We start from the raw sequence: 112645 nt of genomic DNA on the forward strand, positions 1-112645 counted from the left end.
AAATCTGAGCCTGCTCTTCAGCTGATAGTCTCTTACGCAACATCTCACACCTCCGGTCTAGTGGATGATGTTGCATCGACCCGTTGAGACCACCTCAGCCGGACGTAAGGCCGAAGGCCCTCTCGCTAGCGCGATGACGTCCGGCTAAAGCCGGACCCACAAGCGGAAGTCGCACGTCGACTCCATCGCCTACAATTCCGCGATGCTCCCTCTCGATTCATTCTCCGCGCTTTCCATCGCGGCCTGCGCACTGCTGCTCGCAACCGTCGTCGGTCTCTGGCTCGCGCCACGTCGAGGCTGGATTGCATTGCTCGTCGCGACTCTCGTGGCCGGCTATGTCGCAGGTGTTCTGCATGGGCCTGCTGCGATCTGGATCGTCCTGCTTGCTGCGGCACTGCTGATTTACCGTCGATTCTCGCTTCTGTGGGTCCGGGGTCTGTCCGCCGTCGTCATCGTCGCGCTGGTGTTGCTGCTCGGAACGCATGTGCTCCCAGGATTCAGCAATCCCCTCGTCGTGCGCGATGTCGTCCTGACACCAGGCGCTGTGCCTTACACGCTCTACTTCAATTTCGACAAAACGATCGCGGGAATTCTGTTGCTGGGGATCGGCGGAATGTCGTCTGTCGTGCCGTCGCTGTCAGAGGGCCTGAAGCGGGCACTGCCGATCATGACGTTGACTGTGCTGGTCGCGATGCTGCTGTCGCTGGCAATGGGCTACGTGAGATTCGAACCGCGCTGGCATTCGCTCTTCTGGATCTGGGCGATCGCCAACCTGTTCCTGACCTGCTTGAGCGAGGAGGCCTTCTTTCGCGCTTTCATTCAGCGCGAAACACAGAATGCGCTGGGCAGTCGCCCATACGCTGTGCCGATCGCTGTGAGCATCAGCGCCGTGCTCTTCGGCGTCGCGCATTTTGCCGGCGGCTGGCCGTACGTTGTGCTCGCGACAGTTGCGGGCCTTGGCTACGCGCTGGTGTACGAGCGAACGCGCCGCATCGAGCTCGCGATGCTCACCCACTTCGCGCTCAACGCGACGCACTTTCTGCTGTTCACGTATCCGTCGCTCAGGTAGCTCAAGGGCCTACGCCCAGGTGCTGCGCTTGGGTCGCGACTTGATCCATGCGCCGAGGGCGAGGCCGATCAGGACCAGGCCGCCACCGCCCATGAGCCACTTGAACTGCGTGTTGCGCCGGAGCTGGCCCACCTGGCTGTCCAGTTCGGTCACCTTCGCCAGCAGTTGCTGGTTCTCGACTTTGAGCTGCTTGTTTTCTTCGTACTGGGCGATCGATGTGGCTGAAACCCGGCGCAATTCGGCGAGCTCCGTCTGAAGCTGTCGCGTCTGCTTGTCGAGATCGGCATTGCGCGTCTCCGCCTGCGATTGGGCGCTGCGGGTTTCCTGGAAATTGTCCTTCGTCGATTTCAGCTGCGTCTCGAGTGCCTGGATGCGCTTGTTCGCGGCGACGAGCAGATCCTTCGCGACGGGGTTGGCCTGCAGATACTGAGTGGGAACCCAGCCGTCAGTGCCATTGGGTGTGCGTACCTGCGTGAAGCCGGCCGCCTTGTCTTCGCCGAGCACTTCGAGCGCCATACCGCTCGGCAGGGCGGCATTGATTATCTTGTGGCCGTTCGTGGGGCCGCGGCGCAGCGGCACAGTCAACTCATCGGAGATGTACATCGTCGCTGCGATGCTGTGGAAGCTCAGAGCGATCAGCAGAAGACCGGTCAGGCAGCGAACGGCTCGGTGCATGCGTATTTCCTTCGTCGAAATGAAACCGCATGCCGAGCCCGATTCGCCGACAGCGGAGCGCGGAATATAGCGAAAGTTTTACCGAGTGCAGCCTTCGCAGAATTGCGACAGAGGATTTGCCGCAGGGCACGATGAGGGGTTGCGGCAAAGAGAGAAGCCCCGTCACGACGGCGGGGCTTCCATTGGAAGTGCCCAGACTCTTCAGCCACCGGCATTCGTTGGGTCCGAATTTTCCCGAGGTCGACGAGTTTTTGAGTCCTTCCGCTCAGGAAACGTTTCGACACACTGCGGGGTTCCGCGGCCCCGGCGTGCGATGCAGGTATTCTGCCGACGCGCTGCTAACATCCGCAGACCTCCCGCAGCGATCGAAAGCAACGACAAGAAGGAGCGCCCGTTGAGCCACCGAAGATATGTGCTGATCCTGACCGCTGCGCTGACCGCGTTGTGGATTCCGCTGGCATTCGAGCCGTTCGATCGCAAGGACTGGATCCTCGAGAACGTCCTGGTCGTCCTGGCCATCGCCCTGCTCGTATTCACGTACCGCTCCTTTCCGCTATCGCGTACCTCCTACACGCTGATCTTCGTCTTCCTGTGTCTGCACACGATCGGCGCCCACTACACGTACGCAGAGGTGCCCTACGACGACTGGTGGCGATCGCTCACGGGATCGACGTTCAACGAGCTCGTCGGCTGGCAGCGCAACAATTTCGATCGTGTCGTGCACTTCAGCTACGGTCTGCTGCTCTCGTATCCGATCCGCGAACTGTTCCTGCGCGTCGCGGGCGTGCGCGGCTTCTGGGGCTACTTCCTGCCGCTCGATCTCACCATGTCGACATCAGCGCTGTATGAGCTGATCGAGTGGGGCGCGGCCGAATTCTTCGGCGGCGAGCTCGGCGCCGCCTATCTCGGCACGCAGGGGGACGTGTGGGATGCGCACAAGGACATGGCGCTTGCCAGCCTGGGCGCGTTGATCGCGATGAGCGTAGTGGCTTGGATCAATTCTCGCGCGAAGCGCGATTTCGCCCGCGAGTGGAACGAGAGCCTGCGCATCAAGCACGCTCGGCTATAGGCAGGCCAAGAGGAAGAGAAGATTCTCCACGGGGTACACGGGGATCACGGGGCAAAGAGGGTCAACGCTGTCGCGCCGCGAGTTTTTCAGCGACTCGATTGTTTCGATTCTATTGTCTTCCCCGTGCACCCCGTGTACCCCGTGGAAAGTCTTCTTCCTTCTCAGGTCTTGGCTTTCTTCCCGCGGTCCGGGAAATTCACGATGCAGCCGACGCCGTCGGCCTGAGCGACTTTCACCGGTTTGCCGGCGACGACCGCATCGAGTGCGTCCTTCAGATAGTGATTCGCCGGCGGGCGCTGGCGTTCGTATGACAGGCGATCGTCGATCGGGCCGCGGTACACGAGGCGCCAGGTCTTCGGGTCGATCACGAACACTTCCGACGTGCGCTGCACGCCCAGCGCTTCGCCGACCTGCTGTTTGCTGTCGACCAGCACAGGGAGGCCGAAGCCGAATTCCTGGGATTCCTTCGCAATGCTGTCGCTCGAATCCTGCAGGTTCGAATTCAGCAGGAGGAACTCCACGCCTTGTGACTGGTACTGATCGCGCACTTCGCGCAGCGCCGGGATCGCCTGGCGAACGATGGGGCAGCCGTTCCCCTGCACCATCAGCACGATCGCCTTGCGATCGGCCGACCCGTACAGCTCGTGTGCCTTGCCGCTCTGGTCGGGCAGCTGAAAATTCCCGACCACATGGCCGGGCGTCAACGCGACCGCCGCGGTGGAAGCGAGAGCGAATGCAAAACCGGTCAGCTTCAGCCTGAGTTTCATTCAACACCTATGGATCGATTCCGAGTGCCGAGGATAGCGTCTGGCGGAACGCCGCCGAAACGAGGCGGGCCGCGTTCAACGAGAGATAGACACGCTCCGGCGCAAAAGATTTGTAAGGAAACTGCCGCACCGCAAAAAAAGCGGCGCTTCCCTTCCTCAGACGTATTCGATGACCGAAACGGCCACCTGGCCGCGCCACTCGAAACGGGGAATCAGTTTCAGATCGATGAGGGCGATGAGGCCAGCGACCTCGTAGCCCGCATCGGTGCAAAGATCCGCGGCCGCCCGCAGAGTTCCGCCGGTCGCGAGCACATCGTCGACGAGCACGAGCGTTCCGTTTCCGCGTTGCATCTCGAGTACGCCCGAGCCGTACTCGAGCGCGTAGGGTCGATCCACGACGGGCGGCGGCAGCTTGCCCTTTTTGCGGATCGGTACGAAGCCCTTGCCATGCTGCATGGCGAGTGCCGCGGCGAGGATGAAACCGCGCGACTCGATCCCCGCAACGGCATCGATCGACTGCCAGCGCTCCGCCGGCAGCAATGCGCCCAGCGCATCGATCGTCGGTGCGAAGTGCTCGCGCAGCAACGGAGCGATATCGCGAAATACGATTCCTTTCTGCGGAAAGTCCGGTACGTCGCGGATGTAGCGTTTGAGGTCCGTCATGTCTTGTATCCTAAGACGCATGGCACGGGATTGCTGCAGTCAGCGAGCAGCGCTCCGGCCGCGGCATCTCCAACGATCCCACTACTACAACCATGCCAACGCAATTTCCTTCTGCCTTCCGCGCTCATCCGTGGCACGGAGTCGATCCGGGTCCTGAAGTCCCTTCAGCCGTCACCGCGTTCATTGAAATAGTGCCGGCGGACACGGTGAAGTACGAGGTCGACAAGGCGAGCGGACTGCTCAAGATCGATCGGCCGCAGCGGTTCTCCAATGTCTGTCCCGCGTTGTACGGCTTCGTGCCGCGAACCCTGTGCGCGGAGCGCGTCGGTGCCTATTGCAGCGAAAAGACGGGGCGCCCCGCGATCATCGGTGATGGCGATCCGCTCGACATCTGTGTGTTGACGGAGAAGGTTCTGCCGCGCGGCGACGTGCTGGTTCAGGCGATCCCGATCGGCGGCCTGCGGATGATCGACACCAATCGCGCCGACGACAAGATCATCGCGGTCATGCGCGAGGATGCGCTCTACGGTCACTACACCGATATTCGTCAATGCCCGACCGGCGTGATCGAACGCCTGCGACACTATTTCCTGACGTACAAGCAGGCTCCGGGCGCCGTGGACCCGGTCGAGATCACGCACATCTACAACCGGACCGAAGCGCATGAAGTCATCCGCCGCAGCCAGGCGGATTACACGGCGGCGTTCATGGGGGCCGGGTTGAAGTGACTGCGGCGAAGCCTCACCAAGTCGGCCAGTAGTACAGCTCGATCAGGTGCCCATCCGGATCGCGACAGAACAGCGATTCGTGCTCTTCATGCGCCACATGTTCGTAGCGCACGCCATGTTCCTCGAGCCGATCGGCGGCCGCGGTCAGGGTTGCAGGCGTGTTGCCGACAATGAAAGCCATGTGATGGATGCCTAGCGTGCGCGAGTCAGGCGAGGGCGCGTCCGAGCCCACGGCGTGGACCATGAACACGCTCGACTTGCCGATGCCGAAGCCGAGCTCCTGTTCCTCGGGAAAGCGCATGACGACCGGCATGCCCAGGATCCCGGAGTAGAACTTCTCGCTGGAAGCGAGATCGCGGACGCGAATGGCTGCGTGGCCCAGTGCAGTGATGTTCATGGCGGTCCCTCCGGCTGGCGATTCTTCGTATGCGGGTATTATCCTGACGATCCCTGCCAATCCCTGTCATCTTTGCGCGCTTCAATAGCCCCATGCGTGCCGAACGACTGATTTCATTGCTGATGGCCCTGCAGCGCAGCGGACGCCAGACCGCCGGCGAGCTGGCGAACCGCCTCGACGTCTCGATGCGCACGATCTTTCGCGACATCGATGCGCTGTCGGCCATGGGTGTGCCCGTCTACAGCGAGCCGGGACGCGGCGGCGGTATCCGGCTCATCGAGGGTTACACGTCCGATCTGACGGGTCTGTCGTCAGGCGAAGCCGAGGCACTGGCGCTGATCGCGAGTCCGGCTTCGATCGGCACGAGCGAGCTCGCAACTCCCACGCGAACCGCGCTCGACAAGCTGGCGGCCGCCGTGCCGTCGATGCATCAATTGCGAGCCCAGCATGCACGCGGTCGGATGCTGTTCGATACGAAGGCCTGGTTTCGCGCTTCCGTGGCGTCGCCGTTCCTCGACGAGATCCGCGCCTGCGTGTGGAACGACGAATGCCTCGACATCGTCTACCAGCGTGGCGACGGCACACTCGCGGAGTACGAAGTGCAGCCTTACGCGCTCGTGGTCAAGGTCGACACGTGGTATCTCGTCGGGCAGCGGCGCAAACCAGGGCAATCCAAGCCCGAGTTGCGTGTCTATCGACTGTCACGGATGCAGTCGCTCAAACGCACGGCGCGAACGTTCCAGCGCGATCCCGATTTCGATCTGCACAAGTTCTGGCATGGCTGGTGCGAGCGTTTCGAGAAGAATCCGCCGCACAACTTTTCCGTCGACATCGTTCTGTCGACGCGGGGCCGCAAGCACCTGCTGGAAACTTACGGCAACTGGTTTCGCGCACGGCTCGAACCGCTGGGTGACAAGCCGGGGAAGAAAGCCGTCACGCTCGACTTCGATCACGAGGACGCCGCGATGCGAGTGCTGTTTCAGCTCGGCGACGACGTCGATATCGTGAAGCCTCGTGCCTTGCGACGCAGGCTCGGCGCACTCGCCGCGCGCGTTCTCGTGGCGACGAAGTGAGACGAAGAGAGACTGTAGCGGATGCTCTGGTCTGACTGTGGGTCCGGCTTCAGCCGGATCCACAGGCCCGCGCGGCTGGGCTGGCGTAGCGGTTCGACGCCTTGAGTGGGATTGCATCCTGTAAGCGCCTGAGGGTCTCGCGCCGTGCGCTCGATCGGCGGTTGCGTTCTGCGTGAGTTGATCGGGGCGATACTGTCGGCCGCGACTTGGCGCGGACTGTATCTGCCGCGGTCCCGCCCGGAAGGCTACTATCGCCGTCATTTTCCGAAGGTCGGGCTCATGACGCATTCCCTATCGCAGCGACAGATCGTGGTGCTGACGGTGACGGCAGCGGCGATCCTCATGATCACGATGGGGACGCGGCAGACTTCCGGGCTGTTTCTGCTGCCGATCACGCAATCGACCGGCGTTACGATCGTCGCCTTCAGTTTCGCGCTCGCCATCGGGCAATTCATGTTCGGGCTGGCGCAGCCGATCTTTGCAGCCATTGCGGACAAGTACGGCGCGATCAAGGTGATCGTCGCGGGCGGTCTGATGATGGCACTCGGATCATTCCTGACTCCCTACGTGTCGAGCGGCAGCGGCCTGCTGTTCACGATGGGCATTCTGGGCGCCGCGGGTGCGGCGGCCGGCAGCTTCTCGATCCTGATCGGCATCGCAGCCCAGCGACTGCCGGCGGAGAAGCGTTCGTTCGCCTCCGGCTTCATCAATGCCGGCGGTTCGTTCGGGCAATTGATCTTCGCGCCGGTCGTCCAGGCGTTCATCGGATTCACGGGTTGGGTGAGCGCGATGTTCTTCACCGCGGCTGCTGCCCTGCTCACGATCCCTCTGGCGCTCCTGCTGCGCCAAACCGGTAAGACCGAGGTCGCGGTGCCGTCACCGGTTGCCGTTCCACACATCGGATTGGGCGAGCAGGTCCGCGAGGCGATGCGCAATCCGAGTTATCTGTACCTGCACATAGGCTTCTTTACTTGCGGCTTCCACGTTGCGTTTCTCGTCACGCACTTGCCGAGCGAGCTGGAACTCTGCGGCCTGGCGCCGACAGTCGCTGCTTACTCGCTTTCACTGATCGGCGGTTTCAATGTCGCCGGGAGTCTCATCGCCGGCTGGCTCGGGCAGCGCTATCGGATGAAGTATCTGCTGGCCTGGATCTACGGCAGCCGTGCTTTGATCGTGATGATTTACATGGTGATGCCGAAGACTGCGCTGAACGTCTACCTGTTTGCCGGTGCGCTCGGGTTCACGTGGCTCGCCACCGTGCCTCCGACGGCGGGCCTGGTGGGCAAGCTCTTCGGGACGCGCTACATCGCGACGTTGTTCGGTCTCACCCTGGTTTCGCACCAGGTCGGCGGATTCCTCGGCGCATGGCTGGGCGGCGTGGCAGTCGCACAGACCGGCAGCTACGAATGGATCTGGTACGCCGACATCGCCCTTGCGCTCATGGCGGCAGCGATCAACTTCCCGATCCGCGAGGCGAGACTGCAGGCGCAACCGCAGCCCGCATGAATTGACGGACCTCCCACCGGCACGTTCCCGCCATTCGCCGGCTCACCCTTACCTTGTGTGAGCGCTCCCCCCTACACTTCGGGCTCATAACACCGAACCGGGGACTCAAATGGCTGCACTCGTCACGCTGCGCAACGTCAAGAAAAGCTACGTTCGCGGCAAACAGAAGGTTGAAGTTCTGCATGGCGTGGACCTCGAGGTGGAGGCGGGTGAGTTCACGGCGCTGATGGGCCCCTCGGGTTCGGGCAAGACCACGATGCTCAATCTCATGGCGGGCCTGGATCAGCCCACTTCGGGCGAAGTGATCGTCGGCACGGACCGCATCGACAAACTGTCCCGCAGCGCTCTGACCGACTGGCGGGCGCGAAACATCGGTTTCATCTTCCAGTTCTACAACCTGCTGCCAGTGCTCACGGCCGAGGCCAATGTCGAGGTGCCGCTGCTCCTGACGACTCTGTCCCGCAGTCAGCGCAGGCAGCGCGTGCAGACTGCGCTGCAACTCGTCGGGCTCGCCGATCGCGCCAAGCACAAGCCCAACGAGCTGTCGGGCGGTCAGCAACAGCGCGTCGCCATCGCGCGAGCCATCGTCTCCGATCCCACGCTGCTGGTGTGCGACGAGCCGACGGGCGACCTGGATCGTGAGAACGCCGAAGAGATCATGAACCTGCTCAAGGCGTTGAATCGTTCGCAGGGCAAGACCATCGTGATGGTCACGCACGATCCGCGCGCTGCCGAGTACGCGACACGTGAACTGCATCTCGACAAGGGCCGGTTGTCGCGCGAAGAAGTGAGGCACGTCGCATGAAATACTTCGGCCTCATCTGGGCCGGCCTGTGGCGCAAGAAAGCGCGCACGATCTTCACGATGCTGTCGATCGTCGTAGCCTTCCTGCTGTTCGGGCTGCTCCAGGGAATCAATCAAGGGTTCAACCAGGCGGTGCAGAATTTGAATCTCGATCGCCTGTACGTATCGGCCAAGTCCGATATGACGGACGGTCTGCCGATCGCCTATCTGGAGCGGATCAAAGCGGTGCCCGGCGTGCGTGCCGTGTCGTACTGGTCGTACTTCGGGGGGTACTACCAGAATTCGAACAACGCGCTGCCGGCATTCGCCACCGACGCGGAGCAACTGTTCAAGGTCTATCGCGAGATCAAGGTCAATCCCGAGTACATCGAGGCGATGCAGCGCACGCGCACCGGCGCGCTCGTCAGTGACCAGCTTGCGAAACAGTACGGCTGGAAGGTCGGTGACCGCATTCCGGTCGGCACTTCTATCTGGACGAACAAGGAAGGCAGTAATACCTGGTACTTCGACATCGTCGGCACGTTCGACCTGTCGGCGTTCGGCGCGGGCTTCCCCTCGTTCTACTTGAATCACGCGTACTTCAAGGAAGCGGCGGCGTTCGGCGACGGCGTCGTTCACTACTACCTCGTCGGCCTCGACAAGCCGACGCTTGCAACGCAGGTGTCCAAGCAGATCGACACGATGTTCGAGAACTCGAGCTACGAGACGCGGACGCAGACCGAGTCGGCGCTGTTCCAGATGCAGATGAAGCAGATCGGCGACATCAACTTCATCGCGAACGCCATCGTCGGCGCCGTGCTGTTCACGCTGCTGTTCCTGACGGCCAACACGATGATGCAGTCGGTGCGCGAACGGACGTCCGAGCTTGCCGTGCTGAAGACGCTGGGATTCTCGGACACGAAGGTACTGGCGCTCGTGCTCGTCGAAGCACTTCTGCTCTGCGTTTTCGCGGCGGCGATGGGGCTGTTCCTCGCGAGCCTGGTGTTCCCGGCACTGAAACCGATCTTCGGCGACTTCAAGATGCCGCTGGTCGTGGTCGGGTTCGGTGCCGGGATGGCGCTCGTCCTCGCGCTCGTGAGCGGTCTGCCGCCGGCGTGGCGCGCACGACAGCTGAACATCGTAGACGCGCTGGCTGGGCGCTGACCGGAGAACTCGAATGAAAATGTTGCGACAGATCGGTTCGGTCACCGCGATGAACCTCCGGAGCCTCCGCCAGCGGGCGAGCACGTCGCTCGTGATCGTGATTGGTATCGCCGGCGTCGTGGCGGTGCTCATTTCGGTGCTGGCGATGTCGACCGGCATGATCAAGACGATGAACAATGCGGGACGGGACGACCGTGCCATCGTGCTGCGCAACGGATCTGCATCCGACGCTTCCAGTGTGCTCGCCCGCGATGCCGTGCGGTTGATCACGGAGGGTGCCGCAGTGAAGCGTGACGGCGAAGGCAAGCCGATCGCCTCCCCGGAGAGCATGCGCCGAGTCACGCTGTTCAAGAAGGACGACGGGGCCGAGGTGAACGTTCTCCTGCGCGGTGTCGGCACGCAGTTCGAGAGAGTCCGTCCCGAACTGAAGATCATCGAAGGGCGGATGTTCGCGCCCGCGGTGAACGAGGTCATCGTCGGCAAGTCGGCCAACGCCCAGTTCAAGGGGCTGAACGTCGGCGATCAGATCACGACGCGTGGTGCGGTGTGGAAGGTCGTCGGCATATTCTCGAGCGGTGGAGATGTACACGAGTCCGAGATGATGGCGGATGTCGAGACTGTCAATTCGGCGGAGCGTCGCGGCGGATTCCAGAGCGTGGTTGTGCTGCTCGAATCGCCGGGCGCCTTCGCGCAGTTCAAGGACTCTCTCACCTCCAATCCGGCGCTTGCCGTCGACGTCCACCGTGAGCGTGACTACTACAAGCAGCAGTCGAAGACGATCAGCCGGATCATCTTCTACATAGCCTACGTCGTGGGCGGGATCATGGCGGTCGGTGCGGTCTTCGGCGCGCTGAACACCATGTACTCCGCGGTCAGTGCGCGCGTTCGTGAGATTGCGACGCTGCGCGCGCTCGGATTCGGTTCGACTGCGATGGTGCTCTCTGTGCTGGTCGAGGCGCTGCTCCTGGCGCTCATCGGCGGTGCGGTCGGCGCGCTGATCGCGTGGCTGTTCTTCAACGGCCATGTCGTGAGCACTTCGGGCGGCGGCGGGGCCGCGACTCAGCTCGTCTTCGAGTTGACGGTCAGCCCGCAGCTCGTCGCCACCGGCATCATCTGGGCCTGCCTGATCGGCCTGATTGGTGGACTGTTCCCGGCCATTCGGGCGGCGAGACTTCCTGTTGCGGAAGCATTGCGGGCGGTTTAGAGCTTGCGAGCGATGAGCTACGAGCGATGAGCCAGAAGCTTCTCCCAACCCTCTGGCTCACCGCTCGCAGCCGCTTTCTTTCCCAAGGCTTGAGAGGCGAGCCATGAAGGACCAAACTTCACCGCAACACTTCGCCTTCAAGGCTGATCATGCCCGAACCGATTTCTATCGCTCCCAACGCTGCGCAGGTCGATTCGCCTTCGTACCGTCTCGCAGCGCTCGACAAGGATTTTCTCCTTGGCGATTCCATGCGCGGTGTTCGCTTCCTCCTCGAATACGCCAAGGCGGAAGAAGCGCTGCGGCGCTGGCAGATCCGTTCGACGATCGTTGTCTTCGGCAGTGCCCGGATCCGCGAAGACGGGCCGGGTCGTCATGCCTTCTGGTACGAGCAGGCACGCCGGTTCGGACGCATCGCTTCGGAACGCGGCGGCGCATTGCGAGTGGGCGGTGACGCGCGCGACAACGTGATCGCGACCGGGGGCGGTCCCGGCATCATGGAGGCGGCGAATCGAGGCGCGATCGAGGCAGGTGCACCCTCGATCGGCTTCAACATCACGCTGCCGACGGAGCAGCAACCGAACGCTTACTCCACGCCTGATCTCACGTTCCGGTTTCACTACTTCGCGATGCGCAAGATGCATCTTGCGATGCGGGCCAACGCACTCGTCGTGTTGCCGGGCGGCTTCGGCACGCTCGATGAGCTTTTCGAGATCCTGACGTTGCAGCAGACCGGCAAGGCGCCCCTGATCCCGACCGTGCTCATCGACGAGGACTACTGGCGCTCGGTCATCAAGTTCGAGTCGCTGATCGAACACGGCATGGTGAACCCGACCGATGCCGATCTCTTCTGTTTCGCCGACGATGCGGAAGAGGCCTGGACCAAGCTTGCCGCCCGCGGTGTCGGGCGGTGCAAGGAAGAGGGACTTTCACCGTAGGGGCCTGCATGACGAGCGGAGCGACGATGACAGGGCGCGGGCTGATCGCAACGCTGCTTGCGATGACAGCTCCGTGCGTCGCGGGAATCGAGACGCCGTCGTCCTCGGATCCGGCCGTATGGCGGCACGAAGCCATCGATCGGGCGTTGGCCAGCAGCGAACAGATCGTGGATCCGTATCGGCGCGCGGAAGTCGAAACGGGCGTGGCGAGAGCGCAAGCCCTGATCGATGAACGAAACGCGGCTGAGAAGACGTTGCGCGCCGCGCTGAAATCCGCCGAAGGCATCGTCGAGCCCACGTTCCAGGGCTGGGTTCTGAACGAGATCGTTCTTGCACAGATTGCAATGGGCGATCTCGTGGGCGCGCGAGCGACGGCCGGAGAGATCCGGTCGGAGCGGCCGCAGGGCGCAGCGTTGCTTGCGATCGCGATGACGCAGTTGCGCAGCGACAATCTCGAGGGCGCCATGAAGACGGCGATGCGGATCGCCGATGACGATGCGGCGGATCAGGTCTGGCGGCAGATCGTCGCCATGCAGGTGTCCCGCGGCGACCTGAAGGCGTCGCGCGAGACGCTGCGTAGAATCGATGACGATTTCTACGGCGCGCAGGCTGCGGGCGATATTGCAGTGGCCGATGTTCGGGCAGGCGAACTCGTTCGCGCCAAATCGATGGCTTCTGGCATCCGCAAAGCGCACCGGTCGCAGATCTCGGAGCGGATCGCGATCGCTCAGTTCGATCTGGGCGACAAGGCCGGAGCGCTCGTCACTGCTTCGGCAATTGATTCACCGATCGATCGGGCGTTGGTGCAGGCGCGTATCGCGACGCGCATGGCGGCTGGCGGGGATGTGGAAGGCGCGAATCGGCTCTTCGCTTCCGCAACTTCAGTCATGTCGACCGCGAAGGATCGCGACATGCGCCGGGCAATGTCCTGGTCGCATCTTGCGCGCCTGAAGTTCGCTGCGAACGACGTCACGGGTGCAAAGGAAGCGCTCGCCTCAGCGCTCTCGGCTGCGGCCGACATGCCTGCTGGTCCGCGTCGGGACGATGCGCACGATGCAGTCGCCCGAAGCTACGTCCGGATCGGCCTGAGTGGCGATGCCCTCGAGGTCGCATCGAGAATCGATGATCGTGTCACCCAGGCCTTGCTGATCCGCGACGTCGTCGCGTCGCAAGCAGGATCGGGCGGCGCCAATGCGCTGCTGCAGCACCCTTCGGCGAAAGGGAACTCACTGACGCAGACCGCGGCATTGTTCGGTGTGATCGGTGTGCAGTTGCTGCGCAAGGATGAGGTCCGGACACAGCCGCAGATCGTGGGCGCGAACATCGGAACCGCGAAGGTATCGGTTCGAGCCATCCCGGACAATCAGATCCGCCCCGCGGCGTTCGCTGCACTGGCTGCTGCGCAGGCGACCATCGGCGACACCACGGGGGGCCACGAGACCTTTCAGGAAGCGCTGCACGCAGCTCAGTCGCTCGGTTCGGCGGAACAGCGCGCGACTGCTTACGTGCGAATCGTCAACGCACTCGATGAGCGGCTTCTGTTCCTTGGGCAGCCGGCGCCGGCCGATGTTGCCGGCGCCAGTAACGACTCGTAGTGGACCTAGGGCGCAGGATTTTCCACGGGGGCGACCCCATCGCTCGTGGACTTCCGTTTGCCGAACGCGCGGCGCAGCCGTTGCTGCAGATCGTCGACGATCGTGAAGATCACCGGCACGACGAACAAGCTCAGCGCTGTCGAGGTCACGAGTCCGCCGATCACCGCGACGCCCATCGGCGCACGGAAACTCGGATCGCCTGACCAGCCCGTTGCGATCGGCAGCATGCCGGCGCCCATCGCGATCGTCGTCATGATGATGGGTCGTGCCCGCTTCGAGCAGGCATCGATCAGAGCATCGAATCGCGACAACCCATGTTCGTGCATCGCCATCACCGCGTATTCGACCAGCAGGATCGAGTTCTTCGTGACGATGCCCATCAGCATGAGCATGCCGATCAGCGAGGGAATCGACATCTGATAGCCGGTCAGCCACAAGCACAGCAGTGCGCCACCTGCTGAGGGCGGCAGTGCCGACAGAATCGTGATCGGCTGCAGGAATTCGCGGAAGAGCAGCACGAGCAGCAGGTAGATGCACAGGATGCCCACGACCATGGCCTGGCCGAATCCCATGAAGAGCTCGATCATGAATTCGGCTTCGCCTGCCGTCGCCTGGCGCACACCGGCCGGGAGATTCTTGAGCGCCGGCAGTTGTCGCGACTTCGCGAGCATGTCGCCGAGCGGCTGGCCGTTGAGATCCGCTTCGATAGTGACGTTGCGGCTGCGGTCGTAGCGTGTGATGCGTGCAGGGCCAGCACCGAGGGAAACGTCAGCGACGCTCATCAGTGGAACGGGACCATTGCGTCCCGGCACCGACAGCAAACGAATGCGTTCGAGGTCACTGCGCGCATCTTCGCGGAGCTGTACGCGGATCGGGACCTGGCGGCTCGCAAGATTGAGCTTCGCCAGACTGTTCTCGACGTCGCCGGATGTGGCGATGCGCGTCACTGCGCTCAGTGTCTCGGTCGTGACGCCAAGCTCGGCGGCGCGATCGGGCAGAGGACGGATGACGATCTCCGGTTTCATCAGGCTCGCGCTGGAGGTGACGTTACCGATGTGGGGCAGCGTTCGCAGGTCGCGCTCGACAGCCGAGGCTGCGCGCTCGAGCTGCAGAGGATCGTCGCCGGCGAGCGTGATCTGCAGCTTGCTGCCGGTCTGTGCGCCGAAGGAGATGCGTACGCCGGGGATGTCGCGCAGCTGGGCGGCTGCCTTTCTCTGGAATTCCTGTTGCGTGATGTCGCGTTCGTCAGCAGGGACGAGCTGAACAGTGAGACTCGCTCTGCGCACGTCGCCAACCGAATCGCCGCCGCCGGGTCCCCCGCCGCCGGCCGCAGCGCCGATGATGCTGTAGACGCTCGTTGCTTCCTTCATCTTCATGACCCGCTCGCGAATCGTTTCGGCGACGCGAGTCGTTTCTTCCAGGGTCGCCCCGGGCGCCAGTTCGACGGCGAGGACTGCGAATCCCACGTCGCCCGCCGGCGCGAATCCCTTGGGAATGAATGGAATCAGCGCGAAGCAGGCAATCAGGAAGATCGTCGAATACGCGAGCGTCCGACGCCGATGTCCGAGGCACCATGCGACGCCGCGCAGGTACAACTGTTTCATCCGGCCGTCTTCGTTGCTCTCGTCGTGCGGCTTCAGCATGTAGGCCGCCATCATCGGCGTCAGCATTCGCGCAACGACGAGCGAGAAGAGGACTGCGACAGCCGCGGTGAATGCGAACGGACGGAAGAACTCGCCGGGGATGCCGCCCATGAAGGCGACGGGGACGAACACCGCGCACAGCGTCAGGGTCGTGGCAACGACTGCCAGGCCGATCTCGATCGCCGCATCCTTCGCTGCCTGCAGCGGCTGCTTGCCCATCCTCAGATGCCGGACGATGTTTTCGACTTCCACGATCGCATCGTCGACCAGCATGCCGACGACGAGCGAGAGCGCCAGGAGCGTGAGGATGTTGAGCGAGTAGCCGAGGAGATGCATCGCCCAGAAAGTAGGAATGATTGCCAGCGGCAGGGCAGCCGCCGAGATGACGGTTGCGCGCCAGTCACGCAAGAAGATCCACACGACGATGACAGCGAGCAGAGCGCCTTCGAACAGCATCTCCATCGAAGACGTATAGGACTTGCGGATGAAATCCACCGTCGAGCTGACTTCACGGAACTGAACGTTCGGGTGCGTCTTGCTGAGGTGTGCGACTGCTTCGCGAGTACCGTCCGCTACATCGATCGCACTGGCGCCCCACGCGCGCACGACTTCGAAGCCGATGACGGTCTTCCCATCGAGCATGGCAAGCTGACGGCGTTCGGCCGCTTGATCGCGCACATCGGCTATCGTGTCGAGCCGAACGGTTCGACCATCGGCGAGCGCAATCGGCAGCGCGGCGAGTTCTTGCGCGGACGCGAGCGTGCCGGTGGTGCGAACGCTTTGTTCGAGACCGCCCACGCGGCCTTCGCCGCCGGGATATTCGGCCTGGATGACGCGCAGCTGACGCGACACGTCGCGCGCCGTGGCGCCAAGTGCCGCCATTCGATCGGGGTCGAGCGAAACACGAATCTCGCGCGAAACGCCACCGACGCGCCGCACGCTGCCGACGCCCTTCACGGAAGTCAGTTCACGCATCACGGTGAGATCGACGAACCACGACAGCTCCGTGTCGGTCATGTTCGAGGCCTCGACGCTGAACGTCACTACTGGACGGCCCGCCGTGGTGACACGGGAAACGATCGGCTCCCGGGCATCGGGCGGCAGGTCAGAGCGGATGCGCGTCACGGCATCGCGGATATCGTCGACGGCTTCGCTCAGGCTGCGTTCGAACTGGAAGGACACGATCGTCGTCGACGTGCCTTCGTTCACTGTCGATGAGATGTGCTCGATGCCGGTGACGGCGGAGACGGCATCCTCGATCTTTCGCGTGACTTCGGATTCGAGCTGCGAAGGCGGTACGCCCGGATAGGGCACCGTCACGATGACGGCGGGCAGTTCGATGTCCGGCTGATCCTGGATACCAAGCTTGGGAAAGCTGAGCAGGCCCGCGGCCGTCAGCGCGACGAACAGGACGATGACGGCGATCGGATTGCGGATCGACCAGGTGACGAAGTTCATGACGGACGTTCCGCGTCGGCCAGCGCGACGTCGACCCGATCGCCGTCCTTGAGGAATCCCGCGCCCTTGTCGACGACGCGCTCACCGGGATTCACGCCGCTCACGATCTCGATGAGATTGCCGTCGACGATTCCGGTTTCAATACGCCGGCGCTGCACCGTGTGGCCATCGGCGCCAAGAACGAAGACGTAGCTGTAGCCGTCCTCGATCACCACGCTGGCGACAGGAACCATGTTGCTGTCGCTGTGAGCGAGGACGATTTCCCCTCGCGCGAACATGCCGGGCCGTGCGCTGCCGACTGGAATGTCGACATATACCAGGCCGGCGCGGGTGGCGCTTTCGATCGTGGGAGCGACAGTGCGCACCTTGCCCTTGATGATGGCGCCATCGGCAGTGGTGAGATCGACTGCCTGGCCGACTTTGACTTCGCGCATGCGTGACTCTGGAATCTCCGCGCGCCATTCGATCCGGCCATTACGGACCATGCGCAGCATCTCCGTTCCAGTCTGTGCCACCTGACCGACGGTGACGGTGCGCGACGAGATGACACCGTCATCCGGCGCCGTCACACGCGTGTAGCGCAAGCGGAGCTCGGCGGCTTCGAGTTCCGCTTTCGCCACTTCAACGCGGGCACGCGCTGCAATTTCTTCGCTGCGCAGCTTGTCGAGATCCGAAGCCGAGAGAACCCCCGAACTCGCGAGCGGTTCTGAACGACGCAATGCCGCGGCGGCATTCTCGAGCGTGGCCTGAGCCTGCTGCACGTTCGCCCGCTTCGAAGTCACATCGGCGGCGAGGAGATCATCGGCGAGCCGCACGAGTTCCTGACCTTTGCGCACGCGATCACCCACATCGATATTCACAGCCGCGACGCGATAGCCGCCGACCTCGGCGCCGATGATCACGTCCTGCCACGGAAATACCGTGCCGTTCGCCACGATGCTTCGGGCGAGCTTCGCTGTCTCCAGCGTGGTCGTCGTGACGGTCAGTGCGACCGGAGCGGTTGGCGATGCAGCTTCGCGTGATCCGCAGCCGGCGAGAACGAGGAGGCCGGCGACGGCAAGCGCGCTGCGCCCGCGACGGACCTGCGGTGAACGTTGCGAGATGTCGGGGAAACTCATCCTGGGCCTGCGGGGAGTGTGAACGGGTAGCGGCGGGGAATATCAGCTTGCTGATATCGTATCAGCAAGCTGATAATGCGCCACGCGTGATGTCACAACGAAATGCAAAGATCCGTGGATTGAGCCTGGGCGACCTGCCTCCTGAGCGGGCGGTGCCGTATTTGCTGAGAAGTCTGGGGCATGTCCTGCGACAGGCCCTGGAGGAATCCCTGCGGCGCGAACGGATCGACATGTCGTTCACGCACCTTTCGGTGCTCTATACGCTCGAATCGGAACCGGGGATCGCGGGCGCGGAAATCGCGCGGCGCTGCTTCGTCACGGCGCAGACGATGAACACGATCCTGCGCCGGCTCGAGAGCGACGGGGACGTGAAGCGCGAGCCCCACCCGGGAAATTCGCGAGCCGATAGCTGGCACCTGAGTGACGAAGGGCAGCGCAGACTGCAGCGGGCGAAGGGAGTGGGCGACGCCGTGTGGGCTCGGCTGCTGTCAGCGCTCAAGGCGAGCGAGACCGATCAGCTGCAGTCGCTGCTGCGGAAATGCATTCAGGGATTCGATGTCGCCGTGACGGAAGGGGCGGCGGCAACTGCTTCGGGACGACGCGGAGCGGCGCGCAAAGCGGCGACCGCAAAACGCAGTCGCCGTTAGAGAGAGATGGATCCCCGCTTTCGCGGGGATGACGGATCAGACGCGGCCGAGATAATCCGCTTTGCCGATTTCCACGCCGGCGTGACGAAGCAGGTTGTAAGCCGTCGTCACGTGGAAGAAGAAATTCGGAATCGCCCAATGGCGCAGGAAGACGGCACCGGTGAATTTGAATTCCTGGCGTGGCGTCTTGATGGTGATTTCCCGTTCCTCCGATCCGTCGATCTGCGCCGGCTGCACCGACTTCAGGAAGTCGAGCGTTTTGTCGATCCGCGCGATCAGTTCCGGCAGCGTCGTTTCAGTGTCTTCGAACTTCGGCGGATCGATGCCCGCGAGGCGTGCGGCCGCACCTTTCGCCGCATCGGAGGCGATCTGGATCTGGCGCGAGAACGGCAGCATGTCGGGGAACAGGCGGCTGCCCGCGAGGATGTTCGGATCGAATTTGCGCGCTTCGGCGTACGCCAGGCCCTTCTCCAGGATCGCCCGGAGGTTCTTCAATGTATGAATGAACATCGGGACGGAAGCTTGGTACATCGACATGTTCATGGGAGTCCGCTGTGTGGTTGTGGGGGGGCGGATTATAGAGCGCGACGCTTCGCGGGCAGGCTGGCCCGCGATGCGGCTTCAGACGCTCAGCGTGTCAGAACGGATGTTTCGGCTTCGCGCCCGAGCGCGACGAGGCGGATTTCGTTGCCGTGCGTTTCGACGAGCGTGACGGACGCGTGGTCGGGACGGAAGCAGATGACTTTGTCCGAACCGCGTGCCGCGGCTGCGACGACGTTGATAGCGATGAAATGGGTGTAGATGACGCAATCCGAGTCGATCGCGGAAAGCGAATCGAGCAGCGATTGCCGCCATTCGAGGTAGTCGGGCGAACCAGGCGGCGAAGATGCCTGCAGTTGCGACCACGTCCCCTGCATGCCCGTGGTCAGCCATTCGCGCTTTGCATTCGCATCCAGCGGCGGCGATGGAATTTCCGCGACGGGCGTGAACACACGCGCGGAGCGTTGCCACATCTGTTCGAGTGGCTGTGCCGTTTCGCGGCAGCGCCGCAACGGGCTCGACAGGATCGTCAGCGGCGCGAGCGATGCGGCCAGTTCGCTCGCCGTGGTACGCGATTGTTCGAGCCCCGCGGGATCGATCCCAGGATCAGGGTCCTGGCCCCAGGCCGCGGAGGGTCGGGCGTGCCGGACCAGATAAAGTTGTGGCATGTGTTCCCGGCGCCGAAGCGCATTTCATCCCTGAACGATTTTCTTCTTCGTTCCGTTTGACTACTTCGTGCTGCGAGGCGCAAAGACATCGACGGACAACGTAACAGTGCGACTTTCGTTCGTTCCCAGTGCGCCCACGCCGATGACCTTGCGGGCGACTTCTTCGCCCCGGTCGTTACGGATCGAGACTACGACCGAATACTCCCACGCCTCGGCGCTCTCCGGATTGCGGAAAGAGCCCTCGACCCGCAGCGCCGAGAACGTCGGTTGCGCCCGACGTTCGACGATCGCCTTCGGATCGAATCGCAGGTGATGCTGGCATCCCGGGCAGATGGCGGCGCTCTCGAGGATCGTCGCCTTGCAGTGCGGACAGATCCTCGTCTTCCCGGGTGCCGCGACGCGGCTATTCATGTTCGACTAGAGCGACTCGGCCTCAGGGCTTCTTGTCGTCCCAACCGAACTCGGCGCGGCCGCGCATCCGCGAACCCGCGGCCACGGTCAGCGAGCCGGCTTTCAGATCACCGTTCAGGACGCCGGTCTGCAACAGCTCGACGCGCGAGGCCGCATCGATGTTGCCTTCCAGTTCGCCGCCGACGATGACCGTGTTCGCGCGCACGCCGCCAGTCAGGTGAGCGCCCTGTTCGATGGTGAGATTGCCCTGGACATGAACATCGCCCTTGAAGTTGCCGGCGATGCGAACGTGACCGTTGCCTTCGATCTTGCCTTCGATCGTCAGGCCGGCGGCGATGACGGATTCCTTCCCGCCTGCGTCGCTGCGCGACTGCGGGGCGGGAGCGGGCTGAGAGACCGCAGCCAGCGTCGACACGGCTTTTTCAGGCTCTTTCGCTGCACTGGTCGGGTCCGGGCCGCTCTGCTCCCGGCCGTACTGATCTTTCCACAACGCCATGACGAGACCCTCCTGTGCATGAACTCGATTGCGACCAGCGTTGGTCGCCAAATCGTAAATACACAGCGAGGTCTGGAGTGTCAAACTTCTCGACACTCACTGTCGGGAGAGAGCGACGAGCGCGCCAGGCGATGGAAGGGAAGCGAAGAGAGAAATCGGAGAGAGAAAAGCGGCTCGAAGAACTCGGTCGCCGCGTCCCGCAAGAACCAGCCGGTACGGCGGGTCCTCGCGGGCGAGTAGGTCGATCAGCTATGGCTGTCGAGCGCAATCATCAGCGTCATGGCCGCGGTGCCAATCAAGAACGCCAAGTAGATGATTTCCATATTTCCTCCTTTGTTGCTACGCGTCATTTTGCGATGCAACATAGCATTTATATCTGTTCTGTCAATTACTTCTGTTGCGTATTGTTGCAGGGCGTCACAACTGGGTGACCGATCGGGGAAAGGCCCTGATCCCCCTCTCGGGGTCCGTTTCATCCGTATTTGCCACCGACCGGCGGATGTCCGGCGGACGCGGCGTATATTCGGCAGCAAAACGCGGAACGCCTGTTCCAGCACGCAAAGACGGCATACGCAAAGAAGGGGGACGCCTCGATGATCAAGCTGACGATCAATGGCACCGCGCACGACGTGGATGTCGCCGACGACACGCCGCTGCTCTGGGTGCTGCGAGACACGCTAGGCATGACGGGCACCAAGTACGGCTGCGGTATGGCGCTGTGCGGCGCGTGCACCGTGCATATCGATGGTGCTGCAACGCGCGCCTGCATCACCCCGGTGAGTGCAGTCGCCGGAAAGACTGTCACGACGATCGAAGGCCTGTCAGCGGATCGCAGTCATCCCGTGCAGAAGGCATGGATGGAGCTCGATGTGCCGCAGTGCGGCTACTGTCAGTCGGGCCAGATCATGTCCGCGGCGGCGCTGCTCGCGAAAACGCCGAAGCCCAGCGACGCCGACATCGACACAGCGATGGCGGGCAATATCTGCCGATGCGGCACGTATGTGCGCATCCGCAAGGCGATCCACCGCGCGGCTGAATTCGGCGGGGAGGGCTGATCATGCTCAATCCGCAAATCGATCCGCTCGGAGAGAGCCGCGATCAGAAGGGCACCGATGCCTCGCGTCGGAACTTCCTGAAGTCGATTGCCGCTGCATCCGGCGGCCTCGTCATCGCGATGTATTTGCCGGGCTGCAGCAAGACCGAGAACGCTGCGAAGAATGCAGGCCCCGCCAAGATCATCGAAGCCAATGCGTGGCTGCGTATCGGCACGGACGGCGCCATCACCGTGCTGTGCGATCGGTCGGAAATGGGACAGGGCGTCTACACGGCATTGCCGACCCTGATCGCTGAAGAGCTCGGCGTGAGTCCGGAAAGCATTCGCATCGAGTTCGCGCCGCCCGGCGCCGCGTACGTCAACAGTCTGCTCGGTGCGCAAGTCACCGGCGGCAGCACGAGCGTGCGTGACGCCTGGGAAAAGCTGCGAATGGCTGGTGCCGAAGCGCGCACGCGCTTGGCTACCGTTGCTGCAAGCAACTGGGGAGTCCCGGCGTCGCGATGCAGTGTCGCCGACGGATACGTCGTCTTCACCTCGCGCCGCGCTTCCTTCGGAGAACTCGCCGAGGCGGCAGCGGCACTGCCGAAGCCCGAGACGATCACGCCGATCGCGAAGGACCAGTATCGGTTCATCGGCAAGCCGCAGAAGCGGCTCGATACACCTTCCAAGGTCGATGGCTCAGCGCAGTTCGGTATCGACGTGCGACTGCCCGAGATGCTGTACGCGGCACTTGCCCAGGCTCCGGAGTTGGGCGCCACGGTCGAGAGCTTCGATGCCGAGAAAGCGAAGACCCTGCCCGGCGTGAAGCACGTCGTGCAGACGTCCGCGGGTGTCGCTGTCATCGCCGACTCCTGGTGGCAGGCGAAGACCGCCCGCGACGCCGTTGCGATCAAGTGGAAATCCGGACCCAACGCGAAGCTCAGCAACGCGGCTATCTATGCGGGTCTCAAGACCGCCGCGGCGGGCCAGGGAAAGGAAGTTCGTAACGAAGGCGATGCGCAGATGGGGTTGCGCGGCGCCGTGAAGCGCGTCGACGCGGTGTACGAATTGCCGATGCTGGCTCACGCGACCCTCGAGCCGCAGAACTGCACAGTCGAGTTCAAGGACGGCAATTGCCATGTCTACGCGCCGACGCAGGTTCAGCAGTTGGCGCAAGCCGTCGCGGCTCAGACCGCGGGTTTGCCGCCAGAGAAAGTACTCGTGCATACGACTTTCCTTGGCGGCGGCTTCGGACGTCGTCTCGATGTGGACTTCATTCCGCCGGCTGTCGAATGCGCGAAGGCAGCGGGCAAGCCCGTCAAGCTGTTGTGGACGCGTGAAGACGACACGACGCACGACAAATATCGGCCGCCCGCCCGCAACTCATGTTCGGCAGCCCTCGATTCGCAGGGTAATCTCACGACGTTCAAGCTGCAGCTCGTCGCACCGTCGATCACTTCGCGCTGGGCTCCCGCGGTGGTGAAGGACATCGTCGATCCTTTCGCCATCGAAGCGGCTCACAACTATCCGTACGCCGCGGCGAATGTGCGCGTCGATTACGTCCAGCACGAGATCGGTATCGACGTCGGCTACTGGCGCTCGGTCAGCCACGCGCTGAACTGCTTCACAGTGGAAAGCTTCATGGATGAAGTCGCTGTTGCAGCAGGGAAGGATCCCTATCAGTTCCGGCATGACCTGCTGGAGAAGCAGCCGCGCTGGCAGGCAGTGCTCGACGCCACCGCGAAGAAGGCGCAGTGGGGTCGTGTCGCTGAAGGCCGCCATCAGGGCATCGCGCTGATGTCAGGCTACGACACTTACCTGGCGATGGTTGCCGAGGTCTCCATGGCCGGCAACAAGCTGCAGGTTCACAAGATCGTGTGCGCGATCGATTGCGGTCAGATGGTGAACCCGGACATCGTGCGCGCCCAGGCCGAAGGCAGCATCATCTTCGGACTGACCGCGGCGCTCTACGACGACATCAACATTGCCGGCGGCAAGGTCGCCGAACAGAACTTCAACGACTACCGGTTGATGCGGATCAACGAGGTGCCTGCCGTCGAAGTCTATCTGCTCGAGAGTAACGAGAAGCCCGGCGGTATGGGTGAGCCGGTGGTTGCGCTCGTCGCGCCGGCGATCTGCAACGCAATCTACGCAGCGAACAAGAAGCGTCTGCGTACCCTGCCGGTGGTGAAGCAGGGCATAGTCGTGTGATGGGTCAGCAGCAGCGCTGGACTCCGCTCCACTTCCGCTGCTGTTCCTTCAGATAGAACGCGCGCCGCGTCAGCGGCGCGACGTTCGCATGCGCTTCGCGATGATGGGTGAGATAGCGCTCATACGCATTGTCTGTCGCGAGCTCGCGGACGAAATCCCAGAACGATCTGACGAGCGCGCTCATGCGCGTGCCTCCGCGGGTGTAGCGGGCGCTTCCGAGGTCGGCAGCACGGGCAAGCCCAGCTTCACGCGCCGTGCTACTCGCAACGTGTCGGCGATCACGATCCACAGGATCAGCGTCAGTACGATCGCGAGCACCGCATCCAGCCGCTGATTGAAGATGAGCTGCGGTGCGACGGCGGCTTGTTCAGGAGAGAGCGCGCCCGACGCAAGTTTGCCGGCGAGCGAATCCGCCGAGGCGAGGAAGCCGATGCGCGGATCGCTGGAGACGATCTTTTCCCACGTCGCCGTCGTCGTGATGATGGCGAGCCAGAGCAACGGCACGCCCGTCACCCACGCATATCGCATCTGGCCCTGCTTGATGAGGATGCCGGTCGCGACACACAGCGCGATGCCGGCGAGCAGCTGATTCGCGATGCCGAACAGCGGCCAGAGAATGTTGATGCCGCCGTTCGGATCGACGACGCCGATGTAGAGGAAGTAGCCCCATCCGGCGACGACGAGGCCGCTGGACAGCAGGATCGACGGATAGGACGATGTCTCGCCGAGCCGCTTCGAGAAGTGACCGAGGACGTCCTGGACCATGAAGCGGCCGACGCGCGTGCCTGCATCGAGCGTCGTGAGGATGAACACGGCCTCGAACATGATCGCGAAGTGATACCAGAGCGCGAGCATGCTCTGCCCGAACGCGGACGAGAAGATGCTGGCCATGCCGACTGCGAGCGACGGCGCGCCGCCAGTGCGAGCGAACAGCGTCGACTCGCCCATCTCGGCGGCGAGTGCATGCATCTGCTCGACGGTTACGGGGAATCCCCAGCTGCTGATCGTAGTGACAGCGGCTTCCGCCGTCGCGCCGACAACGCCGGGCGCGCTGTTGATCGCGAAGTAGACGCCGGGATCGAGCAGCGTGGCAGCGATCATCGCCATGATCGCCACGCAGGACTCGAGCATCATGCTGCCGTAGCCGATCAGCCGGACATCGGTCTCGTTGCCGATCAGCTTCGGCGTCGTGCCGCTCGAGACGAGCGCATGGAAACCGGAGATCGCGCCGCACGCGACGGTGATGAACACGAACGGGAAGAGCGAACCGCCGAAGATCGGACCCGTGCCGTCGATGAATTGAGTGACAGCCGGCATCTTCAGGTCGGGCCGCATCAGGATGACCGCGAATGCGAGCAGCAGGACGGTGCCCAGCTTGAGGAACGTCGAGAGATAGTCTCGGGGCGCAAGCAGCAGCCACACAGGCAGGACAGCGGCGATGAAGCCGTACCCGATGACGAATGCCGCGAGAGCCTTGCCGTCCAGATCGAAGTAGGCCCGCAGCGTCTCGTGTTCATTCAGCAGGCCGCCGCCCACCACTGCGGCGAGCAGCAGAGCGACGCCGATGACAGAGCCTTCGAGCACACGGCCTGGGCGGATGTTGCGCAGGTAGAGACCGACGAGGACCGCGATCGGAATCGTCGCGAACACGGTGGAGGTGGCCCAGGGGCTGTGCTTCATCGCGTTGACGACGACGAGTCCGAGCACCGCGATCAGGATGACCATGATCACGAGCGTCCCGATGATCGCGGCGTAACCGCCGATCGGGCCGAGCTCGTCGCGCGCCATCTGGCCCAGACTGCGACCGTTGCGACGCGTGGACAGGAACAGGATCGTCATGTCCTGGACGCAGCCGCCGAGCACGGCGCCGACGAGGATCCACAACGTGCCTGGGAGATAACCAAATTGCGCGGCCAGAGTCGGACCGATCAGAGGCCCGGGCCCCGCAATGGCCGCGAAGTGATGGCCGAACACGATCCAGCGATGCGTCGGGACGAAGTCGCGTCCGTTGTTGAGCCGGATCGCGGGAGTGGCGCGGTTCGCGTCCACGCAGAGGACTTTCGCCGCGACCCATGCGCTGTAGAAGCGGTAGCCGATGGCGTAGACGCAGACCGCCGCGACCACGATCCACATCGCATTGATGGTCTCACCCCGATGCAGGGCAATGCCGCCGACGGCGAATGCGCCGATGAGCGCAACAGCGATCCAGAACAACTTGGCCATTCATCCCCCGTGTCCGGTGGAGCGTCAGTGGTCCTGCGCTCGCTTGAGAGGGATTGTACGGTGGAGTCGGCGGGCGGTCAGCCCGCGGCGTTATTCGCCGAACTCGCCGCTCGCGAGGCCGGCCCACTCGATGCAGAAGAGTTTGCCGTCGCGCAGCTCGGTCTTGATGATGCTGGTATTCGAGAGCGGGCGGCGCAGGGAAAGGTCCCCCGGCACGTTGGGGGCCAGGACGGGCACGAGCAATCCGAGCGTGGCGCCGTGCGAAACGACGACGACGACGCCGGTGTCATCGGCATGCCGGTTCATCAGTTCGCGCACGAAAGGCAGGAAGCGCCGCTGCACGTCGGCGAAGCTCTCGCCTTCGCCGATCCGGGCCGCGAGATCCTTGTCGATCACCCAGCGAGTCGCCAGGCCGCGATAGAGCTGGCGCCAGTCCGGTGAATCGAGCGGAATGCCGAGGTCGATCTCGGCGGCTTCAGGAGCGAGCTTGACGTTCAGTCCATGTTTGAACGCGAGTGCGTCCGCCGTCTGGATCGCGCGAATCCGGGTGCTGGTGTAGATCGTCGTGACCGGCACATTCGCCGTGGCTTCCGCGAGCGCGGTTGCCTGCAGTACGCCGGTTCGCGTGAGGGGGTAGGTCACGCCTTCGTCGCGCGCATCATGAGCGATCGTGTCGACGTTGAGCTCGCTCTCGGCGTGGCGAATGAACCAGATCTGGACCGGACCATCCCCCGGTTCGGCGGCGATCGCAGGAGGCGCTGCGACCGACAGCAGGACTGTCGCTAGGTATCCGACGACGGTGCGGCGGGAAACGGACGGGCAGTCTGGGTTCATTATTGGTCGATCACGCTCTTGCGCGGCCCCTTGTGAGGCTGCTGTTGTACCTCATCGCAAACTTTTGCGGAATATCGCGCGAAGCGTCAGTCCGCGGCGTACTCGCTGCAGACGGCGGGCTGAGCCTTCAAAACCGGGCCGAGCGCGACCGGCGTCCATGTCCCGCCCTTGCTGGTCTGCAACTGCGTGACGACGATCAGCGCGAGCATCGTGTAGTTGTCGCGGGTGGGCTTGTCGAGCTTCACCATCCAGCACTTCTGGTCGTCGAGATGCATGCGGCCGCTGTGCCAGCCGCCTTCGATGGACGAGGCCTGCAGACGGACAGGCGTCCCCTGGCTCAGGGGTGCCACCGACACGGAGACCTGCGAAGCCATCAGGCCGGCGGCGCCGACCAGGATCAGATTCTTGATGAACATCTTTGGATCGCCCATCAGCCGGGAAACTTGACCACGGGCGTCGCGGAGACTTCGCCGGGCGGCAGGTAGGACGGAGCAGCTTCGCCGGCGGGGCCGAGCGAGCGGACGTAGTGATAGATCGCCAGGAGGTCCTGGTCGGTCATGTCACGGAGCGCGAACCAGGGCATCGGCGGACGGGCCGGCTTGCGCGCCACGATCAGCCATTGTTCCGGCGTGAGCTGCTGCATGAACAGGCGCAGATTGATCGGATAGGTCGTGCCCCAGGCGCCCTGCCAGCCGATCGAGTCACCCACGAGCCAGTTGGTCTCGGGAACCGCGCCGCCCGACCCGGCATAGCCGGGCGTGTGGCAATCGTTGCAGCCGGCGGTGCGGGCGAGGTAACGCCCGCGCTCGACCACGACGGTTTCAATGACCTGGCGCGGCGTCTCGATGGCAGGCGCGGCCTGCTCATGGGAGCGGGACGCAGCCGCCGAGAACATCGCGGCACTCAGGCCGGTCAGGAGGATGGCGGCAGAGCCGCAGATGATTCGCTTCTTCATGAAAACTCCGGGATGAAAGAAATAAGTGAACAGCAGCCGATGACGCCATTCTCGGGATCGGTCGGGGCTGCCACATCAGCCGGAGGAGCCAGGAGGCGGGGAGGCGGGGAGCCATGACGAAAGGGGGGAGGTCAGCCGGCTAGCCGGCTAGCAAGCTAGCTGGCTCCTCTCACTCCACCGTTTCCAGCACCGTCCAGTTCTCAATGCACGTCTCGTGGACCACGCGCCCGCTCTGGACTTCCAGGATCCGCAGTCGCTTCAGTTCGACGAGGTCGCCGTTGCGAACCGGGGCGGAGTCGATCGTGTTTCCGGTGCAGACGAAGCGCACGGCGAACTCATCGATGATCTGCCGCTCGTTGTTGCTGCGGCGGAGGAACGTGAACTCGGGATTCCACATGCTCGCGGCTTCCCGTTGCTGATGAGCGATGACCGCTTCACGGCCGACGACACGGATTCCCCTCGCCGGTGCAACCCAGACGATGTCCTGTGCGTAGAAGCTCTGAGCTGCGAGCAGAAAGTCCTGGTGGCCTTCGAGTCCGCTCACGACGGCGGTCACCTCGGCGGCGCTGCACGACTGGGTCATCGGACACCTCGGTCATTGTTGGAATGGTGTGCGAGGCCAGTGTCAGTGCCGGCGACGCCCACGGTCGATAGGCCAAAGGAGCCATCGCTGTCTGGTGCAGATTTTCCGCTAGCGGCGTGACTTAACTTTGCGAGCGGGCCGGGAGTATGCTCGGCCGCTCAAGCAAGGCGACCTCCACTGCCATTTTTTCGAAGGGGAAACGGTATGGCCGATCAATCGCTGCGCGGACGCTTCGTCTGGCATGAGCTGAAGACACCCAATGCAGGCGAATCGCATGCGTTCTATCAACGCGTGGTGGGCTGGAAAGCGCAGCCTTGGGAACGGGATACTTCCTACACGCTGCTCTCCGGCGGCGGTGAACCGATCGCGGCAACTGTCGCGAGCGAGGGCGATGAGCCGCAGTGGATTCACTACATCGGGACTGCGGATGTCGATGCGACCGTAGCCCAGGCAACGGAGTTGGGCGCGACGGTCACCAAAGAGCCGACCGACATTCCCAACGGCGCGCGTTACGCGATCCTGAGCGATCCTCAGGGTGCGACGTTCGCGGTCTATGCATCGCCGCCGCCGCATCAGCGCGAGAAGGATCCAAGGCGCGGTCAGTTCTCGTGGATGGAGCTCGCGAGCACCGATGCGAAGGCTGCGCTCGATTTCTACTGCACGTTGTTTGGCTGGGAACGCAGCGCTGCCCATGACATGGGACCGCTCGGGTTCTACTACGTCTTCAGCCGCAACGGCCGCGACCTGGGCGGCGCCTTCGACAAGCCTGCCGCCATGCCGGGGCCTTCCGCGTGGCTCGGTTACATCCGCGGGAAAGACCTGGACAAGGTCGCGCAGGTCGCGAAGAAGGCCGGCGGCACGCTGATCAACGGTCCGATGGAAGTTCCGGGCGGCGACTGGATCGCGCAGTTCGTCGACGCGCACGGAGCAGCCTTCGCTGTGCACGTCCTGAAGAACGATCTCGCGCAAGCCGCTGCGCATCCGCAGATGGAGCTGGCAGTCGAAGCTGAAGCGCCGCCACCGCGAAAGAAAGCGGCGGCGAAGAAGCCGGCAGCGAAAAAACCGGCTGCAAAAGCGAAGCCGGCCGAGAAGAAGTCAACGGCTGCCCCAAAACGGGTCGCCAAAAAAAGCGGTAAAAAAACCACTAAGCGTTCCACCAGCAAAGCGAGTACAGTCCGTGGCCGGTCGGTGAAAGCGAAGGCCAAGGCAAAGACGGCAGGACGAAAACGATCCGCTGTCGTTGCCAAAAAGAGTGCCAAGAACAAAACGCGCGCTCGACCGAAGAAGGGCAAGTGAGCTCAGGGGTGATTGAGTCAGAGGTAACCGGAGAAATCCTCAAGGCTGCCGATGAGCCTTGGATCGCAACAAGAAGCGAAGCCGGCCGCATGCGGCCAGGCCCGCCCAGAAAAGTCCGGAGCTATCTCTTGCAACTGGGGTAGGAAGAGCGTGGTCTTCCTACCTTTTGTTTTTCTGAAGACTGCACCAGGCGGCTGCTACTTCGGCACCACCTGCAGCAGCTTCCCCGCCGTCGGATTGTCCGTGATCAGGTAGAAGTAGCCGTCGGCGCCGACCTGGACGTCGCGAATGCGTTCGTTGCGTTCGCCCAGGTAGCGCGTTTCGCTCGCGACCTTGCCGTCGACGAGCTCGAGTCGCACGAGTCCGCCCGGATTCATCGAGCCCACGAACAGCTGACCTTCCCACTGCGGGAACGCTTTGCCGCTGTAGAACGCGGCACCTGACGGGGCGATCACGGGATCCCAGTAGTAGACCGGTTGCTCCATCCCGGCTTTCTCGGTGCCCTCGCCGATCTTCACGCCGGAGTAGTCGACACCGTAGGTGATGACGGGCCAGCCGTAGTTCTTGCCGGCTTCGGGATGATTCAGTTCGTCGCCGCCTTTCGCGCCATGCTCCACCGTCCACAGCGTGCCGTCGGATCGCAGGGCTGCGGCCTGGGAATTGCGATGGCCGTACGACCAGATCTCCGGGCGCGCGCCGCCGCGGTTCACGAAGGGATTGTCAGCCGGAATGCTGCCGTCCGCATTGATCCGGACGACCTTGCCGATGGTGGTCGACAAGTCCTGGACCTTGGGACGTTCCGTGAAGCGATCGCCGGTCGTGATGAAGAGCGTGCCGTCGTTGCGGAAGACGATACGCGATCCGAAGTGGTTCGGACCGGAGGTCTTCGGCGTCTGGCGCCAGATCACCTGCAGCGAATCGATCGCCGTGTCGCCGAGGCGAGCGCGAGCGACCGACGTCCCCGCGGTGCCGTCCTCGCCGGGCTCGGAGTAAGACAGGTAGATGAGATTGTCCGTCGCGAACGAGGGGCTCAGCGTCACATCCAGCAGGCCCCCCTGGCCCTTTGCCGCGACCGCCGGGACGCCGCCCAGCGGGGCCGAGACCTTGCCGTCCTTCGCGACGATCCTGAGTTGACCGCCGCGCTCCGTGACGAGCATCCGCCCGTCCGGCAGTAGGGCCAAACCCCAGGGGGATTTGAGGCCCGTAGCGATCTCATTGACCTTGAGCGGCCCATCCACGGACTTGGGCGTGGGCGACCGCGGCGCATCGGCCAGGCAGACACCGGTGCTTGCCAGCAGGGCAAGAAGGATCGTCGGAGCTCTCGACATAAGCGACCTCGGGTGATTGACGGCGCGCCGGCAAGTTAACCCATTGAAGCTGACCCCGTCAGCGCTTCCCTTGTCAGGCGACTCGGGGAGCGTTACTCGCCGCGCCTTTGCTAAGATCGCGCCCAGGCAAAAAGATCCCCTTCGGGCGAGAATTACGAAATGAAGGCAGTACGCGGCAAGGCATTCAACGGTCAGCGGGTCGTGCTCGACAACAAGTCGTTCACGGAGTGTCACTTCAAGGATTCGACGCTGATCATCGAAGGCTCGGGCCTCTTTGAAATGCAGAACTGCAAGATCGAGGAAGACTGCCGCCTCGCGGTCGAGGGCCCCGGCCAGGTGTTGCTGCATCAACTGAAGATGATGCTGTACTCCGGCGGCTGGATGTCCCGCGTCGCTGACAACGTGCTGCACGCGGTCAAGCAGCCGCCGAAGGCAAAGAAGAAAGCAGCACCCGCTGCGTGATCGCCGCGCAGCGCTGACAGGCGGCGCTGTAGGTTGAATCCGACTCGATCCGCATACGGTCGAGTTCCCCTCGAAGTTCCCACGCTCGCCGCAATATTCGTGCGGTGAATGAACTCGCGCGCGTTTCCGGAACCTCGCTGTGCAGGGCGGCATTACATCGCCGTCAATTCAGTACACAGCAAGGTGACATGTATGCGCAAATTTCCAGCGTTGATGCTTGGCGTCAGTCTCGCACTCGGCTCGGCGAGCGTGCTCGCGGACAATGCCGGCAAGAGCGATTCGACCATCACGGGCAGCGTGAAGTCCGCACTGATCAGCAACGATCAGACCAAGGCCCGTCAGATCAACGTCGAGACGAAGGACGGCGTCGTGCAATTGAACGGCTTCGTCGATTCCGCGACAGCCAAGGCTGCAGCCGAAACCACCGCGAAGAACGTCGAAGGCGTGAAGTCGGTGAAGAACAACCTGTCGATCCGCGATCCGAACCGTTCCACCGGCGAAGCAGTCGATGACACGGTCATCGCGGCGAAGGTGAAGGGCGAGATCGCCGGCAAGGCGGGTCTCGGTACCGCTTCTGACGTGAACGTGGAAGTGAACAGCGGCGTCGTGGAGTTGAGCGGCTTCGTTGCCACGGCCGATGAAAAGGCCAAGGCTGCGGAAGTGGCGCGCAGCATCAACGGCGTCAAGAGCGTGAAGAACAACATCTCCCTCAAGCCGCAAGGCTGATCAGGGCTGATGTGATTTCAGGATCGCGACGATCCTGATTCGTCGAGGTAGTGGCGAGTGATGGGCCGGCGTCTGCGAGCGTCGGTCCGTCACTCGTCACGCGCGTTTGCCTTCCACCATCTTCGCCACGGCGTACACCGACTCGAGTGCCGGAATCGGCACATTGAGTCTCTGTCCCGCGCGCACTACGTTACCGAGGATCGCTTCGATCTCCATCGGCCGCCCGTTCTCGTAGTCGAGCGCCATGCTCGTCTTGTAGCCGGGCAACGCGCGCGTGTCCGCGATCATGCGGTCAACCAGCTTCGGATTCATCGGGTGACCGTCAGCGGCGGCCACTGCACAGACTTCGTTCATCGCCTTGCGGATGAATGCCTGATCGGCTTCCGTCCGCAGCATCGCTTCAGTGTCGAGTACGCCGCCCAGAATCGAAATCGGATTGAACACAGCGTTCCAGACCGCTTTCTGCCAGCGCGCGGCAACGACGTTGTCGGTCAGCCGGCACTCGATCTGGCCCGCCTTGAGCAGCGATACCAGTCGCTCACCCGCAGGCGTTGCGCCAGCCGGGTAGCGGCCCATCGCGAGCGACCCCAGCGACTGGTGATGAATCTCGCCGCTCGCGGTGCGGCTCACCATGACGAACGCGAGCGCGCTCAGCAGCTCATTGTCGGGAAACGCTGCTGTGATCTCAGGTTCGATGTCGATGCCGTTCTCGATCAGCACGATCACCGTGCCGGGTCCGACCGCCGGGCGGATCAGCGCGGCCCGGTCGACGCCCGGCAGCACCTTCACCGTCAGGATCAGATAGTCGGGCGGCGTCGCGCACGCGGCGACGTCCCGCAGAACGGCATGCGGACGAAACACGTGATCGCCGAGCAACTTACTCGCGATCCGATAGCCGTCACGTTGCACCTGTTCGAAATCGGAACGGCAGACGACGCCGACACGAGCACCGCTACGCGAAAGCGCGGAACCGTAGAGAGCACCGATGGCGCCGGCACCGACGATGAGGATCGAGGGCGAGTTACTCATGAGGGGATCGTAACGAGCCGGCTAGCCACTAGCCAGCTAGCCATTCGCCAGAAGAGGAATGGGTCTTCTCTGAACTCTGGCTACCTGCTAGTGGCTAGCCGGCTAGCTGGCCTCTCTTCTTCCAGTACGCCCACGCGTAAAGCCCGACATTCAGCACCACGACTGCGGTGCCGATCATCATCTGCGCCGTCCGCGTCAGTCCTTCTGGATAAATCAGCGCCGTGATGTAGTGATCGATGAATCCGCCGCTGTAGCCGGCCTCGCCACCGCGTTCGCGAAAAGAATTCTCAAGTGGGGTGAGCGGGCAGATGCGGCCGCTGAACTCGATGTAAGCGCCCCAGCAGGCAGCGGGCACGTGCAGCCATGCGACGGATGGCCAGCGCAGAACGAGGAAGCCACCGAGCGCGACGAAGAGGACGAAGGCCAGATGGACGACGAGAACACCGTCCGCCAGGAGTCTGAAGAGCATTGTCAGGATCGGTCGGTGCGGGCCGACTGAATCACTCGTTCGAGCTCGGGCGACACCGGCAGGCGTTTGAAGGGACTGATGTTCGCGCCGCCGGTGTTCCCATGGGGGACGAGGCCGATGGCCGTCTTGGTCGCGGCACCCGCGATCCGCAGCAACTGCCCCGCACATTCGCCAAGGTCACGCTGGCGCCATCCCCAACGGAACATCTCCCAGTGCACGCGGACGTGTTGCGCCGTCGATGCCTGGCCGAGAACGTGGGCGCGCTCGAGATGCCTGAACGCATCGTGCGGTCGACCCGCTGCCTCGTCCTTTGTCGCGGCGGCGAGTTCGGCGTCGACATGCGGACGGATGCGTTGGCTGAATCCGGTCATTTCATGGGCTCCGGCGGAGAAGCGGCTCGTCCCTTCGATCCATTGCAGCGGACTTCGGGCCCGCTCATCGTGGAGCAGCAATTGTGGCGCATCAGGAGCCCGCATGCCTTCCTTCAACGAAATGCTGCAGCGCATGCTGAGTGCACAGGGACAGGGACGTGCCGCGAAGACGGTCGAAGTCTTCGGGTGGCTGATTCTCGTCGAGAGCCTGGTTCTTTTTCTGGCGCCGGAGACCGCGGCGGCGCTGCTCAGGTTGCCGGCACTGTCGGAGCAGGCGGCGAACTATCTGCGGCTGGTCGGCCTGCTCGTGGGCGGACTTGGGATGCTCTACATCGTCAGCGGCCGGCTGAACGCACAGGGCTTCGTCTTCGCGTCCCTGCTGGACCGCCCGCTGGTTCCGCCCGTCATGGCGGCGTTGTGGCTGATGAACATGATCCCCTGGCAGTTGGCCGTTCTGTTCGCGATCCAGGACTTCGGCAGCTTTCTGTGGACGTTGAGCGCCTGGAAGCGGGAGGCCGCGGCGTCGATCTGACGGTGGCGCGGTGGGGGCCGAGCCCGGATAATGCGGGCCGTTTTTTGCCCCGCCCCAGTGTCCGAGGATGACATGCCGCAGCTTCCTTCCCTGAGTGCCGACGACCTACGCAGCTACCACGCCCAGATCCGCCAGCGTTATGACGCATTCGCCAAGCGCGGCGTGAAACTGAACCTCACGCGCGGCAAACCTTCGTCGGCCCAGCTCGATCTGTGCAACCAGCTGCTCTCGCTGCCGGGCAACGGCGATTTCATGGCCGGCAACATCGATTGCCGCAACTACGGTGAGCTGGCTGGCCTGCCGGAACTACGGTCGTTGCTCGCAACGGTGTTCGGCGTGACTGCCGATCGCGTGATCGTCGGCGAGAACGCGAGCCTCTCGCTGATGCACGACTCCGTGGCCTTCTCGATGCTGAAGGGCAACTGCGACAGCGAGCGGCCCTGGTCGAAGGAATCGCGCATCGCGTTCCTCTGCCCGGTGCCGGGCTACGACCGGCATTTTTCGATCTGCCAGGAGTTCGGCATCGAGATGATCGCGGTGCCGCTGAACGAAGGCGGCCCGGACATGGATGTCGTCGAGAAGCTCGTCGCGGGCGATGCGCAGATCAAGGGCATCTGGTGCGTGCCGAAGTACAGCAACCCCACCGGCACGGTCTACTCGAACGAAACGATCGAGCGCCTCGCGAAAATGAAGACGGCCGCGCGTGACTTCCGCCTGTTCTGGGACAACGCATACGCAGTGCATCACCTGACGGCGGAGCGCATCGAGATCGCGAACATCGATGAAGCCTGTGCGCGCAACGGCAACCCCAATCGTGCGTTCATCTTCGGCTCGACGTCGAAGGTCACGTTCGCAGGTGCCGGCGTCGGCGTATTTGCGAGCTCGAAGGGCAACGTGAGCTGGTACCTGAAGCGGATCGAGAAGCGCACGATCGGCGGCGACAAGGTCAATCAGCTGCGTCATCTGCGGCTGCTGAAGAACGCCGACGGCGTCGCGACGCTGATGGACAAGCACCGCGCAATCATGGCTCCCAAGTTCGACAAGGTGCTCGAAACGTTCGGCGAACACCTCGGCAGCACGGGTGTTGCGTCTTGGACGAAGCCGAAGGGCGGCTACTTCATCACGCTCGATGTGATGGATGGCTGCGCGAAGCAGGTCGTGAAACTCGCGAAGGAAGCAGGCGTCGAGCTGACGCCGGCGGGCGCGACACATCCGCTCGGTAATGATCCGCACGATCGGACGATCCGGATTGCACCGAGCTTTCCGGATCTCGCAGAGGTTGCGCAGGCCGCTGAAGGCGTGGTGCTGTCTGTGCTGCTCGCGGCGACCGAGAAGTTGCTGGCGAAGGGATGATCGAGCTGTGAGCTACGAGCTGTGAGCTGTGAGCCAGAAGCGTCCTCCGACTCTGGCTCATCGCTCACAGCTCATCGCTCATCGCTTCTTTTCCCCCGCCGCCTTCCACAAGTGCATCACTGCGTAGCCGCGCCACGGCCTCCAGTGTTCAGCGCGTGCTTCGAGCGCGCGAATCGACAGCGGCGTTTCGTCGTCCGACGCCAGCCGGCGTAGCACGAGATCACCTGTCGGGAAGCCGTCGGGTTCGCCGAGCGCACGCAGCGCGATGTATTGCGCAGTCCAGGCGCCGAAGCCGGGCAGCGCTGTGAGCGCGCGAATCACTTCTTCCGCGGGATGCTGGAAATCGACCTGTCCGTCCGCGACTGCGCGCGACAACGCATGCAAAGCCTTGATGCGTGCACCCGTGATGCCGAGGCCATCGAGATTCGCGGCGGCGAGTTCCGCGGGGGACGGGAACAGGTGCGACAGCTCCGCTTCGTCGGAAACTCTTCTTCCAACCCGATTCACAAGTCGCGCGGCCAGCGTACGAGCGGCCGCAACACTGACTTGCTGGCCGAGCACAGCGCGCACTGCGCATTCGAACGGGTCCCAGGCGCCGGGAATGCGCAAGCCGGGCCGGACTTTCGCGAGAGGCGCGAGCAATGAATCGCCACGGAACGTTGCCGCGATCCGTGATGGATCGGCAGCGAGGTCGAACATCCGCCTCGCCGTCGAGGAGATCTGGAACAGCGCCGCTGGTGCGGCTCCGCTCACCCGCAGTTCGAGTGCGTCGGTGCCATCGAGAGCGCGGACCGCCACAGTAGCGTGTCCGTTTTCTGTAGCGACAGTGCGCGCGTAGCCGTCGTCGTTGATTCGCTCGACGCCCGGGATCGCACGCGTCGCGAGAAAGTCACGGACGTGCTGCCAGTCGTATGGCGGGCGATAGGCGAGCCTCAGTATCACTTCATTGCCGTCCGCTGCGGACGCTGGGCGCCGCGACCGGCGAAGATCGCGCGGCGATCGCTGATAGGTTTTCTGGAACGCATCGTTGAAGCGTCGCAGGCTGCCGAAGCCGGCCGCGAGCGCAATCTGGGTGATCGGGAGCTGCGTCTCATCGAGAAGACGCTTCGCGAAATGCAGGCGCCGGGTTTGAGCGACTGCGATCGGCGAAGCGCCGACGTGCTGCGTGAACAGGCGATGCAGGTGGCGCGACCCGATGCCGATCTTGTCCGCCAGTGCATCGACGGAAATCCGATCCAGCTCACCATCCTGGATCATGCGCAACGCGCGGCGAACCACTGCGGACGTACCGAGCCATGCGGGCGTTCCTGGCGCGGCTTCGGGCCTGCAGCGCAAGCACGGGCGGAAGCCAGCTTCCGCGGCGGCTGCCGCCGACGCGTAGTAGACGATGTTCGTGCCTTTCGGGCTCGGTGCAGGGCAGATCGGCCGGCAGTAGATGCCGGTCGTTTTCACCGCGATGAAGAATTTGCCGTCGAAGCGCGGGTCACGACTGACGCGCGCCCGGTCGAGCGCCGTGCGATCCAGACCTTGAATATCGTCCATGGGATGGACGATACGCGCTGCGCCTGGGTTGAACTAGCCGTTTTCGGACCCGAACGGACAAGACAGAGATTTCACACGGAGTTCACGGAGATCACGGAGTTCGGAAAAATCCGAAGTCCGGACGGCGTTCTTTTCCGGCCCTCTGTGAACTCTGTGGTTTCTGTGTGAACCCTTGTGCTCAGGCAGCGTCAGGCTGTGCTTCCGGCTTTGCCTTGTCGAAAGCTTCGATCGATTCCAGATGCGTGCTGATCGCGACGAGCGTCGGGAACGCAGTCAGATCCGTTTCGAAGCGGCGCGCGTTGTACATCTGCGGCACGAGGCAGATATCAGCGAGCGAAACAGCGTCGCCGAAGCAATAGCGCTTCGAGGCTGAGAACTCTTGCGCCTGGACCTCGAGGCCCCGGAAACCTTCCGTAACCCAGTGGCGGTACCACTTGTTCACGCCATCGTCGTTCTGTGCGAGTTCTTTACGCAGGTAGTTCAGGACGCGCAGATTGTTCAGTGGATGGATGTCGCAGGCGATCGCGAGCGCCATCGAGCGCACTCGCGCCCGGCTTGCAGGGTCGGCCGGGAGAAACGCGGGCTTCGGATATTTCTCGTCGAGGTATTCCATGATCGCCACTGACTGCGAGAGCACGGCGCCGTCGTCGTCGAGCGCCGGGATCAGTCCCTGCGGATTCACCGCGAGATAGTCGGGCGCCCGGTGCTCCTTCTTCGCGAACGCCTTCGAAACCGGCTCGTAGCTCACGCCCTTGAGATTGAGAGCGATCCGCACGCGGAATGCGGCGGAGCTGCGAAAGTACGTGTAGAGCTTCATGGCGTCACGCAATCGTCGTGATGAGAGTGTCGAGGCCGTCGATTCCGCCTTCGATGCGATCGCCGGACTTGAGGGCGCTGACGCCGGCGGGGGTGCCGGTGTAGATCAGATCACCCGGCGCAAGCTCGAACAGCGTCGACAGCTCCGCGATGATCTCGGACACGTTCCAGATCAGCTGCGAAACATCGGCTTCCTGGCGTGTCTCGCCATTCACCTTGAGCCAGATGCGGCCCTTGTCGAAGCCCTTGCCTTCGGCAGGGTGGATCGCGGTGATCGGTGCGGATCGCTCGAACGCTTTGCCTGTGTCCCACGGCCGCCCCTTGTCGCGGGCCTCGAACTGCAGGTCGCGTCGAGTGAGATCGTTGCCGACGGCGTAGCCGAAGACGTGCTGCAAAGCTGATCCGGCGGAAATCCTGCTGCCGCCTTTGCCCACCGCGATGACGAGCTCGATCTCATGCTGAAGATTCGACGTGCGGGGCGGATAGGGAATCGTGGCGTTGTTCGCAACGATCGCGCCGGCTGGCTTCATGAAAAAGAACGGCGGCTCGCGATCGGGATCGGATCCCATCTCGCGCGCATGCGCGGCGTAGTTGCGTCCCACGCAGAAGATCCGGTTGACGGGAAAGCGCTCGGGGCGCCCTTTGATTTCGACCGCGGGCTGCGCGGGCGGCGAAAAGACGTACGACATGCTGGGTCCGGAAGCGTTGCGGAGTTCGTTGCGGATTTCAGGGGCGCGATTCGCGCCACAGTCCCAGCTGCTCCTGCACCACGCGATCCGAGTAGCTGAACAGGACCGACGTCTCGTCGGTTTCGTGCGTGCAGGGCATCCAGCTCGGCACGACAAAAATATCACGAGGACCCCATTCGAAGGTCTGGTCGCCTACACGGCTGCGCCCCTTGCCTTCGACGCCTACGAAGACCGTGGCGTCCGTGCTGCGGTACGCGTTGCCGCGAAAGCCTTTCGGCAGCAACTGCATGAAGGTTGCGATCGTCGGCATGGCATGCCCGCCCGTCGCGGGATTGATGAAGCGCATCTTGAACCCGTGGCACGCATCGACCGGCGATCCCTTCGACAGCTTCTCGAGCGCTTCGCGTGAACGCGCATACGGATAAGCGAACACGGGCGACGTCAGTGACTTCGGCTTGTAGTCCACCGGCAGCATGTTGGCGCCATATCGCGCCAGCGCATCGCCGGCGGGGCGCGCGAGCTGTTGCTGGTCTTCCGCCAGGTTTTCGCAGAAGCCGGCGTCGAAGAGTTGCAGGATCGGAATGTCGAGTCCGTCCAGCCACATCACGGGCTCGGCGATTTCGCTGCCGTGATCGTGATAGGTCCACGAAGGCGTGAGGATCAGATCGCCGGGTTGCATGTAGGCCCGTTCACCATCGACCGCCGTGAAGGCGCCTGCGCCTTCGAGCACGAATCGCAGCGCCGACTGGGTGTGACGATGGGCGGGCGCGACTTCCCCCGGATTCAGCAACTGCACACCGGCGTAAAGCGAGTTCGTGATCTTCGATTCGCCCGCGAATGCGGGGTTTTCCAGGATGAGGACGCGGCGAGTGGCTTCCTTCGCCGAAATCAGCTCGCCCGCCTCGAGCAGCGGACCGCGCAGGTCGGCGTACTTCCACAGGACGGGGACGCATTTGGGCTGCGGACACTCCGGCACGAGGGAGTGCAGCACTTCCCACAAGGGCTTCAGATGCCGGCTCGAAATGCGCTTGTAGAAGCTCTCGCGCAGCCGGGCGATGTTTTCGGCGGGCATGTTCATCGGCAACCTCGTTGCGGCCTCAAGGAAAACTCTACGCCGAAATCGGCGTGGAGGCCGGTCGCACGCGGCGAAGTAGTAAGGGGTACTTACAGTAAGCCTCGGTCCCGGGGGGTGTCAACGCGGCGTTCCCGGCCGGATAGGCGCGTAGCGCTGGACGCTCAAACGCGGCGTTCCGTACGATTCGCCGCATGACGAAAACCAAACGCGCCACGGCGCCCAAGAAAGCCGCAAAGGTCATCGAAGCGCCGAAGCGCGGTGTGCTGGACCAGCTCCTCGGCTACCAGATCCGTCGTGCGCAGACGCGGCTGTTCGCGCATTTCGAGGAACAGCTCGCCCATCTGAAGATCACGCCCGGCCAGCTCGGATTGCTGGTCCTGATCTCCGCGAATCCCGGCATCAACCAGGTGGCACTGGCGCGCGCCGTCGGCATCGAGCGCGCAACGCTGGGCGAGTTCATCAATCGATTCGAACGCGACAAACTCGTCGAGCGGCGTGGCCTCATCGACGATCGGCGCAGTTATGCGTTGCACCTCACGCGTCGCGGCCAGGAGTTCATGGATGAAGCCATTCCCGCAGTACTGGCTCACGAGTCCGCATTCACGGACCATCTCACATCGGCGGAACGCGCGACGCTTCACAAGCTGCTGGCGAAGCTTGCCGATAAACCCGCGGAGTAGGGATCAGTCGGCTGCGCGAATCAGCAGCTGCTCGCGGATCCAGCCTTTCAGCGCAATGGCGGCCCGTGCGGGGACATCTTCGGCTTCATGCCATTCGCACAGCAGTTCGCACAGCGCTTCGAACGTGGCGCCGGCGACGAGTCGTTGCAGCAGGGCGCTTTCTTCTTCGGCGACAGGCCGATAGTGCGGCGCGAGATCCTGGCGCCAGATCAGCCATGAGTGCGGCCGATCGCTGCTTTCGGGCGCCGGCGGTATCTCATCGACAGAGAGTGTCTTGAACAACGCCGGTGCGTTGGTCGACAGCGAAAGCAAGCGGGCAGAGGAGTGCAGGCGGAACCGCAACGTCGGCCACTGATCCGGTTCGATCCGGCTCAGGTCGTCCTCGGTGAGCGGCGGTGTGTCGGCCGCGTCGAAAGCATTCGCGATGGCCCATTCCCACGCGGCGAGCTCGGCGAGTGCAGGTTGATCGCCATGGCGATCGACGAGATGGCCCGCGAGCTGATCGCCGAACCAGCGCACCGATGTATTCTTCGATGGGTGCTCGCGCAAATACGTTTGCGCGAGTTCACCGAACGCTTCCGTGCCGAGCAACTGTTGCAAACGAGGATAGTTCGCCGCGAGTGCATCGATGAGCCGCAGGCGATACGCGTCGGCGTAGATGCCGAGTCGCGTGCCCGCGGGCACGCGCTCGGATGAGGCGATTGCGGATGCGATCGTTGCGTCTGCATCGAGCAGATGACGCTGGAACGCGCGTTGCAGCTGCGCAAGATCCATGGCTGTTCGCAACGATCCGCTGTATCAGGCCTTCTTGTTATCAGCCTGGGCCTTCTCGCATGCGGCCTTCGGCAGCATCACGTAGCCCTTGCCCTTGCAGCCGTTCTGGCCTGCGCAGCCATTGGTGGCGGTCGCGCATTCCGACTTGCCCTTGCATGCGTTGCCGCCTTCACATTTGACCGGTGCCTCGTCCGCGGCCTGCACGGCTGTCAGCGGCGCGGTAGCGAAAAGCATTGCGGCCGCTGTGGCGAGCGCGGCAGCGGACGTCTTCGGACTGGACTTCATAGGCGGACTCCGGTGATGAGCGTGGGCGATTGAACCTGTCTGGGCAGGCGTCGCAGCGGAGTATACGCGGGGGCGCAATCCGTAAAGAAAAGGCGCCGCAAAGAAAAGGGGCGGATGCATGAGCAGCCGCCCCGTCCGCCCCTCAAGACCGGCACTGAGCCGGTCGCGCGTCAGGAGGTCGCTTTGCGAACCTGCATGCCGTCCTTCACGCTCTTGACGCCATCGACGTCGCGGGCGAGTTGCAGTGCACGGGCGCGTGCCTGCTCGGACTCGACGAAGCCGCTCAGGGACACATTGCCCTTGAACGTATCGACGTTGATCTGATGAGCCTTCGTCACCGGATCTTCGATCAGCTTCGCCTTCACCGTCGCCGTCACGACGCCGTCGTCGATCGCTTCGCCGGTGGACTGCTGGCTCGGGGTCGAGCTGCAGGCCGCCATCAGCGACGTACCCAGCAGGGCAGCGATCAGCAAGGCCGCCTTGGATTTACCCGACGCAAGTTTGCTACGCATAAACAAGTGCTCCTCGTGGTGTCTTGACCGCTATTTTCAGCCCGTTCCGTCGCGGCGCAACTCGGCCTGCCGCTTTGCATAATCAAGTTCGCTGTCCGCGCGGTCCTTGCAGTCCTTCTGGGCGGAGCCGCTCAGCGATTCGCACTTCTCGACGGCTACCTTGTGGGTCGCCTCGGCCTGCGCAACCGCTACTTTATAGTCGCCCTTGGCAGCTGTCTCGCTCGCATCCTGCGCTGCATCGGCGAGCTCGCCGGGGTCGCGATCCGCCTGCGCATCGGCAACATCCTTCTGCGCATCGGCCATGTTTTCGCGCGTGTCCGCCTGCGCGTCGGCCACGTCGCGCTGTGCGTCCGCACGCGCATCGGCAACATCGTGCTGAACCTCGGCGGGTGACTCAGCCTTGTTGCAAGCCGCGACCGACAGACCGGCGGCGGCAATCATCAGGAGTGAATACAGTTTCATCGGTTTGTTCCTCGTCATAGTTGGTGACTGCGAGTCGACGCACCGCATCAGCACGTCCACTTGCAGGCTTCGCGACGATTAACGTTCCTTCGATTTGAAGGTTCCGCGTGCGCATTTCTGTGGCAGCGGCAGTGCGCGATGCGTGTAGGAATTCACACACACGCAGCAAAGAGAGGGAACACCGGCACAGAGTCGGCGTTACTACGGGACCCACTGCGATCGTCCCTTCGCTTGATGTCTACGTCGAACGCCATTTCCGACGCGCACACCGATCCGGGCGCGCGAGCTACTGACATTGCCGCAGCGGCGGCAGCGCCCGTGCCGCGCCGCCCGGCCGCGCTCGTGCCGATGTCGGTGATTGCCATCACTTTCGTATCTATCGCTCTGCTGCTGGTCAATGCGAGTCTTCTGATCATCAACACGGCAGGGACGATGGACTCGAGCGAGCAGTACGCGCGCTCATACGAGATCAAGCGCTCGCTCACGGCGTTCCAGTCCACGGTCGCCACTGCCGAATCGGGACAGCGCGGCTACCTGCTGACGGGGCAGAGTGCGTATCTCGAGCCGTTTCTGCGTGCAACGCGCGGCTGGCGTGCGGAGATCGAGCGGCTTCGCGAGCTTGCTTCGACCAACGGCGGCACCGAGCAAACGCCTCGGCTGAAGGATCTCGATGCACTCGAGGCGATGACCGCCAGCGCGGTGTCGCGACTGGAACAGACGATCGCGCAGACAGGCCAGCCGGGCCCGTCGGGCGATGCGGATGTGGCTGGCACCGATTGGGCAACGGCCGGGATGGACCAGGTTCGCGGCCTGATCGATCGGATGATGCAGGACGAAGACACCCGCATCGAGGCTCTGCGCGGCGAAGTGCTGCACGACATGTGGCTGACGGTCGGAATTGCCGTGTTCACGACGGTCCTGACCGTCGGGGTGCTCATCGGTCTGCAGGCGCTGCTGCGTCGCTATGGCGCGGCGCGGGCTCGCGCTGAAGGTGCCTTGCTGGAAGCGAATCAGCGCCTGAATCGCGAGGTCGAGGAACGAACCGCGGAGCTGACCGAGCTGTCGCAGCACCTGATCCGCGTCGCCGAGGAGGAGAAGGCGCGTCTCGCGCGCGAGCTCCACGACACGCTTGGCAGTAATCTCACGGCAATCAACATGGACCTGAACTGGATCAGCAAGCGACTCGCGTCGGAGAACGTCGAACTTCGCGAGCGCCTGCAGCGTTCGCTGCAGATGCTCTCGGATACCGTCGAACTGAAACACGAAGTGATCGAAGGCCTGCGGCCGAGTCACCTCGACAATCTCGGACTTGCCTACGCGATGCGATCGCATTGTCGCGAGTTCACGCGCCGTACCGGCGTGCCTTGCGACGTGGACGTCCTCGAGGACTTCGACGATCTGGATCCGTCGTGGTCCATCGCGCTTTATCGCATTGCGCAGGAAGCCCTCACGAACGTGACCCGTCACGCAAAAGCGCAGTCCGTTCGCGTGCAATTGGTGCGGGAAGAAGAAGGCATTCGCCTGCGCGTCATCGATGACGGCATGGGGATTCCGGAAGGCGCGGCGACTCGGCCCAAATCGCACGGCCTGGTCGGCATGCGCGAGCGCATGCGCCAGATCGGCGGCGCGGTCCGGTTCAGTCCCAGCACCGGACAGCGCGGCACGGTGGTCGACGCGTTCATTCCCCACGCTGCTCCTGTAGGACAACGCTGACGTGCAGTGCGGCAAGGACGCTTCAACAGGACGAGGTGTTTTCGTTACTTTGTGGCGCATCGACACGCGGTCGCGCCGTTCGACTTTGCTGACCGGAGATGCTGATGGCTCGTTCGTTGGATCAGCAGGCGGCTGAGGATTCCCTTTCCCTGTCGGATGCCGACGCTTTCGCTGTCGCGAAGGTGTGCAGCGTAGGGGGGCTGCTCGGCGAATCGGGAGCGATGCTGCGGCTCTTCGAGCAACTCGCGCGGGCCGCGAGCCTGCGGGTGGATGTGCTGATGATCGGGGAGGGCGGCAGCGGCAAAGAGCTCGCCGCACGCTGTCTCCACGAATTGAGCGAACGGTCGATGCAGCCGTTCCTCGTTCTGAACTGCGGCGCGCAGGCGCCGGGCCTCATCGAGTCGGAACTGTTCGGCAACGAGGCCGGCGCGGATCCGGGTGTTACGCATTTCGCGGCGCAGCGAGGATGCTTCGAGCGCACAGGCGCAGGCACCTTGCTGCTCGAGGAAGTGAGCGACTTGTCGCCCGAGATGCAGCTCAAGCTGCTGCGCGTTCTCGAATCGCGACGCGTGATGCCAGTCGGCGGGACTCGTGAGGTCGATATCCAGTGCCGGGTCATCGCCACCGTCCAGTCGGATCCGCGCCAGGCGAAGACTTCGCTGCTGCGGCCTGAATTGCTCGACCGGCTCTCGATCTGTCCGGTCGCAGTGCCGCCGCTGCGTGATCGCGGCAACGATTCCGAACTCCTGGCCCGCTATTTTCTTGCAGTGCTCAACAGCGAGGAGGGTACCTCCAAGCGCCTCTCCGACGAATCCATCGCCTGCCTGAGCCGGTACTCCTGGCCAGGAAATGTTCGCGAACTGCGGAACGCGGTGCACCGGGCATTCATTCTTGCGGACGGCGACCTCGATCTGGGCTCGGCGATCGACAGGCCGCTGCAGCTGTCTTCGAACGGAGACGGTCGGACGCTGCGGATTCCTGTCGGAACGCCCCTGGCCGATGCCGAGCGCTGGATGATCCTGGCAACTCTCCGCAAATGTGAGGGAAACAAGACGCGGGCTGCGGCGTTACTGGGGGTGAGTCTGAAGACGCTCTACAACCGGCTGCATGCGTACCGCGCACAGGGGTTCAATGTGAGCGATACCGACCGTGAACTCATCGAGGTGGCCAACTGATGTTCAACGCGCGAGAAAACGAAATGCCGGACACCCGCCCCAACGTCCATGAGCAGATCAAGGTTCTGATCGTCGACGACCACGCCATCCTGCGCGCCGGCGTGCGCGAGATGCTGGCCGACGAGGAAGATCTGCAGGTCGTCGGCGAGGCGGGCTCGGCGGAAGAAGCCCTGCAATTCCTGGACGAAGGGAACAAGGTCGACGTGGTCGTCCTCGACATCACCTTGCCGGGACAGAGCGGTATCGATCTGCTCAAGCATTTGCGGACCGAGCGGCCCGAGCTTGCGATCCTGGTGCTGAGCATGCACCCGGAACGCAGCTTCGCCGTGCGGCTGATGCGCGCCGGAGCGAACGGGTACGTCCCGAAAATGATCGTGCCGGAAGAGCTCGTGAAGGCGGTGCGTGCCGTCGGCACGGGGCGCCGCTACATCACGCCGATCGTCGCGGAGCTGCTCGCTTCCGACTGTGCGGCCGACGAAGAAGGCCCGATGCACAATCGGCTTTCGGAGCGCGAGCTGCAGGTCTTTACGCGCATCGCCCGCGGCATCTCGCCGGCTGTCATGGCGAACGAGCTCGGCCTGAGCGTAAAGACGGTCAGCACGTACCGGGCTCGTATCCTCGAGAAGATGGGGATGCGCAGCAACGCAGAGATCGCCGCCTACGCGGTGCGTAACTCCCTGGTCGACTGACAGGCCGATGAGCACGTCACTTGTCGCGACCTGCGCGTAATCCTCCGGCAGGCGAGGAGGGCGACGGACGCGACCCGGCGGCGTCCGAGCTGACGATTTATATCGTCGAGGATTCGCGCCCGGTCCGCGAGCGACTGATCGAAACGGTGCGCGAAATTCCCAACACGCGAGTGGTGGGACAGGCCGAAGCGGTGGGAGACGCGCTGGAAGGCGTGCGAAGCTCCCAGCCGCGCGTTCTCATTCTCGATATGCAGTTGCGGGGCGGAAGCGGCATCCGTCTGCTGAAGCAGATGCGAGCGACGGGCGTCGTGCGGCCGGAGCTGGTCATCGTGGTTACGAATTACCCGACCGACGACTACCGCAAAGCGAGTCACGATTGCGGCGCGGATCACTTCTTCGACAAAGCCTCCGAGTTCGACAAAGTGCGGGATGTGCTTATGCAGCACGGCCGCGCGATGCCGTCGCTGGCTCCTAATCCTTTGTAGCTGGCCTTTGCTGCTGCCGCTTCCCAAGCTGGACCTCAACAGCTAGCCGGTGCTGCCGGCCGCCGGCAGCGAGTCGCTGCCGGGCGGCCCGGAAGCGATCAGCGATTACTGCCAGCCATGACGTTTTGAGAAGTCCTTTACCTGCCGCTCGGCCTCGTCACGTTCCCAGCCGTAACGTTCCTGGAGCTTGCCGGCGAGGATTTCGGTGTTGCCCTCGATCTGATCGATCTCATCGTCCGTGAGCTTGCCCCACTGCTGTTTGATCTTGCCCTTGAGCTGCTTGAGGTTTCCCGCAGCAATATCTTTGTTCATGACGCCTCCGGTGTAAGTGAATGAACTACACCGAACCGATCGGCCGGTGCTTCCGACTAACGGCTCGTGCGTCCTGGATGTTCGGGTGAAAAAAATCGTTCACACAGGGATCAAAAACCTTTCCCGCGCGTTCCTGCCGCGAATTCCGCCGTGTTGTTTTCTCGAACCGTACAGTGCACCGCGTGGACCTCCCAGTTCGATGGGGCACCCGCTGAGATCCCATCGCACACCGCGTTAGGTGGCTGTACATTGGGGCCGCGCCTTTGGCGCGGCCCTTTTTTTCGTGCGCTCCATATACCCATAACGCTCCCCGCGAACCTTTCCCGTACACAGTCGTTGTGTCGTGACTGAAGCCTCTCTGGCGGTCATGGAGGCGGTCACAGGCGAGCGTCATGGCACGACCCATCTGGAACGGAACGATTTCCTTCGGTTTGCTCAACGTCCCGGTGCAGCTGTATTCGGGCGAGCGCACCCTGGACCTGCACTTCCGCCTGCTCGACAGTCGTGACAACAATCCGATCCGGTACGAACGCGTCAACACCGAAACCGGCGAAGAGGTGCCCTGGAAGGAAATCGTGAAAGGTTTCGAGTACTCGAAGGGCAGCTATGTCGTCGTCGACGAGAAACAACTCCGGAAGGTCGCGCCGCAGAGCACGGAAACGGTGGAGATCGAAGCCTTCGTGCAGCGCGACGAAATCGATCCGATGTTCTTCGAGAAGCCGTACTACCTCGTCCCCGCGCGCAAGGCGGAAAAGGGTTACGTCCTGCTGCGGGAAGTTCTCGCCAAAACAGGCAAGGTGGGAATCTCGCGCGTCGTGATCCGCACGCGCCAATATCTGGCCGCGCTGACCCCGAGGGGCGACGCTTTGATGCTCGACTTGATGCGGTTCCCGCAGGAAATCGTGAAGGCCGGCGAGTTCAGTTTTCCTTCCGGCAGCTCGCGCGAGCACCGCGTAACCCCGCGCGAGATGGACATGGCTTCACAGCTGATCGATGCCATGACGACGAAGTGGAATCCTGCCGACTACAAGGATGAGTTCCGCGCGCGCCTGCGCAAGGTCATCGATCAGCAGATCGCGGCGAAGCGAGGCAAGAAGAAACTTGCCGCGGCTCCGGAGCCCGAGCCCGTGGAAGCCACGACGAACGTCGTGGACTTCATGGCGCTGCTGAGGAAGAGTCTGGAAGAGGGGAAGCGCAGTGCGCCGTCAGCGAAGCGCAAATCGAAACGCCGCACTCCCCGCGCGAAGAGCTCCAAGCGGAAGGCCTCATAGAGGCCGGAGGAGGGGCGTCACGCCCCGGACCACCAGCCCATGAATTCCTCGAAGCTGATCAGGCCGTCGCCGTCGGCGTCGGTCATGTCGAACGCCAGCAGGCACTCGTCCGACGTGAGCTCGTGATCGAGCTGCTTGAGCAGCGTTTCGAACTCCGAGCTGCGGATCCAGCCATCGCCGTCGGCGTCGCAGGCTTCGAACTCCTGCCGCAGGCCGGTCAATGCATCCTTCGTTACTTCCATGGCGCCTCCCATCTCAACGCTCCTTTCAGTTGCCGAACGTCTGGCCGAAGAAATCCCCGTTCTTCCATCGCGGTCTGGGTGCCGCGTTTGCCGCATCGAGCGCGATTCTCAGGTTGATTCGCGCAAGATCGGCCGCTGTCGCATAGTCGATCGGTGTCGTGATGTCATCGCTGGGCTGGTGATAGCGATGCTCGAGAAAATCCTGCCGCAGCGCCGCGATGTCGGTTCGCTTGTCGCGCGCCTTGTAGCCGCCATTCACTACGATCGACGGCACGCCTTTGCGGATGAAGGAGAACTGGTCGCTGCGGACGAATGACACCTGCTCGGGCTGCGGATCGGCGCTCAGCTTGTATCCCTGGGCGGTTGCCGCGGCGCGGGCCGTGTCCCCCAGCGATGAGTGCTGTTCCCCCAGCGCAACGAAATCCGTCGTCGGCGCGAACAGCATCGGCATGTCGATGTTGATGTTCGCCACCAGCGTGCCCGCGGGCGGGTGATGAGCGAGATAGTCGGATCCGAGCAGGCCCTTCTCTTCGGCGGTCACCGCCGCGAACAGGATGGAGCGGCGCGGCTTCAGGCCCGATGCGTCGAGCGCACGAGCCATCTCGAGCAGGATCGCGGTTCCGAGTGCGTTGTCCTGTGCGCCGTTGTAGATCGAATCGCCATTGACGGCCGATCCGCGACCCATGTGATCGAGATGCGCAGTGATCACCACATACTCATTGCGAAGACGCGGATCCGAGCCGGTGGCCACTGCGAGCACATTCGCGCTTTCGGTGCGCCGCAGTCCCGTGGTGGCGGACAGCGTCAGCAATCCGGGCAGATCGAAGCCCTGGGCTTCACCGGCATCGGCGCTGGCGAGCACAGTCTGGAAATCCTTCGACGCTCCTTCGAAGAGCCGTGCAGCCGCGCTCTGATTGAACCGGAAGCGCAGCTTGAGCTCCTCGTATGCTTCGTGCGGCTTGCTTTCCTCGTCGATCCAGCGCATCTGCGGCGCCCAGCTCATCGCGACGATGCGCTCCCACGGAAACAGCCGGTCGTCCTGGGGCGATGCGACGGTGACGACACCGACCGCGCCGCGCTCGATCAGCTTGGGAAACTTCGTCGCGTTCGCGGAGTAGTAAGCACGCTGGGTATGCGGAAACCGCGCCGGCGCGCCAGTGAAGATGACCGCGATGCGGCCTTTCAGGTCGATATTCGCGAAGTCGTTGTGCTCGAGCTCGGGCGCATCGATCCCGAACCCCGCGAACGTGAGCGGTGCGGTCAGCGTCGAGCTGGCGGAAAGATAGTCGGCGGAAGGCAGGTAATCAGTGCCGTACTCGAACGAGTGCGTGTCGCGATCGACGACGAGCTGGGCGGAAGAGCCGGGCAGCACGGGCGTCGCTTCGAGCAAGGGTACCGACTGGAAATAGGACTCGGCGGATGCGGCCGGTGCGAGATCGGATTGCCGGAACTGCGCGGCGACGTACGCTGCGGCGATGTCATAGCCGCGCGATGCCGCTGCACGCCCTTCGAGCAGATCACTCGCGAGGAACTCGACGTGACTGCGGATGGCTTCACGGCGTACGAGCGTCCAGGGCTCGGCTGCCGAAGCAACGGTCGCGAAGGCGACGCCGGCGACCACACAACCCGTGATGGCGAACTTCAATGGCATGCTGCTCCTCTGCTCCCCATTGTCTTACACAAACCGATCGGCGCACAGAATCTGACAGGAAGTCGTCTCCAGAGCGAGGCAGGGTTCACAGTCTGTTCAGTGGCCGCGGCCGACCCTCGGCACGAATGGATGGCTTCCCGTCCGGGCTTGCGGCATCCTGCGCCGCCGGAGATGCAATGACCCTGTGCGCTTCCGTCCAGCTTTTTCGGAGTGCGGCAACGTTCGTTGCCGCGATCGCGTTGCTGTCGGGCTGCGCCACGGCACCGCCGCCTGCGCGTTTACCGCCGTTGGGTGATGTTGCTCCGCCTCCCGGTTCTCTCGAAACACCGATGCCGACGCCTCAGTCGGGTGCCACGGCCTCGATAGGCAGTGAAATCGTGCTTCGCGCCATTTCGCTTCTCGGTGCGCCGTATCGATTCGGCGCAAGCGGCCCGAAAGCGTTCGATTGCAGCGGCCTCGTGCAATTCGTTCACGAGGAGCTTGGGATCTTCGTCCCCCGAACCGCGGCCGAGCAATACAAGGCCGCGGCGCCGGTCAGGCTCGAAGACATCGAGCCCGGGGATCTGCTGTTCTTCCGGATCAGCGGCAAGCGCATCTCGCACGTCGCGATCTATGCGGGCTCCGGACGCTTCGTTCACGCGCCGCAAACCGGTCGGCCGATCGAGCTGCGTCTGCTCGATGACGACTACTACAAGCCGCGGCTGGCGGGGGCGGGGAGGTTGTTCTGAGAAGGCCCAAGCCGGAGAATAATTTCCACGGGGATCACGGGGTACCACGGGGACAGAGAAGGCAAGAAATTTGTTCTGTCAGAAACCTGTTCTTACCCCGTGGAAACTCTTCTCTCCTGCTCTTCCTAGCCGGTTGTCTTTTTCTTCCTGCTCTTCTTGGCTGGCGCCGGCTTGGCTTCCTGCGCAAGTTCAGCCGCCGGACGATTCATGCGTTCGCGAACCAGGCTCTCGACGACCGCCGGATCAGCCAGCGTGGAAATATCGCCGAGCTGATCGTGCTCGTTCGCCGCGATCTTGCGCAGGATGCGGCGCATGATCTTGCCCGAGCGCGTCTTCGGCAGGCCCGGCGCCCATTGAATGAAATCGGGTGTTGCGATCGGGCCGATCTCTTTGCGGACCCAGTCGCGCAGCTCCGCGCGCAGCGCTTCGGTCGGCTGCTCGCCGGCGATGAGCGTCACGTAAACATAGATGCCCGTGCCCTTGATGTCGTGAGGACAGCCGACGGCCGCGGCTTCCGCGACCTTCGAATGGGAGACGAGTGCGCTTTCGATCTCCGCGGTTCCCAGTCGATGGCCCGCGACGTTGAGCACGTCATCGACGCGGCCCGTGATCCAGTAGTAGCCATCTTCATCGCGCTTCGCGCCGTCGCCCGTGAAGTAGCGGCCGGGGAACGTCTTGAAATACGTTTCGATGAAGCGTGCGTGATCGCCGAACACCGTGCGCATCTGGCCGGGCCAGCTGTCGCTCAGGATCAGGTTGCCTTCCGTCGCGCCTTCGAGCGTCTGGCCTTCGTTGTCGACGATCGCAGGCTTGACGCCGAAGAACGGCAGCGTCGCGGAGCCGGGCTTCTGGTCGATCGCGCCGGGCAGCGGTGAAATCAGGATGCCGCCGGTTTCCGTCTGCCACCACGTATCGACGATCGGGCAGCGGCTGTCGCCGACGACGCGGTGATACCACTCCCACGCTTCGGGATTGATCGGCTCGCCGACCGAACCGAGCAGGCGGATCGATTTCCTCGACCAGTGCTTCACCGGTTCCTCGCCTTCACGCATCAGGGCGCGGATCGCGGTGGGAGCGGTGTAGAAGATCGTGACTTTGTGCTTGTCGACGGACTGCCAGAAGCGGCCTGCGTCAGGATAGTTCGGTACGCCTTCGAACATGACCGTCGTAGCGCCGTTGGCCAGCGGCCCATACACGACGTAGCTGTGGCCGGTGACCCAGCCGACGTCGGCGGTACACCAGAAGACATCGTCTTCGCGCACGTCGAATACGAGCTCATGCGTGAGCGACGCATACACGAGATAGCCGCCGCTGGTGTGGAGAACGCCCTTGGGGCGGCCCGTCGAGCCCGAGGTGTACAGGATGAACAGCGGATCTTCCGCATCGATCGTTTCCGGCGGGCAATCCTTCGACTGCGTCGAGGCGACTTCGTCGAACCACTGGTCACGCGCATACATCGGCACGCGGATTCCAGTGCGCTTCACGACGAGCACGTGCTTCACGCAGTCCGTACCAGGAGCCGTGAGTGCGATGTCGACATTCGACTTCAGTGCAATACGCTTGCCGCCGCGAATACCTTCATCGGCGGTGATGATCACGCTGGACCCGCAGTCCGCGATGCGGCCCGCGAGCGAGTCCGCGGAGAATCCGCCGAAGACCACCGAGTGAATGGCGCCGATACGCGCACAGGCGAGCATTGCCACCGCGGCTTCCGGAATCATCGGCAGATAGATCGTGACGCGATCGCCCTTCTTCACGCCGAGCGACTTGAGCGCATTCGCGCACTGGCAGACGCGTTCATGGAGCTCGCGATACGTGATGCGCTCGGAGAGCTTCGGATCATCGCCTTCCCAGATGATCGCGGTCTTGTCGCCGCGCTTCGTGAGATGACGATCGAGACAGTTCGCGGCGACGTTCAGCTTGCCGTCGTAGAACCAGCGGATGCGGAAATCGCGCTCGTCGAAACTCGTGTCCTTGACCTTGTTGTACGGCTGGATCCAGTCGATGCGCCGGCCCATGCGCGCCCAGAAGCCCTGCGGATCACGCACGGATTCCTGATACAGGCGCTGATAATCCGCGTTGCGCAGGTGAGCGAGGGCGGCGAAGTCTTCCGGGACTTTGTAGATCTTCTGACTCATCGAGGGACGGTCCGCACAGCAGTCGGGACGCGGAGACTAGCGCATCGGCTGGGAATGTTGAAATGGCAAGAACGGAACCGGATTTTCCATGGGGATCACGGGGCGACACGGGGTAGAGAACGACGCAAGAGATTTCCGTCCCCGTGTTTCCCCGTGATCCCCGTGGAAAATCCGGTTTCCGTCTCTCAGCGACTCGCTTCGAGAGCTTTGCGAACCCGCTCTGCGTGCTGCGCCAGCATGACCTTGTCAGCCATGTCGCGCGAGTGACCCTTCAGCTCGCGGCCTTCGTAGCAAGGGACGATGTGGAAGTGGATATGGAACACCGTCTGTCCCGCCGCGGGCTCATTGAATTGAATGATGCGCATGCCATCCGGATTGAAAGCGGCGCGCACGGCTTTCGCGACGTGCTGTGTCGACTTGATCAGGCGTGCGAGCGCGTCGGCATCGATATCGAAGAAATTCCGCGCCTGCGTCCTGGGAATCACCAGCGTGTGGCCTTCCGACTGCGGCATCACATCCATGAACGCGAGCGTGTGCTCGTCTTCGTAGACCTTGAACGCCGGAATTTCGCCGCGAAGGATCTTCGCGAAGATGTTGTTGGGATCGTACATGGGGCAACTATATCCCCGCTTTCCCCAGCGCATCCACCACGCGTCGCAACGCATTGCCCAGCGACGGATGCTCCGCCTCGAAATGAACGGCGAGCTCGTCGAGGCGCTCGGCGAGATTGTGATCTTCCGCGGGGCCTGGGCCCGATTTCTCGAGCAGGCGAGTGATGTCTCCGAGCAGTTCGATCAGCAATGTGCGCGATTGCGGGTCGACGGAGTCCACCTGCCTGAGTTCCGTGTGCATCGCTTCGATCTGTCGGCGCAAATCCGGGTTCAAGGCGTGATCCTCCATCGGGTACTCTCCCGAGTCTGCACGCCCGAACGGTCCGATCAATAGCCGTTTTTCGCAGCGTGCGTTCAGTGCCCCGGCATCATCTCCCGGCGCGTGTAGCCCGCGGGCACCGCAAAGCTGGCCGCGGGAATCGATTCGGTGCGGATCGACTTCAGGGTGGTCTCGTTCACCGCCTTGCCGTCGGCAAAGTGACGGCTGAGAACGGGAATGCCGCCGATCTTGGCGTAGTTCGCCGTCTGCTTGTCGACTGCATCCTTCAGCCAGGGCGCATCGACGTCCTTCATGAAATCCTGCAGCATCGCGCTCATCTTCTGCGCCGCGGCCATCAGCTCGTCGCCGCCCTTGAGCGATGAAGGCGCGACTACGCACAGCTCGTCTTCCACGACGCCGTCGGCGAGCATTTCCACGTAGTTGCACGAATATCCGGCGGCTTTGCCGGTGCGGGATGTCTTGCGCACTTCGCGGGCCACGGACTTCTGGGCGCCAGGCAGGCTCTTGCCCAACATACGCTCCATCTGCGCGCGTTGTTCCGGCGGCATCTGCGCCATGCGTTCCTGCATCTGCTTGAGCATGGGATTCACGGTTTCTGCCATCTTCTTCATCGAAGCGCGGTCCATCGTGACGTAACTTTTTTCCTTGTTGTTGACGGCGTACAGCGCGTCGTCCTTGAAGATCATCATGCCGTCGCGATTGCTGGTCTCCACGCGCAGTTGTCCGTTCTGCGCATACGTGGTCATCGTGGTGTCGGCCCTGCCGCCGGTCAGATCCTTGTCGACGGTCTGCAATACCGTGCCGGCGTGCGAGGAACCCGTGATCAGCACCGCAGCGATCGTCAGTGTACGAATCGACATGCAAAGCTCCCTTCCAGTGGTTCGAGCGATGGCTGATTGTGCAGCAGGCGCGAAGCGACGGACAGTGCGGACGATCACACTCACGTTCCGCGGGGTTTCGCCCTCGACGTCGCCTCGGCGGTCAGCGGATCGTCCGGCCAGTAGTGGCGCGGGTACCGCCCCTTGAGTTCGCGCTTGACTTCCGCGTAGCCACGCGACCAGAAACTCGCCAGGTCCTGCGTGACCTGGACCGGGCGATGAGCCGGCGAGAGAAGTTCCAGCGTCAGCGGAACTCCCGCGACCCGCGGCGTTTCGTGCATGCCGAAGACTTCCTGCAGGCGCACGGCCACAGTCGGCGAGGGCGTGGAGTAGTCAATCGGAATGCGCGATCCGCTCGGCACGGCGAGGTGAGTCGGCGTCAGTTCGTTGAGTCGCTGCTGCTGGTCCCAATCGAGCAGGCCGATGAGCGCGCCGTGCAGGTCGAGTCGCGACCAGTGATCGCGCCGGGTCATGCCGTCCAGCCAGGGCGCGAGCCAGTGCTCGAGCGTTTCCAGCAAAGCCGCATCGCTCGTCGCCGGCCACGGCTTCGTGCTCCGCTTGTCATGCAGGTGCACGAAGTCGATGCGTGATTGCAACGCGCGCGATTCCTTCGTCCAGGGCAGGCTCGCCAGGCCCAGTTCCCGGATACCTGCAACGAGCGCGGATACCATCTTGCCACTGTCCGGCGTGTCGAGCCGTCGCGATTCGAGGCACACCGCGCCCAGCCAGCGCTCGCGCTGTGCGTTCACCGCCTGCTCCCGAGAGTTCCATTCGATGCGTTCGCGCGTATCGATGTGGGAAGCGAAATCCGCCTCGAGCGTTGCACGTTCGATCGGCGCCGCGAGGCGAATCGTTGCTTCACGTTCACCGGCATCCAGATCCGCGATCACGAGGAACTCGGCGCGGCCTATTGAACTGACGTCCGCAAGTTTCGCGCCGCGGCCGCTGGTCAGCAGATAGCGACCGCCTTCGCCACGCGACTGCGCAATGCGATCGGGATACGCCAGCGCGAGCAGTCGACCTGCAGACGCGTCGTCATACTCGGCTTCGCGCGACTGCGGCGCGCTGACCTGTCGAGCGAGCAGATCGATACTGCGTGTGACACGCTGTCGGACACCAGCGTCGATCGTGGCACTGCGGGAGGTGCGACGTTCCCGCAATGCGTCGATCCGCAGTCGCAGGTCGATATCGCGCTGGCCCGAGCTTCGCAGCAGGTCGCGTTCACCGAGCAGGGCCGCGATTTGCAGCGCGGGTTGGCGCAGCCCCATTTCACCGCCACGCACGATCATGTGAGCAAGGCGTGGATGAACGCCGATGCGCGCAAGCGTGCGGCCATGACTATTGATGCGCCCGTCGGCATCGACGGCGTCGAGGTCTTTCAGCAAATCTCTCGCCTGCGCAAAGCTGGCAGCCGGCGGCACATCGAGCCATCGCAGTTGTTGCGGATCGCTGATACCCCAGTTCGCCAGCTCCAGCGCGAGCGGTGCGAGATCAGCCTCGAGGATTTCAGCGGGTGTCTGAGCCGCGAGCATCCCCTGCTCGGGCTCCGGCCAGAGCCGGTAGCAGATGCCGGGTGCGAGTCGTCCTGCACGACCGCGACGCTGGTCGGCGGAAGCACGCGAGATGCGCACGACTTCGAGCCGACTCATTCCGGTGGCGGGGTCGAAGCGAGACCGTCGCGCGAGTCCGGCGTCGACGACGACGCGCACCCCTTCGATCGTGAGGCTGGTTTCGGCGATGTTCGTCGCGAGCACGATTTTCCGGTCTCCCGCAGCGCTGGGGCGAATCGCGGCATCCTGTTCTTCGATCGGCAACTCCCCATACAAAGGAAGGACGCGCGTGCGTGGCGGCAGCGACTCTTCGAGGAAGCGCTGAGTGCGGCGAATCTCGCCTTGGCCGGGCAGGAAGACGAGCACATCGCCTTCGTCCTGTTCGATCGAACGCCGGACAATCGACGCGGTCACCACTGCAATGTCCTCATCGCGTCCGCGGGCAGCTTGCCCGGGCGGCCGTTCGCGATGATGTGTTTCCACGGGAAACATGCGCCCCGCGGATGAGACGATCGGCGCATCACCCAGGAGTTTTGCGACACCTTCGCCATCCAGGGTGGCGGACATCACGAGCATCTTGAGGTCGTCGCGCAGCGTGCCCTGTGCGTCGAGTGCGAGCGCAAGTCCCAGGTCAGCCTGCAGGCTGCGTTCGTGGAACTCGTCGAAGATCAGCAATCCGATCCCTTCCAGCGCGGCGTCGCGTTGCAGCCAGCGTGTGAGAATGCCTTCGGTCACGACTTCGATCCGGGTCTGGCCGCTGACCCTGCTGTCGAGCCTGGTGCGATAACCCACCGTGCGCCCTACCGGTTCGTCGAGCAACTGTGCCATGCGGGTGGCGACCGCCCGCGCAGCGAGACGCCGCGGTTCGAGCATCACGATCCGGTTCGATGCCAGCCAGGGCGCCTCCAGGAGGGCGAGCGGCACGAGCGTCGATTTGCCGGCGCCCGGTGGCGCCTGGAGCACCACGTTGGCGTGCGACGCAAGGGTTTCCCGCAATCGCGGCAGCGCTTCGGTGACGGGCAGGTCGGGGAGGGTGATTGGCACCGAGGAATTATGGTGACGCCGGGCTCGCCGCGAAAGGTGAAGAAACGTGAGCGGGCGAGGGCGATCCGCGATGCTCTTGCACCGCCACGGCCTTTCATCCAATCATCCGCGCGAAGAATTCCATAACGTTTGTCGTCCACTTCATTCGACCGGGGGGATACATGTTCAGACGTTCGTTCTTGGGGACGCTGCTGCTCGTCGTTCTGGCGGGCCAGGCAAGCGCGGCGGAGCTCGCGACGGCACGGCCGGAAAGCGTCGGCATGTCGTCCCAGCGACTCGCCAAGCTCACGGCAGCCATGAAGGATCTCTCCGATACCAAGCAGCTGTCCGGCGTGGTCACGATGGTGGCGAAGGACGGCAAGGTCGTGCACTTCGAGACCACCGGCCAGCGTGACGTGACGACGGGCGCACCGATGCAGAAGGACACGATCTTCCGCATCTATTCGATGACGAAGCCGATCACCGGCGTCGCGATGATGATGCTGTTCGAAGAGGGCAAGTGGCAGCTCAACGATCCGGTGTCGAAGCACATCCCCGAGTTCGCGAATCTCAAGGTCGCGACCGTGAATCCGGAAACCGGCGCCGTTACGCAGGTCGAACCGGAACATCCGATGACGATGCGAGAGCTGATGTCGCACAGCGGCGGTCTGACATACGGCGTCTTCGGTTCAACCGCTGTCGACGGCATGTACACGAAGGCCGGCGTGCTCAATCCCGCGCAGCCGATGCAGGCGATGATCGACAAGCTCGGGAAGATTCCGCTGCTCTCGCAGCCAGGCGCGGACTGGCACTACAGCGTTTCCGTGGACGTGCAGGGCTATCTCGTCGAGAAGCTGTCGGGCCAGAGCTTCCCGGACTTCCTGCGCACGCGCATCTTCGAGCCGTTGAAGATGGTCGACACGGCTTTCTACGTGCCGAAGGAGAAGATGGATCGTTTCGCCGCGTTCTACACGGCCGACAAGGAAGGCAAGCTCGTCCCGATGCCGGGCGTCGCCGACTATTCCGCTGTCCCCGCACTGCCGTCAGGCGGTGGCGGTCTCGTCTCCACGATCAGCGACTACATGCGCTTCTGCCAGATGCTCCTCAATGGCGGTCAACTCGACGGCGCGCGGCTGCTGTCGCCCCTCACAGTGAAACTGATGCGCACCGATGTGCTGCCGAAGGAAGCGAAGGGTGTCGCCCCGGGCATCGGCTTCGGCATGGATTTCGCGGTGATCACCGATCCGCAACTGGCCGGCGGCTACTACGGTGAAGGCACGTACTGGTGGGGCGGCTACGCCGGCACCTGGTTCTGGATCGACCCGGTCTACAACCTCATCGTGATCGGCATGATCCAGCACCGCAGCGAGCCGATGCCGGACGTGAGGGCGATTTCGCGGTCGTTGGCGTATCAGGCGATCACCAAGGAGTAGCGGTGAGCGGCGAGCTGTGAGCCAGAACAGAACTCTGGCTCATTGTTTCCGGCTCACTGCCTGGCGGTCATGAGCAGCGAGCCAGGCACCGTTCTTCTGGCTCGCAGCTCATCGCTCACGGCTTCGTAGCCCGCCGCTCATTCCAGCGTAAACCACTGCACCTCAACTCTCCTGTTGAGGTTGCTGTCCTGGCTCACTGACTCTTCCCAGCCGCGGCCGACGGTTTCGATGCGCGAGGCATCGATCTTCTTGTGACGCTCGAGCAGGGCGTCGCGCACGGCGATCGAGCGCTGGCGTGACAGCTCCATCGCCTTCATTGCCATGCTCTTCACGAGTTGCTCACCGCCCTGTTCGCGGAACTCGTTCACGCGTGCATTGTCGACGTGTCCGCGCAGCAGCACGGTCGAGCCGGGGCTGACCTGCAGGAAGCGACTGATAGTGTCGAGGTACTCCGCGTTCTGCGGTGCGCTCTTGTCGAGTGCCGACGAGTTGGGCTCGAAGAAGAAGCGGATGTCCTTGCTCAGCAGCGGATCGCCTTCGAGCGATGCCGACGTCGACGTCTTGATCGGGGCAATCGCGATCTTCTGATCCGCGTAGAGGCCTTTGCTTGCGAGCCCATCGAGGAAGCTCGTGTCCACGAAGCGCGCGGGATCGGTCGGATTCTTGATCACGCTGCCGTACGCGAGCACCGACGACTGGAAGATGCCGCCGAACGAGCCTGCGGAGTCGATAGCACCGGAGAAGAACGCGCGGTTCTCTGGCAGGTTCGCGAGGTGCACGCGGGAAAGCTCATCGCGCGCGTCGGCTTCCGACCAGCCGAATGCTTTCGCGACGACGCCGATGTTCTGCGCCTGCTGATCGCGCAGGCGGCGATTGCCTTCGAGAATGCCGTGCACGAGTCCGCGCACCATTTCCGGGTGCGCCTTCGCGAAGCCCTTGTTCACGGCGAGCACGTCGGCTACGACCAGCAGGTTGCGATTCGACACGAGGATCTTCGCCTTGCCCTCCGACTGTTCGACGACTTCGTCGGTGCGCGGCGTCCAGCCGACGCAGCCGTTCAGTCGCGGTGAGCTGCGCTTCAGCTCATGCGCATATGCGTCGCAGGCGATGAACGCGTCTTCGTAGAACACCAGTCCCAGCGCTCCGGCTGGCGGCTGCGAATCGAGATCGCGCAGCACGCTGACCGGCACGCCGGCTTCCTGCGCGAGGTAGCGAATGAAGAACTCGCTCTCGTTGAACTGCGAGGCGGCGAGGACTTTGCCGGCGAGATTGTTGATCGAGGCGATGCCGCGATCGACGACGACCATGTCGGCACCGCGCGAGAAGCCGATCTGGACCGGGACGACGGCGTCGAACTGCCGACCGAGGACTGCAAGCGCATCTGCGGTTGTCGCGGTCGCGGCGAGACGGCCGTTGTTCAGCGGCGACCAGGTTTCGTCTTCACTCTTGGTGATCTTCACCTTGAAGCCGTACTCCTTCGCGAAGAAGGACTCGGGGTTCGGCTCCATGCCGCCGTTCGCGACGATGAGGCCGCCATAGCCGGCGTATTCGCTGATGTCGATCTGTAGAGTGTTGTCCTTCGGCTCGAAGGTTGCTGCCGCATCGAGCGACGGGGTGCCGTCAACCGGTTCGATGGGCGCGGGCGCATCGCCATCCGCTTCCGATGCGGCGGAGGACTGGGCGCTCGTCTGGCCTGGCGCGGCTGCGTCACCTGACGGTTTCTTGCCGAGCCACAGATAGACACCCAGGCCGATCAGTCCCACGAAGAGCAGCAACGTGATCAGGTTGCCTGCAGCGGAGCCGCCTGAAACCCGTCTTTGCGCAAGTGTCATGTTCACTCCTGACTTCATTCCGAGACGCGTTGTCTGCGGTTGGCGCCCGCCTTGGGCCGCAACAGTTCCGCCGGGGGCGGTTCATCCGTCAGATCGTCGAGACCCGCGAAGATCTCGCGCTGATCCTTGAGCCAGCGATTCGCCTCGTTGAGCGATGCGGACAAGGCATCGAGGGACGATGCGACGCTGTGTTCGTCGGTGGCGAGCAGCGCCTGCTCGCGCACGAGGGAAACCTGCTGGCGCAGGCGTTCGAGCTCCGCTTCGACGAGTTCGCGCCGGCGCTCCGCATCCAGATGCGCTTCGCGCCGTGAGCGGATCACCGTGAGTTGCTGCTCGAGACTGCGTTTCAGTTCGTCCGTGATCGAGTCGGCCGAAAGACGGTCGATGACACGGCGTTCCTGCTCCTCGAGATTGCGCTTCTCGCGGTCCGCGGACGCGATCACCTGCAGGATCGATGCTCGGGCAGCGAGCAGTTTCAGATGCAGCCACGCCATCTGGCGCACATCCGCGATCTGCGACTCCGTCGCGCCTGTTCGCGCGAGCAACTCGACGATCTCGGCGGCCTGGATCTCGATCGATTCCTGGACCTGACGCGCTTGATTGTCGAGCACGGAAATCAGTCCGCCGTAACGGCTGTTCCAGTTCTGCTTTCCGCCATCGGCGTCGACTGTGGCGCGGAAGCGTTCATTGCGTGAGAGCGCCCACAAGTAGAGGCCCTCGAGTCCCGCGCCGATCAGCCAGAATCCCGGATTCACGAGCGCGCCGAGCAGGGCGAACGCCGCCACGCCGAACCAGTTCGGCGGGATGGGCATTCCGAACGGTTTGGCGCTGAAGGCCGCGGCGAGATAGGAACGTCGTGCGCTCATTCGTCAGGACTGCGCGGCACCCGGTGCCGCGAACTTCCGGAACTGTTCCGGCACGAAGGCGAGATCCGTTGCCTCGCGCGCGGCGATGCGCATCTGGAATTCGAGGACGTCGGCGGGAACCGGATTCTGATAACCGACGAGACACGCTTCCAGCGCAGCGCCCGGCGCGACGTTCTGCGTGCGCGAGTGCCGATAGGCCTTGACTACCAGCGCTTCCGCGGCACCCGGGGTCAGCAACGTGGGCATCTTCGATTCGAGCCGCACGAGTTCCGACGGTTCGATCACAAGACCATAGCGTTTTGCGAGCGCGCCGATCAGTCCGCCGCTTTCAGCCTGCGTGGCTGTCGGCATCAGCGGCACTTTTACGTCCACGCGGCCGGGGCGCTTGAGATCGACTTCGATCAGGTCGGGGCGTGACGACGCGAGAATCCAGAGCACGCGACCGCGATTGGCGGTGTCGGCCATCTCCTGCGCGATCATCGAATACAGGCGTCCCGAAAGACCGCTGTCCCCGCTGCCGGATTCGCGCCGGCCGAGCGTCTGGTCGGCTTCATCGATGAACACCATGCAGCGGCCGAGCGCGCGCACGAGCCGGAAGATCTTCTCGAGATTGCCTTCGCTCGAGCCGACCCATCGGTCACGGAAATTCTTGAGCTTTACCACCGGCACGCCGGCTTCGCCCGCGAGGCATTCGACGAGGAACGTCTTGCCGGTGCCGACCGGACCGCAGAGCAGGTAACCCATCGGCAGTGCCTTCAGATCGCCTGCCTGCCACAACGCGATGTCCTGTCGCAGCCAGTGCTTGAGCGCGTCCTGGCCGTGATAGTCGTCGAGCGTGCGCTTCGATTCGATGAACTCGACGAGCCCGCCGGAATCGCGCTCGACGAGATCCTTCTTGATCCGGGTGAGATCCTGCGGACCGAGAACCTGCTTCGAATGCGCACGCACCTTGATCAGGCTCTCGAGCGCCGACACAGTCACGCCCGCAAGCGCTGCTGCAAGCTGGTTCAGATTCGTGTTCGACGCGAAGGCTGCGGCGTTCTGCGTCTGCAGGATTCCCAATGCGCGTTCCAGCGCCGATGCATCCGGCAGCGGCACGCGAATGCGGGCGGTGTGCGCGTCGAACGCAATCTGCGGCTCGACGTCGTTGAGATTGTCGGCAATCAGAATGCTGGTGAAGGGCAGGTCGGCGAAAGGCGGTTCGCTGGCCCACTCGCGCAGCAGGCTCGTCAGGCTGCCGTGTTCATACCCGTTGCCGTCGGCCGGCGCGATCTGATCGATGCCACGCAGGATGACCGCGACGTTCTCTTTCGACTCGCGGCCCAGCACGCGCAGGTTGCCGAGATAGCGAAGGTACTTGCTGATGTACTGCACCGCTTCGAGCGGCTCGCGCGGCGTGCGCTTCAGATCGGCACCCGCCCATTTCTCGACGAGCTCGCCGCCGCGTTCGATCGTCAGCCCGTTGCCCATGTCGTACGACAGAACGATCTGGAAGCCCGCGAGCAACTCGTTCTCGAGATAGCCTGCGAGATTGACGAGCCGCGCGCCGACCGCGATGCGGTCGTGAACGTTGCCGTAGAGAATGAACTGGCCGTGCGCTCCGCTTTCGTACGCGAGCGCCAGTTCATTCGCCCAGGCAGGTGATCCTTGGGGTGCAGGCATCGGCTCTCACGAGAAGGCAGGAATTTCCACGGGGGACACGGGGATCACTGGGTAGATCAGATCAATCGAATCTGCTTCTCGGTCCCGCCCCGTGCGCCCCGTGTTCCCCGTGGAGATCTTGCTCTTCCTCATCCGCTCTGGCTCTCGCTGCCCATCGTGCGGGGCGCGGCAGGGGCGGCGGCTTCGCCGGGCAGGGAGATACCTTCACGCGCGGCGAAGTCGGCCAGCGCCTGGTCCGCGAGGGCGGCCATTTCGCCCTCCTTGAGGTCGACCTGGGTCATGTCGATCGAGTCGCGGGCGATGCGCGAGCGGCCGGCGGCCTTGGTGCGTTCCTCTTCCACCATTTCGTGCAGGCGATTGAGCGTGTCGCCGGCGCCGCCGATGCTCGAGATCATGCCCGAGGCCATTTCGTGGATTTCGGCCATGGCCTGGTTCATGCGCATGTCGTTGATCGCGCCCTTGAGGCTTTCGATCTTGGCGCGCGCGGTCTGGACCGCGACATCGCGAGCCTTCACGAGGTTCTTGTAGGTCGCTTCAGCCTGTTCGAGCTGCTTGCGGTTCTCTTCGAGCTGCTGCTCGATGGTCTGGAGGCGCAGCGCGTACTGGCCGGCGGCGGATTTGTTACCGGCGCGGAGGTGCGCAGCCGTCTTGGCGCGCAGGTCCTTCTGCTCTGCTTCGAGCTTGCGGACCTGGCCCATGATGCGTTCGCACAGGCCGGCGTGGGTCGCGAGACCCTGGTTGAAGTTGGCGATCTGCTTGCGGAGGTTCTCCTGCTCCAGCTCCAGCAGCGCTTCGGGATTGCGCTTCTCGATCCCGGTAATGAACAGCGAGAAAAATCCTCTGATGAGATTCGCCACTCTGCTGAACATGCATCCTCCGCCAACGTAAGTGCCGGCCAACGGTCCGATTGTGGGCGCAGAGCGTAGCGAAAATCGCCGGTGACTCATAGCAATGCGGCGCGAGGCGCGGCATGTCACCGGTGAGCGGGGGAGGGAGACCGGCCAATTCGCTGCCCAGTTCACGGCACCGGTTCGACCGGCTGCCAGGAGCGGCTAAGTGGCGGCTGGTACACTGCCCCCATGCCCCGCACCAGACCCGCATCCCCCCAGCATCTGCGCGACGTCCTCGATCTCGAGCAGCTCGATACCAACCTGTTCCGCAGCCGCGTCAACCAGGAAAACATGAATGGCTCGCTGTTCGGCGGCCAGATCCTGGGGCAGGGGCTGAGAGCCGCCGCCCTGACGGTGGAGGGCGCGAGGCAGCCGCACTCACTTCACGGATACTTCCTGCTGGCTGGCGCCAGCGATACCCCGGTCATCTACGACGTGGAGCTAACGCGCGACGGCGGCAGCTTTTCGACCCGCCGTGTCGTGGCGCGCCAGCGCGCGAAGACGATCTTTCACATGGAGTTGTCGTTCCATCGCGAGGAATCCGGCTTCGAGCACTACGGTGCGCTCGATATCGACGTGCCGGACCCGGAGCAGCTCACGAGCACCGAGGAACTCGCTCGCAAGTACTCGGCGCTGTTGCCGAAGGACTCACCGCCGCTCGAGAGCTGGCCATCGATCATCGAATTCAGGCCGGTGAATCCCGACGATCTCTTCATGCGCAAGGCGCGCGTGGCGCGGGGTCTCTACTGGATCCGTTCGTCCTCGAAGCTCCCGGACGATCCACTCACTCAGCTCGCCGGCCTCGCATATCTCTCCGACTACTTTCTGCTGACCACGACGCTGCTCAATCACCCCGAGTCGATGGGCACGCGCGTGATGATGGCGAGCCTCGATCATGCGATGTGGTTCCACCGTCCGTGCCGCGCGGACGAATGGCTGCTCGTCGATTCGACCAGTCCGTTCATGGGCGGCGCGCGAGGCTTCGCGAATGGCCATGTGTATGACGTGAATCGCCGGTTGGTGGCGTCAGTCGCGCAAGAGGGTTTGGTGAGGCCGATGAAGGCCGGTTGAGAGTTGGCGGTCGTCACCCTTCGCCCAGCACCGCCGACCTCAATCTCTCGATATCCTTCTTCCCGAGCAGCTTGAACTGCCCGGGTTTCAGTTCACCCGCCTTCAGCGGGCCAATCGCCACTCGCTCCAGTTCGCGTACCTTGAGGCCGACTCGCGCCAGCATCCGACGGATTTCGCGGTTCTGGCCTTCGCGCAGCGTCACGCTGAGCAGCGTGCGATTGCCGCGGCTGCGATCGACGAAACGCTTCAGGATGCGCACCGATTCCATCGATGCCTTCTTCGAAGTCTTCGTTCCATCCGAGCCCGGTGTGACCAGGTACATGCCGCGCTTGAGCGCCTGTAGTTGCTCGTCCGAAGCGAGACCGGAACAGACGACGCGATACTCCTTTGCGACACCGAACTTCGGATGCGTGAGCTGGAACGCGAGATCGCCGTCGTTCGTGAGCAGCAGCAGTCCGGTCGAATCGCCGTCGAGACGTCCCACCGGGTAGAGGCGCTCATCCTTGCGCATCGCGGGCGGGAGCAGGTCGAGGACGTTGCGGCGGCCTTCGGGATCGCGTGTCGTCGTGATCACGCCCTTGGGTTTGTTCACGAGTACATAAGTATGAGCGCGTGAAGTCTTCGCGGTGTCGGCGGCGCCGCTCGTCGCGCTCTGCGGCAGCTCGATCACTTCGCCATCGAGATCGACGACGTCGTGGGCCGGATCGACGAAGCAGGGCAGCGTCGTCACGACTTTGCCATTCACGCGCACGCGACCGCCGGTGATCATGTCTTCGCAATCGCGACGTGCGCCGATGCCGGCTTCGGCCATCGCTTTCTGGAGGCGAACGCCTGACTGAGGGGAGGAAGTCCGGGTCATTGGGATAGCGGCACGCGAGCGGCAAAGAAACTGCCGCACGTTTACACGACCACACGCCCGTCCGTCTACACGGGCTATGCGTTCGCCTTGGCTGGAGCGGCAGCGGCCCTCTGCGCAGCACCCGCGGCCCGCGCAAATTCGTGATTGAGCAGCGCGCGAAGGCGAACCGCTTTGAGCGGCTTGTGCATGATCGTGAGCCCAGCGGCGCTGACTTTGCGCAGTTGTTCGGGTGCCGTGTCGCCTGAGATCAGCACGGCTGGAATCGATTCGCCGAGTTGCGCGCGCAGCGCCTTGATGGCTTCGATTCCCGTGTCTTCGCCGCGCAGGCGCAAGTCCGCGAGGATGAAATCGGGGACGCGATCGCCGAGGGTGGTCAGCGCTTCGGGTGCGTCCATTGCTGTCACGCAGCCGCAGCCCCAGCTCTCGAGCAGGCTCTGCATGCCGAGTCGCACCGACGCTTCATCGTCGATGACCAGGATCAGCTTGCCGCGCAGGAGGTTGGGCACTTTCTGCTCGATCGTGGCTGAGACCGACTGCGGACGCTCGGGATCGGCCACCGGCACTTCGATGGAGAAGCGCGAGCCGCGACCGGGAATGGAGCGCAGCGTGAGCGGATGTTCGAGCAGGTTCGAGATGCGGCGGACGGTTGCGAGACCCAATCCCAGGCCGCGGGTGCGATCGCGCTCGGGATTGTTGAGCTGGTAGAACTCTTCGAAGATGCGTTCGTGTTGTTCCGCCGGAATACCCATGCCGGTGTCCCATACCTCGAACACGAGCTTCTTGCCGCGTTTGCGGCAGCCGACGAGCACGCCACCTTCGGTGGTGTAGCGCAGCGCGTTGGATACGAGGTTCGAGAGCATGCGGAAGAGCAGCGTCGAATCGGTATTCATGACAGCGTCCGATCGACGCAAGCGCAGGGTCAATCCCTTCTCCTGCGCGGGCACGAGGAAGGTGCTGCGCAGGCGATCGAAGACGGCATTGACCGGCACGGCTTGTCGCTTCACTTCGACCTGGCCGGCATCGAGTCGCGAAATATCGAGAAGGTTGTCGAAGAGCTGTTCGAGTGATTCCGTGCACAGCAGGATCTGATCGACGAGCTTGATGCCTGCGCGGCCTTCCGAGCCGTTGCGCAGCGCTGTCGCGAAGAGGCCGAGCGAGTGCAGCGGCTGACGCAGGTCGTGATTCGCGGCGGCGAAGAATCGGGATTTGGAACGACTCGCCTCTTCGGCGCGCACACGGGCTTGCTCCGCCAGTGCGTTCTGCCGCTTCAGCTCATCGACGAGCTCTTCGTTTTCGCAACGCAAGCGGATCTGCGCAGCGACCGCGCGCGCCTGTCGTTCGACGAACAGGAGCACATATCCCAGAACAGCGATCCAGAGCACACCGAGCGCCGCATTGCCGTAGCCGCCTTCGAAGACGTAGCGGACGGCCAGCAGTCCGAATACCGGCACTGCGAATGAATGCAGGGCGGGCGGGAAGTACGCGTGAGTCATGATGCTGATCGTCGTGCGGCTCGCGAGGCACGCCGAGATCAGCGCGAGCGTCAGTGATTGTGAATGCCCGACGAGGACGAAAGCCGCGGAGCCCCATACGAATCCGCCGATGAACGCGACGTTGGCGAGGCGCATGCCCCAGGTTCGCGGTTCCGTCTGCGCGTTGGCTGCGCGGCGGTACGCGAATGCGAGCCACTGACCCGCTGCCTGCACGAGCACGACACCGACACACCACCCGAAGATATTGAGCCCGGGCACTTGCGGCCAGGCGATGATGACCATGAGAGCCGCCATGAGGATGGCGGAAGTGGAAACCGCGGAGGCATTGCCATACAGCATCGCGACGCGTTGCTGTTCAACGCGTCGCAGGAGTGCCGCGTCCATGTTCGACGTTTGGGTTCGACGTTGGCGGCGGGATCAGCGAATGGCAGCGTACGTGCTGTTCGCCGGCAGGAAGCCGCGACGCTGGGCCGCGAGTACCGCCTGCGTCCGATTGCGCACGTTCAGCGCCTCGAAGACGGCGCTGACGTGAGCTTTCACAGTGCGCTCGGCGACGTCGAGCGCCCGGGCGATTTCCTTGTTGCTGCAACCGCGACCGAGCATCGAGATGACCTCAAGCTGGCGCAGCGTGAGCGAACCACCTTCCGTCGGTGCCGCTGGCGCCTGATTCGTTTCCGGTACGAACACTTCACCACCGAGGACGCGCTCGATCGCGCGAACCATTTCGTCGGCTGTGAAGGATTTGGGGATGAAGCCCGACGCGCCGGCTGCAACGGCTCGCGAAGCGATGCCGTCGTGCTCGTCGCCGGAGATCAGGATGCAGGCAGTCGTCGGGAATTTCTCGCCGATGACCTTGAGCGCGTTGAAGCCGTCATCGCCGCGCAGGTGAACGTCGAGGAGCACGAGTCCGACGTCGCCATCCCGCTGCAGGATCTGCATTGCTTCCTGGACCGACGAAACACTCAAGACCCCCGCATCGAGTGCGCTCTGTTCCAGCACGCTGTGGAAGCCGGCGCGAAAGAGCGGATGGTCATCGACGATCAGGATTTTCATGATGGCTGCCCCACGGCTCGGTTGCCTCGTCGTCCTGCCAGATACATTGAGCAGACGCGTCCGTCGTCTGCATGGCCGGTTCTAGCCTAAGCGTGTTCTTGCGGTCCATCGTACGTCCGGGCTAGCCCGCAGGGCAATTGCCCTTTTGTGCAGCGCGGAATCGTTCGCGGTTTGTACGGAAATTGCTGCCCATAGTGCCAATTGTTCGTGAGGGAATCGATCGGGAAGATGACACCGTAGATCGATCCCCCGTGAGAGTTACGCCGGCCACCCAGAAGGCGCCGGCGTTTTTTTGCCCGCGCCGGTCAGCGCAGCTCGGGTTCGTTGCCCAGGAACTCCAGCGCCACTCTGGGCTTTCCCCACTTGCCGTACAGATCCTCGACCCAGCCGCGCATTCGCTTCGTCGTCGAGTCTTCGCTGCCCCTGGATTTCAGTGCCGTGAGATAGCCCTTGCGCAGGAGCGGCTCCGCTTCGGCGTACCTGCCCTGCTGGGACAGCGACCGGCCGAGCGCGCCCTCGATGATGGACACCATCGAGGACTCGACGCCGCTGGCCGAAGTGAAGGTGGCGAGCGCAACCCGGATTTCCTTCTCGCCCTCGACGGGGCGTCCGCACTCCGCGAGAGCACGCCCGAGTCCGAGCCTGGAGGAGCCGACGTAGAGATGCTCTGGCGGCAGCGTGAGGGCAAAGATCCTGAGCGCCGAGTGCTGCTCCCCCAGGGACTCATCGCACTTGCGTTGCTCGAGGAGCGTCAGGCCAAGCAGCATGCGGGCGTAGCCGACGAAGACATTGTCCTGTCCGCGCACCTTGATGTTGAGCTGTACTGTCTCGCGCAGGATCGCTTCCGATTCGCCGAGCTCGCCGCTCTGCTGCAGGAACCGCCCGTAGTTGGCGAGCGCCATCATCGTGAACGGGTGCTCGTTGCCGAAGAGATCGCGGTACAGGGAGATCGATTGCTTGAAGAGCGGCGTCGCTTCGGCGAGGCGGCCCTGCCGGCTCAGCGAGTCCGCGAGGTTCTGGATCACGTGCGCGGTGTCGGGATGATTCGTTCCCAGCACACGCAAGCTCAGGTCGCTCGCCCGACGGAAGCTCGCGATCGCTTCGTCGTGACGGCCGAGATAGGCAAGGAGTTGACCGCGACTCGTCAGCGTCTCGACGAGCAACGCGCCCTCCGCGCCGCTGGTCTCATCGAGCATGCCGAGGATTTCGCCGTATTGCCGGTCCGCTTCCTCGAAACGCTCCTGCACCTGCATGAGATTGCCCAGGTCATGCATGGCCGAAGCGAGAGGGAGTTTGTCGGCGCCGGCATGCTTGCGCTGTATCGCGAGCGCTTCCTCGAGCAGGCTGGCAGCGCGATCCCGCTCACCGCTGTTGAGCAGCGTGCGACCCAGTTGCTGCATCGACTCAGCGCTCTCGATGCTGTCAGGCCCGAAGAGCTGCACGCGCTGTCGCAGGGAGTCTTCGAGCAGGCGGCTGGCGTCCGGATACAACCCGAGCGATCCGTACACGGATCCCATGGTTGCCATCAGGCTCGCGCGAATCTCGGGCTGGGTGTCCAGCCCGCCCTGCATGCGTCTCGAACCGATGTCGAGCACCTCACGGACCGTGATTTCGTTGCCTCGGCTGTGGCTCGGGTCAGCTTGCTGAAAGAGCTCGATCAGGAACGAAGAGATCTGTTCGGCTCTCGCGCGTTCACGGGTGATGCGCCGGTTCTGTTCGATCGTCGAAGCAGTGAAAGTGATCAATGCAACCAGCGCGAGCGCGGCCGCGGCGACACCGTACTTGTATCGGTCCACGAACTTCCGTGCGCGGTATGCCCATGTATCGCGTCGCGCGAGGATGGGCCGGCCAGCGAGGTAGTTGTTGATGTCCGCCGCGAGCTGTGCGGCGGAGGAATAACGTCGGTCTGGTTCCTTGCGCAGGGCCGTGAGGACGATGTTGTCCAGATCGCCGGTGAGTTCCCTGCGAAGTTTCGCTGGTGTCGTCGAGCGCTCCGTGCAGAGGCGCGCAAGCAGCGCCGGTTCCAGTCGTACCCCGTCTCCAACAAGATCGCGCGCCAGCGGAGGTGGCGTTTCCTCGCAGATCGCCTGCTCGAGATCGGCCAGGCGGTTACTGCGCGCAGTCAGTGGTTTGCGGCCCGTCAGCAGTTCATACAGCAGCACGCCCATGACGTAGATGTCGCTGGCCGTCGAGATGAGATCTCCACGCAGCTGTTCGGGGCTGGCGTGATCGGGCGTCATGAGACGCACATCCGCCTGGGTGACGGCCATCGTGTGCTGGAGCTGGCGCGCATCGAGGAGTTTCGCAATGCCGAAGTCCAGCAGCTTCGGCGTGCCGTCCGCGGTCACGAGGATGTTCGAAGGCTTCAGATCCCGATGCACGATCAGGTTCTGATGTGCGTACTGGACGGCGGAGCAGACGGTGACGAAGAGATCGAGCCGCTGCCGGATCGTCAGCCGATGCTCGTCACAGTAGTCGTCGATGGGCTTGCCGCTGATGTACTCCATCACGATGTACGGCGTCCCGTTCGAGGTCGCGCCGCCATCGAGGAGCTTGGCGATGTTGGGATGATTGAGACTGGCAAGGATCTGCCGCTCCATCTTCAACCGGCTCTGCAGTCGGGCCGAAACCAGTCCCGTCTTCAGCAGCTTGATCGCAACGCGCTGGCTGAAGGATTCGTCCGCGCGTTCGGCCAGAACCACGATGCCCATTCCACCGGAGCCGAGCACGTCGGTGACGCGATAACGGCCGATGAGCGTGCCGACCAGTGAAGTTGCTCCCGGATCGGGTGCGTCATCCGGCGCATCGAGGCTTTGCTCCCACCAATCGAGGCCGCTGCCGTTCTCCACGCTCAGTTCGGCGAGCACTTCCTGATAGCGCTCCTCGTTGCCGGTGCAGGCGTCCTGCAGAAACGACAGGCGCTGATCGTCGGGGAGCTGTCGTGCGATGCGCACGATCTCTCCCGATGTCATGGATGTGTAAGTCGAATGACGCACGGCCCGCCCATTATGCGCCGCGTTTTCGTCGCCGGCGCGACGGATGAACTAAGGGCCCATTGCGATGGCCGCGGTTCGGAATGCTACAGTCGGTGGGCCAACTGACTCGAACTCAGAAGGAGATGGAACGTGAGCAGCAATCCTCCGAACAATGGCGGGAACAACAATAACAATGGCGGTGGCGGCTCAACGAACGCCGGACCTCCTGCGGGACCCGTGGTCCTGGCTGCCATGGTGGGCGGACTGATCGGCGGGCTCGTCGGTGCCGTCGTCGGCACGATGATCTGAACAGCGTCTACCGCGCGCAATTCCTGCGATGCGATGCAGCTCAACCGGTCGAACCGGTTGAGTCGCGTTTGTCGTCCTCGTACAACTCGAGCCACATCGCATTCAGGATGGCGAAGGTGCAGGCGAGTCCGAGGCCGAGAATCCAGGAGAAGTACCACATGAATGTTGTGCCGTGATCGAGCAATGAAGCGCGTCAGTACGCGCCCTTGTGAATGTGTTCCAGCGAAACCTTGCCGCGCAGCACTCTGAACACCCAGGCAGTGTAGGCGAGAATCAGCGGCATGAAGATGAGCGTCGCCACGAGCATGATGAACAGCGTGAGCTGACTGCTGCTCGCATCCCACACCGTAAGGCTGCTGCCGGGATCGAGCGACGACGGGAGCATGAACGGGAATGCGCTGAATCCAGCCGTGCAGATCGTTCCCGCCACGGCCAGTCCACTCGAGATGAGCGCGATGCCCGCGCGGTCACGGGCGAAAACGAACGCGCCGATCGCCCCCAGGTAGCCGATGACCGGCGCCGCCAGCATCCACGGATAGCGGCCGTAGTTGTCGAGCCACGCGCCTGTGCCGCTCAGCACGGCTTTGCCCAGAGGATTCGACGGGCCGGCCGTGTTGATCTCCGATGCGATCCGGTACCCGTCGACCGACATCGAGATGAGCACGCCGCAGATCGTGAAGAGAATGATGTAGGCCACCGCGCTGATGCGTGCGGCAGTGGCCGCGCGGTCCGACATCGGTGAGTGCGTCTTGAACGCGGCATACGTTCCACCGTGCATCGCGAGCATTGCGACACTGACGAGGCCGCAGAGCAGCGCGAACGGATTGAGCAGCGCGAAGAAGGAGCCTTCATAGAAAACCCGCAGCGTATCGTCGAACCGGAACGGCACGCCGAGCAGGAAGTTGCCGAACGCTACGCCGAAGACGAGGGAGGGCACGAAGCCCGCGATGAACAGGCAGACGTCCCAGATGTTGCGCCAGCGAGGATCGGCAAGTTTGTTGCGGAAGACGAATCCCACGGGTCGCAGGATCAGCGCCGCGAGCACCAGGAACATCGCGATATAGAAGCCCGAGAAAGAAGTCGCGTAGAGCGGCGGCCATGCGGCGAAGATCGCGCCGCCGCCGAGAATGAACCAGACCTGGTTGCCTTCCCACACTGGTTCGATCGTTTCGAGGAATGCGCGCCGCTCCTCGTCCGTCTTGCCGAGGAAGCGAAACAGCATGCCGACGCCGAGATCGAAGCCGTCGGTCACAGCGAAGCCCACCAGCAACACGCCGAGGAGGGCCCACCAGATCAATCGCAGTAGTTCGTAGTCGAGCATGACTTTTCTCGAAGTAGATAGCGGATAGCGGATGGCGGATAGGGGGCGATGGTGAGGAAGCGGTCGGAGCTGACCTCAGAACCATCCGCTCCTATCCGCCATCCGCTATCCGCTATCTACTTCCTCTTCAATGAGCTCCTTCCTCGCCGGACCAGCGTTCGGGGCCCTGGCGGATGACTCGCAGCATCAGGAAGACGTCGACGACCGCGAGCGTCGTGTAGAAGACCACGAAGCCGATGAGGCTGAACCAGACATGGCCCGCGCTGACGGAGGATACGCCGAGGGAGGTCGGCAGCATGCCTTCGATGACCCACGGCTGGCGTCCATACTCGGCGACGATCCAGCCGAGCTCGGCGGCGACCCACGGCAATGGCAGGCTGTACAGCGCGACGCGCAGCAGACCTCGATGCTGTTCGATGCGTCGTCGCGCGGTGAGGACGAATGCGGTTGCGAACAGCACGATGAAGAAGAGTCCCAGGCCGACCATGATCCGGAAGGACCAGAAGAGCACCGGTACGTTCGGGACCGTCGACCACGCAGCGAGCTTGATCTGTTCTTCCGTCGCATCGTTCGGATCGGCGACATAGTGTTTGAGCAGCAGCGCATATCCCAGGTCGTGCTGGTAGCGACCGAAGTTGCGCAACGCATCAGTGTCGCGACCGTCGACGCGCAATTTTTCCAGCGCGGCATACGCGATCTGGCCGCGACGGATCCGGTGCTCCGCATCCGCGACGAGGTTGAAGATGCCGGGTACTTCCTTGTCGATCGAACGCGTTGCGATCAGTCCGAGCGCCCACGGAATCTTGATCTCGGCGTGCGTCTTGCGTTCTTCGACATCGGGAATGCCGAAGACAGTGAAGCCCGCGGGCGCTTCTTCCGTGTGCCACATGGCTTCGATCGCTGCGATCTTCATCTTCTGATGTTCGCTCGCGGTGTATCCGCTCTCGTCGCCGAGGACGACGACAGACAACGAGGCGGCCAGTCCGAAGCTCGCGGCGACTGCGAACGACCGTCGGGCCAGTGCGCGATTGCGGCCGCGCAGCAGATAGTAGGCGCTGATCGCGAGCACGAACATTGCTCCGGTGACATAGCCGGCGCTCACTGTATGAACGAACTTCGCCTGTGCGACGGGATTGAAGATCACTTCGGAGAACGACGTGACCTCCATGCGCATCGTTTCGAAATTGAAGCGCGAGCCGACGGGGTTCTGCATCCAGCCGTTCGCGATGAGGATCCAGAGCGCTGAGAAGTTGGAGCCGATCGCGACCAGCCAGGTCACGACCATGTGCTGCAGTTTCGACAGCCGCTCCCAGCCGAAGAAGAACAGGCCGACGAACGTCGACTCGAGGAAGAACGCCATCAGGCCTTCGATGGCCAGCGGCGCGCCGAAGATGTCGCCGACGTAGTGCGAGTAGTACGCCCAGTTCGTGCCGAACTGGAATTCCATCGTGATGCCGGTCGCGACGCCCATCGCGAAGTTGATGCCGAAGAGCACGCCCCAGAATTTCGTCATCCGGCGCCAGATCTCGCGTCCCGTCATCACGTAGACGCTTTCCATGATCGCCATCAGGATCGACAGCCCGAGCGTCAGCGGCACGAACAGGAAGTGATAGAGCGCCGTGAGCGCGAATTGCAGGCGCGAGAGATTGACGACCTCGACGTCGATCATGATCCGTCTCCGCCGTCGGCAGGCGCGAACAGATGTTCTTCGATCGTCACCGGCGTGATGCGCGGCCGGTCATCGAAGAACAGAAACCGCAGCGCAATCAGCGCGAGCAGCTTGAAGGCGAGAATCGCAATGATTTCCCGCCGCAGCGACGCACGCCGCGTGGGAGCAGCACCTGAGGTGTTATGCGACATCGCGCCCCGCTGGTTGAGCGGGGCGGATTGTCGTGATTTGCTGCGGTGCGATCAATTGCGGGAAGTGCGGAGAGGCGGGCGGCGCCCGCCGTGACGGGGTGACGAGCAGAGCAATCTGGATTCGACTCTTGCCCGTCACCCGTCACGCGATCAAGTCCCGATCACTCCACCGTCATCCTTCGTGATCACCAGCGTCGCCGAGCGCGGGCGCGTTTCTCCATTGATGTTTGGCCACGTGCCATCCGGGTGCTGGATGTTAACGAACAGCGTGCGACGGTCCGGAGTGGCCGTGATGCCGGTCAGTTCGCAACCCTTCGGGCCGACGAGGAAGCGCTTCACGATGCCGGTTTCCGGGTTCGCGGCGAGCATCTGCTGGTTGCCGAAGCCACGCGCCGTGTTGGAGTAACCATCGGTCTGGATCCAGACGAGGCCGGTGTGCGAGTCGACCCACAATCCGTCCGGGCTGTTGAACGTCGCGTCATCGCCCAGGTAGGCCTGCTTGTCCGTCCCCGGGAAAACCTGCGCCGCGTACGCCGGATTGGCATTGTACGGAGCGACCGCGCCGAGCGACTGAACCGTCTGCAGCGACGGGCCGCCGAACACGAAGATGTCCCACGTGAACTCCGTCTCCCAGAAGCGGCCGCGGTCTTCGCGCCAGCGGACGATGTGTCCGTCGGGGTTGCCCGCGCGCGGATTAGCCGGATCGACGGGCTGATTGCCCGTGCCGCGTGCGGAATTGTTCGTGAGCGTGAGATAGACATGACCCGAACGCTCATCGACGACGGCCCATTCAGGACGATCGAGTCGCGTGGCGATGACGTAGTCAGCAGCGGAGCGCGTGTTGATGAGAACGTCGGCCTGGCTGTTGAAGCCGTTCGCCGGCGTCAGGCCATTCTTGCCGAACGTCAGCGCGATCCACTGGCCCGTGCCGTCTTCGTTGAAGCGGGCGACGTAGAGCGTGCCTTCATCGAGATATTCGTCGCCGCAGGCTTCCCAGGGAGCGAAGGGCTTCTTGCTCACGAACTTGTACATGTATTCGCCGCGCGAGTCGTCGCCCATGTACACCACCACGGGCTTGCCGATGGTCGTCGGTGCAACCCAGGCGCCTTCGTGCCCGAAGCGGCCGAGCGCAGTGCGCTTCTTCGGCGTCGACTTCGGGTCGAACGGATCGATCTCGACCACCCAGCCGAAGTTGTTCGCTTCGTTGCGATAGTCCTGCAGCGCGCCCTGGACATCGTAGAAATCCGGCGTGCTCGGCGTCGCGTTGAATCGGGCGTACTTGTCTTCGGGACGTGTGCCCCAGCCGTAGGTTGCGGTGGCTGCAGCCGGCACGCCGTAGCGCGAATGCTCGCGCGGGCGGCCAGTCGTCACGGTGTTGTAGAAGTAGCCTGCCCAGTTCTCTTCGCAGGTCAGATACGTGTCCCACGGCGTGTAGCCGTTCGCGCAGTTGTTGACCGTGCCGCGCGTGCGAGTGCCCTTCGGGCTGTACTTAGTCTTGAGCAGATCGGAGCCGCGTGCCGGACCCGCGATGTCCATCGGCGTCTGCGCGGTGATGCGGCGGTTGTACTTGCTGCGTACGGTTCTCCACTCGCCGTTGGCGCGCTTTTCGATCTCGAACACGCCGACGCCGTGCGACGCGATTTCCTTGCGGACTTCATCTTCGACGGGACGGCTGCCGTCCGCGTTGCGTGAGAAGCCATTCGGGTGCAGGAACACCTGGTCGATGTTCTCGTAGTTGCGGCACAGGACGCCGGACTGGTTGCCGCGAGCTCCGCGATACAACGGGAAGAAGTGCATGCCGTCGTGATGAGCGCCGGCCTGCGATTCGCGGTCAGCGCCGGTATTGAAGTCGCCGGGAATATACGGAGGGTAAGGAGCGGCGAGCGGCGCGCCTTCGGGTGAGAGCACCTGCACACTGTAGCCTTCGGGCACGACGACCTGGTCTTCGAAACCGGGATTGAAAGCCGGCACTGCCTGGTAGCCCGGATCGATCCGGCGACGGGGACGAGCGTTGCCGTAGTCTTCGCCGTCGTCATTCCCGCCATGGCCATTTCCCTGGGCCAGTGCCGACGTGGCGAGGAAGCTGCTGACTGCTACTGCCACGCCGCCTTTCACCACATCACGGCGGCCATAGCGGCGCTCCACGATGTCGGTGAACCACGGATTCGAAGTCGGGTTGCATTCTGGTTCTTCACCCACAGCGGCGGCGGGAGTGAAATTCTTGTCGTGCACGGCAGTCTCCAGGCGAGGTTGATGACCCGCGCAGTTAAGGAGCCGTGTATTGCGGATTGATGACGGGGGCGTGACATCACTTCATCGCTGCATCACCTCATCACGCGCGCGATGCGCCTTGCTCCGTCCCAGCCACTTCGCCGGCAACGCCGTCTCGCTGATCAACGAAACCAGCAACGCTGCTCCGTACGGAACCGCCTGGATCATGAGCACGGCAATCCAGACCGCGACGTCCGGGCCGCGAAGTTCCGCCGGTACGCCGAGACTGGTGCCGTTGGGCAGTACGACCTGGTGCGTCAGGAAATAGACCGCGGCCAGCAACAGGATCAGGAAGAGCGCTTCCTGCACGGCGCCGGCGAATGCACGCGTCAGGACGTGGGGACGTGCCTCCTTCGGAGTGCGGAAGAAGGGTTCGTCGCGCGTGACCATGCCCTTCAGCATCGCGAGGCCGATCGTGTGCGACAGGGCGAGGCCGGCCAACGCAGCCGCGATTGTCTGACGAATGTTTGCGCCCACTCGCGAGACGTACAGGTGCGCGAGCTTGACCAGTTTGAAAGTGAACAGCGCGAGCGGCAGGATCGAGAACATGACGAGCGGCGGATCGATGCGGTGCGGGGCATACACCATCGCGATGGACCAGCCGATCGCCGCGATGTTGAAGATCAGGTTCAGGCCATCGGCGAGCCACGGCAGCCAGCCGGCAACGAAGTGATAGCGCTGGCCGGTCGTGAGTTGCGTGCGTCGGGCGAACAAGGCGCCCGAATGACGTCGCAGGATCTGCATCGCCCCATAGGCCCAGCGGAATCGCTGCTTCTTGTAGTCGCCGAACGTGTCGGGCATCAGTCCGCGACCGTAGCTGCGGGGCAGGTAGTAAGCCTCGTAACCGTGTTCGAACAGGCGCAGACCCAGCTCGGCATCTTCGGTGATGCTCCATTGTGCCCATCCGCCGGTCCGCACGAGAGCGTCGCGCTGCACGAGCATCATCGTCCCGTGCTGGATGATCGCGTTGCGCTCGTTGCGCGTGATCATGCCGATATGAAAGAAGCCTCGGTACTCCGCGTAGCACATTGCCTTGAAGAAACTTACCTCGTGATCGCGGTAGTCCTGCGGCGCCTGAACGATCGCGACTTTGTCGTTCGAGAAGGCCGGGACGAGGTCACGCAACCACCGGGGTGCGACCTGGTAGTCGCTGTCGATCACCGCGACGATCGTCGCAGCCGGATCTGTTCGTTCGAGCGCAAAGTTCAGGGCGCCGGCCTTGAAGCCCGCGAGCGGCTTGACGTGAAAGAACCGGAATCGCTCGCCGAGCCTGCGGCAGTGAGCTTCCACCGGGCGCCAAACGGATTCATCCGCGGTGTTGTTGTCGATGACGAGGACTTCGTAGTCCGGATAGTCGAGCCGGGCCAGCGCGTCCAGCGTTGCGGTCAGCATCGCCGCGGGTTCGTTGTAGGCGGGAACGTGAATGGAAACCTTCGGCCACTGCGAGAGGGCGGGGAGCGGCGCGTTCAAGGAACGGCGGCGTCTTGCCCAGCGAGCTTCGGCCCACTCGACCGCTTCCGCCACGACGATTGCGATCACGCCGAGCATGCCCAGGATCAGGAACGCTCCGACGATCACACTGACGAGCGTCAGGTACTGCTGCGAATACTGATAAATGACGAGCACCGCGATCGTTGCGGCAGCGTAGATCACGATGGCGAGGAAGCTGCTGCCGCGTGTGCCGAGGCCACTGCTGTTGGTGTAGACGAGCGCAAGCAGGATTGCAGCGACGACGACCGAGATGCCCGCGAGCATCTGCCACTGCGGGATTCGCACGATCGGCTTGATGAACTCGAATTTGGGTTGCCGTTCGACGTTGTACACGCCCCAGTACGCGCCGACCGCGCCTTCGTAGCGCGCCTTCCAGGGCTGATCGAACGCTTCCATGATGTAGTACACGTAGCCTTCGTCCCGCGCCCGCGCCAGAAAGCGGCGCAGAAAGAGGGCCTCGTTGCTGAGCGACGCGACGGCGCCTTCCCGTGTGCGTCCTTCTGAAGGCCAGCCGACTTCGCAGATCACGACGCGCTTGCCGGGGAATGTTTTCTCGAGCAACTCGATGCGCGACGCCATGTAGTCGACTGCTTCTTCGACGGGGATGCCTTCCCAGTAAGGCAGCAGGTGGACGCCGATGAAGTCGACGTGCTCGGCGAGCTTCGGATGCGTGATCCATACATGCCAGGGTTCCGCCGTGCTGACCGGCTGCTCGACTGCGTCGCGAACCCTGTCGAGCGCCGCGGTGAGCTCGTTGACGCTCAGGTCGCCGCGCAGGACCGATTCGTTCCCGATGACGAGCCGGATGACATTGGCGTGATCACGGGCCAGTTCGATCGCCGCCGCAATCTCCTTCTCATTGGTGGCGCGATTGCGGTCGAGCCACGCGCCGACAGCGACCTTGATCTGATGTCGCTCAGCGAGCTCGGGGACTTCGGCCAGCGTGTCGAGGGACGAGTAAGTGCGCACCGCGTTGACCGACGCACGCGCCAGCAATGCGAGATCGGCATCGATCTGCTCCGTCGAGGGCAGCACACGATCCACCGGGTTCTGGTTCGCCTGGAACGGCGAGAAGGCCATGCCCTGCACGCGCTGCGGCCAGTGCGGCTCATCGACCGGCCGGTTGAGCCATGCCCAGAGGCCGAAAGTGATCGCGGCAAAGACGATCGCGACGAGGTAGCTCGAAAACTTCATGGGATGGAACGATCGCGCCGCGCAGATCTACGAAGGCCGGCCACTGCGCCGCATGGTAACTTACTGTCCAACGCAGCAGCCGGAACGCGCGGAACGCGGGTCGGGTTCGGTCGGTCAACTCGTTGTTTTCACGGAGAACTTACAATGCGCCGAGGGGTCATTCACGCGGTCACGTCTGCTCTCGTCATGGCGATCGCCGGCACGAGCATCGCCCGGGCGGACGGCACGAAGTTCGAGATCACACCCTTCGTGGGTCAGATGGCCGGCGGTGAGTTCGAAGATACGACCACGGGCGGCGATCGCGATGTCGAGAACGACCTCGACTACGGCCTGTTCTTCAACGTCAACGCAGGCAGCCCGGACCGTCAGTACGAAATGTTCTATGCGCAGCAGGGAACGAGCGTCGAGGGCGCGGTCCCGATCGACATCGACATCCAGTACCTGCACGTCGGCGGCATCGTGAATTTCACCGACGTGCAGCCGGTCGTGCCGTTCTTCGGCATCACCATCGGCGCAACGAAGTTCTCACCCGATGCGACCGGCCTCGACGATGAGACGAAGTTCTCCGTCAGCGTCGGCGGAGGCCTGAAGTACAAGTTCACGGATCACTTCGGCCTGCGCCTCGACCTGCGCGCCTTCGTGTCGATGCTCGACACGGATGGCGGATTCCTCTGTGCTTCGACGCCAGCGGGCGCCGGCTGCGCGATCACAGCGTCGTCCGACACCTTCGTGCAGTATCACGGCTCGCTGGGCTTCATCGCGGCGTTTTAAAGAGTCGGATGTTTCACACGGAGTTCACGGAGTGCACGGAGGGCATGAGCCGGAAAGCTTCTTAACCTCCGTGTTCTCCGTGAACTCCGTGTGAAATCCTTACTTCAGGAGCCCGCCGACGCACCCGGACCGAGATTCTCGAGCAGGAATTTCTCGATCTCCGTCAGCAGCGTGATGCGATCCGACTTGCGATCAAGCTGGTGAGTGGCTTTGTCGAGATAGACGGCGCGATACGGTTTGCCCGCTTTCTTGAGTGCGCTCTCCATCTTTTCCGAGTGATCGACTTCAACCTGGTAGTCGCGGTCGCCATGGATCAGGAGCACCGGGATCTTGATCTGGTCGACGTGGCGTCGGGGTGAATCCGCGAGCAGCTTTTCCTTGTTGAGGCCGATCTGCTCGCGGGCGAAGCGGTAGTTCGAGAAGAAGCGCGATTCCTGTATGAGCTGATGCAGATCGCTCACGCCTGCGATGCTGACGGAGCAGCGATAGAGATCGCTGTTGCGTACGGCACCGAGCAATGCGGCGTAGCCGCCGAAGCTCCAGCCGACTGTGCACATGCGGGCCGGATCGGCGATGCCCTGGGCAACCGCCCAGCGCGCGGCATCGGTGATGTCCGAGTACGTGAGGCCGCCCCAGTCCTGGTGGGCGTCGTAGAACCAGTCGCCGCCATAACCGGACGAACCGCGGAAGTTCATCTGGAGCACCGCGTAGCCGCGATCGACGAGGAACGCACGCAGGAAGTCGAAATCCCACGTATCCCGCGCGATCGGGCCGCCGTGCGGCATCACGATCAGCGGCAGCTTCTCCGGGCGCAATCCGACAGGCACCGTCAGATAGCCCGGGATTTCCGTGCCGTCCGCGGCCTTGTACGTGATGGAGCGCATGCGGCCGAGCTGCTCCTGCTTCAGCTCCGGATACGCAGTGCCGAGACGCATCAGCTTGCCCTGCTTCTTGTCGAGGATCGAATAAGTACCGTAGTCGGTGTCGCTGTAGGAACGAACTACGAATGTCTGCTCGTCGCGGCTGTAGTCGCTGATGAACGTGAACTTGCCCGGCTCGAATTTCTCGACGGACTTGATGAGCCCGCGAATGGTTTCGTCCGTGTAGTAGATGAAGGGGCGATCGAGCTCGTACCAGATGCCGAGGAGCCGGCCATCGGGCGTCATCACCGGATCGTCCGCATCGACGAGTGGATGGGAGAACACGAGCTGGGGCTCGCGCTGGTCCGTCAGATCCATTTCCCACAGCGCTGAGCGACCTTCGAAACTCCCTGTCGCGTACGCGATGTTCTTTCCCGGCGCGACGGCGATCGGCGTGAGAGCGTCGCTTTCGCTGAACGCCTTGATCTTCACCAGCCGTCGCCATTCGCGCTCGTTCTCGAGCCGCGCGAAGTAGCTGACTTCCGTCGAGTTCGAGTAGCCGTAGCCGAGCCGGACGTTGCCCGCGGCATCGGTAGTGAACGAGCGGATCGGCATATGCTCGCGAGTGCGGCTGATCGTGTTTCCGGAATTGACGTTCATCTCGAACACGGTCGGATAGCCGTTGCGGTCGTGGTCCAGTTCGATCAGCACGGTGTCGGGCTCGTCCGGCGTCCAGTCGAGAATCTGGTCATGGAACTGCGCGATGCCGGCGTCCGAGTTCTGAATGAGCATCTTCTGCTTGGTGCCGTCTGCGTTGACCGCGACCAGGCGCGTGATCGGATAGACGCGGCCGGCTTCGGTCACCATCGCCCGCAGGCCGCATAGCAGTCGCGTGTCATTCGCCCAGTTGCACCATGCGATTTCGTACTTGCCCGGTTCCGAGCGCACGATCGGCCGATACTTGGCACCCGGCGTCATGCGGTCGAACGTCATTGCGACCGATACGTCGTCGATCGAACTGACGAAGGCGATCTGGCGCCCATCGGGCGAAATCGTCACGTTGCGCACCGCCGGGAGTCGCGCGAAGGCTTCGAGCGGTTGCGGAGCCGCATGTGCGGAATCGATGGCTATCAGAACGCCTGCGGCCAGCGCGACCGCACCGAGAAACCGAACCATTGCGGGACCTCCCAGGTCGTCCTTGTCTGCGCCCTCGTTTCGCTGGAATCGTTGTTTGGGGCGTTCGGGGCCGAGCGTAAGGCATCGGGCATGCGCACGCCACGACGTGAGTCATGGTTACACTTGCTGCTGGAAACCCTTAAACCCCCTGGTGCCCATGCTGATAATCGAGAACCTGCGGAAGGCCTTTCCCGGCATGAGCGCGCGCCAGGTACTGAGCGACGTGTCGCTGCGGGCGGGCCCCGGCGACTATGTCGCCATCATGGGGGAGTCGGGCTCCGGCAAGTCCACGCTGCTGAACCTGATCGCCGGGCTCGACACGCCGGACTCCGGCCGCGTTCTGATCGACGGCCAGGATCTGCTCTCGCTCGATGACGCCGCCCGCACGCTGCAACGTCGCGCCCGGATGGGGTTCGTATTCCAGGCCTTTCATCTGCTCCCGCATCTCACGATCGAACGCAACGTCGCGCTGCCGCTGGCGCTCAACGGTGTCGATGAGCGCACGTCTCGCGAGCGAGTCGAGGAGTTGCTGACCGCGGTGGGGCTGATCGATCGCCGCAGCGAGTTTCCCTTGAAGTTGTCAGGTGGCGAGATGCAGCGAGTCGCAGTCGCGCGTGCACTCGTGCACAAGCCGACGCTGGTGCTTGCCGACGAACCGACAGGCAATCTCGATGCTGAGTCCGCCGCTGAAGTCCTGCAGTTACTGCGAACGCAGCTGAAGCGCGACAACGCCATCGGCATCCTGGTGACGCATTCGACCGTCGCCGCGGCAACGACAGATCGTATGTACCGACTCGCTGCGGGAACACTGCACGAGCAGTCGGTGCAAAGGGCGAAAGTTTGATGGCGGGCACCGCGGTTCTTGATGCTGGCGTTTTCGGACCGTTGCGGCATGCGCCGGGCCGCACAGCGCTCGCGGTTGTAGCCATCGCGCTGGGCGTGGCGCTGGGATTCGCGATCTATCTGATCAATCGTGTCGCCGCCGATGAAGTGTCGCTCGCGGCGCGCAGTCTCTTCGGCATGGCGGATCTGGCGGTCGAAGCGACGGGGGACGGGTTCGATGAAGGCCTGTATCCGATCGTCGCACGCGTGCCAGGTGTCGAAGTGGCGAGTCCTGTGGTGCAGATCGAAGCGCGCATGGTCGGCAGGCGCGGTGTGCTGACCCTGCTCGGCATGGATGTGTTCCGTTCGCGTCGACTGCAGCCGGCATTCGCGCAGGCGGCGGGCGGCGGCGATAAAGCCGAGTCGGCGCCGGTGATCGATGGCGAACCGATTTTCCTGAGCGCTTCCGCTGCGCGAACGCTCGGTGCGAAGGTCGGCGAGAGAATGCAGTTCCAGGTGGGCCTGGAGCCGCGCGAATTCCAGGTCGCGGCAATCCTGCCGCGGACGGCGCTCGAAGATCGGGCGGCGATCATCGATATAGCCACTGCGCAATGGCAGTTCGAACGTCTCGGCAGGCTTTCGCGCCTCAATCTGCGTCTCGCTCCTGGCGCGAACGTAGATCAGGTGCGCGACTCGCTTGCGCAGGTGCTTCCGGAAGGCGTTCGGGTTGTGACGCCGGGGCAGGCAGCGGACGATGCGCTGCGATTGTCGCGAGCGTATCGATCCAATCTGACGGCACTCGCGCTGGTGGCGCTCTTCACGGGAGGTTTCTTCGTCTACTCGACGCAGTCGCTCGCCGCGCTGAGACGACGGCGGGAGTTCGCGCTGCTTCACGCGCTCGGCGTAACTCGGCGCGAACAGTTGTTCATGGCGCTTGTTGGTGGTGGCGCGATCGGTGCGGCCGGAGCGCTGGTGGGAATCGCCGGTGGATTCCTGATCGCACAGCTCGGGCTCACTGCGCTAGGCACCGATCTGGGCGCAGGGTATTTCCGGGGCGGCGCGCCAGCGCTCGAATTCCATTGGCACGAGGCAGTCGCGTTCTGCGCGCTCGGTATCGTCGTTGCCGTTGCCGGAACGCTGCAGCCGGCATTGCAAGCAGCGAACGTGCCGACAGCCACGGCGTTGAAGGCAGGCGACGTTACGAGCGGCGACGTCCGTTCGCACTTCGTTCTCATCGCTGCGCTGTTCGTGCTCGCAGCGATCACGTTGTTCCTTCCGCCAGTGGCGGGGCTGCCGTTACCCGGGTACGTATCGATTGGGCTCCTGATCATCGGCACCGTCGTGGCGATGCCGGCGATCCTCAGGTCGCTTCTCGCTCATGCGCCGGCGTTGAAGCCGGTTCCCTGGGAGATCGCCATCGCGCATCTGCGCGGCACGGCGCGCTACGCCACGTTGAGTGTGTCGGCCATCGTCGTGAGTTTCAGTCTCATGGTCGCGATGGCGATCATGGTCACGTCGTTCCGCACATCGCTCGATCTGTGGGTGCAGCGAATCCTGCCGGCCGATGTCTATCTGCGTTCCGGCTATATCGGGCAGTCGTCTCACCTGGATCAGGCGCTCCTCGAATCGATACGGGGTATCGGAGGAATCGAGAGACTCGAGACCAGTCGCTTTGCAGTGGCGGATGCCATCGACAGCGGACAGCCGTTGACCGTGATCGCGCGTGAGGTCGATGCTTCCAGCGCGGAGCGCGTGCTGTGGCTTGAAGCGGTCGCGAAGCAGCCCGTTGCAGCCAATGCCGTTCCTGTCTGGATTTCAGAGGCGGCTGCGGACCAGCTTCGGCTCGGGCCGGATGCGACGTTCGATCTGCTGCTCGCCGGTCGAAAAGTGACGGCGTCCATCCGCGGAATCTGGCGCGACTACGAGCACCCGCGCGGGGCCGTGATCATGGATCGGGCGACCTACGAGTCGCTGACAGGTGACGGGGCAATCAACACGATCTGGATCTGGCTGAAGGCCGATGCGTCGATCGACGATGTTCAGCGTCAGATCAGGGAACGAATGCCCGCGGGCAGCGAATACGATCTGCGCATTCCGCAGGATCTGCGGCGGTTGTCGCTGCAGGCGTTCGATCGGACATTCGCCGTGACGTATGCGCTCGAGTGCATCGCGATCCTCATTGGCTTGTTCGGCATCAGTGCGGGCACGAGTGCGCAAGTGCTCGCCCGACGCCGCGAGTTCGGCGTGCTGCGTCACATCGGACTCACGCGACAGCAGATCGCGTCCACGCTGGCGATCGAAGGCGCGGGGCTGGGCGCGCTCGGTGTGCTCGTCGGCTTGATCACTGGTGCCTGCGTCAGTCTGATTCTCATCTATGTCGTGAATCGCCAGTCGTTCCACTGGAGCATGGATCTCTATGTTCCGTTTGGCCTGCTCGGGATTCTCAGCAGCGCGCTGATCGCCGCCGGCGCCGTCATCGCCGTCGTGAGCGGTCGCCAGGCGATGAGAGGCGACGTGATCGCGGCGGTGAAGGAAGATTGGTAGGAATGAATCGCGTACTCGCATTGCTGTTCGTCCTGTTCGCTGGCGTCACCGCCAGCGCGCAGCCGGCTTATCCTGTCGTCGATCCCGCCTACGTCATCGAATTTCCGCGTGATGAGGGGAGTCATCCGCGGTTCCGGACGGAATGGTGGTATGTCACGGGGTGGCTCGAAACATCCGCCGGATCGCCGGTGGGGTTTCAGATCACGTTCTTCCGGACGCGACCCGGCACACAGGAAGGCAACCCGTCGCGGTTCGCCGCGAAGCAGGTGCTGTTTGCGCACGCTGCCTTGAGTGATCCGCGAACCGGAAAATTGCTTCGCGGAGAGCGTTCGGCGCGCGCGGGCTTTGGGCTCGCCGAGTCGAGGGAAGGGGATCTGGACGTCGTGCTCGACGAGTGGTCGCTGCGTCGCGTCGACGGCAGCGACTATCGCGCTGTGGCGATCGCTGAAGGCTTCTCGCTGCAGCTCGACCTGCGCGCTTCCGCGCAGCCGCTCCTGCACGGCAAAGCGGGCTTCAGTCAGAAGGGGCCGGAGACTTCGAACGCGAGTCACTACTACAGCCTTCCGCAGCTCGAAGTGAAGGGCCAGATCGAGATCAGCGGTCGCAAGGAGGCGGTGCGTGGCCGGGCGTGGCTCGACCACGAATGGTCGACCGCATTCCTCGATCCGCAGACCTACGGGTGGGACTGGATCGGCATCAATCTCGACGACGGCGGTGCGCTCATGGTGTCGCGCATGCGCGATCAGCACGGTGTGTCGCGCTGGGCGTTCGGCACTTTGCGAACGCCATCGGGGACGACGACGTTCGAGCCGCAGGAGATCGAGTGGCAGCCGCAGCGGCAATGGCGCTCACCGCGCACGGGTATCGAATACCCGATCGAATGGGCAGTTCGCATCGGCGATCGCACGATTCGCCTGCAGCCGCTGATGGATGATCAGGAGAGCGATACGCGCGGCAGCACAGGGACGATCTACTGGGAGGGAGCAGTGACGGCTATGGAGGAGGGCCGAGCGATTGGACGGGGCTATCTGGAGCTGACGGGGTACGGGGAAAGGTTGAGGCTGTAAGACGATGTGATGCGGTGATGAAGTCATCACCGCATCACTGACTCATCTCATCCCACTTTCGCGCCCGGCTTCAACACCCATACCTTGCACCAGCCGTCCTTGTCGACGAGCTTGCCAGGGAACAGGTTGCAGGGACGCCATTCGTCCCCTTCCTTGCCGACGAGCTGCACGCAGTTGTGGCAGAAGCTGCCCGGCTTGTACTGCGGCACCTTGCTGGCGTCGACTTTCTTCGCGTCATGCACGTAACCCATCGCGACAGCGAGAGGATCCTTCTCATCCAGGTGGGGCGCGTCCGCTGCCTCTGCTTCGCGCACGAGTCCTGCGCAGGGAAGGGCAACGAGTCCGGCGATGGCGGACTTCAGCAGGGTGCGGCGATCAAGCGGTGAATCGCTCATGACGAAACCTCTTTTGAGCTGGCGGATGGCTGGCTGCCGCGATTCTAGCCCGCCTCGCGACGATTGTTGGTACGCGTCATGCGCACGTAAGACAAACTTTGCACCGCAGCTGCGAGTGATTTTCACTTCAGGTCCCGGCTTCGCGAAGACGGAAGATTTCCACGGGGAGCACGGGGCGACCACCGGGGATTGGAAAAAATGACGTCCGCGTGGGTGCGGCGTGTGCAGTGAGTGTTTCAGAACTCGCATGGGCCGCGTGTTCGCCCCGTGCTCCCCGTGGAAAATCTTCTCTCCTCCTCAGACCAGCGACCGTCTGGCGACGATGATTCCGTCCTCATCCGCGTATACCCACTCTCCCGGGCGGAACGTCGCTCCGGCAAACCGCACGACGAGATCGCGCTGGCCTTCGCCGCGCTTGTCGGTCTTCATGGGGAGCGTGCCCAGTGCGTGCACGCCGAGCGGCATCTGGGCGATGGCCGCCGAATCGCGGATGCAGCCGAAGATGATGACGCCGCTCCAGCCCTGATCGACAGCGCTCTGCGCGAGCATGTCGCCCAACACTGCCCGACGCATTGAACCGCCTGCATCGACGACCAGCACGCGGCCGTCGCCAGGTTCCTTCACAAGCTCACGGACGCGCGAGTTGTCTTCGAAGCACTTGATGGTGGCGATGCGACCCGCGAACCGCGCACGGCCGCCATAGCTGCGAAAGAGCGGCTCGCAGACTTCGATGTCGTCGCTGAACTGGTCGCAGAGGTCGGCGGTTCGAAAGTCCATGGCAAGCGCTCGCTGTAAAAGGGACGGGCGAGTTTGCCGGACAGGGCCGCGCGCGGCCAAGCGCACGACGCGAAGTCGATGGAAGCTTCTGCAGTGAGGAAGCCCGAGGCCGAGGGCCCCGGGAGTTCGATTACTTCGTCAGCTTGCCGACGAGGCGCGACAGCAGCGAGTCGTTCTTCGGCAGCTTGCGGATCGCGCTTTCCGACAGATGCACATCGCGTGCTTCGTCGAGCAGCTGTTCATTCAGGCTCTTCTTGGGCTGCAGCGCCTTGTGCCTGCCCGTCGCCGAAGTCTTGCTCAGCGGCGGCGAACGCTTCGTTGCCGGCGCGCCGTTCTTTGCAGCGGGCTTGAGCGCCTTGTGCTTGCCGCTCGCATCCACTCTGAATGATCCCGTTGCGTTCGGCTTGAACGAACCGGTGGCATTCGGGTTGAACGCGCCGGTCCCGTTGGGATTGAACGAGCCCGTGGCGTTCGGATTGAACGCGCCGGTCGGGCTGCGATCGGTGACTTCCATCGTAACCGTCGGAATGTTGGGCTTGCGATCGCGGGCCTGGGTGAGCTCGATGATCTTGCCTTCGTTCTTGGATGCAGCGACGGCTGTGGCCTTCGGCGCGGGCGCATCTTTGAAACGCGACTGCTCCGCTGCGCTGATGCGAATGACTGTGGGCGAGGGGAAGAACGTACGCAGGTAGCCGGTGACAGCCTCAGCGGAGACTTCCTCGCGGAAGAAGCCCAGGCGCAGCGAGTAAACGATCTTGCCGCTGCCGGCGTTGGCGATCGAGTAGACGCGATACGCCTCGAAGATGTCGAGGTGCGGCATCGCATCGAGATTCACGGGGCGCTCGGAGACGACGAGCTGGATGGAGAACCACTTCTCCTGCGAGTCGTCGTTCAATTCGGCGCTCGTGAGTGCACGAATGGTCTGCGTGCTGTCGAGCTCTGGCGTAGGTCCGTTGCGGTTCGCCGACGCAGCGATCGCTGGCGCGGCGGGGCGCTTCTCCGGAACGCTCGGAGCAGCCGCCGGAGTCTTTGCGACTGCGGGCGTGACGGGTGCCGTGGGAGCAGCAGCCTTGCGAGGTGCTTCCTTTGCCGCAGCGGGAGTTGTCTTCTGGGGCGCGGGTGCCGGTGCCTTGGCGGCAGCGGGTCCAGGCTGAATGCCCGTCGATTCCAGGCTCAGCGACACGGAAGGAATCTCGACGCCCTTGCCGACGTGGAACGGTTGAGCGGGACCGGCGGCAGGCGTGGGCGCAGCGGGCTTCGCGGGCTCTGGGTCAGAGAGCGTGAATGCGATTGGAGTCTCCGGCGCCTTCAGTGCCGGCTTCTTCGCTTCCGGTGCCGGAGCGGCAGGCTTGGCCGGCGTCTGCGCGGGCGTTGCCTTGATGACTGCATCCGTCTTGGTGACGGCGATGACTCGAGCAGCCGGCTTCGGCGCCTGGAGCGCAGGCGGATCCCACGACAGTTCGATTGCGGCGAGATCGTCGGCAGGCGAAGAAGCTTTCGCTGGCGACGCCGTTCCTTTCGCAGCCGCGGGTTCGTCGAGCCACTCCATTTCCATCTCGACGACCGGTGTCGGCGCGGGTGGTGCGGGAGGAGGCGCGGCCTTGACCGGCGCCGCCGCAACAGGAGCGGGAGCGGGCTTCGGTGCGGGAGCAGCGGCAGCAGCAGGCTTCACAGGCGCTGGCGTAGGCGCAACCACGGCAGCGGGCTTCGCGGGCGTCGGAGCCGGCGCAGGCGGTGCGGGCTTGACGACGACGGGCTTCGGCGCAGCCGCGGGTTTCTCGGCGAGACCGACCGGTCGCTTCCACGTCGCCGTGGTTTCGGTGTCCGGCAGGAATCCGCGAGCGAAGCGGCGATCGTCATCCGACAAGCACGCGACGAAAGCAGTCGGATAGTTGTCGCGTACTGCAGCGAGTACGCGTTCCGCGTCAGCCTCGCTCGTGAAAAAACCCAGGCGCAGGCGATGGCGTGTGCGGCCGTCCTCGGAGCGGGCGACCTGATAGAGCTTGTACGTTTCGAAACCGGGGATGGTCTTGCCGTTGGTCTGGACGGGCGCGATCGAAGCGCACAAGTTGATCACGAAGAGGGAAGTGGCGGGCGTTGCGGATGCAACCGGCGCGAGCAACGGATCGGCGAATGCCGCGCCATTGCGCCCCACGAAGACCTTGCTGGTGTTCTCTTCCACTTGTTCTTCCCCAACGCAATGCAGCCAGACCGCAGGCAGCTACGGTCACAAGCGAGAGTCATTCCGGCGGGGGAGAGTGCGTGTATGCGCTTACACACTCATGGTGTCACGTCAGCGCGCCCGAGATTTTTTTTTCGGGCGAGGACGATGAAGAAACGGATTCTCACCGACTCGACCGATTGCGTCGCTGATTCAACCGCATTCGTCCTGCGGTTCGTGGCAACCCCGCTGTCTTGGGAAATGACTTCCGTTAGACCGGTAGTTTTGCGTCCTCGCCTTTCGGCGAGTTTGCCCTTGGCACAGATCAATTCTTTGGCAGCGCGGCGGGATAAGTCAAGCGTTCAAGTCGGCTTCAGCAGACACGTAATGTTGCGACAGTGGCGCGGCTAAGTTGTTAATGGGGTTATGTCTTATCAAGAAAACGAAGCGGTGACCGAGTGATGATGTGATGACGCCAGAAGGAGACATATTCCGCTGTGATCACTTCGATCGAGTGATCGCGTGACGAGGCCTCAGACAGCCATTCGTGTCCACGCTTCGCGCGTGGCGCTCGCGGGTTCACCGGCCATGATGCGTGGCGCGAGCTGCGAAACGATGTGGACCTGGGCGGCATCGGAAAGACCGAGCGCGCGGAGGGCGCCTTCGAGACCATCGATCAATTGCCGACGATCCGCCTCGGCCGGGCAGGAGTCGCGCGCGAGAGAGGCGAGCTCGTCACCGACGCTCTGGATCGTCTCGGCGATCGAGGGCGCGAATTCGCTGAGGTCGCCACGCAACCGCGCGGCGAACCGGAACGAGTTGTAGGCGCAGACATAGGCGCGATTACGCAGCTTCAAGTTCCTGAGCAACCCCATGTACGCCTCCGCCAGTGGCCCTCGTGGACCCGATGGGGGAGAAAGTGTGGAGTGCGTCGCTCTCAGCGTGGTGTGCGCTACGTCTCAAAAGACGGGCGCTTCCGGCTGTTGCGCGAGCACGTCATTGCCAATCAAGTACCTGCGCGAGAAGAATTTTTTTCACGTTCCCGCCGGTAAAAAACGCATTGACTTTGTCCCCGGCACGACTGCCTGGCCGGGCGTTTCGAAACCTCGTATTTTTCAGGCCCGGCCCACGTTGCGGTCGGTCGGCGAATGAAAGTACTCGCTCTCGGCGGCGAACTGCTTCATCAGCTTGCGCAACTCCTCGAGCCTTCCTTCCGCCGTGCTGATCGGCAGGCATTCTTCGCACTCGGGGTCCGAACACGGCTGACGGGAGTAGAGCCAATACTGGACGGCCCCCGCAAGCAATCCATCGGCAATATCCCAGATGTCGGCCTTCTGGTCGGTATCGGCGATGCGGTTCCCGAGGTCCACGGCCTTGCCGAAGGCTTCAGAGAACGGGTTGTCGGTTTCCTGCATGACACGTCGGGGACAAAAGAAACGGGTCTGTATTGTAACCAGCCGGTCCCCGGTTGAAGAGCAGCAACTTGCCTTGATGTAGGGGTAAGGGGCTGCTTCAATGCCCCGCCAACTGACATAACTTTCGAGGATCTCATGGCCGACGAACGCGACGACGCGCAGATGGATGCCGATGCGCTGTACCGGGAAGAAATGTTTACGGATCGCCGCGTTGGAGCCCTGCGCCGCCTCACCCCGGTTAAGCGCGACGGTTCGCCGGATACTGCCCGTCCGACGCTGTTCATCGGGCAGGCCGAGATCATGACCAACATGGGACCTGTCCCCCTGAGCTTCGAATTGCCGGGTGAAACGCTCGACAAGGCCGTGGAAGGGTTCGGGGCCGCCGCGAATGCAGCAATCGAGCGAACGGTGCAGCAGATCCAGGAAATGCGCCGCCAGCAGGCTTCGCAGCTCGTCGTGCCCCAGGGCGGACTCCCCCCGAACATGGCCGGCGGTCCGCGCGGCGGCGGGAAGATTCAGTTCCCGTAGTCAAAACCTCTGCACCAATATCGTGCCGCCCCGCCCTCATCCGGGGCGACGCGATGACCTCCGGCGGCGCTGCCGTGCTGAAAATGCACTGATTTCTCGCTGGCACGCTTTTCGCTCCCTCCGGTTTCGTTGCCTTGAGAACCGGGATCGGGGATGCCAGCGGTCAAGCCCTACGATGAAATGCATGCGGAAGACGGGAGTGTTCGTGAGCACTACCGGACGTTCTCGTCATGGCTCGACCGGACCCCGAAGGATCGGGTGGCCCAGAAACGCACGGAAGCCGACTCCCTCTTTCACCGCGTCGGCATCACCTTCGCGGTTTACGGCGAAGAGGCGGGCACCGAACGGCTGATCCCGTTCGACATCGTTCCCCGGATCATTCCCGCGCAGGAGTGGCAGCACCTCGCCGCCGGCCTGCGCCAGCGCGTGCGCGCTCTCAACGCGTTCATCGCTGACATCTACCACGACCAGAACATCCTCGCGGCGGGCCGCATTCCGGCCGAGCAGGTCCTGTGCAACGGGCAATATCGTCCGGAGATGCAGGGCGTCGATGTTCCCGGCTCGATCTACGCGCATATCGCCGGTATCGACGTCGTGCGCGCGGGGCGCGGCGAGTTCTACGTGCTCGAAGACAACCTGCGCGTTCCGTCCGGCGTGTCGTACATGCTCGAAGACCGCCGCATGATGATGCGATTGTTTCCCGAGCTGTTCGCGCAGCACTCGATCGCGCCCGTCGAGCACTATCCCGACCTTCTGCTCGAGAATCTGCGCAGCGTAGCGCCGCATGGCGTGAACGATCCGACGGTCGTGCTGCTCACACCGGGCGCCTATAACAGCGCGTACTTCGAGCACGCGTTTCTCGCGCAGCAGATGGGCATCGAACTCGTCGAAGGCCAGGATCTCTACGTCGAAGACGAGTTCCTCTATATGCGTACGACGCGCGGTCCCCAGCGTGTCGATGTGATCTATCGACGCATCGACGACGATTTTCTCGATCCGCTCGCGTTTCGTCCCGACACGATGCTGGGCGTTCCTGGTCTCTTGTCCGCGTATCGTGCGGGACGAGTCACGATCGCGAACGCGATCGGCACCGGTGTCGCCGACGACAAGTCGATCTATCCCTACGTGCCGGAGATGATCCGCTTCTATCTCGGCGAAGAGCCGCTGCTGTCGAACGTGCCGACGTACGTGCTCAGGCGCAAGGAAGATCTCGACTACACGCTCGCCCATCTGAATGAGCTCGTCGTGAAGGAAGTCCACGGCGCCGGCGGCTACGGAATGCTCATCGGCCCCGCCGCGACGACGGCGCAGATCGAAGAGTTCCGGCAGCGAATCCTGCGCAATCCCGAGAAGTACATCGCCCAGCCGACACTCTCGCTTTCGGCTTGTCCCACCTTCGTCGATCAGGGCATCGCGCCGCGACACCTCGATCTGCGCCCGTTCGTTCTGTCGGGCAGCGAGGTCACGCTCGTGCCGGGTGGATTGACGCGAGTGGCGCTGCGCGAAGGATCGCTGGTCGTGAACTCGTCCCAGGGCGGCGGCACGAAAGATACGTGGGTGCTGGAAAAATAATCGATGCTGAGTCGCACCGCCGATCACCTCTACTGGATGGCGCGCTACACCGAGCGTGCCGAGAATCTCGCGCGCATGCTCGAGGTGAACTACCGGATGTCACTGCTCCCGCAGGGATCCGAGATCGTCGAGCAAGGCTGGATCGCGACGCTCACCATCATCGGATTGATGGATGCATTCAAGCAGCGCTACGGCGCGGTGACGCCAGCGAACGCGATCGCGTTCCTCGTATTCGATCGCGACAACCCGATGAGCATCTACAGCTGCGTTCGAGCCGCGCGTGAGAACGCTCGCGCAGTGCGAGGCACGCTGACGTCGGAGATCTGGGAGAGCATCAACGCGACGTGGCTCGAGATGCGTGTCGCTGGCATGCGTCCTTCGTCGGAAGCGGAGGTCGGCAACTTCTTCGAGTGGGTAAAGTATCGATCGCACCTGACCCGCGGCGTCGTGCAGGGCACGATGCTTCGCGACGAAGCGTGGCATTTCACCTGGCTGGGTACTTACCTCGAACGCTCGGACAGCACCGCCCGGATTCTCGATGTGAAGTATCACTTGTTGCTGCCGCGAGGCGAGAAGGCCGGCGGCGCTGCCGACTACTATCAGTGGGGCGCGCTGCTCAACTCCGTGTCTGCGTTCGAGATCTATCGCCGCGTCTATCGCGATCTCATCACGCCGCGTCGCGTTGCCGAATTGCTGGTGCTCAGAGCTGACATGCCGCGATCGCTGCATCGCTGTGTTTCTCAGGTCTACACACATCTGACCGCGGTGCGTAACTCGCAATCCGCCGAGACGGAACGCCGCGCAGGCGAACTGCATGCCTCGCTGCTCTTCGGGCGCATCGAACACATTTTCGAACTGGGTCTGCACGAGTATCTCGTGCAGTTCATGGGGCGCACGCGCGACCTGGGCGAGCGCGTCTCTCGCGACTTCCTTGTCTCGTCCGCGGATTGAGAGCCGGAATCGGAATTTCCACGGGTGCACGGGGAAACACGGGGTCGGAGTGATCGATCTTCCTTGCCCCGTGATACCCGTGCTCCCCGTGGAAAATCTTCCTTCTTCGATTGAGGTCCTGAGCATGCAACTGCATATCCGCCACGAAACGCTCTATCGCTACGGCGAGCCCGTGAAGCGCAGCGTTCAGAACCTGCGGCTCACGCCGCGGCGCGATCCGGTGCAGCGGGCGCTCGACTGGAGCATCAGTGCGCCGGGACGTCAGCATGAACAGATCGACGCGTACGGCAACGTCGTGCATCTGCTCACGCTCGATGAGCCGCATCGGGAGATTCGCATCGTCGTGCAAGGCATCGTCGAGACGCAGGACACCGAAGGCGAGCCGATGCCGAACGAGGGTAAGCTGTCGCCGCTCACGTATCTGGCCGAGACGAATCTCACTCGCGCCGACGCGGCGCTCCAGGAGTTTGCAGTCGAGCGCATGCCGCGATCGGGCGATCGAAGGGCGGGGCTGCTGCGATTGGCGAACGCCGTGAGCGACACGATTGGCTACGAAAGCGGCGCAACGGACGTGCACGAATCCGCCGCTCGCGCCTTCAGCCGCGGCAAAGGGGTCTGCCAGGATCATGCGCATGTGTTCATCGCATGCTGTCGCGCCAGTGGCATTCCAGCGCGCTACGTCAGTGGCTACGTCTACACTGGAAAAGATGGCGAAGTCGCGAGTCACGCCTGGGCTGATGCCTGGCTGGGCCCGGATCACGGCTGGATCCCGATCGATGTGACGCATCGAACCTTCGTTGGCGGTCGCCACTGCAGGCTCGCCGTCGGTCGCGACTATCTGGATGCGTGTCCTGTCCGGGGCGTTCGCAGGGGCGGCGGTCCTGAAGAGATGCAGGTGGCGGTGATCGTGGCGGCGTCCGCGCAGCAGTGAAGTGAAGCGAGTTCTGAAGGCAATTCCAAAGGCGGAATCCCAATGACTTATTGCGTAGGCATCCTGCTCGATGCGGGAATGGTGTTTCTCGCGGATTCGAGGACGAATGCAGGCGTCGACCAGATCAGCACCTTCCGGAAGATCTCCGTATTCGAGAAGCCCGGCGAACGCGTGATGGTGCTCATGAGCGCGGGGAACCTCGCGATCTCGCAGGCGCTGAACAACTCACTGCGCAACAAGACGCTCGCTACGGACGGCGACAGCCTGTTCACGGCTCAGGACATGTTCGCCGCTGCCCGGCATGTGGGTGACACGCTGCGTGAAGTGCATCGGTACGATGCAGAGGCGCTCAAGGATCACAACATCGAGTTCAATGCGTCGCTGGTCTTCGGCGGCCAGATCGGGCGTGAACCGCCGCGGCTCTTCTGCATCTACGCCGCCGGCAACTTCATCGAGGCGACGCCGGACACGCCGTACTTTCAGATCGGCGAGTCGAAGTACGGCAAACCGATCCTAGATCGTGTCGTAAGTCGCAGCACCAGCGTCGCGCAGGCCGCGAAATGCGCGTTGATCTCGATGGATTCGACGATCCGCTCCAACCTGTCGGTTGGGTTGCCGCTGGATCTGCTGAGTATTCATCGCGACGGTCTGCGCGTGCAGAGCCACGTGAGCATCAACGAGGATCACGACTACTTCAGGATGATCCGCACGCGCTGGAGCGAGAGTCTCCGGCACGCATTCCACGAACTGCCGGACCCGGAGTGGATGAGGCGGAGCTGAGTCGCCTACTTCTTCTTTCCCCTCGGCACGGGCACCCAGCCCAGCTCCTTGCTGATTTCGTCGGCGGCGCTCGTGACAGTGCCGATCAGTTCGTTCATCCGGGCGTCGTCCATGTATTGGGCGACGCTCGCGACGCTGATCGCGGCGACGATCCGGCCGGATTCGTCCCGCACCGGTGCGCCGACGCAGCGAATCCGGTCTTCATTCTCTTCGAGATCGAACGAGTAACCGCCCGCGGCATACGTTCGCATGTTGTCGACCCACTCTTGGAATTTGCCGGCGGGATGATGACCTCGCCCCGCTTCGGCTTCGAAGTGAGCTCGCCATTCATCTCGGGAACTGTCGAGCAGCAGAGCTTTGCCCAGGCCCGTCGAGCACAGCGGGTGGCGTTCGCCCACGCGTGAGCTGATATCAATGCGTCGCCTCCCCGGGATCTTGTCGACGTAGAGCGCCTTGTTGCCGTCGAGAAGTCCGAGGTGGACCGTGTCCTCCGTCTGTTCCGCGAGCTTCTCGAGCACTGGCCGGGCGACTCTCGGCAGATCGATCTGCTGCCGGGCGGAGTACCCCAGCTCCAGCAGCTTCGCGCCGAGCATGTAGCCCTCGCGCGGCACGAACTTCAGGTAGCCCCGATCGACCAGCGCCGACGCCAGCCGGTGCACCGTGCTGCGATTCAACTGAAGCATCGTCGACAACTCCGCCAGGGCCACCGGCCCCGCCGTCACTGCTTCCAGCAAATCGAGACCGCGCAGCAGCGTCTGGCTGCCAGCCGGCGCCGCGGACGGCTTTGCCGCCTTCGCGGAGGCCTCTATTGACCGTGAGTTGTTTCTCATATAGAAATGCTATCTCATATATCGGGACTATTCGAACAAGGTCATCCCATCACGCCATGAAACTCTGTCGCTACGGACCGCGGGGGAACGAACAGCCTGGCCTCGTCGATGCGACCGGCACGCTGCGGAGCCTGTCGGCCCATTTCGATGACCTGACGGCCGCGAATATTACAGCGGAGGGCCTCGCAAAACTCCGGTCCATCGATCCGTCGACCCTGCCGGTCGTCCAGGGGCCGGTGCGGTACGGCCTGCCGTTCACGGGGACGCGGCAGTTCATCGCAATCGGTCTCAACTATGCCGATCACGCCGCCGAATCGAACATGGCGATCCCGAAGGAGCCCGTCGTTTTCACCAAGGCCGTGAGCTGCCTGCAGGGGCCGAATGACGACGTGATGATTCCGCGCGACTCCGTGAAGACCGACTGGGAAGTCGAGCTCGGGATCGTCATCGGCAAGCGCGCTTCCTATGTCGAGGAAAGCGCCGCGATGGACTGCGTCGCCGGCTATTGCGTAGTCCACGACGTCAGCGAGCGCGAGTACCAGCTCGAGCGCGGCGGTTCCTGGGACAAGGGCAAGGGTTGCGCGACCTTCGGCCCGGTCGGGCCGTGGCTCGTCACGCGCGATGAGATTCCGGATCCGCAACAGCTCGATCTCTGGCTCGAGGTCAACGGCGAGCGCGAGCAGCACGGCAATACGCGAACGATGATCTTCGGTGTCGCGACGCTGGTGAGCTACCTCAGCCGGTTCGTCGTCCTGCTTCCCGGCGACATCATCACCACGGGCACACCGCCCGGCGTGGGCATGGGAAAGCAGCCGCCTCGCTTTCTGCGTGCCGGCGACAGCGTGCGCCTCGGCATAGAAAAACTCGGTATTCAGCAGCAGCGGATCGTCGGCTGGGCCGCAGCAGGAGTTGCCCCGTGAGCTTTTTCCCTAATCGATTTGCCGGGCGAACCGCAATCGTAACCGGCGGGGCTTCCGGATTGGGTCTCAGGACCGCAAGCCGCATCGTGCGCGAGGGCGGGCGCGTTTCCCTGTGGGACATCAATGCGGATGTGCTTCGGGAAGCGAAGGGCGCCGTCGGTGCAGATCACGTGGTGGTGCTGGATGTCTCCGATCCGCAAGCGGTCAGCCGGGCAGCGCAAACGACGCATGACGCGCTCGGCAAGGTCGACATTCTCATCGGCAGCGCGGGGATCACCGGCGCGACGCGGCCTGTTGACGAATTTCCGATCGAGAGCTGGCAACGCGTGATCGACGTCAATCTCAATGGTCTCTTCTACTGCTGCCGCGAAATCGTGCCGATGCTGGTGCGCAACGGGTACGGGCGGATCGTCAACGTGGCATCCGTGGCGGGCAAGGAGGGCAATCCCAACGCCTCCGCGTACTCGGCGTCGAAGGCCGGCGTGATCGGCCTCACCAAGTCGCTGGGCAAAGAGCTCGCGACGCGCAATGTGCTGGTCAACTGCATCACGCCCGCGACGTTCGAAAGCCCGATCCTTTCGCAGTTGCCTCAAAGCCAGGTCGAGTACATGCGCTCCAAGATTCCGATGGGGCGCCTCGGCGATGTCGAGGAAAGCGTCGCCCTCGTGTGCTGGCTCGCCAGCGAAGAGTGCTCGTTCTCCACCGGCGCGACCTTCGACATCTCGGGAGGCCGCACGACTTTCTGATCGGAAAATGCCTACCGCCCGATCGGTGGCAGGCATTGACTATGTTCTTTATATGAGATAGCGTCTCATATAGTGGGATTGAAAATATGTAGAGCGACAACGGAGGGACCCGACGGTCGATGCCGTGAGGCACGCCGCGCCAGACCACAACCAACCAGGGGGTTTGCATGAAACGGTCGATCAGGGGCCCGCAATCCAGCGATCGCTGCCGGCTCTTATTGTCAGCGCTTGGGTTCACAGCCGCATCAGCGCTGCCTGTCACAGTCTTCTCTCAGGACGCGCCCGCGGGCGCGGACGGCGAAAAACTCGAAACCGTCGTCGTCACCGGCTCACTGCTGTCTACCGACAACACGTCGTCCCCCACGCCGCTGACGGTAGCCTCCGGTGAGCAGTTGGCGATGGCGGCGCCGAGAACGCTTACCGAAGCGCTCATTCAGTTGCCGGTGTTCAAAGGATCGCCCAGCGTCACGAGCCAGGGCACAGGCACGACGGGCAACAACGCCGCGGCCTATCTGAACCTCCGCGGCCTCGGGGTTCAGCGCACGCTCGTCCTGCTCGATGGCCGCCGCGTCGTATCGGCGACATCCGCCGGCAGCGTCGACGTCGCGATCATGCCCGAGGCGCTCGTGAAGTCCGTCGAAGTCGTGACGGGCGGCGCCTCGGCCGCATACGGCTCCGATGCAGTGGCAGGCGTCGTCAACTACCGCCTCGACACCAAGTTCCAGGGACTGAAGACCTCGGCCCAGTACGGCATCAGCGACTACAACGACAACGAGAACTACAAACTCTCGATCGCGGGTGGCACGGGCTTCATGGATGACCGGCTGCACTTCATCGGCAGTCTCGAGTACTACGACAGCAAGGGTGTGGAGACCAACGATCGTCGCGACTGGGCCTATCACGGCACGGGAGCCATCCCGAATCCGAACGTCACCGCGGCGAATCCGGCATCTCCGACCAATCCGCGCCAGATCGTCGTACAGGATCCCTACTCGTCGGTCGCCGCACCCGGCGGTTTGATCACCAACACCGCTTTGCGCGGCACGACCTTTGGCCCCGATGGTCAGCCGCAGCAGTTCCAGTACGGTGATCTGCTGACTTCGACGCTGATGGCTGGCGGCGGCAGCTGGAATCCGAGCCTCCTGCTCGTCCTGCAGCCGGCGCAGACGCGCGCCGTCGGGTTCGGTCATCTCAGCTTCGACGTCAACGACAACCTGTCGGTGTTCGTCGAAACCAACCTCGCGCGCAACGAGGTGAGCTACAACAGCTTGCCCACGTTCGAGCTCAGCGCCACCGCGTTCACGATCTTCCGCGACAACGCGTATCTCCCGGCCGCGACCGCAGCGATCATGAACGACCCGGCGGCACCGATTAACCAGGTGACTGTCGGCCGTATCAGCCCGGACATCGCGATTCCGCATCTCGACGGCACGAGCGAAACGCAGCGCTACGTCGGCGGTCTCGAAGGCACGTTCGGCGAGAACTGGAGCTACCGCGCCTACTACCAGCACGGCCAGAACCACTCCGTGTTCAAGACGCTCGAGGATCCGATCTCCGACAACCTGTACCGGGCCGTCGATGCTGTCTGGTCCAACGGCAAGATCGTCTGCCGTTCGACGATCACCGATCCGACCAACGGCTGCGTGCCGATGAACATCTTCGGTGTCGGCGCGCCCTCCGAAGCTTCGCGCGCGTACGTCAACGGCACGGCGATTCAGGACGTGACCGTGAAGCAGGATGTGGTCGAAGCGACCGTGCTCGGCCGCGTCGGCCAGCTGCCAGGCGGCGAGATCGGTGTCGCCTTCGGCGCCGGCTATCGCAAAGAGCAGTTCGATCAGTGGACCGATCCGATCTCGCAGCGTATTCGCACAGGCGTTGGCATTCAGGGCTATCCGCCCGGCCTCATCAACACGCTCGGCGGCTTCGAGCGCACCAATCCCCAGCCGTCGGCGGGCGAATACGACGTCAGCGAGGCTTTCGGCGAAATCGACCTGCCGTTGCTGTCCGGTGTGACGTTTGCGGAGGCGCTCACCGTGAACGCCGCCGTGCGCTACACCGACTACAGCACGAGCGGCGGCGTGACGACGTGGAAGGCGGGCGTGGTGTGGGAGCCGGTTTCCGGCTATCGCCTGCGCGCAACGCGTTCGCGCGACATCCGGGCTCCCACCCTCGGCGAACTGTTCCAGGGCTCCAGCCAGGGAACCGCGAGCATCGTCGATCCGGCGCGTAACGGTGCGACCGGCACGGCACTGACCGGCAACATCGGCAACACCAATCTGTTGCCGGAAGAAGCGGACACCATCGTGCTCGGCTTCGTGCTCGAGCCGGACTTCATGCCGGGGTTCAGCCTGTCGGTGGACTGGTACGACATCAAGATCGCGGACGCGATCGCCACATTGTCGGCACAGCAGGAAGTCGATCTGTGCTACGCCGGTGCGACCGAGCTGTGCCAGTTCATCCAGCGCGATGCCAACGGCGCAATCTCGCGCGTGCGCATCCCCTGGCTGAACGTCGCAGAGCGCGCAACCAGCGGTATCGATACCGAAGCGGCTTACTCGCTCCCGCTCGACAACGTGCTCTCGCTCGGTGCGGGTTCGCTGACCTTCCGGTTGCTGGCCAACTACCTCGACAAGTTCGATACGCAGGTGCAGGGCGCACCGAAGCTCGAGCTGGCGGGCGACATCGGCATCAACAGCACACCGGAATGGAGCGGCGTGCTGTCCGCCCAGCTGGAGGGCGGGCCGCTCTCGCTCTACGCGCAGGCTCGCTACATCGGCTCGGGCAAGTACGACAACACCAAGACGCCGACGGATCTGAGCGAGAACCACGTCCCGTCGATCACGTACATCGACCTGACGGCGACGTACAGCATGGGCGACGAAACCAACTCGCAGCTGTTCTTCACGGTGAACAACCTCGCAGACAGGGATTTCCCGATGACCCCAGGCATCCTTATCTCGGGCAGCAGTCTGGGGAATCGCACTCTGTATGACATTGCGGGACGTTCCTACACTGCGGGCGTGAGATTCCGCTTCTGAGGCACGGACGCCGCGCCGTCCTCGGGACGGCGCGGCGCACACCACCAACAACGATTCGCGCTGACCGATTCGCAGCTTTCACCTGTATCGGGGGATCAAGAGATGAAAAGACGTTCATTCCTGCAACGCGCCGGACTCGCCGCGGGCGCCATGGCTTCAGTGACGCTGCCGCCGCTGGCGTGGGCTCAGGAAAAGTCGAAACTGAAGATCACCGGCATCCGCCTGGTGAAGACGAAGGAAAAGAATCCGCTCCCCAAGTACACGCCGTCGGCGGGCTCCTGGTCCACGCAGGGCGTCGAAGTCGCGAACCCCGTTTCGATCTATCCCGAATACAAACCGACGCGCAGCCTGTTTCAGGCCACGAACGTCGACAGCTTCACGGTCGAGGTTACGACCGACAAGGGCATTACCGGCCTCGGACAGGGAGGCCCGGGCGGCGGCCCGATCGTGACCGGCCATCTCGCCAAGCTGATGATGGGTCGCGATCCCTTCGACATCGAACGCAACTGGGACATCTGCTGGCGCGCAACCATGTCGTATGGACGTGCAGGCGTGGTGTTCAACGCACTGAGCGGCTTCGACAACGCACTCTGGGACATCATCGGCAAGGCGCTGAACCTGCCCGTGTACGATCTCATCGGCGGCGAAACGAAGGACCGCGTTCCCGCGTACTGCACAGGCAACGATATCGAACATCACGTGAAGTTCGGCTACACGAAGCTGAAACTCGCGATGCCACATGGGCCGGCGAGCGGCCGTGAAGGCATGCGCGAGAACGCCAGGCTCGTGGAGCGCGCACGCAAGGCGCTCGGCCCTGACGGCGAAATCATGCTGGACTGCTGGATGGCTTGGACCGAGCGTTACACGATCGAAATGGCCGAGATGCTCGAGCCGTATCGCGTCTACTGGATGGAAGAGGTGCTGCAGCCGCACGACTACGAAGGCTTCGGTCGCCTCAACGAGGCAATCAAGTCGACTCGCATCGTCACCGGCGAGCACGAGTACGGTCGCTACGGCTTCCGTCGACTGCTGCAGGTCAACGGCGCGCAGATCTGGCAGCCGGACCTTGCCTGGTGCGGTGGTCTCACCGAACTGCGGAAGATCGGCGCGCTTGCATCGGCGTACGACATTCCCGTCATTCCGCACGCTGGCGGCTTGAACGGTGCAAGCCACTTCACCATCGCCACCGTGAACGCACCGTGGTGCGAGCTCTTCATGCCGCCGCCGGGCGGACCGAAGCAGGTCTACGACATGTTCGAAGAGCGCTACGGCATCACGCGCGGACCGGAGGGCATCTACATGCATCCGCCGCGCGAACCGGGCTGGGGCTGGTACTTCGAGTCCGACGGTCCGATCTGATCCTGCGTCCGGGAGGGGCCTCCGAATGACCCAAGCGGACGGAGCTGCGGCCAAACCAGGCAAGGTCCGGTGGCTGATGGTGGGCATCGTGCTCGCCATCGCCGCCGTCGCTTACCTGGACCGCAGCAACATTTCGATCGCTGCCTCGCTCCTCAAGCACGACCTTGCGCTGACCGATGTCCAGCTGGGCTTCGTGTTCAGCGCCTTTGTGCTTGGGTATGCGGTGACGCAGCCGATCGCGGGACGCATCGCTGATCGCTACGGCGCGTATCGGACGATCGCGATCGGCATTTTCCTGTGGAGCGTGCTCACCGCGGCCACGGCGATGATTCCGTCGACATTCGCGGGTGCCTTCGCGACGCTCCTCGCCGTCCGGTTCCTTCTCGGGATCGGCGAGTCGGTGATTTTCCCGGCGAGCAACCGGCTCGTCGCGAACTGGATCCCGTCGAAGGAGCGGGGTCTCGCCAACGGACTGGTTTTCGCGGGCGTCGGTCTCGGCGCGGGCATCGCACCGCCGCTCATTACGACGATCATGCTGGAACACAGCTGGCGCTGGGCGTTCATGGCCAGCGCCGCGATCGGCGTCGTCGCGCTGGTCGTGTGGCTGCTCATGGTGCGGGACTCGCCGGCCAGGCACTTCCTCATGAGGAAGCCTGAACTCGACTACATCCAGGCAGGCATGCCGGCCACCGCAACCAGCAGCGGCGGCGAGCAGATCGCCTCATGGCGCACGATCATCGGCAATCGCCAGGTCGTGCTGCTGACCGTGAGCTACTTCTGCTTCGGATACGTCGCCTACATCTTTTTCTCGTGGTTCTTCGTCTATCTCTCGACGGTGCGCGGTCTCGATCTGAAGTCGAGCGGCCTGTACGGGATGCTCCCGTTCATTGCCATGGCGCTCGCATCGCCGTTCGGCGGACTGATTTCCGACAAGCTCGCGGCACGACACGGTCGTCGTATCGGGCGCTGTGCGGTTGCTGGAATCGGCATGGCATGCGCCGCGATCTTCGTTGCGCTTGCGACCCAAGTTGCCGACGCACGCGTCGCAAGTCTCGTGCTCGCTGCGGGGTCAGGGTCGCTGTACCTCGCGCAAAGCGCCTTCTGGACCCTGTCGGCCGACCTGGGTCGTTCCTCGGCGGGCTCGGTCGCCGGCGTGATGAACATGGGCGGCCAGCTCGGCGGCGCAGTGGTTGCATCTCTGACTCCAGTAATTGCCAACGGCTACGGCTGGTCGGCTTCCTTCCTGTTCACGGCAGCGCTGGCGATGGTGGGTGCCGCGGCATGGATATTCATCGATCCGAACAGCGAACTGACCGCGGAGCCGTCAGCAGGTTCGCTCGATGTCGCGGCCGTTCGGCATTGACCGCTCGATCCCAAGGCATACCGATGAAAGTTCTGCTGCTGTTCCTTGCTTCCACGTCCGCCGCGATCGCTTGCGACGACGATCCGCGAGTCGAGCGAGTCGCAACGTCTTGGCAACAGCAACAAGCGCTACCGGCGCTCGACGATCTCGACCTCGATAGAGCTCTCTGCTTCCAGTCGAGGTTCATGGACCGCATGGCGGAGTCGCTCGGGCCCGTCGTTGGGTACAAAGTTGGCGTTTACACCGCTGCGGCTCGCAAGACGTATGCGGCATCCGCGCCCGTCGTCGGTCAGCTGCGGCAGAAGATGCTGGTGACGGAAGGCAGTGCCATTGCCGCAAGCGACGGGATCGCTCTCGTCTCCGAAGCCGATTTCATCCTCGTTGTGAAAGACTCAGGCATCAACGACGCTCGCACGCGTGAGGAAGCCTATCGACACTTGCGCGGATTCCGTCCGTTCATCGAGGTGCCGGATCTCAACTATGCCGGCTCGGTGAAGCCCAGCCTGGGTCAGCTCGTTGCGCTCAATGTGAATGCGCGCCTCGGTGTGCTCGGCGCAGAGATTCCGCTGCAGCAGACGCGGACCGGGTTTGACGGACTCGCGAATCTGACCGCGGAAGTCACGGTGACCGGTGCGGCAGAAGGCGCTGTACACGCTCGCGGCATCGCACGTGAAACTCTCGGCGATCCGCTCGAGATCGTGCTCGCGGCACGTGACGGCCTGAAGCAGCAGGGCGGCGCTCTCAAGGCCGGCGACCTGATCAGCATCGGTACGCTGACTCCGCCTCGGCCTGTGAAAGCGGGCGAGACTCTCAGCGTTCGCTACAGCGTGGCTCCGTCGACCGCCGGCATCACGGTGCCGTTCGTTCCCTGACACTGCGTCGAGCGGCAATGGACACGCGCTTCTCGAACGCCGATCCGGAACTCGACGGCGCCGTTCAGAAGGCGATCCGCCGGCTCGTGCCGTTCCTGCTGCTGATGTACGTGTTGGCGTTTCTCGATCGTGCCAACGTCGGTTTCGCCGAACACGCGTTCAAGGCCGACACGGGTTTGTCGAACGCGGCCTATGCGTTCGGCGCCGGCATCTTCTTCCTTGGGTATTCGCTCTTCGAGGTGCCGAGCAACCTGCTCATGCATCGCTTCGGCGCGCGCGTGTGGATGTGCCGGATCATGGTGACCTGGGGCCTGATATCGGCCGCCATGGTCGCCGTGCAGGGGGAGATCTCGTTCTATGCTCTGCGGTTTCTCCTCGGCGTTGCCGAGGCCGGATTCTTTCCGGGCGTGATCTATTTTCTGTCGCAGTGGTTTCCGGCGTACGCGCGAACGCGGGCCATCGGCTTCTTCTACTTCGGAGCACCGCTGGCGTTCATCTTCGGCGGTCCGCTTTCCGGAATGCTGCTGGAGATGCACGGCTTTGCCGGCATGCATGGCTGGCAGTGGATGTTCCTCATCGAAGGACTGCTTGCGAGCATCGTTGGCGTGTGGGCGTTCTGGTACCTGGACGATCGCCCCGAGGATGCGCGGTGGCTGACGCCCGGGCAACGCACGGCACTCGGCAAGGCCGTGCTGGCCGAGGATCGTCACAAAGTGGCCCACGGTCCGCAGGATCTTCTCTCCGTGCTGACCAACATGCGTGTGCTCTTCCTGTCCGCGATCTATTTCCTGATCCAGATGAGTGTCTACGGAGTCGTGTTCTTCCTGCCTTCCCAGGTTGCCGCATTGGTCGGCGAACAGGTTGGCATCAAAGTGGGTCTCGTCACCTCGATTCCGTGGATGTGCGCGCTCATCGCTGTCTACCTTGTCCCGCAATGGGCGAAGCAGGGCAGGAATACAGCAATGATTGCGGCAGTGACGCTCGCCGTGAGCGCGGCGGGAATCGCCATGTCAGTCGCTTCCTCTTCGCCGCTGCTGTCGCTGACCGCACTTTGCCTCGCGGCGGCGGGATTCATTGCTGTGCAGCCGCTGTTCTGGAGTTTCCCAACGGGTTACCTCGGCGGGGTGGCTGCTGCCGGAGGAATTGCACTCATCAACTCGCTGGGATCGCTCGGCGGATTCTTCGCGCCCAACGTCAAGGCTTTCACCGAGCAGGCGCTCGCATCATCGCAGGCGGGCCTGTACGTGCTTGCGGGTACGACGCTGCTTGGCGCGGGCTTGTTCATCGGATTGCGTGAGCGCCCGGCACGCACCGCTGCAGTTTGAGATTCAAGTCATGTCGAAGATGCCGACGATCAAACAGGTACGGGCTTTCACTCTGCGAGGCGGCGGTGCCGACTATCACGACCAGAAGGGCGGTCACTGGATCGACGATCACATCGCGACGCCGATGAGCAAGTACCCACAGTACCGCCAGAGCCGGCAGAGCTTCGGCATCAACGTGCTGGGTACATTGGTCGTGGAGATCGAAGCGAGCGACGGCACGGTCGGATTCTCTGTTACAACCGGCGGCGAAATCGGCTGCTGGATCGTGGAGAAGCACCTCGCGAGATTTCTCGAAGGCGCCTGCGTGACGGATATCGAGAAGCTGTGGGACCAGATGTTCAATGCGACGCTGTACTACGGTCGCAAGGGCGTTGTCATCAATACGATTTCCGGCGTCGATCTCGCGCTCTGGGATCTGCTTGCGAAAGTCCGTGGTGAGCCCGTGCACGCATTGCTCGGCGGGGCGGTGCGCGATGAGCTCGTGTTCTATGCAACGGGAGCGCGTCCGGACCTGGCGAAGCAAATGGGGTTCATCGGCGGCAAGCTGCCATTGCATCATGGTCCGGCGGAACGTGAAGAAGGGCTGCGCAAGAACCTGGAGTTGCTCGGCGACATGCGCCAGCGGGTCGGCGACGACTTCTGGCTGATGTACGACTGCTGGATGAGTCTCGACGTCGAATACGCGACGCGGCTGGCGAACGCGGCCGCCGAGTTCGATCTGAAATGGATCGAGGAAGCGCTGCCGCCGGATGACTACTGGGGCTATGCCGAACTGCGTCGCAACGTTCCCTCCGGCATGCTCGTGACGACGGGTGAGCATGAAGCAACGCGGTGGGGCTTTCGCATGCTCCTCGAAATGGAGTGCTGCGACATCCTGCAGCCGGATGTCGGCTGGTGCGGCGGCATCACGGAGCTGCTGAAGATATCGGCGCTTGCCGATGCGCGCGGCAAGTTGGTCGTGCCGCACGGCTCATCGGTCTACAGCTACCACTTCGTGATCACCCGTCAGAATAGTCCGTTCGCGGAATTCCTGATGATGGCGCCGCAAGCCGACAAGGTGGTGCCGATGTTCTCGCCGCAGTTGCTCGACGAACCCGTTCCCGTCAACGGACGCATGAGAGCTTCCGCACTCGATGCTCCGGGTTTCGGTGTGCGGCTGAACCCGGCGTGCGATCTGCATCGACCTCACACTCACTGACCCATGGCCATCGTCAACAGCATCGCGGACCTCCGCGAACTCGCCCGCCGTCGCATTCCGAAAGCGATCTTCGACTACGCCGATCGCGGGGCGTACGACGAGGTCACGATCGACCGCAATCGTCGCGATCTCGCGGCGCTCGAGTTTCGCCAGCGCGTGATGGTGGACGTGTCGACGCAGTCGCTGCGAACGACGCTGGTCGGTGAAGATGCCGCCATGCCGCTGGCGATCGGGCCCACGGGCCTCACGGGTCTGTTCCACGCCGATGGCGAAATGCTGGGTGCGCGCGCCGCCGAGGCCTTCGGCATTCCGTTCTGCCTTAGCACGATGTCGATCTGCTCGATCGAAGATGTGCGCAGCGTCGTGAAGAAGCCGTTCTGGTTTCAGCTGTACCTGATGAGAGATCGCAGCTTCAACGAAGAGCTCATCGAGCGCGCGAAGGCGGCGCAGTGCTCGGCGCTGATGCTGACCGTCGACATGCCGATTCAGGGGCTGCGTCGCCGCGATCCCAAGAACGGGCTGAGCATTCCGCCTCGGCTGACGTTGCGGAACGCCATCGATGTGGCGACCAAGCCCACGTGGGCTTTGCGAGTGCTCAGGGGACGGCGCCGCACGTTCGGCAATCTGGCGGGACGAATGCAGAACACCGGTGGTCTCACGACACTGTCACAATGGATCGGCTCGCAGTTCGATCCGACGGTCACCTGGCGCGATATCGAGTGGGTGCGCAGCCGCTGGCCCGGAAGACTCATCGTCAAGGGAATCCTCGACGCCGAGGATGCGCGTCTCGCGTGCGACAGCGGAGTCGATGCGCTCGTCGTGTCCAATCATGGGGGGCGCCAGCTCGACGGCGCTCCTTCGACGATCTCCGTACTGCCGAAGATCGCCGAAGCAGTCGGCGGACGTTGCGAGGTTCTCTTCGACGGCGGCGTTCAGTCGGGTCAGGACGTGCTCAAGGCATTGGCTCGCGGTGCGCGCGGCTGCCTCATCGGCAAAGCCTTTCTCTATGCATTGGCTGCGAACGGCGAGGCCGGTGTTACGAGCGCCCTGGAGATCATCAGCAGGGAACTGCAGGTGAGCATGGCGCTGACCGGAAGCAACGATGTGCGGCGCATCCCCGCGAACGTCCTGCAGAACGCATGAGGAAGTATCTATGAGATTTCCCTGGAGAACGGCGAGCGGTGCGGTGTGGACCGTCGAGGACGTGCGCAGACTGCGCGAGATGGCGGATCAGGGCATGTCGCCACGGATCATTGCAACGCAGCTGAATCGATCGGAGTCTTCGATCAGGAACAAGGCGGGGATGCATGGCATCTCGTTGCGCTCGCGACTGGTCGCGGTGCCGCAGGAAGAGTCGATGTTGGCGGCTCGCTAGGTCATTACCGTCACACCCGCGAAAGCGGGTGTCCATCTTCTCCAGATCCGGATGGATTCCCGCGTTCGCGGGAGTGACGGCGGTTACTGCGCCGCTTCCGGCGCCACCGCCGCAACCGGTTCACCTTCAGCCGTTGCTGCGCCGCCCTGCTGGTTGTCCTGCACGCTCAGCAACGAGCCGTTCTCGTGATTGATGGCATCCTCCGTGCGCTTGTTCATCACGACGATGCTGATGCGGCGATTGATCGGGCTGTCCGGAATCTGCGGGTCGAGAAGAACGCTCGAAGCCAGGCCGACGACACGGCCGATCTTCTCAGGCGTGAGACCGCCGCCGATGAGTGAACGACGCGCGGCGTTCGCGCGATCGGCCGACAGCTCCCAGTTGCTGTAATTCACGCGACCGTACGGACGGATATCCGTGTGGCCGCTGATGCTGATGCGGTTCGGCACGTTGTCGATGATCGTCGTCAGCTCGCGCAGGATGTTGTCCGCGAACGGCTCGAGCACCGGACTGCCGAGCGGGAACATGGAGCGCCGCTCGTGATCGATGATCTGGATACGGACGCCTTCAGGTGTCACGTCGAGAAGAATCTGGTCCTTGAACTGCGCCAGCGATTCGCGCTGATCGATCGCGTCGCGCAGCTGACTGAGCAGGCCTTCGAGCCTTTCCTTGTCGAGCTCTTCCGCGAGCTTCTCCGCGTCCGCAGGATCTGCCGGCTGTGTTTCCGCGGTCGCCGTGCGATGCAGCTCCATGCCGCCACCGAGCTGGATCATGCTCGTGCTGGCACCGCCGGGTCCCTGGATCGATGTCGGCGACGGCACGGTGCTCGTGCCCGGCACAGCCGACGGATTCTGGAAGTACTCGGAGATCGCACCTTTCTGTTCCTCGGTCGTGGAGCCCATGAGCCACAGCAACAGGAAGAACGCCATCATCGCGGTCGCGAAGTCGGCGAATGCAACTTTCCACGAGCCACCGTGATGGCCGTGCGCATGCTTCTTGACGCGCTTGATGATGATCGGCGCGACTTGGCCAGCGTCTTTGGGTCGGGCAGCCATGGTGGAAGCTACGTGCGCTCGCGCTCGTTAAGCTTTTTTGCCCCTGAGCTGCGCTTCGAGATCCTTGAAGCTCGGGCGCAGTTCGCCCGGCGTCGCCTTGCGGCCGAACTCGATCGCCACCTGCGGCGGGTGCCCCTGCAGGAAGCCGAGGATGCAGATCTTGATCGTGTTGTAGAACTGCGTTTCGTCGCGAGCCATGCGCTCCATCGCCGTGCTCATCGGGCCGACGAAGCCGTACGCGATCAGAATGCCGAGGAAGGTGCCGACCAGCGCGGCCGCCACTTTCTTGCCGATCTCTTCAGGAGGGCCGCCGAGCGCGCCCATGGTGTTCACGATCCCGAGCACTGCGGCCACGATACCGAAGCCGGGCAATGCGTCCGACACTTTGCTCAACGCACCGGCAGGTTCGCCGGCGTCGTGGTGATGTGTTTCGATTTCGACATCCATCAGCGCTTCGAGCTGATGCTGGTCCATGTCGCCGCTGATGATCAGGCGCAGGTAGTCCTGGATGAATTCGATGACGTGCTTGTCCTTGAGGATGAGCGGACGCTTCGCGAAGATCTCGCTCTTCGTGGGGTCTTCGATGACGCGCTCGAGGCCCATCATGCCTTCCTTGCGCGCGACCGAGAGCAGGTCGTACATGACAGCGAAGAGCGCCTGGTAGTGCGTCTTCTTGTAGGGCGACCCCTTCATGATCTGGCCGATGCCGCCCAGTGCACGCTTCGTGACACTGAATGGATTGGCGATGACGAACGCGCCCGCGGCGGCGCCGCCGATGATGAGGACTTCATACGGCTGCCAGAGCGCCATCAATTGTCCGCCATGCGCGGCATAACCGCCGAGCACGCAGCCCATGACAATGACGATGCCGAGTATCAGATTCATGAACGGGTCCTAAGGCTCACCGGCACGGATAGTCCCGTCCCGAACATAAAGTCGGCCGGGGACGCCGGACCTTGAGTGCCAACCACGTACGCCCTTCCCTGATCGGATTCGGGGACAATGCCGAGGGCGCGATTCCCCCGTGGGAGGCCAATGTGAGCGATATGAAACTGTTAACTGCGTCATGGCGCACTGCGGTGCTTTTCCTGGTGGCCTGGGCCCCAGGGCAGTCGCTGGCCCAGTCGCTGGAGATCATCGATCTCAAGTACCGGACCGCCCCTGAGGTCATCCCGATCGTGCAGCCGCTCGTGGAGCCCGGCGGCGCGCTGAGCGGTTCGGACTACAAGCTGTTCCTGCGGGCCAGCGCCGCGAACGTGGCGCAGATCAAGCGGGCTCTGGCCGAGATCGATCGGCAGCCGCGCCAGCTCATGGTTTCGGTGCGCCGCGCGACGCGGGACGCGATCGACAGGGAAGCGATCGCTGGTACGGCAGTCATCACCAATCAAGGCAGCCGGGCCACCGTGCATGCCACAGACGGCAGCATCCGTAGTGAGGACTCGAACGTGAGCTCGGTGCAGATGCTCGAAGGGGGTTCAGCGCGGATCTCGACGGGCCAGAGCATTCCGATGGTGACGGCCGTGCTCGCCGCCGGCGGCAGACGCCCCTGGCTGGGCGCGTCCACCGAATACAAGGATGTGAGCACCGGCTTCATCGTCACGCCTCGCGTGACCGGAAGTCGCGTGATGCTCGACATCTC

107 protein-coding genes and 1 riboswitch (1 of these 108 cut by a window edge) are annotated in these 112645 nt (G+C 63.4%); of the genes, 48 read left to right on the top strand and 59 right to left on the bottom strand.

Annotation, left to right across the window (positions count from 1 at the left end; all coding sequences use genetic code 11):
- Positions 1-202: 202 nt before the first annotated feature.
- Complete coding sequence (locus HNQ60_RS16455; protein WP_184333842.1) at positions 203-1069, top strand: CPBP family intramembrane glutamic endopeptidase; 867 nt, start codon at positions 203-205, stop codon at positions 1067-1069.
- Positions 1070-1078: 9 nt separating this feature from the next.
- Here the strand turns inward: HNQ60_RS16455 and HNQ60_RS16460 are convergent, their stop codons facing one another.
- Entirely contained in the window at positions 1079-1744 is a 666-nt protein-coding gene (locus tag HNQ60_RS16460; RefSeq protein WP_184333844.1) for a TIGR04211 family SH3 domain-containing protein, read from the bottom strand.
- Positions 1745-2138: 394 nt separating this feature from the next.
- Here HNQ60_RS16460 and HNQ60_RS16465 point away from each other — a divergent pair, with 394 nt between their 5' ends.
- Complete coding sequence (locus HNQ60_RS16465) at positions 2139-2813, top strand: DUF2238 domain-containing protein (protein ID WP_246433659.1); 675 nt, start codon at positions 2139-2141, stop codon at positions 2811-2813.
- A 161-nt stretch (positions 2814-2974) separates the two neighbouring features.
- Here HNQ60_RS16465 and HNQ60_RS16470 read toward each other — a convergent pair whose 3' ends face one another.
- Both HNQ60_RS16470 and HNQ60_RS16475 read right to left on the bottom strand, forming a co-directional pair.
- Positions 2975-3580, bottom strand: a complete 606-nt coding sequence (locus HNQ60_RS16470; protein WP_184333849.1) for a redoxin domain-containing protein — start codon at positions 3578-3580, stop codon at positions 2975-2977.
- A gap of 156 nt (positions 3581-3736) precedes the next feature.
- The gene (locus tag HNQ60_RS16475) at positions 3737-4243 is read right to left on the bottom strand and encodes an adenine phosphoribosyltransferase (protein ID WP_184333852.1); all 507 of its coding nucleotides are present in this window, start codon (positions 4241-4243) and stop codon (positions 3737-3739) included.
- A 92-nt stretch (positions 4244-4335) separates the two neighbouring features.
- Between HNQ60_RS16475 and HNQ60_RS16480 the strand changes: the two genes are divergently transcribed.
- The gene (locus HNQ60_RS16480) at positions 4336-4971 is read left to right on the top strand and encodes an inorganic pyrophosphatase (RefSeq protein WP_184333854.1); all 636 of its coding nucleotides are present in this window, start codon (positions 4336-4338) and stop codon (positions 4969-4971) included.
- A gap of 13 nt (positions 4972-4984) precedes the next feature.
- Here HNQ60_RS16480 and HNQ60_RS16485 read toward each other — a convergent pair whose 3' ends face one another.
- Positions 4985-5368: a VOC family protein gene (locus tag HNQ60_RS16485; protein ID WP_184333856.1), complete on the bottom strand. Its 384-nt coding sequence runs from the start codon at positions 5366-5368 to the stop codon at positions 4985-4987.
- Positions 5369-5460: 92 nt separating this feature from the next.
- Here HNQ60_RS16485 and HNQ60_RS16490 point away from each other — a divergent pair, with 92 nt between their 5' ends.
- The 7 genes from HNQ60_RS16490 (at position 5461) to HNQ60_RS16520 (ending at position 13628) form a co-directional block, all read left to right on the top strand.
- Positions 5461-6441, top strand: a complete 981-nt coding sequence (locus HNQ60_RS16490) for a helix-turn-helix transcriptional regulator (protein ID WP_184333858.1) — start codon at positions 5461-5463, stop codon at positions 6439-6441.
- A gap of 279 nt (positions 6442-6720) precedes the next feature.
- Positions 6721-7947 carry an MFS transporter gene (locus HNQ60_RS16495; protein ID WP_184333860.1) on the top strand — a complete coding sequence of 409 codons (1227 nt, stop codon included), beginning with the start codon at positions 6721-6723 and terminating at the stop codon, positions 7945-7947.
- Between the two features lie 109 nt (positions 7948-8056).
- Entirely contained in the window at positions 8057-8752 is a 696-nt protein-coding gene (locus tag HNQ60_RS16500) for an ABC transporter ATP-binding protein (protein ID WP_184333863.1), read from the top strand.
- Positions 8749-9894, top strand: coding sequence for an ABC transporter permease (locus HNQ60_RS16505; protein ID WP_184333866.1), 1146 nt, complete (start codon positions 8749-8751; stop codon positions 9892-9894). The genes HNQ60_RS16500 and HNQ60_RS16505 overlap by 4 nt, the downstream gene beginning before the upstream one ends.
- Before the next feature lie 13 nt (positions 9895-9907).
- The gene (locus HNQ60_RS16510; protein ID WP_246433660.1) at positions 9908-11098 is read left to right on the top strand and encodes an ABC transporter permease; all 1191 of its coding nucleotides are present in this window, start codon (positions 9908-9910) and stop codon (positions 11096-11098) included.
- Between the two features lie 161 nt (positions 11099-11259).
- Positions 11260-12033 carry an LOG family protein gene (locus HNQ60_RS16515; protein WP_184334405.1) on the top strand — a complete coding sequence of 258 codons (774 nt, stop codon included), beginning with the start codon at positions 11260-11262 and terminating at the stop codon, positions 12031-12033.
- A gap of 26 nt (positions 12034-12059) precedes the next feature.
- Positions 12060-13628, top strand: a complete 1569-nt coding sequence (locus tag HNQ60_RS16520; RefSeq protein ID WP_184333868.1) for a hypothetical protein — start codon at positions 12060-12062, stop codon at positions 13626-13628.
- Positions 13629-13633: 5 nt separating this feature from the next.
- Here the strand turns inward: HNQ60_RS16520 and HNQ60_RS16525 are convergent, their stop codons facing one another.
- Together HNQ60_RS16525 and HNQ60_RS16530 are read right to left on the bottom strand one after the other, a co-directional pair.
- A complete protein-coding gene (locus HNQ60_RS16525; RefSeq protein ID WP_184333871.1) occupies positions 13634-16729 on the bottom strand; it encodes an efflux RND transporter permease subunit in 3096 nt (1031 codons plus the stop codon).
- Positions 16726-17847: an efflux RND transporter periplasmic adaptor subunit gene (locus HNQ60_RS16530; protein ID WP_184333874.1), complete on the bottom strand. Its 1122-nt coding sequence runs from the start codon at positions 17845-17847 to the stop codon at positions 16726-16728. Before HNQ60_RS16530 ends, HNQ60_RS16525 begins: the two co-directional genes overlap by 4 nt.
- Before the next feature lie 89 nt (positions 17848-17936).
- Here HNQ60_RS16530 and HNQ60_RS16535 point away from each other — a divergent pair, with 89 nt between their 5' ends.
- The gene (locus tag HNQ60_RS16535) at positions 17937-18494 is read left to right on the top strand and encodes a MarR family winged helix-turn-helix transcriptional regulator (RefSeq protein ID WP_184333875.1); all 558 of its coding nucleotides are present in this window, start codon (positions 17937-17939) and stop codon (positions 18492-18494) included.
- A 36-nt stretch (positions 18495-18530) separates the two neighbouring features.
- Here the strand turns inward: HNQ60_RS16535 and HNQ60_RS16540 are convergent, their stop codons facing one another.
- From HNQ60_RS16540 to HNQ60_RS16555, 4 genes are all read right to left on the bottom strand, one after another.
- Complete coding sequence (locus tag HNQ60_RS16540) at positions 18531-19037, bottom strand: DUF1993 domain-containing protein (RefSeq protein ID WP_184333877.1); 507 nt, start codon at positions 19035-19037, stop codon at positions 18531-18533.
- 86 nt (positions 19038-19123) lie between these two features.
- A complete protein-coding gene (locus tag HNQ60_RS16545; RefSeq protein ID WP_184333879.1) occupies positions 19124-19702 on the bottom strand; it encodes a SixA phosphatase family protein in 579 nt (192 codons plus the stop codon).
- 60 nt (positions 19703-19762) lie between these two features.
- Positions 19763-20113, bottom strand: a complete 351-nt coding sequence (locus HNQ60_RS16550; RefSeq protein ID WP_184333880.1) for a hypothetical protein — start codon at positions 20111-20113, stop codon at positions 19763-19765.
- A gap of 22 nt (positions 20114-20135) precedes the next feature.
- Complete coding sequence (locus tag HNQ60_RS16555; protein ID WP_184333881.1) at positions 20136-20609, bottom strand: bactofilin family protein; 474 nt, start codon at positions 20607-20609, stop codon at positions 20136-20138.
- A 593-nt stretch (positions 20610-21202) separates the two neighbouring features.
- On the opposite strand from HNQ60_RS16555, the gene HNQ60_RS16560 reads away from it, so the two are divergent.
- Both HNQ60_RS16560 and HNQ60_RS16565 read left to right on the top strand, forming a co-directional pair.
- The gene (locus tag HNQ60_RS16560; protein WP_184333882.1) at positions 21203-21664 is read left to right on the top strand and encodes a (2Fe-2S)-binding protein; all 462 of its coding nucleotides are present in this window, start codon (positions 21203-21205) and stop codon (positions 21662-21664) included.
- Positions 21665-21666: 2 nt separating this feature from the next.
- Positions 21667-23853: a xanthine dehydrogenase family protein molybdopterin-binding subunit gene (locus HNQ60_RS16565; protein WP_184333883.1), complete on the top strand. Its 2187-nt coding sequence runs from the start codon at positions 21667-21669 to the stop codon at positions 23851-23853.
- A gap of 4 nt (positions 23854-23857) precedes the next feature.
- Here HNQ60_RS16565 and HNQ60_RS16570 read toward each other — a convergent pair whose 3' ends face one another.
- From HNQ60_RS16570 to HNQ60_RS16595, 6 genes are all read right to left on the bottom strand, one after another.
- Entirely contained in the window at positions 23858-24037 is a 180-nt protein-coding gene (locus tag HNQ60_RS16570; protein ID WP_184333884.1) for a CstA-like transporter-associated (seleno)protein, read from the bottom strand.
- Positions 24034-26076, bottom strand: coding sequence for a carbon starvation CstA family protein (locus HNQ60_RS16575; RefSeq protein WP_184333885.1), 2043 nt, complete (start codon positions 26074-26076; stop codon positions 24034-24036). The genes HNQ60_RS16570 and HNQ60_RS16575 overlap by 4 nt, the downstream gene beginning before the upstream one ends.
- Positions 26077-26166: 90 nt before the next feature.
- On the bottom strand, positions 26167-26910 hold the full coding sequence (locus HNQ60_RS16580; protein ID WP_184333886.1) for a histidine phosphatase family protein: 744 nt from the start codon (positions 26908-26910) through the stop codon (positions 26167-26169).
- Between the two features lie 86 nt (positions 26911-26996).
- Positions 26997-27326: a hypothetical protein gene (locus HNQ60_RS16585; RefSeq protein WP_184333887.1), complete on the bottom strand. Its 330-nt coding sequence runs from the start codon at positions 27324-27326 to the stop codon at positions 26997-26999.
- A 14-nt stretch (positions 27327-27340) separates the two neighbouring features.
- Positions 27341-27865 carry a c-type cytochrome gene (locus tag HNQ60_RS16590; RefSeq protein ID WP_221304248.1) on the bottom strand — a complete coding sequence of 175 codons (525 nt, stop codon included), beginning with the start codon at positions 27863-27865 and terminating at the stop codon, positions 27341-27343.
- A gap of 169 nt (positions 27866-28034) precedes the next feature.
- Positions 28035-28448 (bottom strand): hypothetical protein, encoded by a 414-nt coding sequence (locus tag HNQ60_RS16595; protein ID WP_184333888.1) that lies wholly within the window; start codon positions 28446-28448, stop codon positions 28035-28037.
- 204 nt (positions 28449-28652) lie between these two features.
- Between HNQ60_RS16595 and HNQ60_RS16600 the strand changes: the two genes are divergently transcribed.
- The gene (locus tag HNQ60_RS16600) at positions 28653-29744 is read left to right on the top strand and encodes a VOC family protein (protein WP_184333889.1); all 1092 of its coding nucleotides are present in this window, start codon (positions 28653-28655) and stop codon (positions 29742-29744) included.
- Between the two features lie 197 nt (positions 29745-29941).
- On the opposite strand, the gene HNQ60_RS16605 is transcribed toward HNQ60_RS16600, so the two are convergent.
- Entirely contained in the window at positions 29942-31072 is a 1131-nt protein-coding gene (locus HNQ60_RS16605; protein WP_184333890.1) for a PQQ-dependent sugar dehydrogenase, read from the bottom strand.
- A 159-nt stretch (positions 31073-31231) separates the two neighbouring features.
- Between HNQ60_RS16605 and HNQ60_RS16610 the strand changes: the two genes are divergently transcribed.
- Positions 31232-31534: a hypothetical protein gene (locus HNQ60_RS16610; RefSeq protein ID WP_184333891.1), complete on the top strand. Its 303-nt coding sequence runs from the start codon at positions 31232-31234 to the stop codon at positions 31532-31534.
- A gap of 192 nt (positions 31535-31726) precedes the next feature.
- Positions 31727-32260 carry a BON domain-containing protein gene (locus HNQ60_RS16615; RefSeq protein WP_184333892.1) on the top strand — a complete coding sequence of 178 codons (534 nt, stop codon included), beginning with the start codon at positions 31727-31729 and terminating at the stop codon, positions 32258-32260.
- A 96-nt stretch (positions 32261-32356) separates the two neighbouring features.
- Here the strand turns inward: HNQ60_RS16615 and HNQ60_RS16620 are convergent, their stop codons facing one another.
- From HNQ60_RS16620 to HNQ60_RS16630, 3 genes are all read right to left on the bottom strand, one after another.
- Positions 32357-33289 carry a ketopantoate reductase family protein gene (locus HNQ60_RS16620; RefSeq protein WP_184333893.1) on the bottom strand — a complete coding sequence of 311 codons (933 nt, stop codon included), beginning with the start codon at positions 33287-33289 and terminating at the stop codon, positions 32357-32359.
- A gap of 94 nt (positions 33290-33383) precedes the next feature.
- Positions 33384-33758 carry a DUF2784 domain-containing protein gene (locus tag HNQ60_RS16625; RefSeq protein WP_184333894.1) on the bottom strand — a complete coding sequence of 125 codons (375 nt, stop codon included), beginning with the start codon at positions 33756-33758 and terminating at the stop codon, positions 33384-33386.
- Positions 33759-33760: 2 nt separating this feature from the next.
- The gene (locus tag HNQ60_RS16630) at positions 33761-34234 is read right to left on the bottom strand and encodes a DUF3703 domain-containing protein (RefSeq protein ID WP_221304249.1); all 474 of its coding nucleotides are present in this window, start codon (positions 34232-34234) and stop codon (positions 33761-33763) included.
- Between HNQ60_RS16630 and HNQ60_RS16635 the strand changes: the two genes are divergently transcribed.
- Entirely contained in the window at positions 34233-34661 is a 429-nt protein-coding gene (locus HNQ60_RS16635; RefSeq protein WP_184333895.1) for a hypothetical protein, read from the top strand. The two genes, HNQ60_RS16630 and HNQ60_RS16635, sit on opposite strands and share 2 nt — an antisense overlap.
- A 72-nt stretch (positions 34662-34733) precedes the next feature.
- Complete coding sequence (locus HNQ60_RS16640) at positions 34734-36014, top strand: aminotransferase class I/II-fold pyridoxal phosphate-dependent enzyme (RefSeq protein ID WP_184333896.1); 1281 nt, start codon at positions 34734-34736, stop codon at positions 36012-36014.
- Between the two features lie 78 nt (positions 36015-36092).
- On the opposite strand, the gene HNQ60_RS16645 is transcribed toward HNQ60_RS16640, so the two are convergent.
- From HNQ60_RS16645 to gtdA, 4 genes are all read right to left on the bottom strand, one after another.
- Positions 36093-37556, bottom strand: coding sequence for a DNA-3-methyladenine glycosylase 2 (locus tag HNQ60_RS16645; RefSeq protein WP_184333897.1), 1464 nt, complete (start codon positions 37554-37556; stop codon positions 36093-36095).
- A 178-nt stretch (positions 37557-37734) separates the two neighbouring features.
- The gene (gene maiA / locus HNQ60_RS16650) at positions 37735-38373 is read right to left on the bottom strand and encodes a maleylacetoacetate isomerase (protein ID WP_184333898.1); all 639 of its coding nucleotides are present in this window, start codon (positions 38371-38373) and stop codon (positions 37735-37737) included.
- Positions 38374-38377: 4 nt separating this feature from the next.
- Positions 38378-39061: a fumarylacetoacetate hydrolase family protein gene (locus HNQ60_RS16655; protein ID WP_184333899.1), complete on the bottom strand. Its 684-nt coding sequence runs from the start codon at positions 39059-39061 to the stop codon at positions 38378-38380.
- 37 nt (positions 39062-39098) lie between these two features.
- Entirely contained in the window at positions 39099-40139 is a 1041-nt protein-coding gene (gene gtdA, locus HNQ60_RS16660) for a gentisate 1,2-dioxygenase (RefSeq protein ID WP_246433662.1), read from the bottom strand.
- 188 nt (positions 40140-40327) lie between these two features.
- Between gtdA and HNQ60_RS16665 the strand changes: the two genes are divergently transcribed.
- Positions 40328-40816, top strand: coding sequence for a MarR family winged helix-turn-helix transcriptional regulator (locus HNQ60_RS16665; protein WP_184333900.1), 489 nt, complete (start codon positions 40328-40330; stop codon positions 40814-40816).
- Between the two features lie 3 nt (positions 40817-40819).
- On the opposite strand, the gene HNQ60_RS16670 is transcribed toward HNQ60_RS16665, so the two are convergent.
- The 4 genes from HNQ60_RS16670 to HNQ60_RS16685 all read right to left on the bottom strand — a co-directional run bounded on the left by HNQ60_RS16670 (position 40820) and on the right by HNQ60_RS16685 (position 42909).
- Positions 40820-41590, bottom strand: coding sequence for an HvfC/BufC N-terminal domain-containing protein (locus HNQ60_RS16670; protein ID WP_184333901.1), 771 nt, complete (start codon positions 41588-41590; stop codon positions 40820-40822).
- A 24-nt stretch (positions 41591-41614) separates the two neighbouring features.
- Positions 41615-41875: a BufA2 family periplasmic bufferin-type metallophore gene (gene bufA2, locus HNQ60_RS16675; protein WP_184333902.1), complete on the bottom strand. Its 261-nt coding sequence runs from the start codon at positions 41873-41875 to the stop codon at positions 41615-41617.
- Positions 41876-42045: 170 nt separating this feature from the next.
- A complete protein-coding gene (locus HNQ60_RS16680; protein ID WP_184333903.1) occupies positions 42046-42387 on the bottom strand; it encodes a BON domain-containing protein in 342 nt (113 codons plus the stop codon).
- A gap of 36 nt (positions 42388-42423) precedes the next feature.
- The gene (locus HNQ60_RS16685) at positions 42424-42909 is read right to left on the bottom strand and encodes a hypothetical protein (protein ID WP_184333904.1); all 486 of its coding nucleotides are present in this window, start codon (positions 42907-42909) and stop codon (positions 42424-42426) included.
- A 174-nt stretch (positions 42910-43083) separates the two neighbouring features.
- Between HNQ60_RS16685 and HNQ60_RS16690 the strand changes: the two genes are divergently transcribed.
- The 4 genes from HNQ60_RS16690 to HNQ60_RS16705 all read left to right on the top strand — a co-directional run bounded on the left by HNQ60_RS16690 (position 43084) and on the right by HNQ60_RS16705 (position 46911).
- Entirely contained in the window at positions 43084-44562 is a 1479-nt protein-coding gene (locus HNQ60_RS16690; protein WP_184333905.1) for a CHASE3 domain-containing protein, read from the top strand.
- Positions 44563-44666: 104 nt separating this feature from the next.
- The gene (locus tag HNQ60_RS16695; protein ID WP_184333906.1) at positions 44667-45737 is read left to right on the top strand and encodes a sigma 54-interacting transcriptional regulator; all 1071 of its coding nucleotides are present in this window, start codon (positions 44667-44669) and stop codon (positions 45735-45737) included.
- A gap of 23 nt (positions 45738-45760) precedes the next feature.
- Entirely contained in the window at positions 45761-46426 is a 666-nt protein-coding gene (locus HNQ60_RS16700) for a response regulator (protein ID WP_184333907.1), read from the top strand.
- Positions 46427-46446: 20 nt separating this feature from the next.
- Positions 46447-46911 carry a LytR/AlgR family response regulator transcription factor gene (locus tag HNQ60_RS16705; protein ID WP_184333908.1) on the top strand — a complete coding sequence of 155 codons (465 nt, stop codon included), beginning with the start codon at positions 46447-46449 and terminating at the stop codon, positions 46909-46911.
- A 105-nt stretch (positions 46912-47016) separates the two neighbouring features.
- Here the strand turns inward: HNQ60_RS16705 and HNQ60_RS16710 are convergent, their stop codons facing one another.
- The gene (locus HNQ60_RS16710) at positions 47017-47223 is read right to left on the bottom strand and encodes a CsbD family protein (RefSeq protein ID WP_184333909.1); all 207 of its coding nucleotides are present in this window, start codon (positions 47221-47223) and stop codon (positions 47017-47019) included.
- Between the two features lie 392 nt (positions 47224-47615).
- Here HNQ60_RS16710 and ku point away from each other — a divergent pair, with 392 nt between their 5' ends.
- Positions 47616-48494 carry a non-homologous end joining protein Ku gene (gene ku / locus HNQ60_RS16715; RefSeq protein WP_184333910.1) on the top strand — a complete coding sequence of 293 codons (879 nt, stop codon included), beginning with the start codon at positions 47616-47618 and terminating at the stop codon, positions 48492-48494.
- A gap of 17 nt (positions 48495-48511) precedes the next feature.
- On the opposite strand, the gene HNQ60_RS16720 is transcribed toward ku, so the two are convergent.
- The gene (locus HNQ60_RS16720; RefSeq protein ID WP_184333911.1) at positions 48512-48736 is read right to left on the bottom strand and encodes an EF-hand domain-containing protein; all 225 of its coding nucleotides are present in this window, start codon (positions 48734-48736) and stop codon (positions 48512-48514) included.
- Positions 48737-48761: 25 nt separating this feature from the next.
- Positions 48762-50387 (bottom strand): M28 family metallopeptidase, encoded by a 1626-nt coding sequence (locus tag HNQ60_RS16725; RefSeq protein ID WP_184333912.1) that lies wholly within the window; start codon positions 50385-50387, stop codon positions 48762-48764.
- A 176-nt stretch (positions 50388-50563) separates the two neighbouring features.
- Here HNQ60_RS16725 and HNQ60_RS16730 point away from each other — a divergent pair, with 176 nt between their 5' ends.
- Entirely contained in the window at positions 50564-51115 is a 552-nt protein-coding gene (locus HNQ60_RS16730) for a C40 family peptidase (RefSeq protein ID WP_184333913.1), read from the top strand.
- Positions 51116-51240: 125 nt separating this feature from the next.
- On the opposite strand, the gene acs is transcribed toward HNQ60_RS16730, so the two are convergent.
- The 5 genes from acs to hrpB all read right to left on the bottom strand — a co-directional run bounded on the left by acs (position 51241) and on the right by hrpB (position 57616).
- Complete coding sequence (gene acs, locus HNQ60_RS16735; protein WP_184333914.1) at positions 51241-53253, bottom strand: acetate--CoA ligase; 2013 nt, start codon at positions 53251-53253, stop codon at positions 51241-51243.
- Between the two features lie 185 nt (positions 53254-53438).
- On the bottom strand, positions 53439-53864 hold the full coding sequence (locus HNQ60_RS16740) for an HIT family protein (protein WP_184333915.1): 426 nt from the start codon (positions 53862-53864) through the stop codon (positions 53439-53441).
- 7 nt (positions 53865-53871) lie between these two features.
- Positions 53872-54153, bottom strand: a complete 282-nt coding sequence (locus HNQ60_RS16745; RefSeq protein WP_184333916.1) for a DUF4404 family protein — start codon at positions 54151-54153, stop codon at positions 53872-53874.
- Between the two features lie 65 nt (positions 54154-54218).
- Positions 54219-55004 (bottom strand): DUF4412 domain-containing protein, encoded by a 786-nt coding sequence (locus HNQ60_RS16750; protein ID WP_184333917.1) that lies wholly within the window; start codon positions 55002-55004, stop codon positions 54219-54221.
- 80 nt (positions 55005-55084) lie between these two features.
- Positions 55085-57616 carry an ATP-dependent helicase HrpB gene (hrpB, locus tag HNQ60_RS16755; protein WP_322096877.1) on the bottom strand — a complete coding sequence of 844 codons (2532 nt, stop codon included), beginning with the start codon at positions 57614-57616 and terminating at the stop codon, positions 55085-55087.
- A 161-nt stretch (positions 57617-57777) separates the two neighbouring features.
- Between hrpB and HNQ60_RS16760 the strand changes: the two genes are divergently transcribed.
- On the top strand, positions 57778-59028 hold the full coding sequence (locus HNQ60_RS16760; protein ID WP_184333918.1) for a serine hydrolase domain-containing protein: 1251 nt from the start codon (positions 57778-57780) through the stop codon (positions 59026-59028).
- Between the two features lie 137 nt (positions 59029-59165).
- Here HNQ60_RS16760 and HNQ60_RS16765 read toward each other — a convergent pair whose 3' ends face one another.
- From HNQ60_RS16765 to HNQ60_RS16780, 4 genes are all read right to left on the bottom strand, one after another.
- Positions 59166-60860 carry a phosphate ABC transporter substrate-binding/OmpA family protein gene (locus HNQ60_RS16765; protein WP_184333919.1) on the bottom strand — a complete coding sequence of 565 codons (1695 nt, stop codon included), beginning with the start codon at positions 60858-60860 and terminating at the stop codon, positions 59166-59168.
- A gap of 14 nt (positions 60861-60874) precedes the next feature.
- A complete protein-coding gene (locus HNQ60_RS16770) occupies positions 60875-61726 on the bottom strand; it encodes a hypothetical protein (protein ID WP_184333920.1) in 852 nt (283 codons plus the stop codon).
- 3 nt (positions 61727-61729) lie between these two features.
- On the bottom strand, positions 61730-63388 hold the full coding sequence (locus HNQ60_RS16775; RefSeq protein WP_184333921.1) for an AAA family ATPase: 1659 nt from the start codon (positions 63386-63388) through the stop codon (positions 61730-61732).
- A 128-nt stretch (positions 63389-63516) separates the two neighbouring features.
- A complete protein-coding gene (locus tag HNQ60_RS16780; RefSeq protein WP_184333922.1) occupies positions 63517-64257 on the bottom strand; it encodes a PspA/IM30 family protein in 741 nt (246 codons plus the stop codon).
- Between the two features lie 210 nt (positions 64258-64467).
- On the opposite strand from HNQ60_RS16780, the gene HNQ60_RS16785 reads away from it, so the two are divergent.
- Positions 64468-65349, top strand: a complete 882-nt coding sequence (locus tag HNQ60_RS16785; protein WP_184333923.1) for an acyl-CoA thioesterase — start codon at positions 64468-64470, stop codon at positions 65347-65349.
- Between the two features lie 13 nt (positions 65350-65362).
- Here HNQ60_RS16785 and HNQ60_RS16790 read toward each other — a convergent pair whose 3' ends face one another.
- From HNQ60_RS16790 to HNQ60_RS16805, 4 genes are all read right to left on the bottom strand, one after another.
- Positions 65363-66208, bottom strand: coding sequence for a pseudouridine synthase (locus HNQ60_RS16790; protein ID WP_221304250.1), 846 nt, complete (start codon positions 66206-66208; stop codon positions 65363-65365).
- A 74-nt stretch (positions 66209-66282) separates the two neighbouring features.
- Positions 66283-68085 (bottom strand): ATP-binding response regulator, encoded by a 1803-nt coding sequence (locus HNQ60_RS16795; RefSeq protein ID WP_184333924.1) that lies wholly within the window; start codon positions 68083-68085, stop codon positions 66283-66285.
- Positions 68086-68118: 33 nt separating this feature from the next.
- Positions 68119-68754, bottom strand: coding sequence for a response regulator transcription factor (locus HNQ60_RS16800; RefSeq protein WP_184333925.1), 636 nt, complete (start codon positions 68752-68754; stop codon positions 68119-68121).
- A gap of 305 nt (positions 68755-69059) precedes the next feature.
- The gene (locus tag HNQ60_RS16805; protein WP_184333926.1) at positions 69060-71708 is read right to left on the bottom strand and encodes a tetratricopeptide repeat protein; all 2649 of its coding nucleotides are present in this window, start codon (positions 71706-71708) and stop codon (positions 69060-69062) included.
- 171 nt (positions 71709-71879) lie between these two features.
- Here HNQ60_RS16805 and HNQ60_RS16810 point away from each other — a divergent pair, with 171 nt between their 5' ends.
- A complete protein-coding gene (locus HNQ60_RS16810) occupies positions 71880-72038 on the top strand; it encodes a hypothetical protein (RefSeq protein WP_184333927.1) in 159 nt (52 codons plus the stop codon).
- A gap of 40 nt (positions 72039-72078) precedes the next feature.
- Here the strand turns inward: HNQ60_RS16810 and cydX are convergent, their stop codons facing one another.
- The 6 genes from cydX to HNQ60_RS16840 all read right to left on the bottom strand — a co-directional run bounded on the left by cydX (position 72079) and on the right by HNQ60_RS16840 (position 80175).
- Entirely contained in the window at positions 72079-72198 is a 120-nt protein-coding gene (gene cydX, locus HNQ60_RS16815; protein WP_184333928.1) for a cytochrome bd-I oxidase subunit CydX, read from the bottom strand.
- Between the two features lie 33 nt (positions 72199-72231).
- Positions 72232-73359: a cytochrome d ubiquinol oxidase subunit II gene (gene cydB / locus HNQ60_RS16820; protein ID WP_184333929.1), complete on the bottom strand. Its 1128-nt coding sequence runs from the start codon at positions 73357-73359 to the stop codon at positions 72232-72234.
- A gap of 127 nt (positions 73360-73486) precedes the next feature.
- Entirely contained in the window at positions 73487-75028 is a 1542-nt protein-coding gene (locus tag HNQ60_RS16825; RefSeq protein ID WP_184333930.1) for a cytochrome ubiquinol oxidase subunit I, read from the bottom strand.
- On the bottom strand, positions 75025-75219 hold the full coding sequence (gene cydP, locus HNQ60_RS16830; RefSeq protein ID WP_184333931.1) for a cytochrome oxidase putative small subunit CydP: 195 nt from the start codon (positions 75217-75219) through the stop codon (positions 75025-75027). Before cydP ends, HNQ60_RS16825 begins: the two co-directional genes overlap by 4 nt.
- Positions 75220-75369: 150 nt before the next feature.
- Entirely contained in the window at positions 75370-77451 is a 2082-nt protein-coding gene (locus HNQ60_RS16835; RefSeq protein WP_184333932.1) for a PhoX family protein, read from the bottom strand.
- 81 nt (positions 77452-77532) lie between these two features.
- Positions 77533-80175, bottom strand: a complete 2643-nt coding sequence (locus tag HNQ60_RS16840; RefSeq protein WP_184333933.1) for a glycosyltransferase — start codon at positions 80173-80175, stop codon at positions 77533-77535.
- 144 nt (positions 80176-80319) lie between these two features.
- Here HNQ60_RS16840 and HNQ60_RS16845 point away from each other — a divergent pair, with 144 nt between their 5' ends.
- Positions 80320-80946, top strand: a complete 627-nt coding sequence (locus HNQ60_RS16845; RefSeq protein WP_184333934.1) for an outer membrane beta-barrel protein — start codon at positions 80320-80322, stop codon at positions 80944-80946.
- 104 nt (positions 80947-81050) lie between these two features.
- Here HNQ60_RS16845 and HNQ60_RS16850 read toward each other — a convergent pair whose 3' ends face one another.
- Positions 81051-82982, bottom strand: coding sequence for an alpha/beta hydrolase family protein (locus HNQ60_RS16850; protein ID WP_184333935.1), 1932 nt, complete (start codon positions 82980-82982; stop codon positions 81051-81053).
- Between the two features lie 196 nt (positions 82983-83178).
- Between HNQ60_RS16850 and HNQ60_RS16855 the strand changes: the two genes are divergently transcribed.
- Genes HNQ60_RS16855 through HNQ60_RS16865 form a run of 3 tightly spaced genes read left to right on the top strand, consistent with a single transcriptional unit; the run spans position 83179 to position 87415 of the window.
- Positions 83179-83826 carry an ABC transporter ATP-binding protein gene (locus tag HNQ60_RS16855; protein ID WP_221304251.1) on the top strand — a complete coding sequence of 216 codons (648 nt, stop codon included), beginning with the start codon at positions 83179-83181 and terminating at the stop codon, positions 83824-83826.
- Positions 83826-86348 carry an FtsX-like permease family protein gene (locus HNQ60_RS16860; RefSeq protein ID WP_184333937.1) on the top strand — a complete coding sequence of 841 codons (2523 nt, stop codon included), beginning with the start codon at positions 83826-83828 and terminating at the stop codon, positions 86346-86348. The genes HNQ60_RS16855 and HNQ60_RS16860 overlap by 1 nt, the downstream gene beginning before the upstream one ends.
- A 2-nt stretch (positions 86349-86350) precedes the next feature.
- On the top strand, positions 86351-87415 hold the full coding sequence (locus tag HNQ60_RS16865) for a lipocalin-like domain-containing protein (protein ID WP_184333938.1): 1065 nt from the start codon (positions 86351-86353) through the stop codon (positions 87413-87415).
- A 47-nt stretch (positions 87416-87462) separates the two neighbouring features.
- Here HNQ60_RS16865 and HNQ60_RS16870 read toward each other — a convergent pair whose 3' ends face one another.
- From HNQ60_RS16870 to HNQ60_RS16890, 5 genes are all read right to left on the bottom strand, one after another.
- Entirely contained in the window at positions 87463-87810 is a 348-nt protein-coding gene (locus HNQ60_RS16870; protein WP_184333939.1) for a high-potential iron-sulfur protein, read from the bottom strand.
- Positions 87811-88107: 297 nt separating this feature from the next.
- On the bottom strand, positions 88108-88587 hold the full coding sequence (gene rraA, locus HNQ60_RS16875; RefSeq protein ID WP_184333940.1) for a ribonuclease E activity regulator RraA: 480 nt from the start codon (positions 88585-88587) through the stop codon (positions 88108-88110).
- 130 nt (positions 88588-88717) lie between these two features.
- A complete protein-coding gene (locus HNQ60_RS16880; RefSeq protein WP_184333941.1) occupies positions 88718-90769 on the bottom strand; it encodes an SPOR domain-containing protein in 2052 nt (683 codons plus the stop codon).
- Between the two features lie 215 nt (positions 90770-90984).
- Positions 90985-91072, bottom strand: a riboswitch (cyclic di-GMP riboswitch).
- A 209-nt stretch (positions 91073-91281) separates the two neighbouring features.
- Entirely contained in the window at positions 91282-91623 is a 342-nt protein-coding gene (locus HNQ60_RS16885; RefSeq protein ID WP_184333942.1) for a hypothetical protein, read from the bottom strand.
- Positions 91624-91863: 240 nt separating this feature from the next.
- A complete protein-coding gene (locus HNQ60_RS16890) occupies positions 91864-92163 on the bottom strand; it encodes a hypothetical protein (RefSeq protein ID WP_184333943.1) in 300 nt (99 codons plus the stop codon).
- Between the two features lie 135 nt (positions 92164-92298).
- Here HNQ60_RS16890 and HNQ60_RS16895 point away from each other — a divergent pair, with 135 nt between their 5' ends.
- From HNQ60_RS16895 to HNQ60_RS16915, 5 genes are all read left to right on the top strand, one after another.
- Positions 92299-92691, top strand: a complete 393-nt coding sequence (locus tag HNQ60_RS16895) for a hypothetical protein (protein ID WP_221304252.1) — start codon at positions 92299-92301, stop codon at positions 92689-92691.
- A gap of 153 nt (positions 92692-92844) precedes the next feature.
- Positions 92845-94263: a circularly permuted type 2 ATP-grasp protein gene (locus HNQ60_RS16900; protein ID WP_184333944.1), complete on the top strand. Its 1419-nt coding sequence runs from the start codon at positions 92845-92847 to the stop codon at positions 94261-94263.
- Between the two features lie 3 nt (positions 94264-94266).
- Positions 94267-95214: an alpha-E domain-containing protein gene (locus tag HNQ60_RS16905; protein ID WP_184333945.1), complete on the top strand. Its 948-nt coding sequence runs from the start codon at positions 94267-94269 to the stop codon at positions 95212-95214.
- A 124-nt stretch (positions 95215-95338) separates the two neighbouring features.
- Complete coding sequence (locus tag HNQ60_RS16910; RefSeq protein WP_184333946.1) at positions 95339-96145, top strand: transglutaminase family protein; 807 nt, start codon at positions 95339-95341, stop codon at positions 96143-96145.
- Positions 96146-96187: 42 nt separating this feature from the next.
- Positions 96188-96925 carry a proteasome-type protease gene (locus tag HNQ60_RS16915; protein WP_184333947.1) on the top strand — a complete coding sequence of 246 codons (738 nt, stop codon included), beginning with the start codon at positions 96188-96190 and terminating at the stop codon, positions 96923-96925.
- 5 nt (positions 96926-96930) lie between these two features.
- On the opposite strand, the gene HNQ60_RS16920 is transcribed toward HNQ60_RS16915, so the two are convergent.
- Positions 96931-97755 carry an IclR family transcriptional regulator gene (locus tag HNQ60_RS16920; RefSeq protein ID WP_184333948.1) on the bottom strand — a complete coding sequence of 275 codons (825 nt, stop codon included), beginning with the start codon at positions 97753-97755 and terminating at the stop codon, positions 96931-96933.
- Positions 97756-97811: 56 nt separating this feature from the next.
- Between HNQ60_RS16920 and HNQ60_RS16925 the strand changes: the two genes are divergently transcribed.
- The 10 genes from HNQ60_RS16925 (at position 97812) to HNQ60_RS16970 (ending at position 109951) form a co-directional block, all read left to right on the top strand.
- Positions 97812-98675 (top strand): fumarylacetoacetate hydrolase family protein, encoded by an 864-nt coding sequence (locus HNQ60_RS16925; protein ID WP_184333949.1) that lies wholly within the window; start codon positions 97812-97814, stop codon positions 98673-98675.
- A complete protein-coding gene (locus HNQ60_RS16930) occupies positions 98672-99421 on the top strand; it encodes an SDR family NAD(P)-dependent oxidoreductase (RefSeq protein WP_184333950.1) in 750 nt (249 codons plus the stop codon). The genes HNQ60_RS16925 and HNQ60_RS16930 overlap by 4 nt, the downstream gene beginning before the upstream one ends.
- Before the next feature lie 167 nt (positions 99422-99588).
- Entirely contained in the window at positions 99589-102459 is a 2871-nt protein-coding gene (locus tag HNQ60_RS16935; protein WP_184333951.1) for a TonB-dependent receptor plug domain-containing protein, read from the top strand.
- Positions 102460-102561: 102 nt separating this feature from the next.
- Positions 102562-103818 (top strand): enolase C-terminal domain-like protein, encoded by a 1257-nt coding sequence (locus HNQ60_RS16940; protein WP_184333952.1) that lies wholly within the window; start codon positions 102562-102564, stop codon positions 103816-103818.
- Positions 103819-103843: 25 nt separating this feature from the next.
- Positions 103844-105181, top strand: a complete 1338-nt coding sequence (locus HNQ60_RS16945) for an MFS transporter (RefSeq protein ID WP_184333953.1) — start codon at positions 103844-103846, stop codon at positions 105179-105181.
- Positions 105182-105204: 23 nt separating this feature from the next.
- A complete protein-coding gene (locus HNQ60_RS16950; protein ID WP_184333954.1) occupies positions 105205-106053 on the top strand; it encodes a 2-keto-4-pentenoate hydratase in 849 nt (282 codons plus the stop codon).
- Positions 106054-106070: 17 nt separating this feature from the next.
- A complete protein-coding gene (locus tag HNQ60_RS16955) occupies positions 106071-107378 on the top strand; it encodes an MFS transporter (protein WP_184333955.1) in 1308 nt (435 codons plus the stop codon).
- Positions 107379-107388: 10 nt separating this feature from the next.
- A complete protein-coding gene (gene rhmD / locus HNQ60_RS16960; RefSeq protein ID WP_184333956.1) occupies positions 107389-108576 on the top strand; it encodes an L-rhamnonate dehydratase in 1188 nt (395 codons plus the stop codon).
- 3 nt (positions 108577-108579) lie between these two features.
- The gene (locus HNQ60_RS16965) at positions 108580-109719 is read left to right on the top strand and encodes an alpha-hydroxy acid oxidase (RefSeq protein ID WP_184333957.1); all 1140 of its coding nucleotides are present in this window, start codon (positions 108580-108582) and stop codon (positions 109717-109719) included.
- A gap of 10 nt (positions 109720-109729) precedes the next feature.
- Positions 109730-109951 (top strand): helix-turn-helix domain-containing protein, encoded by a 222-nt coding sequence (locus HNQ60_RS16970; RefSeq protein WP_184333958.1) that lies wholly within the window; start codon positions 109730-109732, stop codon positions 109949-109951.
- A gap of 83 nt (positions 109952-110034) precedes the next feature.
- Here the strand turns inward: HNQ60_RS16970 and motB are convergent, their stop codons facing one another.
- Together motB and motA are read right to left on the bottom strand one after the other, a co-directional pair.
- Entirely contained in the window at positions 110035-111006 is a 972-nt protein-coding gene (gene motB, locus HNQ60_RS16975; RefSeq protein WP_184333959.1) for a flagellar motor protein MotB, read from the bottom strand.
- A 27-nt stretch (positions 111007-111033) separates the two neighbouring features.
- Entirely contained in the window at positions 111034-111891 is an 858-nt protein-coding gene (gene motA / locus HNQ60_RS16980) for a flagellar motor stator protein MotA (protein ID WP_184333960.1), read from the bottom strand.
- A 161-nt stretch (positions 111892-112052) separates the two neighbouring features.
- On the opposite strand from motA, the gene HNQ60_RS16985 reads away from it, so the two are divergent.
- Positions 112053-112645, top strand: the 5' portion of a protein-coding gene (locus HNQ60_RS16985) for a hypothetical protein (protein WP_184333961.1). The gene runs 208 nt beyond the window's last position; 593 of the gene's 801 nt are visible here — the first part of the coding sequence; its start codon is at positions 112053-112055; its stop codon lies beyond the right edge, outside the window.

This window comes from Povalibacter uvarum (genome assembly GCF_014202975.1).
Lineage (GTDB): Bacteria > Pseudomonadota > Gammaproteobacteria > Steroidobacterales > Steroidobacteraceae > Steroidobacter > Steroidobacter uvarum.

Bases quoted from the DNA above. Each gene is read 5' to 3' on its own strand.
- HNQ60_RS16475 (WP_184333852.1), bottom strand. From the start codon at position 4,243: ATGACGGACCTCAAACGCTACATCCGCGACGTACCGGACTTTCCGCAG.
- HNQ60_RS16720 (WP_184333911.1), bottom strand. From the start codon at position 48,736: ATGGAAGTAACGAAGGATGCATTGACCGGCCTGCGGCAGGAGTTCGAA.
- rhmD (WP_184333956.1), top strand. From the start codon at position 107,389: ATGTCGAAGATGCCGACGATCAAACAGGTACGGGCTTTCACTCTGCGA.
- HNQ60_RS16855 (WP_221304251.1), top strand. From the start codon at position 83,179: ATGAGCGCGCGCCAGGTACTGAGCGACGTGTCGCTGCGGGCGGGCCCC.
- HNQ60_RS16955 (WP_184333955.1), top strand. From the start codon at position 106,071: ATGGACACGCGCTTCTCGAACGCCGATCCGGAACTCGACGGCGCCGTT.
- HNQ60_RS16505 (WP_184333866.1), top strand. From the start codon at position 8,749: ATGAAATACTTCGGCCTCATCTGGGCCGGCCTGTGGCGCAAGAAAGCG.
- HNQ60_RS16490 (WP_184333858.1), top strand. From the start codon at position 5,461: ATGCGTGCCGAACGACTGATTTCATTGCTGATGGCCCTGCAGCGCAGC.
- HNQ60_RS16725 (WP_184333912.1), bottom strand. From the start codon at position 50,387: ATGCCATTGAAGTTCGCCATCACGGGTTGTGTGGTCGCCGGCGTCGCC.
- HNQ60_RS16635 (WP_184333895.1), top strand. From the start codon at position 34,233: ATGCCTTCCTTCAACGAAATGCTGCAGCGCATGCTGAGTGCACAGGGA.
- HNQ60_RS16470 (WP_184333849.1), bottom strand. From the start codon at position 3,580: ATGAAACTCAGGCTGAAGCTGACCGGTTTTGCATTCGCTCTCGCTTCC.
- HNQ60_RS16775 (WP_184333921.1), bottom strand. From the start codon at position 63,388: ATGCCTGCACCCCAAGGATCACCTGCCTGGGCGAATGAACTGGCGCTC.
- HNQ60_RS16940 (WP_184333952.1), top strand. From the start codon at position 102,562: ATGAAAAGACGTTCATTCCTGCAACGCGCCGGACTCGCCGCGGGCGCC.
- HNQ60_RS16765 (WP_184333919.1), bottom strand. From the start codon at position 60,860: ATGACACTTGCGCAAAGACGGGTTTCAGGCGGCTCCGCTGCAGGCAAC.
- HNQ60_RS16895 (WP_221304252.1), top strand. From the start codon at position 92,299: ATGGCCGACGAACGCGACGACGCGCAGATGGATGCCGATGCGCTGTAC.
- HNQ60_RS16525 (WP_184333871.1), bottom strand. From the start codon at position 16,729: ATGAACTTCGTCACCTGGTCGATCCGCAATCCGATCGCCGTCATCGTC.
- HNQ60_RS16915 (WP_184333947.1), top strand. From the start codon at position 96,188: ATGACTTATTGCGTAGGCATCCTGCTCGATGCGGGAATGGTGTTTCTC.
- HNQ60_RS16760 (WP_184333918.1), top strand. From the start codon at position 57,778: ATGTTCAGACGTTCGTTCTTGGGGACGCTGCTGCTCGTCGTTCTGGCG.
- HNQ60_RS16770 (WP_184333920.1), bottom strand. From the start codon at position 61,726: ATGAGCGCACGACGTTCCTATCTCGCCGCGGCCTTCAGCGCCAAACCG.
- HNQ60_RS16740 (WP_184333915.1), bottom strand. From the start codon at position 53,864: ATGTACGATCCCAACAACATCTTCGCGAAGATCCTTCGCGGCGAAATT.
- HNQ60_RS16570 (WP_184333884.1), bottom strand. From the start codon at position 24,037: ATGAGCGCGCTCGTCAGATCGTTCTGGGATTTCGTCCGCGAGCTCGCG.
- HNQ60_RS16710 (WP_184333909.1), bottom strand. From the start codon at position 47,223: ATGAACAAAGATATTGCTGCGGGAAACCTCAAGCAGCTCAAGGGCAAG.
- HNQ60_RS16795 (WP_184333924.1), bottom strand. From the start codon at position 68,085: ATGGACGCGGCACTCCTGCGACGCGTTGAACAGCAACGCGTCGCGATG.
- HNQ60_RS16965 (WP_184333957.1), top strand. From the start codon at position 108,580: ATGGCCATCGTCAACAGCATCGCGGACCTCCGCGAACTCGCCCGCCGT.
- HNQ60_RS16455 (WP_184333842.1), top strand. From the start codon at position 203: ATGCTCCCTCTCGATTCATTCTCCGCGCTTTCCATCGCGGCCTGCGCA.
- HNQ60_RS16500 (WP_184333863.1), top strand. From the start codon at position 8,057: ATGGCTGCACTCGTCACGCTGCGCAACGTCAAGAAAAGCTACGTTCGC.
- HNQ60_RS16565 (WP_184333883.1), top strand. From the start codon at position 21,667: ATGCTCAATCCGCAAATCGATCCGCTCGGAGAGAGCCGCGATCAGAAG.
- maiA (WP_184333898.1), bottom strand. From the start codon at position 38,373: ATGAAGCTCTACACGTACTTTCGCAGCTCCGCCGCATTCCGCGTGCGG.
- HNQ60_RS16600 (WP_184333889.1), top strand. From the start codon at position 28,653: ATGGCCGATCAATCGCTGCGCGGACGCTTCGTCTGGCATGAGCTGAAG.
- HNQ60_RS16510 (WP_246433660.1), top strand. From the start codon at position 9,908: ATGAAAATGTTGCGACAGATCGGTTCGGTCACCGCGATGAACCTCCGG.
- HNQ60_RS16845 (WP_184333934.1), top strand. From the start codon at position 80,320: ATGCGCCGAGGGGTCATTCACGCGGTCACGTCTGCTCTCGTCATGGCG.
- HNQ60_RS16585 (WP_184333887.1), bottom strand. From the start codon at position 27,326: ATGTTCATCAAGAATCTGATCCTGGTCGGCGCCGCCGGCCTGATGGCT.
- HNQ60_RS16825 (WP_184333930.1), bottom strand. From the start codon at position 75,028: ATGATCGACGTCGAGGTCGTCAATCTCTCGCGCCTGCAATTCGCGCTC.
- HNQ60_RS16615 (WP_184333892.1), top strand. From the start codon at position 31,727: ATGCGCAAATTTCCAGCGTTGATGCTTGGCGTCAGTCTCGCACTCGGC.
- HNQ60_RS16870 (WP_184333939.1), bottom strand. From the start codon at position 87,810: ATGAGCGATTCACCGCTTGATCGCCGCACCCTGCTGAAGTCCGCCATC.
- motA (WP_184333960.1), bottom strand. From the start codon at position 111,891: ATGAATCTGATACTCGGCATCGTCATTGTCATGGGCTGCGTGCTCGGC.
- HNQ60_RS16595 (WP_184333888.1), bottom strand. From the start codon at position 28,448: ATGACCCAGTCGTGCAGCGCCGCCGAGGTGACCGCCGTCGTGAGCGGA.
- HNQ60_RS16750 (WP_184333917.1), bottom strand. From the start codon at position 55,004: ATGTCGATTCGTACACTGACGATCGCTGCGGTGCTGATCACGGGTTCC.
- HNQ60_RS16885 (WP_184333942.1), bottom strand. From the start codon at position 91,623: ATGGGGTTGCTCAGGAACTTGAAGCTGCGTAATCGCGCCTATGTCTGC.
- HNQ60_RS16890 (WP_184333943.1), bottom strand. From the start codon at position 92,163: ATGCAGGAAACCGACAACCCGTTCTCTGAAGCCTTCGGCAAGGCCGTG.
- HNQ60_RS16840 (WP_184333933.1), bottom strand. From the start codon at position 80,175: ATGAAGTTTTCGAGCTACCTCGTCGCGATCGTCTTTGCCGCGATCACT.
- HNQ60_RS16700 (WP_184333907.1), top strand. From the start codon at position 45,761: ATGCCGGACACCCGCCCCAACGTCCATGAGCAGATCAAGGTTCTGATC.
- HNQ60_RS16645 (WP_184333897.1), bottom strand. From the start codon at position 37,556: ATGGACGATATTCAAGGTCTGGATCGCACGGCGCTCGACCGGGCGCGC.
- HNQ60_RS16665 (WP_184333900.1), top strand. From the start codon at position 40,328: ATGACGAAAACCAAACGCGCCACGGCGCCCAAGAAAGCCGCAAAGGTC.
- HNQ60_RS16535 (WP_184333875.1), top strand. From the start codon at position 17,937: ATGTCACAACGAAATGCAAAGATCCGTGGATTGAGCCTGGGCGACCTG.
- HNQ60_RS16555 (WP_184333881.1), bottom strand. From the start codon at position 20,609: ATGGCGTTGTGGAAAGATCAGTACGGCCGGGAGCAGAGCGGCCCGGAC.
- HNQ60_RS16560 (WP_184333882.1), top strand. From the start codon at position 21,203: ATGATCAAGCTGACGATCAATGGCACCGCGCACGACGTGGATGTCGCC.
- HNQ60_RS16610 (WP_184333891.1), top strand. From the start codon at position 31,232: ATGAAGGCAGTACGCGGCAAGGCATTCAACGGTCAGCGGGTCGTGCTC.
- HNQ60_RS16925 (WP_184333949.1), top strand. From the start codon at position 97,812: ATGAAACTCTGTCGCTACGGACCGCGGGGGAACGAACAGCCTGGCCTC.
- HNQ60_RS16680 (WP_184333903.1), bottom strand. From the start codon at position 42,387: ATGCGTAGCAAACTTGCGTCGGGTAAATCCAAGGCGGCCTTGCTGATC.
- motB (WP_184333959.1), bottom strand. From the start codon at position 111,006: ATGGCTGCCCGACCCAAAGACGCTGGCCAAGTCGCGCCGATCATCATC.
- HNQ60_RS16785 (WP_184333923.1), top strand. From the start codon at position 64,468: ATGCCCCGCACCAGACCCGCATCCCCCCAGCATCTGCGCGACGTCCTC.
- cydB (WP_184333929.1), bottom strand. From the start codon at position 73,359: ATGCTCGACTACGAACTACTGCGATTGATCTGGTGGGCCCTCCTCGGC.
- HNQ60_RS16865 (WP_184333938.1), top strand. From the start codon at position 86,351: ATGAATCGCGTACTCGCATTGCTGTTCGTCCTGTTCGCTGGCGTCACC.
- HNQ60_RS16945 (WP_184333953.1), top strand. From the start codon at position 103,844: ATGACCCAAGCGGACGGAGCTGCGGCCAAACCAGGCAAGGTCCGGTGG.
- HNQ60_RS16780 (WP_184333922.1), bottom strand. From the start codon at position 64,257: ATGTTCAGCAGAGTGGCGAATCTCATCAGAGGATTTTTCTCGCTGTTC.
- HNQ60_RS16900 (WP_184333944.1), top strand. From the start codon at position 92,845: ATGCCAGCGGTCAAGCCCTACGATGAAATGCATGCGGAAGACGGGAGT.
- HNQ60_RS16655 (WP_184333899.1), bottom strand. From the start codon at position 39,061: ATGTCGTACGTCTTTTCGCCGCCCGCGCAGCCCGCGGTCGAAATCAAA.
- HNQ60_RS16745 (WP_184333916.1), bottom strand. From the start codon at position 54,153: ATGGAGGATCACGCCTTGAACCCGGATTTGCGCCGACAGATCGAAGCG.
- HNQ60_RS16605 (WP_184333890.1), bottom strand. From the start codon at position 31,072: ATGTCGAGAGCTCCGACGATCCTTCTTGCCCTGCTGGCAAGCACCGGT.
- HNQ60_RS16860 (WP_184333937.1), top strand. From the start codon at position 83,826: ATGGCGGGCACCGCGGTTCTTGATGCTGGCGTTTTCGGACCGTTGCGG.
- HNQ60_RS16670 (WP_184333901.1), bottom strand. From the start codon at position 41,590: ATGGATCTTGCGCAGCTGCAACGCGCGTTCCAGCGTCATCTGCTCGAT.
- bufA2 (WP_184333902.1), bottom strand. From the start codon at position 41,875: ATGAAGTCCAGTCCGAAGACGTCCGCTGCCGCGCTCGCCACAGCGGCC.
- HNQ60_RS16575 (WP_184333885.1), bottom strand. From the start codon at position 26,076: ATGGCCAAGTTGTTCTGGATCGCTGTTGCGCTCATCGGCGCATTCGCC.
- HNQ60_RS16910 (WP_184333946.1), top strand. From the start codon at position 95,339: ATGCAACTGCATATCCGCCACGAAACGCTCTATCGCTACGGCGAGCCC.
- HNQ60_RS16545 (WP_184333879.1), bottom strand. From the start codon at position 19,702: ATGCCACAACTTTATCTGGTCCGGCACGCCCGACCCTCCGCGGCCTGG.
- cydX (WP_184333928.1), bottom strand. From the start codon at position 72,198: ATGTGGTACTTCTCCTGGATTCTCGGCCTCGGACTCGCCTGCACCTTC.
- HNQ60_RS16580 (WP_184333886.1), bottom strand. From the start codon at position 26,910: ATGAACCCAGACTGCCCGTCCGTTTCCCGCCGCACCGTCGTCGGATAC.
- HNQ60_RS16590 (WP_221304248.1), bottom strand. From the start codon at position 27,865: ATGAAGAAGCGAATCATCTGCGGCTCTGCCGCCATCCTCCTGACCGGC.
- HNQ60_RS16800 (WP_184333925.1), bottom strand. From the start codon at position 68,754: ATGAAAATCCTGATCGTCGATGACCATCCGCTCTTTCGCGCCGGCTTC.
- HNQ60_RS16905 (WP_184333945.1), top strand. From the start codon at position 94,267: ATGCTGAGTCGCACCGCCGATCACCTCTACTGGATGGCGCGCTACACC.
- HNQ60_RS16640 (WP_184333896.1), top strand. From the start codon at position 34,734: ATGCCGCAGCTTCCTTCCCTGAGTGCCGACGACCTACGCAGCTACCAC.
- HNQ60_RS16935 (WP_184333951.1), top strand. From the start codon at position 99,589: ATGAAACGGTCGATCAGGGGCCCGCAATCCAGCGATCGCTGCCGGCTC.
- HNQ60_RS16850 (WP_184333935.1), bottom strand. From the start codon at position 82,982: ATGGTTCGGTTTCTCGGTGCGGTCGCGCTGGCCGCAGGCGTTCTGATA.
- HNQ60_RS16920 (WP_184333948.1), bottom strand. From the start codon at position 97,755: ATGAGAAACAACTCACGGTCAATAGAGGCCTCCGCGAAGGCGGCAAAG.
- HNQ60_RS16495 (WP_184333860.1), top strand. From the start codon at position 6,721: ATGACGCATTCCCTATCGCAGCGACAGATCGTGGTGCTGACGGTGACG.
- HNQ60_RS16630 (WP_221304249.1), bottom strand. From the start codon at position 34,234: ATGCGGGCTCCTGATGCGCCACAATTGCTGCTCCACGATGAGCGGGCC.
- HNQ60_RS16620 (WP_184333893.1), bottom strand. From the start codon at position 33,289: ATGAGTAACTCGCCCTCGATCCTCATCGTCGGTGCCGGCGCCATCGGT.
- HNQ60_RS16520 (WP_184333868.1), top strand. From the start codon at position 12,060: ATGACAGGGCGCGGGCTGATCGCAACGCTGCTTGCGATGACAGCTCCG.
- cydP (WP_184333931.1), bottom strand. From the start codon at position 75,219: ATGTCGCATAACACCTCAGGTGCTGCTCCCACGCGGCGTGCGTCGCTG.
- HNQ60_RS16695 (WP_184333906.1), top strand. From the start codon at position 44,667: ATGGCTCGTTCGTTGGATCAGCAGGCGGCTGAGGATTCCCTTTCCCTG.
- rraA (WP_184333940.1), bottom strand. From the start codon at position 88,587: ATGGACTTTCGAACCGCCGACCTCTGCGACCAGTTCAGCGACGACATC.
- HNQ60_RS16970 (WP_184333958.1), top strand. From the start codon at position 109,730: ATGAGATTTCCCTGGAGAACGGCGAGCGGTGCGGTGTGGACCGTCGAG.
- HNQ60_RS16730 (WP_184333913.1), top strand. From the start codon at position 50,564: ATGACCCTGTGCGCTTCCGTCCAGCTTTTTCGGAGTGCGGCAACGTTC.
- HNQ60_RS16950 (WP_184333954.1), top strand. From the start codon at position 105,205: ATGAAAGTTCTGCTGCTGTTCCTTGCTTCCACGTCCGCCGCGATCGCT.
- HNQ60_RS16690 (WP_184333905.1), top strand. From the start codon at position 43,084: ATGTCTACGTCGAACGCCATTTCCGACGCGCACACCGATCCGGGCGCG.
- HNQ60_RS16530 (WP_184333874.1), bottom strand. From the start codon at position 17,847: ATGAGTTTCCCCGACATCTCGCAACGTTCACCGCAGGTCCGTCGCGGG.
- HNQ60_RS16460 (WP_184333844.1), bottom strand. From the start codon at position 1,744: ATGCACCGAGCCGTTCGCTGCCTGACCGGTCTTCTGCTGATCGCTCTG.
- ku (WP_184333910.1), top strand. From the start codon at position 47,616: ATGGCACGACCCATCTGGAACGGAACGATTTCCTTCGGTTTGCTCAAC.
- HNQ60_RS16540 (WP_184333877.1), bottom strand. From the start codon at position 19,037: ATGAACATGTCGATGTACCAAGCTTCCGTCCCGATGTTCATTCATACA.
- HNQ60_RS16480 (WP_184333854.1), top strand. From the start codon at position 4,336: ATGCCAACGCAATTTCCTTCTGCCTTCCGCGCTCATCCGTGGCACGGA.
- HNQ60_RS16485 (WP_184333856.1), bottom strand. From the start codon at position 5,368: ATGAACATCACTGCACTGGGCCACGCAGCCATTCGCGTCCGCGATCTC.
- HNQ60_RS16625 (WP_184333894.1), bottom strand. From the start codon at position 33,758: ATGCTCTTCAGACTCCTGGCGGACGGTGTTCTCGTCGTCCATCTGGCC.
- HNQ60_RS16550 (WP_184333880.1), bottom strand. From the start codon at position 20,113: ATGAATAGCCGCGTCGCGGCACCCGGGAAGACGAGGATCTGTCCGCAC.
- acs (WP_184333914.1), bottom strand. From the start codon at position 53,253: ATGAGTCAGAAGATCTACAAAGTCCCGGAAGACTTCGCCGCCCTCGCT.
- HNQ60_RS16790 (WP_221304250.1), bottom strand. From the start codon at position 66,208: ATGACCCGGACTTCCTCCCCTCAGTCAGGCGTTCGCCTCCAGAAAGCG.
- gtdA (WP_246433662.1), bottom strand. From the start codon at position 40,139: ATGAACATGCCCGCCGAAAACATCGCCCGGCTGCGCGAGAGCTTCTAC.